Below are 115,343 nucleotides of genomic sequence, written 5' to 3'. Positions count from 1 at the left end.
CTTGGGCTAATTTAGCTGCTTTGCCTATCATGATTCCAATAGTTACTTTTTTTAATGAAACTGAATTTATTTTTGTTAAGGTATCTCCAATCCAATTACCATATTGTATAAAGGCAAAATCGGGTAAATTTAAAAATTGCTTTCTTAATAAATTTTCTGATCGTCCTCCTGAATTGATCACAATTTCTGTACAACCATTAGCTATAGCTACATCTATTCCTTGGGTAATACTGGCAATATAGGCTGAAGAACTAAAGGCTTTTACAATTCCGGTTGTTCCTAAAATTGAAATTCCGTTTAAAATACCAATTCTTGAATTGAGTGTTTTTCGAGCAATTTCTTCTCCTTTTTCTACAAAAACTTCAACATTTACACCTTTATTGCATTGAAATTTATGTTTTATAAAATTAAGGGTATCTGTAATCATCTTTCTTGGAATAGGATTAATAGCTGGTTCTCCAACTGCAATGGCTAATCCTGGTAAGGTAACTACTCCTACCCCTTTACCTTGTAAAAAATGAATTTCTTTTGTTTCATTTAATGAAATGGTACAACCAATAGTGGCACCGTGTGTAACATCAGGATCATCTCCTGCATCTTTAATGGTAGTACAAGTTGCATAGTCTGAATTAAAAATAGAAGATGTCATTTTAAATACTACCTTTTCGCCTAAGGGCAAGGTAATTTCTATTTCTGTAATTTCTCTTTGTTCCAAAAGGCTTATAAAGGCTGCTTTAGCACAGGCAGTAGCACAAGCACCTGTTGTATAACCATGGCGTAAAGGTCCTTTAGGTATTGGAATTAAAGACATTTTTTATTTTATTAAACTTATAGCATTAAACAAATCTATTTCATTTGAAACGAGTAAAAAACTATTAGGCAAAGGTTTTCTTTGAATAATAATAATTGGAATATTGTTTCTTTTTGCTGCTTCTATCTTTGTTGATAAAAAACCAGATTCACCACTTTCTTTGGTAATAATAGCATCGCAACTGTATTTTTTTATGGTGTTAATTTCATGATTTAAATCATTACTTGGATATTCCATAATTATTTTTTTTGTTGGAAAACCTGCTTTTTCTGCTATTATTATTGAATTTTTTCGAGGCAAAATTCTAAAATAAGTAGAATGTTTTTCCCAATAAGGTTTTAGTTTTTCTATGGTTTGTACTCCTGTTAGTGCAAGCAAATTAGAAAAAGTGCCGCCCATCAAATAATCAATAGCTTCTTTGTAATTTTTTACATAAATAATCTCTTTAGAAATTATTTTTTCGGGATATTTTCTTTCAAAACGAATTACTGGAATTGATAAAATTTGACTTGCTTGGGCTATACACTCATGTAATAATTCTGCAAAAGGATGAGAAGCATGAATTATTATTTGAATTTTGTTTTTTGTACAAAATTCAACAAGTTCATTAGTTGTGAACGCTCCAAAACGGTAGTTTCCAAATGAGTACTCTTCATCCCATTTGATTTCCGTTTTAGTAGAGTAAAAGTAAGATAAAGCTTCTTTTTCAAGAAACTTTGCTACTTTTTTCCCTTCTGTAGTACCTCCAAAAACTAATATCATTTTTTATTTAATTCAGAATTACAAATATCAGATTAACCTTTGATTTTTACTTCTTTTCCTGTTCTAAAAATATGTTTCCATTCGGGATTGTATAAATACGAACGATTTTTTCTTGCTCCAATGGCTGCTCCAACAATTACTAAAGTTGTTAAGGTTAATTTGTTATCTCTAATTATTTGGGCTAATTCCGTAAGTTTTCCTACAAATACTCTTTCATCTTGCCACGTAACTCTATACAATACAGCCACTGGTGTATCTTCTGGATAATGTTCTAATAATTGTTCTTGAACGGATTTGGCAATGGTAGCACTTAAAAAAAGACACATGGTGGCTTGGTGTTTTGCCATTTCATTTAGTTTTTCATTTTTAGGAAGAGGCGTTTTCCCTTCTCCTCTAGTTAAAATAATACTTTGTACTACCTCAGGAATGGTAAATTCTGATTTTAGATAGGCGGCGGCGGCTTGAAAGGAAGAAATACCTGGAACAATGGAGTAATCAAACCCTTTTTCATCAAAAAGGGTCATTTGCTCTTGAATGGCACCATATATAGAAGGATCACCTGATTGTAAACGAATAATTAAATGACCTTTAACATAGTGTGTACTCATAATTTCTATTTGTTCTTCTAAAGTCATACTAGCTGAATTGCGTACAATAGCATTAGGCTTTGCATAATGTGTTAGTTCTGTAGGAATAAGACTTCCTGCGTATAAAATTAAATCAGCTTCTTCTAATAGTTCTTTTCCTTTTACAGAAATTAAATCAGCTGCTCCTGGACCTGCTCCTACAATTATAATTTCTGCTTTTCGTTGTGCTCTTTTATCTAATGCTAGAGCAATGGTGTGTTTTTTACCTGAGACTAGGTGTATTTTTTTCTTTTCTAAAATTAATTCATTGTTCTGTGCTAATAGCATTGCAGATGACTCTGCAACACTATAAACACCCAATTTGCTCATAACTATTTCTGAAGGATTTAGGGGTATTTTTGAATTCAATTCATCTGTAGTGAAAGTAATGAATGGAATTTCTAAGGTATTTGCTAAATCTATAAAGGCTGTTTCATCGTGTTTTACATCTAAAGAGCCTAATGATTTTATAGATTCTACAGCTATATTTTGTTCTTGTAATTGATTTTTAACGGATTTTTCTAATAAATGGAATTCAATTCCTCTAGAGCATCCCATTCCCATAGTAATAACGGGAGCATAATAATATAATGCTGGAATTGGCGCTTCATACACTGTATAAGTTACAGCTATTAGAAGTTCGTATTTAGAAAAGTCAATGGCATCGTAATGATAATAAATAGATACAAAATGAGGTTTGTTTTTTTCTAAAAAAGCACTGCCTTTATCTTTTATGTCTAATAATAATGCGGTAGGTTTATTATTAACAAATATAGAAATGATTTTATTCATTTCTATAGTACTTTTACTTTTCCAATTGTATTCTTTTGGTAAAGTATCTAGAGCCCAAATATTTTGCGCATCACTTGATGTTGTAATTATGGCTTGTGCTCCTATTACTTTAGAAAGATTATGCGTTAATGTATTTGCACCACCTAAATGTCCTGATAATACTGATTGCACAAATTTTCCTGCATCGTCTATATTAATAATAGCAGGATCTTTTATTTTATCTTGAATATAGGGTGCTATACTTCTTACACAAATTCCTAATGCTCCAATAAAAATAAAGGAATCAAATTTAAAAAAATTATTTTCTAAAAAAGTATGAATTGAGTCTATTTGCGTTATATCGTTATTCTTTCTAGTAGATACTAAAATTGATTTTTGAAACTCTTTTTGAATGATTAATCCAAGTTCAATACCTTTATCAGTACTTGCTATAATTGCTGTTTTATTCATTTCTTTTTTTTTCTGCTGTTAATATGGTAATTGGATTATGTGTATCTATCGTTATTTCTATTGGTTCTAATAAATCGTAATTTAAGTTTTTAACACTCTTTATAAAGCATTCTTTACTTTCTTTTTTTACGGCATTTATTACAATTCTTCCATTTAATAAAAGGTATTGATCTATTAATAGAATAAGTTCTTCTAATTTGTTTCCATGACCACCAATGAAAACGCTATCTGGAACAGGAAGTGTACTTAAATCTATTTCAAAAAAATCACCTATTATTTTAGTGATTCCTGGTGTGGAATGTTTTTTTGTATTGATATCAAAGATGGTACTGCATTCTTCTCGTTTTTCAAAGGCAATACTGTTTAAATGTGGAAATTGTGTTTTTGTTTCAATAGATACGGATCCTGTACAAAATCCTATATCCCAAAATGTTTTTTTATTGTGTAAATCTAATTGAGAAAGACTAATTAATCGTATAGGCATTTTGGTAATCATGTTGGGACGATTTTCTAAACCTATAAATTCAATATCTCTAATTCCAAATTTTTTTTGTTTTTCTTCTTTTTTTATAAGTAACAAACAATTTAGTACATCAAATGTTTTTTTTGTTGCTTCTATTAGACTTAAAGTGGTTATTTTTTCATTTTCTGCTTCCAATGCTTCTCCTATAATCATTTCATAGTTATTAAAATTGTAGTCGAGCATTCGTTGAGCTATTATACTTGGCGTTTTAATATGATCTGTTAAAACGCCTATTAGGCTTGATTGATTAATAAGTGCTATATCTAGTTCTTTCCATGAACGTCCATGAATTGAGGTATTAACTATATTTTGATATGGAATGGTTTTTTTTTGACATAATAGTTGTAAACTATTAAAGCTGGGGTATACTTTTATGGTTGCATTTGGATGATTTTTTTTTATAGTATTGGCAAAGCCATAAAATAAAGGATCTCCAGAGGCAAAAACAATTATGGGCTTATTTATTTTTTTGTATTGATCAAAAAGTAGAGGCATTTCTTTCGCAATTTCAATCCATTGATGATTAATTGGAAGTTTTTCTTTTATTAATTCATAGTGTCTTTTGCCTCCTGAAAAAACGTGATGTTCTTTTACTATTTTTTTTACTTCATCGCTTAGAATAAAATGAGGATTATTAGGAATTCCAATAACGTAATAATCTATAGTCGGCAATTGACAATTATGAGTATTAAATGGTAATGTAAAGGATAAATTATGAGTCATTTTATTATTTATTCATTATCAATTATTCTGACCACACTGTCTTTTTCTTTTCTTTTTTCCCATTTGATTAGCTCTAATTCTGGTTGAGTATAAAACTTATCTACATATCCTAAGCATAAATAAGCTACTAATTTATTTTCTTTAGGAACGTTTAAAATGGCTTTTACTTTTTCTTCATTTAAAATACTTACCCACCCCATTCCTATATTTAATGAACGAGCTGTAAGCCACATATTTTGAACAGCACACACTACACTATATAACCCCATTTTAGACATACTGGTCTGACCTAATACAGGCTTATCAGAAGGTTTGTAGAATACAGCTATATTTATAGGGGCTTCTATAATACCTTCTAATTTTAATTTTATATATTCTTTTTGTTTTTTGTCTTGAAAATGATCAATGGCCTTATGATTTTCCTCGTCAAAGCTTTGTTTTATTTTTTCTTTAACCGTTTTATTTTTTATAATTATAAACTCCCATGGTTGAGAAAAACCTACAGATGGAGCGTTTAATGCGGAGAATAATAACTTATCTAGTAAATCTTTTTCGATTGTCTTATTCAGGAAGTGGTTCCCTCTTACATCTCTTCTATTTAGAATAATTTCTTCTAATAGGTTGGCTTCTTCTTTACTAAATAGTTTTCCGCTTTTCATTTTAATTATTATTTATTGTATGAACTGTAAAAGCTGCATTTACAATACTTGCTGCCACATTACTACCTCCTTTACGTCCTCTAATAAGAACATAGGGAATAGCTGTTAAAGCTTGTAATTTTAGTTTTGATTCAATTACATTAACAAATCCTACGGGAACCCCAATTACGCCTACTGGAGTGCATTTTTTATCTAATATTTGTTCACACAATTCAAATAGTGCTGTAGGTGCATTACCAATAACATACAAAGCGTTAGGATGTTTTTTAAATGCTAGCCTAATTCCCGCTTGGCTACGTGTTATATTTTCTTTTTGAGCTAATGCTATTGCTTCAGGTTCGTTTAAATAACAAAGTACTTGGTTTTTGTATTTATTTGAGTATTCTTTGGTAATGCCCGACTGTACCATCGTAACATCGGTAATAATGGTTCCTCCCTTTTGGAGATAATTATTCCATTTTTTTATAGCGTCATTATTAGATATATAAAGATCTTCGTATTCAAAATCAGCGGTGGTGTGTATACAACGTATTACAGCCCATTTATCTTCTTCTGAAAGATTTGTTTTTTGTAAATGTTCTCTGATTTGACGGAAACTTTCATCCTGGATTTCTTGCCCTGTATGAGGTTTTCGGGCTAGATATCCTCTAGGTGTTATTAAAAAATTTTTGAATTGGTAGGTTTGTGAATTTCCTATCATTACAAGGGAAAACATGTCAACTACGTTGGTATCAAATGTATCTAAAGTAGTAATAATGATGTTTTCTTCAGGACGTGTAACTTGACGAATTATGGCAACTGGAGTTGAAGGATGACGATATTCTAGAAAAATTTCTTTAAAACGATTGAGCTGCCAAAAGCGTTTTTTACTTCTTGGATTGTATAGTGATGTAACAAAATCGCCCTTGGCGGCAGCATAAATCCTGTTTTCTATTGTAGTCCAAGGGGTCATTAAATCAGACAATGAAATACAACAAAAATCATGTCCTAGAGGTGCTCCTAATTTTCCTGCAGAAGCTATAAATGCGCTAATTCCTGGAATTGTTTGCAAATCTATTTCTTTATCTGTTTGCGTACTGGCGTATTGATAAACCAAGGATGCCATGGCATAAATGCCCGCATCTCCTGAACTTATTACAACTACATGTTTTCCTCTTTGACAAGCATTAACAGCTAATTCAGCTCGCGCTTCTTCTTCTGTTAATTCTTTTCCTATACATTCACAATTTTCTTTTAATAAATGTTCTATAAATTGAAAATAATACTGATAACCAATAACTACATCTGCATCAGCCAAAACATTTTGTGCAAAAGGCAAAATATACTCTTGACCACCAGGTCCGATACCTACTACGCTTAATTTCATTTTCTTTTTTTTATAATTAACAATGAGAAATAAGGTATCTCTCTGTTTTTAATATCATTTATATTAGAAGTAATATATTGTTGGGTAGTTCCTAATCGTTCGCCATATAAAACGGTTAGATGACTTTTTTCTAGAAAAGATATTAAATTATGAAGTACACTTCGTATTTTTATAAGTACGACTGTTTCATAGTCTTTTAGTATTTTTTCTAGCTCATTATTATTTTTTATTCTAGGGATAATGGCAATTTTTTCGTTTAATATGGCTAAAGGAGTTTGATATTCTGCAGTTCCTAATATAAAAGATGGAATTCCTGCAATAATTTCTACATCCAGTTGGTGTTTTTGAATATGCTCTAACAGATAAGCAAAGGTACTGTAAAACAAACTGTCTCCTTCGCTTACAAAGACAATTGTTAGTCCCTCGTTATAATCTTTTAGCATAGACTGAAAAGTAGTTGCGTAAGTTATTTCTGCTTGGGTTCTATCATCGGACATTTGTAGAAACATACCTACTAATTTATTTTCATCTAACTGATGGTATTTCAAAATAGGTAAAGAAAAACTTGTTTTTTTCCCGTTAGCTAATAAAGATCCTGGATAATAAATTTTATCGGCATGTTGAAGTACTTTTAAGCCTTTTATCGTAATTAGTTCTGGATCTCCAGGACCTAATGAAACGGCATATATTTTTCCTTTCTTCATTAATACTTTTTTCTATTTATCTTTAATTTTGTGTATTAAATTCCTAATATTTTTTTTAGGCTTGTAAGAATTGTTTTTTTTGTGACTATTTTTTCTTCTTCTTCAAATAGAATTCCTTTTACCGCTAAGTGATGTCCTATTTGTTCTTTTCCTACTTCGTTTTCAAAACCTATGATTTGTGTACGATATTTACATAACTGGCAGTTCATATTAGGATTTCCTTGTTCCGTTTCTATAATACGATCATCAATGGTTTGTAAAAGGAATTCGTCACATTCAAAAGAGGTTGTATAGCAAAATTCAGTATTTGATTTTTCTGCAAATTCTTCTATTTGATTATATATTTTTTTTAGTAAAACTCCTGTAAATAAAAAAACAGGTAATACTATAACGCGTTTAAAGGGTAAAGTATCTACCAAAGGTAAGGTATCTTTTAATAAAGGTTGTGTTACTCCTATATAGGTAGTTGTTGCAAAACCAAACCCCATACCTTCCCAAAGCATTCGGGTCATTTTGGCAATATCTGAATTGGCATCAGGATCAGCAGTACCCCTTCCTACCACTAATAGACAGGTTTCTTTTCGTTCTATAGTTGTTAGTTTAGCTTCAACTGTTTCTATTAATTTTTTAGAAAGTTGAAGTATTGAAGGGGTTATTCCAAAATGTTTTCCTAATCTAATTTTTAGATCGGGATACTGACTTTGAAGTGTATTCATTTCATAAGGAATATCATTTTTAGCATGACTTCCTGCAAAAAGAATCGCAGGAATAGCTATTATTTCACGAACTCCGTTAGTGTATAAACGTTCTACTGCTGCGGCATAAATAGGATGCGCAAATTCTAAAAAACCATAATCAACTTCATAATTTGGATAACGCAATTTCAAAAGACGTACTAATTCTTTAAATCCAGTAACTCCTTCTGGGTCTCTACTTCCGTGTCCACAAATTAGGATTCCTTTTTTAGCATTCATTGTCTTCTACTATTTTAATGGGATTATGATCTATAGGGAAAGCGTATTTTCCTACTATAAAAACTACAGGCATTGGAACTGTTTTTATTTCTAATTTTTTTTCCATTTCGTCTAGAGTTCCTGTAAAAATGGTTTCTTCTTTTTGGGATACTTTAGAAATGGCCGAAATATATAAGGTTTCGTTTGGGGTAATTCTTTTAAAAGTAATAATTACTTCTTTTAAATTTTTATATCCCATATACATGATGAGTGTCGTTCCTGTTTTGAGCATATTGGCTAACGCTTCTAACTGTTCAAAGTCGTATGTAGCGGTATGTCCTGTACAAAACAATACGGAATTGGTTTTGTTTCGTTCTGTAAGTGGAATATGTTGAGAGTTGGCTGCTGCAATTCCTGCTGTAACTCCAGGGATAATTTCAAAAGGAATTTTTTTTTGGGTTAAAAATCGGATTTCTTCTGCTACTCTTCCGTAAATAAAGGAATCGCCTGATTTTAGACGAACAATTTTTTTATCTTCTTTGGCATGTTGAAGAAAATATTCATGAATCGTATCTTGACGTTTCATGGCATCTTCTATATCTCCATACTTTCTGCCTACATATATTTTTTGTGCACTGGGAGAAGCTAAATCTAGAATTTCTGGTGATATTAAATTATCATATAAAACAACATCGGCATTTTGAATTCTTTTAACTGCTTTGACAGTAAGAAGGTCAGGATCTCCTGGTCCAGCACCTACAATGGTTATAGTAGTTTGTTTTTTGTATTCTGAATCCATATTCTATTCTTGATTTAACAGATCCAACGGATTGGGATATTTAAATTGATACCCCAATTTAGTTTTTAATTTGTCTGAATTTATAATTTTATATACTATTTTTTGGGTAATTGCAAATGTTGGTTTTTCTAATCCTATTTTCTCTGCGGCTAATTCATAATATTCTTTTCGTTTAGGGTGTAGATCTGCACTAGCATTGAATACATCGTTCCAAATTTCTTTATTTATAATAGTTTCAATAATATTAATACAATCGTCTTGATGAATTACATTTATAGGTGCTTCTCCATTTTCAACCTCTTTTTTACCAGCCAGAAAACGTCCTGGCATTCGATCATAACCTATTAATCCTGAAAAACGGATGATAGTGGTTTTAAACTTAATTTGATCTAAAAGCATTTTTTCTACTGTTAATAAAGCCTTTCCACTTTCTTTTTCGGGTGTTCCTGTCTCCTTTTCTGTTACTATCTTATTGGTATTAGGATAAACCGAGGTAGAACTAATTAAAAGTATTTTTTGTATCTTACTTTTGAGAATTTCAGGTATTAATTTTTCAAATTGTTTTGTATGATATGTAATAATATCAGCTCTTCTTTTGGGTGGAAAATTAATTATCAGAATATCTGAATCTAAAAAATCTGCTATGTCTTTTGCTTCAATGTGGGTATCAGTTATAGAAACCAAATAAGGTAAAATACCTTTTTCTTGCAATAAAGGTATTTTTTCAAGAGTGGTAGTAGATCCCTTTACCAAAAACCCTTTTTTTATAAGGCTTTCTGCTAAAGGCAATCCTAACCAACCGCAACCTAATAGACTTATTTTTTGCATTTTTGTTTTACTTTATTTGCTTTTTTGAACGAAGATACAAATCAAAATATAAAATAAGAATGATTCCTAAAAATCCTAAGCCTACTAAATTGTTTTCTAAATCGTTTAATTCCATAGTTGGTTTAAAAACAGTTGCTATTTTATAAATAGGAATGATAAAGCACATTATTGTAATCAATATATTTAGTTTAAAACGATGTTTTTGAATTTTCGTACGATCAAATGTTTTTAATAATTTACTTAATAAATAGGAATCAATTGTTCCTGTAAAAATAAGTCCTATAGAAAAAACAATTCCTCCTATAACTGAAAATAACCAGTGATTGGTACCTGAAATAGCTAAGCCAAAAGCAGCTATTTGGGAAGAGGTATCAAATATAAATCCAAAAACAATTCCTGTTATAAATACTGTAATGGGACTTACTTTTTTATCTAAAAATTTAGGTATTAAATATTTTTTAAGGCTCCAAGAATTGTTTTTTCGGGAATATATTAAAGAATTTATATTTCCTATTCCCATTAGTAATAATAAAAACATGGGCAACCAATTAAGAACCCAATCAACCCAAATAGGAACTTGAAAATTATTTTTTAAATAGCTTAAAATTAAAGCTATCAATGTTACCATTACGCCATGGCCTAAAGTAAATAGGGTTCCGACCCATCTAGACCATGTATTTTTATTTTCGTGCAAACGATAGGTATAATTGTCTATTACGGCAATATGATCTGGGTCTAAACCATGTCGTAAACCTAAAATAAGTAGGATTAGTAATGCAGATAAATTATTATTTAATAGTTCCATAATGGGCTAAAATTTAAAAGAAATAAGAAATACTTCCTTTTAGGAAAAAAGGTGTTCCAGGGGTGTTATGAAAATCTATGATTGGCTCTATTTCATTTTTTAATTGTGATTGATCATAAAATTGGGCTTCATCCCATTTTGTATTAAATATATTTTCGGTAGAAAGACTAATTTCGTATCGTGGTCTGGTATATCTAATAACTACATCTGCTATAGTATAAGGTTTAGAATATACTGAGCCATCTTCAATAGCAGGACGTTCTCCCATAAAACGGTAACGTAAACTAGCGTTGATCCCATTTTCTAGTTTTAAGGTTAATCCTCCTGTTGAGTTCCATCTAGTATATAAAGGAATTAGATTTTTTTCTTTTGGAGCTTCTCTTAAAAAGCTATAGGCATAATTTAGGTTTGTATCTGCCCATAAAAAATCTGTAAATTGAATTTTTAAAGAGGCATCTATTCCATATTTTCTACTTGATCCTAAATTTTCAAAACTTCCATCATCTGAAATAAATTTAAATTCTGAGCCACTATCTGTCCACCAAGCTGTAAAATTAAAAATAGACTTTTTATACAATTTCATTATAAAACCTAAATCAACACTTTCTGATTGTGGAACAGGATTCGTGGCAGTAGGATCTTTACTAACCGCTGTATGTGCATAGTTAGAATGAAAACCTATACCCCATTTTGCATATACTGAAAAATTAGAAGTTGGAGTAAAATGAATTTGTGCTTTAGGGTTAAAACGATAAACAGTCTTTTTGCCCGAATTGTTATCCTCTATTTTATTTTTTAAATAAAAATTGAAAAGTTCATTTCTAAAACCCAATTTAAGTGACCATTTAGGTGCAAATTGCCAATCTTCATCTAAATATAAACTATAATTTGTAATAGCTACGTCATCATTTGCGGCTTTGCTTAAAAATGCTCTTCGTAGAACATAATCTCTTCCTAATCCTAATATATCCGTTCGGGTGACGAATCCAACTTCTGATGATAATTTTGTTGAACTTATATTATCGAGTCTATTATATGTACTTTTTAATCCAAATAAGTCCCTTTTTTCCCATTGTAATATTTCATCTCCGTTGATAGGGTCATTCATAAAAAAAGTAAAGTTTGAAAACAAATCAAAAATATTTTTGGAATAATAAAACTGATTTTTCCATGATTGATTTTCCTTTAGTTTAGTATCTAAAATAACGTTTGTATTGAGTCTTGATGCTATTCCTCCTTCTGAATCATCTATAGCACCGTATCTAGATAAAGTACCTTTTTCTATAGCTCGTAATGGCAATTGTCCAGAAGCATTCCAAGTACTTGAAAAATAAGATCCTGATAGTATAAGTGTTGTTTTTGGGGTAAGTTGTGCGTTGTATCTTCCAAAAAAATTAAAACGTTTGAATTTTAATTTACTTTCAAAAAAACCATCGGTATAATTATACTCTGAGGCAAAATAAGCGTTGTCATTCCATTTAGAAACTAAGTGTTTTTGATCTAAAATTTGAAGCATCGTTAAAACCCTTTGTGTATTAAACAAGCCCGATTCTAGTTTTACTATATTATTTTCTAAACGGTATTTAGAATTAAATTGAGCAGCTCCTGCCACTGAAAAATCTCCAAGAGAGGCCTCATAAGGTCCTTTAAAAAAATTAACAGTACCAATGGTTTCTGGAATCATAAAGTGCATATCCGCATACCCTTGTCCATGTGCATGAGAAGGCATATTAGCGGGTATACCATCCATTTGAATAGAAAAGTCTGTTCCGTGATCGTTATCAATTCCTCTTACAAAAATTTGTTCCGCTTTTCCTCCACCTGCATGTTGTGCAATAAATAGCCCTGGAACGGCTCTAAGTAAATCTTGTGCTGATTTTATAGGTTGTAATTGTAAACTGATTTGATCTATTTTGTTTTCTTGTTTTTTGATTGATAAAGCAGAAATAACCAATTCTTCTAAGTTCATTACATTGTGTAATAAGGAAATATTTAGTGATTTTTGTTCGTCTTTTTTGAAATTTATTTTTGTAGTAAATACATTATAACCTATATGAGAAACGACAATTGTTTTTATTCCTTCTGAAGCGGATTGCAACTTATATACTCCATTTTCTTGTGATATAGTACTTTCGCCAGATTCTTTTATTTTTATTGTGGCTCCTTCTATTTTGGTTTGGTTCGTTGCGTCTATAATAAAACCGTTAATACTACTTTGTCCTTGTGTTTTTTGAAATAAAAATAGGAAAAGTAAAAAACAACTTAAATTAAACAATTTAGTTATGAAATTGCTTTTATTTTTTTGAGGTTTAAAATCATCTTTTGTACTATTTGAAGAAAAAAGTAACTGCTCTTTTATTAATGTATCTTTTAGAATATGAGTTGTTACAATTTTATTTGAAGTTTCGATATTCACTTCTTTATACCAAGTATTTTCAGGTTGGATATTTACAATGGGGCCTTTTTTACAAAATCCTTGACATTTCGTTCGAATGGTATGAATTTCATCATTTAGCTCGTATTGTGTCAGGCTTTTTCGAAGCGTTTTAATATTTTCTTCTGCTCCATTATCAGTACAACAAGTACCATTACATAAATAAATGATTTTTTTAATCTTTGATAGATCCTTTGACATGTTTGATTTTTTTTTCGTTAATAATCCCGTTAACTGATTATTAGCGACTTTAGAAAAAGGACGTGTGAAAGATGGGAAGCATTACATTCACCCGTCAGCCTTTACTCCGAAAGCCGCGAATCAATACAAAGGCAGGTCTTCTGACTTGTTTTAATTATAACGCCTTCCCATTTTACTTTTTAGATAAAAACAGTGGCATTTAGTTATAATCTTTTTAAAAACTTACAGCAGCGGGTACTGTTCCAGATTTACACTGGATTCCCTTTTAATTCATTTCCAAAATGAAAACAAAACCATTGCGGCACGAAAGTACAAAAAACTAATAGAGTTTGTTAAAAAAATACTAGTTATAGAAGAAATTATCAAAAATAACCCAAAAACACTATTTTTATTATCAATATCATAACAATTGCCGTTAGAGTAACTAAATGATTTATAAAATATACTTTTTTGAATTCATTATGCTTAATAACACGAGGATTGGTTCCTATAAATGGTTTTTCTACGATCTTTCCGTGGTATTTATTAGGTCCACCGAAACGACAATTCATAATTCCTGCTAAAGCTGATTCTGGATAGCCTGAATTAGGACTTGCATGTTGAGTTCCAAATTTTAATACAAAAGGGAATAAGCTAAGTTTTCCACTAATTAAAACCATTAAAAAAGCAGTTATTCGAGCAGGGATATAATTAGCTACATCATCTAATCGAGCGGCAAATTTTCCAAAATAACAATATTTATCATTCTTATAACCAATCATAGAATCTAAAGTATTTATCATTTTATAAACCATCATAAATGGTAATCCTCCAATAGCATAATAAAAAAGAGGAGCAATTACACCGTCACTCAAATTTTCAGATAATGTTTCAAAAACAGCTATTCGTATTTGATTTTCAGAAAGTGTAGACGTATCTCTTCCTACAATCCATGATAAACGTTTTCTTCCTGCTTCTAATCCTTTTTCTTCTAATGTATCAAATACTTCTCTTCCTTCTTGTAATAGGCTTTTATTAGCTAGACCGTAAAATATAAAAAGACTGGTAAAAAGGATATAAAGGTTAAAATTAATATCTAATAAAATACTTGATAAAAAATAAAAAAATAAAAAAACAGAACTACATAATATTAGAGTAAGAAAAAGCCCCTTTATAAATCGGTAATTTCCCTTATTTAAAAAGGTTTCTCCAAAATAGATTGCGTTTCCAAAAAAACGAATAGGATGTGGTAAGCTTCTTGGATCCCCTAATAATAAATCTAAAAAATAACCTATAAGTAATGGTATTGAAAAAATAATTAAAGAATTGTCCATTGTTGAATAGCATCAATTAAAAGTTCATTTTCTAAAGGTTTTTGTGTTGCCACTCGGAAATATTTTGATGAAAGTCCTCGGAAATTACTAGCATCTCGAATGAGCAACTGATGCTCTTTTAAAAGGTATTCTTTTAGTTCTGGAGCCGTCTTTTTATTTGTTTTGCACAAGAAAAAATTAGTATTTGTTGGGTAAGCTTCTATGTTTTGAATTTCTTGTAAAGCATTAATAAATTGAGTTGTATCTGCTAGTATTTTTTCTATTGGTAATAAAATGTTAGCAGCATTTTTAACGATATATTTTCCTGCTTCAATTGCCATAGTATTTACGGACCAAGGCATTTTAACGGTTTCAATTGCTTGAATGTTTTGTTTTTGACTAATGATATAGCCTAATCGTAAACCTGGAATAGAATAGGTTTTGGTTAATGATTTTACAATGAATAAATTAGAAAAATTATTTATTTCATTAACCATTGAAATGTCAACCAATGTAAAATCTACATAAGCTTCATCAATTATAAATAATGTGTTAGGATTATTTTTTAAAAGAAAATGAAGGTCTTTTTTATGAAAAACCAATCCTGTTGGATTATTAGGATTTCCTAAAAAAACAGCTTCTGTAGAAAAAAGACTGGCTTTGTTTACATCCGACCATTTAATGAAATTTAATGAAATATCATGTACTTGACAAGCGTCATTATATTCTGCAAATGAGGGTATAATAATTGTGGCTGACTTCTTTTGTAAAAAGTGTGCTATTAAGTAAAATGCTTCGGTAGCGCCATTGGTTACTAATATCTGATTGGGTTTTAATTGGTGCCAACTAGCTAATTCTTTTTGCAATGATTCAGCATTTGCTTCGGGATAATGAGCTATTTTATCCCAATACTGAGAAAGATGTTCTTTCAAACCTTTAGGAAATCCTTCATAAAAAACGTTTGAACTAAAATTTGCTTTAATGCTTCCGTTATATAAATAACCGTCATCTCCATGTCCTAAAATCATGCTTCTGTTTCTTTAAGAACTTCATAAATATAGTTAATGTCTATATGCTCTCGTAAGTGTTGGGCTAATAAATCATATTGTTCTTCTTTAAAAGTCTTATGATCAAATGTACTTGCTGCTACTTTTTTATTGGTTTGTAAAAGTAAGTCTTTTATAACAATTTCATTATCCAATATTCCATGAATATAAGTCCCCCAACATTTATCAGATAAATAATAACCATCGCCTGTTTTGTCATCAAAAGTATTTAGAATAGACTCTTTGTTTTCTATTGTAGAAACGCCCATGTGTATTTCATACCCTTTGCATATTTTTTGGTGTTTTTTAAAATAAAATTGTACCTGACGTGTTATTTTTTTTTCTGTAAGAATCGTTTTAACAGGAAGTATTCCTAATCCAGCCATAGTTTCTATAGTTCCTTCAATATGGTTTGGATCTTCTATGGTTTGTCCCATCATTTGATAACCGCCACAAATTCCTATAACTATTTTATTATTTTTGTGTGCTTTTATAATCGCTTCAGCTACTCCATTGTTTTTAATATCAATCAAATCCGAAATGGTGTTTTTACTTCCTGGAATAATTACAATATCTGCTTTTTCTATTTCAGAAGTTTTTTTTGTATAAAATAAATTTATGTTTTTATGTTGTTCTAATACATTAAAATCCGTGTAATTTGATACTCTATTAAGCAAAATAACCGCTATATTTATTTTATTTTCTACTGCTTGGGAGGTTTTTTTTTGAAGACTAACAGAGTCTTCTTCTTCTATATAAATATCTTTCCTATAAGGTACCAATCCTACTACAGGAATACCGCAAAGAGTTTCTATTATTTTTTTACCTTCTTCAAAAAGACGTGAATCGCCACGAAATTTATTAATGATAATTCCTTTTATTAAAGCTTTTTCTTCAGGAGTTAATAAAGCTATACTTCCATAAACACTTGCAAAAACCCCTCCTCTATCTATATCCGCAATTAAAAAAGTAGAAGCATTAGCATATTTTGCCATGCGCATATTGGTTATATCTCGATCTTTTAGGTTTAATTCTGAAATACTTCCTGCTCCTTCAAGTACGATTGGATTGTATTGTTCTGATAATCGGGTATAAGCCGCTTGTGCTTCTTTCAATAATTCCTTTTTATCATTTCCCATAAAATAATCAAAAGCTGATTGGTTCCCCAATGGTTTACCGTTTAAAACAACCTGTGAGCTCTTATCATTAGTAGGTTTTAATAAAACAGGATTCATATCCGTGCTACACGCAATCCCACAAGCTTCTGCCTGAACTGCTTGAGCACGACCTATTTCAAGTCCGTCAGGAGTAGCAAAACTATTGAGTGACATATTTTGTGATTTAAAAGGTGCTGGATTATAACCATCTTGCTTAAAAATACGACAAAATCCAGTATTAATAATACTTTTGCCTACATCAGAGGCGGTACCAACAAACATTATAGGTCTTAATTTTTGCATAGAATTTATTCAATGTAAAGAGTTGTTTTCCAGTGTTTTTCGACTAAACACCTAACTTTAAAATCTATAGATTTTAAACGATAGGGTTCTATGAGTAATCCCATAAATGTACCACTATGTGCCACAAATAAACCACAATTATTTTCTATAGCAAAATCATACAATAAAGTAAAATTTTTTTTAGGCAAAATAGTTTCGTTTATAAGAGCACTTTTTGTAACGCATTCAAAAAATGTTGTATAATCATTATTTTTTGCACTTATTTTAAGAATAGAATACAGATTTTTAAATTCTATCATTTGACTTTCGGAATATTCTCTAGCCTTCGATATTTTAATTGTATCAATATCCACATTTGGATCCGAATCAAAATATAATATGGAATAAGAAATAGGATTTAAATTTTCTAAAATTTCTCCTGACTTTTGATTAAATAATAAAGAATTAAAATCCAGACAAGGATCCGTAGGGTCTATTTGAGAAGCTATTTTATAAAGAAAATGATTTGAAAATTGGGTCTTATATAACTTATTTAAAGTGAGCAAAATCCCTAATATATCAGTAGAACTAGAAGATAACCCTTTGCCTACTTTAAAATTCCTTTTTTGGTTGAAATAAATTTTATCTATAGGAGAAATTCCTTTTTTTTCTATTAATGAATGAAATAACTCCCTTGCTCTATTTGATTTTATATCTAGTTTTGTTTCTTCAGCAATAGAATTTGTACTTGCAATAGTATCTGTTTTAAATAATTTAGAAGATTTATTGCTTACTAAAAATGGTTGATTTTTACCAAAAGCTCCTTGAAGAAGCTCGCCCACTTTAGCATAAGTAGTAATCTGTATTGTCATTTTCTCTTTCTTTATAGAGTTACAAAGATAAAAATTGAGAATTGATTTTTATCTTTGAAATTATGAAACCACAATTTCTTATAGCAGCACCATCTAGTAACTCAGGAAAAACAACTATTACACTTGGTTTACTACGATTATTAAAAAATAACGGATATAAAGTACAACCATTCAAATGCGGTCCTGATTATATTGATACGAAACACCATACAAAAGCTGCGGGGGAGCCAAGTATTAATTTAGATACCTATATGATGAGTGAAAGTCATGTTAAAACTTTATATAAAAAATATAGCCAAGAGGCTGATATATCTATCATAGAAGGTGTAATGGGGCTTTTTGACGGGGCAAATCGTATGCAAGGAAGCAGTGCTGAAATAGCATTATTATTAAACATTCCTATCATTTTAGTTGTCAATGCTAAATCTATGGCTTACAGCGTTGCTCCATTGTTATTTGGGCTTAAAAATTTTAATCCCATGATAAAAATTGCAGGGGTTATCTTTAACTTTGTAAATACAGAGAGCCATTATTCTTTTTTAAAAGAAGCTTGTAATGATGTAGGCATTGAAGCTTTAGGGTATATCCCTTCGAATGCTGATATTACTATTCCTTCACGTCATTTAGGCTTGTTTATATCTCCTGAACAGGACTATGAATTAATAATTGAAAATGCAGCAAAACACTTGGCTAAATCTATTGATATAAATCGTATTTTATCAATTTGTAAAGCCGATATTTCTAGTACTAAAAATCATCCTTTTATTCCAAAAAATACAATCGAATTAAAAACCAAAATCAACCCTTTTTTTAAAGACTATACAATAGCCGTAGCCCATGATAATGCTTTTAATTTTACTTATTTTGAAAATATAAAAGGATTAGAAAATTTAGGCAAAATTATTTATTTCAGCCCTATCACAGATAGCAAAATGCCTAAAGCTGATATTTTGTACTTAGCTGGAGGTTATCCAGAATTGTATTTAAACGATTTAACAAATAATATATCTATGCGTAAATCTATCTTTGATTTTTGCTCTAATGGTGGAAAAGTAATAGCTGAATGTGGTGGAATGATGTATTTAGGTAATCAAATTATTAATTCAGAAGGAATTGCTTATCCAATGGTAGGTTTTTTACCTATAGAAACTTCAATGGAAAAAGCTAAACTTTCTTTAGGATATAGAGAAATAAGGTTAGATAATCAAATAGTTAAAGGACATGAGTTCCACTATTCTAAAATAATCGAGAAGAAGAAGATACCAACTGTTGGTCAAATTTTTAATGCTAAAGGAATAGAAGTGGCAACTCCTATTTATAGATTAAAAAATGTTATGGCATCTTATATTCATTTCTATTGGGGAGATTCTAATCTTGTTGCTGATTTTTTAATTCAAGTGCCTCTTTAGAGGCATCAAAAAAACAAAGGTTTAATGAAATTTGTTTGGTGATCCAAAATTTTAAAATTGTGGGAATATTTGTCAAACAAAAAACCCTAACTCCTTTACTTACAAGGGTTAGGGTTTTAAACCTGCGGAGAAAGAGGGATTTGACTTCCTATTTCAACATATTCTATAACAGCTCGTTACAATTGAATTTTTATTTGGGTAACCGATTTTACCCCCTTTTTAATCGTAAATAATTCATTTCATTTGTGAGTTGTAAATATACTCATTTGCAATGATATAGCAAATTAAAATTCAATAAACATTACTAAAAATTGAACAAGTTATTCAAGTATTTGATTGTCTACATCTTGATTAAAACTTGTTTTTATATTTATTCAATTTTAACCAAAAATCAAGTGAGTTACTTGTTCATATTTTATGCCACTATATGTACAGAACTCTTCAATCGTTAGAAACTCATTTTCGAGCTTATTGAGGTCTTTTTTTATCTTTTGCATCAATCTAGTACTTTGGCGATAACTCTTGCCTGTTATTCGCTGTATGTCCTTCGGATAGATGCATACCCTCTGATTATTCAATTTCATACTTTATCCATACCTTTGATATAGCTATGCTATACTTCTGACGTGCAGAAAATCTTTTGCAATTTAGTTATAATTTTTCATACTTATTTATTGTGTTTTTATGTTCATTTAAGACACTTGTGTCGATTTTGGACATATGGTACACTTGTGACTTTTTATTTAGTCAGATGCTTTGTAAACTTTGCTTTAATCATTCAAAATGTGGTTGCAACTGATTGATAGAATGAAGTAGATTTTAAATGAATGTTTAACAAAATTTTAATGTTATGGCTAGACAAAAAGACATAATTAAATTGAAAGGTACTATCGGCGATATTACCTTTTATAAAACGCAAGATGGTCATTTAGCGAGAGAAAAAGGCGGAATTGACGCGAGCAGAATTGCGAGTGATCCTGCGTTTCAAAGAACTCGTGAGAATGGTTCGGAGTTTGGTAGAGCTGGTAAAGCAGGAAAAATGCTTAGAACAGCTTTGAGACCGCTTTTAATCAATTCTGCTGATGGTAGAATGGTGAGCCGTTTGACACAGGCAATGGTTAAAGTTATTCAAGCAGATACAACTAGTGATAGAGGTTTGCGTAACGTTATTGATGGAGAAGCTGAATTATTATTTGGTTTTGAATTTAATATTCGTGGTAAGCTTGGTACCACTTTGTTTGCTCCGTTTGTGGCAACTATTGACCGAGTAGCTGGTGAAATTACTGTAGATTTGGCATCATTTATTCCTGCGAATATGATTGCGGCTCCAAGTGGAACTACTCACTACAAAATCATTTCTGGAGGAGCTGAAATTGATTTTGAAGCGGAAACGTATGTGGTTGCTACTTCTGAAACGGCAATTTTACCTTGGGATGGAACTGCTACTGCTCCAATCAATCAAGTGAATGCGGTTACTGCTAACTCAACTAAGCCATTATTTTTGGCTTTAGGTGTTGAGTTCTATCAGGAGATAAATGGGCAAATGTATCCTTTGAAAAATGGTGCTTTTAACCCATTACCCATTATCAATTGCGAAAGTTGATAGTGGCGTGTAATGGTTATTTGGTTAACTAGAACTTATTTCCCTGAAGGAACGAATGGTAAACTCGAATGCGAAGGCAAATTGATTTGTAATACAATTGAATTGCCGTGGAAGATGAACGAAACGAAGGTTTCCTGCATTCCGGAAGGGAAATATTTTATTAGAAAGCGATACAGTGCAAAGTATAAATGGCATTTGGAATTGGTGGAAGTACCAAATAGAAAGTTCATTCTGTTTCATCCTGCCAATAATGCTCAAAAGGAATTGCAAGGTTGTATTGCTCCTGTTACTAAACTTTCTGGACCTGGATTAGGTTTGATGTCGAGAAAAGCTTTTACGAAGCTAAAAGCATTTGTTTACAAAGCATTTGTTTACAAAGCATTAGACAACAAAGAAAGTGTTGAATTAATTATCCAATCTTAATTTTAGATTATGAAAAAAATCATTAATAGAGCAAAAGCTCCCACGCCAAAGTTTTTCAGAGTGCTTCGAACTGTTGGGTTGGCATTAGCTGCCGTTGGTGGAACTATTTTAGCTGCTCCAATTGCTTTACCCGCGATTGTAACTACCATTGGTGGTTATGTTGCAGTAGCTGGAGGAGTTTTATCAGCTGCAAGTCAGCTTACTACAACTGATGACAGTAAATAACCCCACATTGATGGAACTGCTGGAGGCACATTTTTAAGTATTGTACCTAATCTTTCCTCTGATGATATTGCCAAAACGGTTATCTTAGCAACTGTTGGAGCTGTGGTCAGTTTTACGATTTCGTTACTGCTTAAAAGCCTAAATAAGAAGCACAAAAAATAAGTTTAGCCCTAGTTGTGGTGACCTTTGGGTTAAACAAAATGAAAGCCAAGTCGTGAGACCTGGCTTTTTTTTATTTACCTATATATCTGTATAAAATTACTCTTCGCATATCATTGATAAGATTTAGATTTTCATGGAAACGTTTTTCGCTTTGTTCCAAAAGCTTTAAAGTTTCGATGTTTTTAACGTGCTCCTTGTGGTCTTTTATCTCTTGGTTAACTTTTATAGAAAATTCTTTTCTAATGTCGTGTAGGTTCAAAAAAGGAATTACTGAACCTCTAAGGAATTGATGCCAGAATTTTGTTTTCCAAAGTGCATAAGCAGTTAAATTGATAGTATCAAAATCAGCTTCGTTTTCAAAAATTATAACAAAACTGTTTGTAAATGGCTCTTTTTGTGGCTTTCCGCTGTTCATCCCTTTGTTAAGTAGGAATAAATGCGGTTTTGTATAGAAAGCTCCTTTTTTGTGGGTTTTAATGATAAATTTTAGCATAACATCGGCTTTAAAAATTAAATTAATTTTCAATTTTTTGCAGTGTTTCTTATGAAATGCAGATGTGCCTCGCTACGCTCCGCCCATCAAAATTTTTCAAAAGAAAAAAAAGAAAAAAAGAAAGCCATTCGTCCAAGTGGAAGGTTTAAAAAAAGCAAGTTTTTCAGAAAAAATACTACCCGATACGTGATTGAATTTGGAAGCGTCTAATCAGAAGTTAAATGTGTTTTGAAACTGTTTGGGTGGAGATTTTTTCTGAAACCCGAAGGGCTTGAACTTGCTTTTTTGAATACCTGGAACTTATCTTTGCTTCCTTTTTTTATTTATTTTTTTTGAAATTTCCAATCATAGTTGTTATGTAATCGGAGTTGAATCGGATGAAGTTATGGTTTACGAGATTTTGAATTGAAATCAGGTCGTCTTCTAAAGGGTATTGAATTTTAAAACAGGATAAATATCCATAGTCAAATCAATAAAAATGCTTTTATCCTGTTTTAAAATTCAATACTCTTTAGTTGGTTTGTTTTTTGAGGATGCCTTGTTCGTCTATTGTAATCCGGATTTGTAAATCAGAAAAATATTTGTTTTGAAAATGGAAAGTATCTTCAAAAAACAATGCATTATACTACCGAGTGCGATGTGGCAGTAGCGCAAGTAAGGGTATCATTTTTTATTTGCTTTTTGGGATGTTTCTGATTGCTTTAGTGGAAAAGCTGATGCCTGAAATTCAGTTGGCAGTCGCAGTGTTCAGTATGCAGCAGATTATCTAAAAAAAACGTTATGGCATTAGCTTTTCCGCTGGAGCAATTACTGCTGATTATCTGGCAAATAAAAAATGATACTCTTACTGGGAATTTTGGTTTTGTGGGTAATAAAATGGCTTTTACCCTAGGCAAATTAACTGAAATTGAAAGCCATTTTATTACTTACAAAAGCAATGCAAATACTACCTATTTAAACGCAAAGTTGATAAAAACAGTTAACGTGTACGTTCTTAAAAGCAATTATAACCGTATAGTTTCCGATGAAATGGTAAACGTTCTTAAAGACAGTGGCGAAGGACGATTTTTTTCTATGCAGGCTGGTGCGAGGAAGCATAGAAAAAAGTTGTCCTAGAGCCACTGGCACGAGCGTTGGGTGAGCGGCTTTTTTACATAATGTTATTATAGTGCATCCGTGATTTTGATTAGTAGCAGGATAGTCTTTATGCACTATAATGCCACATTATGTAAAGAAGCTTTGGGAAAAAAATTACTGGCATGAGTCGCTTTGCGAACGCGTTTTTGTTCCAAAAACCATGACAGTAATTTTTTTTTGAGCGTTGGGAAGGAGTGGCAACTGAAAGCCAAAAACGTCAATTTACCGCTAAACAAAAAGTACGTTCCGTTATTTAGAAATGAAATTAGTGAAATGAAGCAAACAAAGAATTGATGCTAGGAATACTTGGACTAGGAGCAATTTTTGTGCGGATGAATGAGATAATAACTAATTCTATCTTTGCAAAATTTTCTTAAAGTCTTTTAATTTATCTTCAACTTTTTTCTTCAATTCTTCTCCAATTGTTTCAACATATTCATAATTAATTTTAATGAAACCGCTTAATGTTTCCGGTTCTTCGTCGTAATTAATTTCATACTGAATTTCAAAATTCATTTCTTCTAAGTTCATTCTGGTCAATTCAATTTCCTCAATAATATTATCATTATGACCTAAACGACTTTTGTCAATTTTATACACATAATCTGTATCTTCAATAAATGGTTCTTTGGAATTAATTAAACTTAAACTTGGAATTTGAAATGGTTCCAAAGAAGATGTTATAATAGCATATTTTGACGAAGTGCTAAAGTCGTTAATATTTGGAACTTCAGATGAAAATTTAGGTTTTTTTAAATCAAAGAATTCATTCATTAAGATCTGACCGGTATTATAATAAAGTTTAACAGTTGGATTACTTGCTGCTATATTGCCATTATTATTTAAAATTAGATTAATCGATTTATTGCTTGAAAAACGAAAAATATATTCTTCAACTTCAATGAAAAAATCTTCTAAATCCTCATTATATTTATCAACACTTTTCTTATATTTTTCATAATCTTCATAACTTAACTCTTCTTTTAGTTTTTCCGACATATTTCCTAAAAGATTGGCAAAAGTTAATCTATTTGAATTATCTATTTTATTTTCTATATATTCAATCTTTTTCGGGAAAATTAAAGATAATAATTGGTATCTAATATAGTCTCTGGAAGGTATTTGTAATGTAATTGATTGCACTATTCCCTCATTAATTAATATACCAAAATTTATTTTAGGTTTTCGATTATTACTTGAGGAGTTCACCCAACTTTCGATAGCTTCCAATTTCATAAAATCAAGTTTTTCACCTGACTTGATGATTTTCTTTTGTTCTTGTGTTTCAGGAAATAGTGGGAACCATGGTTTGTTTTTATAAAATCCAAATTTCCAAAATATTGGAATTAATGATTTAGGAACATTATAATAGAAAACAGTCAATTTACCCAAGTTGCCGTAACCTAATACTCTGCTGTATACAGTTTCAGTAGACCATTTTTTATCTTCGTATAAAAATGTTGAAATTTCTTTTATGAATTTTTTTGAAAATTTTTCTTCCTCCTCACTATGCATGATATTTGATCCGTATTCAAGATAATTATCATAATCAACTTTACCTACATGGATTTTTATATCTAAGGAAAAATCCTTTCTAATTTTATCAATAATTTCATTGCTTTTTTCAGATAGTTGTATAGCATAACAAATTCTAATTGGAATTTGTTTTATTATTTCATATTGTTTTGGTGTGATTGGGTTTTTAAAAAATTCTGATTTATCTTTTCCTTTTATAAGTTCAGTAAAAAAGTCATATAATTGTGTCCCAGAAGTGATATTATCATCAAACAATATAATTACAGAAGTTTCATTTTCTTCGATATACTTTCCAAGTGAATTGATGTCTACAATTGAATTTAAAGTGTTCTCTTCGCTATCAAACAATTGTTTTAATAATTGATAACATACTACAGCACTGCTGTCTTGAATACCTCCTAAAGAAGATATCAAAGGTTTTTCTAATAACTCAGGCTCTATTTTTTCATAAGCTTTTTTTAGCAAATGTGTAATCTTCGAACTATCTAAAAATTGTAAATTACTTAATAATCGAATAATTATTTCAATTTGTTGAGAATTTTCGAATTGTGTTAAAAAATATATTACTCTATTTAAATCAATATTTACGACCTGATAAGAATTAATTTTATTTGTAATTTCATTTAAAATTGATAGACTGTCAATTATTAATTGCTTTGATTTAATATCCATAGGTTTCAGTTTTATTGTAAAAAAATGTCCCAAAAATTTATAAAATTTGGGACAAACTATATATCTAATTTTAAAATCAATTATTATTCTATCAACTTATTTGGATTGATAACAGGCAATATAAAATTACTTAAAGCTGTACCTTGAAAACGTGTCATTAATATTCCTCTTGAGGTTGAATATGTAATTGCAGCTAAAGCATTTCCTAAAGCAGGACTTATAGTAACTGTATTGTCTTCTTCTAATTTGGTTAATTCTTCAATGTTATCCACATGAAAAACATAGACAAAACTGAACGCTCCAATTGCTTCTTCACCATCTTGTTTTTCACTTTTGGTTTCAACATTTACTGAAAAATCAGCTTTAATTAATTTATCTGGAATATTAAAGCCTAATTCAAAGTTTACATTGAAATTGTGACCTTGAACTTTTTCTTCCTCAAAATCGAATGGACTATTAATTTGTCCTTTTATGATTTTAAAATCAACAATTTCAATTTTTTCAGGTTGTAATAAATTAGCTGACATTGGCTAATGCTGTTTTATTGTTTGATTTTGATTTTTTCCATGCGCTGGTATATGTTACATCTGTATTTATAGCATTGTTTCTGTAGAGTGTTACATATCCAGTTGTTCCCATTGGCTTTCTTTGTGGAACATTAATAATAGGTTCCCCAAGTTCTGCTTCAAGTTTGGCTAAAGAACGTAACGTAAAGTTATGTTCTCCTACCAACCATTTGTTAACTTCGGAAGGTCTTTTTTCTAGCTTATCTGCTAAATCTTTTTGGCTAAATCCTTTTGCTTTTAACAACTGATTTACTCGAACCACGATATCAGCATATAATCTCGCGAAGATTTTTGTTTCTTCCGGTGTTTCTGCTAAAATTCTTTGTGCTACTTTGCTTCTCATTGTTTTGGATTTTTAGAGGATGATTTCATCTGAACCATCATAATTAGTAAGTTTTCTATGTTTTTCATTTACAATTATTGTTCCATCTTGTAAAGCTTCATTAATTCGTTTTGCGAATTCACATGCTGCTCTCCATTCTAAATGCAATGAACTTGTTTGATTTGTTGGACCATCTTTGATACCTCCATTGAAAAATATAACTATGTTGTTTGTGATTTTTAAGGCGTATAATCTTAATGGAAATTCTGGAAAGTGGTAAGTAATATTTTCGATTGTTCTTTTACCTTGGACAGGTAATCCCTTAACTTCGTTTTCATCTCTATTGAATAATTCATCTATTGCTCCGTGATCATTACCAATTGATAACAATACAAAAGACAACAATTCTTGATTTGCTTCTTTATATTCTGCTATTGCATCATATTTTTCAAAGAATAAATCAGTTTCATTTGTCTCGACATCATCATATTTTACGGTGTAAAAAGTGCATTTAGCAGCTTCATCATCCCATATTTCTAGAGCAAATATATTCACTTTATTATTAGTTTGCAAACAAAAATACACTTTTAAGTGTATTTTGTGATTATTTAATATACTATTTAGTTTGTTTTTTCAAATGTAAGAATACTATTTGTTACTTAAAAACGATTCTTTCATTTCTAACTTCAATTCTAAAAGGTCTTCAATCTTAAAAATTTCAGCATAATCTTTCATGCTACCAATTTGAATTTTTACTGGCTCTATTTTGTCATTTTCTACATAAAATCGGAATTCTTTTTGGTATTCAAATTCGAGAGGTTTTTCAAACAGCGTTATTTCTCTACAAACTTCTTCTTTATCGTAGTATTCTACAAAACCATGACTGAATTTTAAATTATTCTTTTTTAGTTCATTTTCTATTTTATTGAAAAAAAGAGGTAAATCTTTAATCATTACTCCATGTGTTCCAAAATGCAAATTTCTTTCATCAAACTTAAAATCTAATGGATTTGGAAATCCTTTTGAAGATATTGCATATAAAGAATAAATATTGCCCAAAACTTCTTTGTAGCTTTCTTTTAAATGGACTTTTATATAATTAAATTCTCTGTCAATTCCTGTTATTTTGAAAGTGCCCGGCAAAGAATTAATTACTCTTGAAACTCCTTCGTATTTATCGCCTCTCAATTCTTCATCTTCTACTTTTCGAAAATATTCAATTGTATTCATGTAGATTGTTCCATTCTCGAATAAATCAAGAATGTTTTCCTCGCTGCCTAATTTTAAGAATAGTTTTATTGTGTGTTCCATTTTTGAAATTACGATTTAATTTAATTTTTCTCAATTGGATAAAAATACATTTGAAACCAACCATTTAATCTTTTAATTATAATTTGACCAATATTGGTTTCCCAAGTTCGACCTAACCAATCATCAATACTATTAATTTCACCTTCTTCATAATAGGATTTTCCATTTATATCTGAACCTAATTTATCTGCAAATAACTTTAGCATTGCTTCAATTTCACGTTGACTAATAATATAGCTTCTTGAAGGATTTTCTTTCCCCAAAATAAACAAAGCATCATTTGTCTTTGAATTTGGAATTAATATTTTATTGAAGAAATTAAAAAAATACTGATTTGTAAAATTTACCCAACCAAAACTTTCTCCACTTTCATATTTTTGTTCTTGAAAATTTTCTATCCTTTTCAATTCTTCATTTATACTTATAAAGTGGTCATCAAAACTTTTTACATTAAGAAATAAGTTATAATATTGAATGAACTCACTTGGCTTTACAACAATGGTATAAATCCCTAGCTTTTGAAATACTGCTTTTGCTTTGTGATAATTTTTATCATCATTAGTAATGTAAAATTCGCATCTTGATGCAAATGCAGCGTGAGAGGCATCTTCGGTTGTATTCTTAAAGGTATTTTTTTCCTTGTCAGTGACTTTTACTTTGTCAGCTTTAAAACCATGCATATCTAACTTAACATACTCATTAGTAATATCGTTAAACCATTCTGGAGCATTTTTAGTTTTATCAAAATATTGATCAACATCAAAATTTTCTATTCCTGTTTTCTTATAAGCATTATCAATAATTTCAAAAGGGTTTTTATTTTCGTTGAAATGTCCACTATTCACTCCAATTTGTTGAACCATATTTCTTAAATCTTTGTAGTCTTCCGTTTCATTCATATTGTGAAACATTTGACCAAAACTATTAAAGAAACCATTCATTGTTTGGTCTTCTTTTAATCCTGGAAACATTTTGTTCAGCATTGCTGCACTTTCAGGGTTTTCAAAAGCTTCTTTAAATGCAATGTCTAATGGTATTGAAGAAATCATATTTTTCATGGAATTTACTAATCCAAACATTGGATCATTCTCTTCAACGAAACTAAATAAACTATCGAGACTAAAATTTTGAAACATCGGTGCTTCACTAATCCTATCATCAAGTAATTCACCTGGTTCATAATTGCTTAAAGTAACTTCTTTAGAATTATTTACTAAACATAAATTATCAGTCAAAAATGTAATATAATCTAAATCTTCTCTAATTAATCTTTGCTCTTCTTCACTATGATTTTTTATACTTGCAAAAATATCTCCAATATGAGAAGTTGAATATAATAACAAAAACTTTTCCCTATTTAAAATTATATCATTTAGTTCTTGGAAATGATTGTTTTTCATTCCTGACATTACATTCCAATCTAAATAAACTTTTATCATTTTTTAATAAGTTTAAGAATTAGCAAATTACAAAATAATCCCTAATGATTTGTTTTGATGTAATTTGACTTATTAACCGAGTTGTCAATTTATTTTTGCAGAAATTGCTATATTTCATTTGCGATTTACTACAGATTGTGTAGTGTTTTGCGAACAAAATATTAGTTAAGTTTTGGCAGTAAATGAGATTTATTGCCGAAACTTAATTACGCATTTCAATGTCGATATTTGATTTTAGATTATATAATTCGATTTGGTTTTCATTATCTCCTTCTAATTGTCCAATCTCAATAAATGCGATATCATTGGCAAAGAACTTTTCACCTATTAGATGTTCGATATGAACGTAAACTACTTCTCGAAGTCTTGGGTTGTCTTTGTGGACGATGTAGTTTTTGAGTAATACTTTTATTCCTAAATTGGTTGGTTTGTTTGGGTTTTCTAATGGGATGAAATACATTTCGCTTATGCGTAATGTGATACCGTAATATTCTAGTGGTTTGTCTGTACCGTTTTCGTATTTGGTTAGGTTGGTTTCGGGTTGGAGGAATGTGGTTATTTTCCAACGTTCTACAACTGGTGCATGATGGACTAGTAATTCTACTTCTTTGAAAAGGTAAGGGTTTCCGTTTGCGGTGATGATTAATTCTGCACCGTTTGTTTTGTTCTTGATGATGAGGTCTAGGTCTTTGTTGTATTGATGAAGTATCTCGATTAGTTTTTCGAAATGGATTTTTAGTTCGTCTTTTGAGATTTCGTTTAGGAGTAGGAAAACGAAGTTGTTTTGTTGGAAGTAGTTCCAAAAGTTGGTTATTGTTTTCATGTTGTTTTTTGTTGTTGGAACGCGGATGAAACGGATGCTTTGCAACGCGGATTTATGCGGATTTATATCTTTGAAAGGTTCTCGATACATTCTAATAAAATAGCTAGTCGCAATTTTATTAGAACACTCGAACTGACGTTAGCGTTTATCTAATGTTGATTTATCATAGGCAATTAGATTTACCATCTCTCGTAATCTGGAGCGAACTCGATTGCCGTAATGGGTTTCTATTTCTGTGGCTGAGAGGTTTGTGGTAATGTGGGTTTGAAGTTTTTTTGAAATGAATAAATCGTATCGGCTTAATAGAATTTCTGCCATTACATTGCATTCGTTACCAAAATATTTTAGGTTGTTTTCTGTTCCTAAATCGTCAAAGCAATAGGTTCTTGGTTCTGATTGGTATAGTTTGCCATTGCTGTATTTGTGGATTATTTGGTAGCCGTCCTGGATGAATTCAAAACTGATATCTCGACACGGTTTTACGAAAAACTTATGTTCTGTTGCTGTTAGGTATTTCATTAAATTCATCAACGATGTTTTTCCGCAGCCAATAGGTCCGGTTAATAAAATGCCCTTGTTGAGGTTTATACCGTATCGAAAACATGTTGGTTCGTCTTTTAGGAAATAGGCAATGAGTTTGTAAACTATTGGATAATCGGTTTCAAGGATTTTGAAATGATTGCCGTATAGTTCAATTCCTTTGTTTTCTAACCAAATGATAACCTCATCATAGCTATAATGGCTCTGAATAGTCTTTGTCGGTTGTTGTGTTGAGTTGTTTTGCTCTGTTGGGTTGTTCTGCATTTGAAATGAATTTAGGTGCGTTAATCATCCAATTTTGTGCTGCCGCTTGCCAATCGACCATTGGTGTTTTGCCACCGACTAACCAACCGACACTTTTGAAGTAATTGAAGAATTTTTGAGCTTCTTGTTCTGGAAAGTTATTTTCTTGGAAATAGGTTTTGACTTCTTCAATTGATGGTTGTAACTTTTCTTCTTTTTCTTCAGTTTCGTTTTTTAAATCGGAATTATTTATTTCTTCAAAATTTTTTGAATGCTTTTCCAAGTTTGAAACGTTTTTATCGTTTAAAATGTTTGTATTGTTTATATAGTTTATAGAAGGTACTACTGCTTGTTCAGTACCTGTTTCACTACTAGTACAAGACTTGTTCAAAGCTTGTTCAGAAACAAGTTCAATAAGTGGTTCATTTTTTGGTTTTCTTTCGGATTTTGGCAGCGGTTTTAAATCTTCCGAAAAGTTGAATAAAATAACATGACTTCCTTTGAATGGATTGTAAGATGGTTCGTAATTGATGTAACCCAAACTATGCAAGCTCTTCAGACATTTATGATAAGTGGCTTTAGAACTGATTTTGCTTATTCGCATTACCTCATCGCGATTGATACTGATAGGATTTTTGAAGCGGTTGCAGTTCCAAAATTGGAATAAAGAAATGTACAAGCTTACATGTGTTGGATTTAGCGTTTTATCAATGGCTACTTTCTCAAAGAAACCAGTGAGATGTTTTATGTAATTCATTTGGATTTTAATTATTTAAACAGAGTAAGCAAAGCGTTTACCTTGTTTCCATTTAATAATTTATCAATATCTGAATTGTCATAATACATAATACCGCCTATTTTGGTATAGGTCAATGTTCCGTTGATGCGGAGATTTTGTAAAGTACCTGGAGAAATGTTTAATAGTTTACGGACTTCATTGGATTTGAGCCACTGTTTGGATTGTTGCGGTTTGGATTGAATGATTTCTTTTAAATCGTTCAAAAGAAGTGAACGGAATTCGTTTAAGTCTTCGATTGTAATAATTTGTACTGCCATAACTGATGTTTTAGATTGTTACGGTACAAATTTGTAGTATTTGAATAGTTTTAAATCACAAGTCAATCACAAGTTGTGAATGATTTTTATTCAAAGTATTGTATTTGTTGAAGTTATAGGAGGTCGTCTGTATTTTCCATACGTTTCACTAATTTTTCTTTAAGTGAGTTCAGGAATTTAGTTTGGTCTGATTTACGCATTCTAATTTCAAGGAAAGCACGATGGTATTGACCCAAATCGATATTGAAGATGTTTTCAAAATACTCAGCCACATCTTTCAAATCTGATGCTCCATTATTGAACACACCTTCGGTATGTAAAGCATATAAAAGCTCTATTAAAGCGACTTTAGAGCCTGTCCAAGTTTGTTTTACCTTGGGATTGCCTTGTGATTTTTCTTTTGGTTCTCTATTTTCCATCATTAGTAGTTTATCTTCTAAATACACTTGTATTAAATCGTGTGCCATAATTTTAGCCACTTTGAAATCATGAGATCTAGAAAAACTATGGTCAACCTCAAAATAAAAACTGTCTAAAGCTAATTTAATATCAAATTTCCCTCTTGTAAAATACTTGTGGTCAAGGTAATTACTTCCTGTTCGATAATATTTATAAAAATCTAAATTATTGTCAAAGTATCTTTTTAGCTTATCCAATTCATTATTTAAATATTTCTTTAAAATGCGTTCTCCACCATGTGGTTTCTTTGTTTCAATTTTAAAAATTGCATTGTAATAAATTAATTTTGAAGTAAATCGAGGTTTAATGTTTTTAAAGAAATCAATTTCCTCTGATACAGATTTAAAATTATTTTTTTGAATAGCTTTTTTTAGATTTGTTATAGAAATTAAAATTATTTCAATAGCTTTTTCGCATTTATTGATTGGGTTGTCTATTTCTAAATCAATAAAATTGATTTGTTCATTAAGGTTAGTTAGTAACAAGTTTATTTTCGAATTCAATTTTGAATATTTTTTTTGAATAAAAGTTGAGAAATAGAATATAAATTGAAATAATTTAAAACGTTTTTATGAAACCAACACCCAATTGTTTGCCGTTGTAAAAAGGAGCCATAGCTGACATACTATTTTTTTCCTTGGATTTGAATATTTTTTCCTGTATCCATGGATTTATCCAATAGGCAACTTTTGTGCTTAAAATTCCAATTCCAGCACCAGCGACTACATCGGTTAGCCAATGTTTGTCGTTGTAAATCCTAAATGCTCCTGTACCAGTAGCTATAATGTATCCCGAAATACCATACCAAATGGAAACATCTTTGTATTCTTGCCATAGGAATTCTGCTCCTGCAAATGCTGTAGCTGTATGTCCGGATGGGAAAGAGTTGAATGCGGAACCGTCTGGGCGTTCTACTTTTGTAATACCATTTAAACTTTGAATTTTCTTTTTAAAAATAGTACCTCTACAAAAGCAACAAAAATTAGTGTTGGTTCTCGATGCGTTTCGCGCTCGAACGAACGATGATTTCAATTATATACTCAACCGTCCGTTCGAGTTGTTTTAAAATGAAAAAACAGATCGAGAATTTTACTTTTTAATCCAGTATATTTTAAGTTTAAATGGTATAACTGCTATATTATTAGCGCAGTTTCTAACGCTTCTTAGCCAGAATTCGTAATCGGTTATAAAAGCGTGATCAATCTTTGTAATATCAATATCTGAAACATTGTATTTCCATTGCATGAATTCTATAGTATGTTTGAGTGAAGTAGTGTAGCGTTCTAATGTTCCTGGAGCGTATTCTTTTCCAACAAGCTCTTTAATTTTATTGTTATGGTCTTGGAAGATGGGAACGAGCATTCTTGCTCTTTCATCAACTCCTAATAGTTTGCTCTTAATTGTTTCGGTAGTTACAATTATTTTTTTATGGATTAATTCCATTTCAGCATCTCTTATTTGACTTTTCAGTAAATCAAGATGGTTATTTATTGAACGAGCTTCTTCTGAACTACCTTTCATTTTACCTGCTTCTGTGGACCATTTCGATATTTCTACAAATCGGTTTGTGCTTAACTCGATACGCTTTCCGTTGATTGTAATTCTAGTGTAGATAGGAACTAAACCATTTGCAGCTGCTTTCGCTTTCTTTGCATAAAAGAGAATTGATACTTTTGTTTTCATTGTGGTGACCTTTTTAGTTGTTATTAAATTTAACTTCAATATGACTATTCCACAAGATGTACAGTTTTTAAACTGGTTGTTGAACTGGCTGTAAAGCCTTGTGAATACTAGTCTGAAATAAAAATCGGTTACCCAAAATTTGGATTGTTTAGGGTAACCGATTTTATCCCTTTAGGTTCACTAATGAATGAATAATTTGATATGTGATAAAAAGAAAAAAACCTTAAAATCATACGATTTTAAGGTTTTTAATTCAATTTGTATTTCTACTGGCGGAGAAAGAGGGATTCGAACCCCCGGACCTGTTACAGTCAACAGTTTTCAAGACTGCCGCATTCGACCACTCTGCCATTTCTCCAGTATCTACCGCACTACTTCCGTAACGCGAGTGCAAATATAAGATAGTTTTTTATTTCTCCAAATTTTTATTTTAAAAAATTAGGCTTTTTTTAATAATTTACATACTCTACTATTTCCAATCCATAACCTATCATTCCAACACGTTTTCCTCCTTCTGTATTAGAGACTAGACGGATTTTTGTAATATCTATGTCATGAAGAATTTGAGCCCCTATCCCATAATCCTTACTATCTATTACTATCTTAGGTGCTTTCATTTCTCCTTGTTGTTGTAATTCTTTTAATTCTGTAATACGATTTAAGAGACTTATTGTTTGCATGTCCTGATTAATAAAAATAACGGCTCCTTTTCCTTGTTCGTTAATAACCCTAAACATATCATCTAATTGTTTATCAACATTATTGGTTAAAGTTCCTAATAAGTCATTATTTACTTGAGATGAATTAATTCTTGTTAAAACGGCTTCACCAGAATTCCAGTTTCCTTTTGTTAAAGCAATATGGATTTGTTTATTTGTAGTTTGTTCATAAGCTCTTAAACGAAAAACACCAAATCGAGTTTGTATATCAAAATCTTCTTTTTTTACAATCAAGCTGTCATGCTGCATTCTATAAGCTACTAAGTCTTCTATGGAAACTAATTTTAGATCAAATTTTTGAGCAACTTCAACTAGTTGAGGCAATCTAGCCATTGTACCATCTTCATTCATGATTTCTACAATAACTCCAGCGGGTTTTAAACCTGCCAAACGAGCAAAATCTATAGCTGCTTCTGTATGCCCTGTACGACGCAAAACACCTCCTTTTTTTGCTATTAAAGGAAAAATATGCCCTGGACGTGCCAAATCAAAAGGTTTGGTATCAGAATTAACTAATGCTTGAATCGTTTTAGCCCTATCAGAAGCTGATATTCCTGTAGTAACACCATGCCCTTTTAAATCAACGGAAACAGTAAAAGCTGTTTCCATGTGATCGGTATTATTCGTTACCATCGGATTTAATCCTAGTTCTTTGCAACGCGTTTCTGTAAGTGGTGCACAAATAAGTCCTCTTCCGTAGGTAGCCATAAAATTTACCATTTCAGGTGTTATTTTTTCAGCGGCAGCTAGAAAATCTCCTTCGTTTTCTCTATCCTCGTCATCAACTACAATTATTACTTTTCCTTGACGGATATCTTCTATTGCTTCTTCAATGGTATTTAATTTAATGGTTTGTGTCTCCATTTTTGTTTTTTTTGAGTTGTGTTAGTTTTGTATATATATTCTTAAATGGTTCTGTGATAAAGTCAAAATTAACATCACCATTATCATTTATTGCTTTCCTAGTCAAATAAATTGCTAAAGGAGTTAATACTATAGATGCTAAAAAAGCTCCTAAAAAAACAGGAATTTGAGATTCTTGTGCCATTTTTTTACTAAATGTATTCATGAAATGAAACGAAATAAAGATGAGCATAGCAAATACAATTGGCAATCCTAATCCTCCTTTTCGGATAATAGCTCCTAAGGGGGCTCCTATAAAAAACATGAGTATACAAGCATAACTAAAAGTAAACTTTTCAAAAATAGCATTCAGATATCCATTAATTTCTTTTTCCTTAGCTAACATGGCAAATTCATACATTTCTAAATTACTTTTAGAACTTATTAAGTCGCTTTCTGCAACGTTCAAAACATTAATCTTAGATGGTTTATCCTTAAGAATACTTAACAAATCTGTCTTTTTTGTATTCTTAATCTTTACTGTATCTACATTGTAATTATTAGTAATTCCAAGACGTTGATAAGTATTATCGGCAAGTACAATGAGTTCTTTATTGTAATTAGCTTTTAAAGAGTCTGCTGTATATTTTAAATCATTAATTTTTAGCATTGCATCTGAATTTTTTAATTCATCTTTTAATGCTTCACTTGTGTTTAATTTAGATAAATCAATATTGATTGTATATTTTTCAAAAAAAACTTTTACAAAGGGTAATTTCTGACGTTGTTCGTAATTTACAGGGCTAACATCCTCATAGTAATAACCGTCTTTTAATACTAACTGCAACAAATCACTAGTCTCTGAAGATAACAAAAGGCCTTCTTTTGATTTTATTACTGTTTTTGCTCCTTCTCCTGTATTTGATTTTTTATGTATGGTAACTCCTTTTAATTTTTCTCCTTTTTCTCCTGTCTTTTTTTCAACTTTTATATTAAATTCTCCTATATCACAAAACTGTCCTTCAGCAATAGCTAATGCGGGTTTTACTTGTGCTAAATTTCTCCTAAAATTGGTAAATTTATATTCTGAATATGGTATAATATTATTGGCAAAAAAGAAAGCAGTGATGCTTAAGCCAAAAATAAATACTAACAAAATTTTTAAGCTTCTAAAGAAAGAAACGCCTGCTGATTTCATAGCTGCAAATTCATAATGCTCTGCTAAATCTCCAAATGTCATGATGGAGGCCAATAGTACCGTCAAAGGAATTACCATTGGCATTAGTTTTGGGGTTGCAAAAATCAAAAACTTGATGATCATAAAAAAATCAAGGTCTTTTCCTGCTAATTCAGATATAAATAACCAAACTGTTTGCAAAATGAATATAAAAAACAAGATTACAAATACTGAAGTAAATGTAATCAAGAAGGACTTAAGTAGATATCGGTCTAGGATTTTCATTCGTAAGATTAATCCAGGTTATTGATGTAATAATTTGGGTATTTTGTTTTTACAAAAGTAAAATAGTTTTTGGGTAAAGCATCATTTGTTTTTAAAGAATTTACTGTTAAGGTTACTTTCGTTCCGTTTTTATTTACCGTAATTGTATTATAGACTAATTGAGTAGAAAGATCAACTCCTACCAAAATTTGTTTGCGATCGTCTTTAGATCCTATTGGTATTAATTTTATATATTGAATTTTTTTACCTTTAATTGTCTGACTGATATCCCAACTATATTTAAACCCTTTATTGAAAAAGGTTAACATTTTAGCGGGTGTATCTGCTTCCTCTTCATTTCCAACTTTTGAAATCGAAACTTCCTCATCTTCTTTTGATATAGTATATACTTTGGTACCATCGCATATTTTAGTAACGCCAAGAAAATTCAAAAGATATTTATTACCAGACAAAGTAACATTCCCTTTATTATCTTGATTAATCCCTTCTTTTGCGTTTTGTAAATTATATTTAAAATCTACTTGAATGGTTTTAAAAGACTTAACTTTTGCTGCTACTTTATCTAACAAGGCCTTTGCTTTGGCATCATTCTGAGCTTGAAAAGTAAAAGATGTTAAAACTAATAGCAATACAATTATTTTTTTCATTTTATTTTAATTGTTTTTCTCATTGTTTAAAAAATGTTCAAGAGCAACTAAATCAGGTATATTTACGGTACGGGCTTTACTTCCTTCAAAAGGACCTACAATACCTGCTGCTTCTAACTGATCTATCAATCGACCTGCACGATTATAACCTAATTTTAATTTTCGTTGAATTAAAGAAGCTGAACCTTGTTGAGCTGTAACGATAACCTCGGCTGCATCTCTAAAAAGAGAATCCCGTTCTGAAATATCTATATCAAGACTTGAACCGCTTCCTTCTTCACCAATAAACTCAGGGAGCAAATAAGCGTTTGGATAGGCTTTTTGAGCGCCAATATACTCTGTTATTTTTTCTACTTCTGGAGTATCAACAAAAGCACATTGTACACGCACTAAATCATTTCCATTTGTGTATAATAAATCTCCTCTACCTATTAGTTGATCAGCTCCTTGTTGATCTAAAATGGTTCTAGAGTCTATTTTAGAAGTTACTCTAAAAGCAATACGAGCAGGGAAATTGGCTTTAATAATACCTGTAATTACATTTACTGAAGGACGTTGCGTAGCTATTATTAAATGAATACCAATTGCACGAGCTAATTGCGCTAAACGAGCAATGGGCGTTTCAACTTCTTTACCAGCCGTCATAATTAAGTCCGCAAACTCATCGACTACAAGAACAATATAAGGTAAAAATCTATGTCCTTGTTCAGGATTTAACTTACGCTGTTTAAACTTTTCATTGTATTCTTTTATATTACGAACCATCGCATCTTTTAATAAAGAATAACGATTATCCATTTCTACGCACAATGAATTTAGTGTAGTAATTACCTTTGAATTATCTGTTATAATAGCATCTTCTGTATCAGGTAATTTTGCTAAATAATGCCTTTCTATCTTATTAAAAAGAGTTAGCTCAACTTTTTTAGGATCTACCAGAACAAACTTAACTTCGGCTGGATGTTTTTTGTATAACAATGAAGTAAGTACAGCATTTAAACCAACTGATTTTCCTTGCCCTGTTGCTCCCGCCATTAACAAGTGAGGCATTTTAGCTAAATCAACCACAAATGTTTCATTTGAAATTGTTTTTCCTAAAGCTATTGGTAGCTCCATTTCTGCTTCTTGAAATTTTGCTGAGGCTATTACCCCTTTCATAGGAACTAAAGTTGGGTTTTTATTAGGTACCTCAATACCTATAGTTCCTTTACCTGGCATTGGTGCTATAATACGTATACCTAGCGCTGCTAAGGAAAGCGCTATATCATCTTCTAAACTCTTTATTTTAGAAATACGAACCCCTGCTTCTGGCACTATTTCGTATAAAGTTACAGAAGGACCAACAGTTGCTTTTATCTGAGCTATATCTATCTTATAGTTTCGAAGTGTTTCTACAATACGGTTTTTATTTTCTTCTAATTCTTCTTGATTAATTGTTATTCCTCCGGAACCGTATTCTTTTAACAAATCTATTGTTGGAAATTTATAATTAGAAAGATCTAAAGTTGGATCAAATTCACCAAAATGAGCTACTAAACGCTCTGCTAAATTTTCTTCTATAATATCTTCTTCTTCTATTTTTTGAATTACTAATTCATCTGAGGTAGATTCTGACTCAATTAATGGTTTTGTAATAGGATTAACATCTAAGGTTAATTCTGAAGAATTCCCTTTAATAGGTTTCAAAAAATCATCATTAATTTCCTGTTGAGAAGGAATGGTTTTTAGCACTATCCCTTCCAACTCTTCGTCTTCACACTCTTCTTCTATAGGTCTTATGAGATCTGTAAAAACGTTTTCCTTATTCTTTAAAACGGGTTGTATTTCTTCCTCATGAACAGCAAACTCTTCTAAATTGTAAGCCGTTGTACTTTCTTTAGACAATGGATTTTTAAAATCTTCTTTTAATTCCGATTTTGTTTTTTCGAAAGCAGCTTTTATTTTTTCTGGTGATATTTTTATTTTAAAAATAAGGTAAATAAAAATTCCGAAAAGCAATGTTAGTAAAGTACCTGCTTTCCCTAGGTAATCTTGTAAAAAAGAATTCATTTCAAATCCAACTACTCCCCCTAATTCTGGAAGAGAGGTACTAAAAAACCCAAAAAGAATAGACAAAATTAGTATTACAAAAATATCCCAAAACCAAGTTTTTTTTAATTTAGAAACAGCTAAATCTAGGATCAAATACGAACCTGTTAAAAACAACAATCGAACGAACAAAAATGCTGCAACACCAAATCCTTGGTAAATAAAGGAATTAGCTAAAAATACGCCGAATTTACCTAACCAATTTTGAACCTGTGATTCTCTATTACCAAATTCATGTATTTCACTTTGATCTAATTTGCCATTGACAAAATAAGAAACAAAGGAAATTGCCAGTGCAATAGAAAACAATATCAGTAGAATTCCAAATGTAATTTTTTGCTGACGATTTAATGAAAATCGTTTTTGTGCAATTTCAGATTCTACTTCGGCAGATGTATTTTCTTTCTTTTTTGATTTAGCCATTATAATTTTAAAAAATAGGTCGATTTACAACAATTAAGCTTACAATATTTTAGGTAAATAGATAAAGCTTCCTATAGCAAAAGCTGTCATAGCTGCAAAAAAAACAGCTCCAGCTGCAATATCTTTTATAAAACCAATTTTTTTATGAAAATCAGGATGTACAAAATCAGCTAATTTTTCAACCGCTGTATTCAACCCTTCGATACTTAAAACCAATCCAAAGGCAAATATCTGAAACATCCACTCTTCACGAGTAATTTGAAAATAATATCCTGCTAATGACATTAAAACCGCCAAGGAAGACTGAACCATTACGCTATGTTCAGTAGTAATTAATTTAAACGCTCCTTTAGCAGCAAATCCTATACTCTTTAATCGACCTGTAAATAAGGTTTCGTCTTTTTCAAATTTCATTATAAAGAAGCTAAAGCAGATTCATAATTAGGTTCTTGAGCAATTTCTGCTACTTGCTCTGTATATTTTACAACTCCGTTTTCATCCAATACAATTACACAACGTGAATGCAAACCTGCCAAAGGTCCTTCTACTATAGTCAAACCATAATCAGCCCCAAAACTACCTGTTTTAAAATCCGAAAGGTTAATAACGTTATCTAACCCTTCTGCTCCACAAAAACGAGTTTGTGCAAATGGTAAATCTCTAGAAATACACAATACTTTTGTGTTTTCTAAAGTAGATGCTGTTTCATTAAATTTTCGAACAGAAGCCGCACAAATTCCAGTATCTATACTAGGAAAAATATTTAACACTAGTTTTTGCCCTTTAAAATCTTCTAATGTTTTTACAGATAAATCCGTTGCTACTAATTCAAACGCTTTTGCCACTGATCCTACTACAGGCAATTCTCCAACTGTATTTATCGTATTTCCTTTAAATATTATCTGTCCCATAATTTTATTTTTTTTAAAGTTCCAAAAATAAGGATATTTTTCAAATATTTTTTCTTAATAAAAATGTAAATATTTATAATTAACATCGTAATATTACAATATACAAATAAAAAAAACATGGGAGCCTCAAAATCAGCCTTTTTCAGCAATTCACAAAATGAATTAGCTAATTTATTTAAAGCTTTAGGAAATCCTGCCCGTTTAGCTATCATAGAGTATTTAATAAAAGTAAATTCGTGTATTTGTAATGACATAGTAGAAGAACTACCCCTAGCCCAACCCACTATTTCACAACATTTAAAGGAGCTAAAGCAAGTAGGTCTTATTAAAGGTAATATAGAAGGAAAATCTATTTGTTATTGCATAAATAAAGAAGCATTAGAAAAAGTAGAACACTATTTTTCGCTCTTAGAAAATATAAGAAACACCAACTATTGTCTATAACCAAAGAGTATCCTATATTTTACTCTATAAATTTCACATAACTTATGAAATTATCTGAATTTAAACAGCACTTATCAAGACTTGATTCTTTTGAGATCTTATTCCAAAACGGAACTTTTATTCCAAAACATTTCCATATTACAGAAATGGGAGTATTAAACAAAAAATACACCGATTGTGGAAATACATTTAGAGAAGAAAATTATTTTACTTTTCAACTATGGTATGCAGAAGATACTTGGCATAGATTAACCAGTCAGAAAACGATTAAAATAATTGAAGCGATAGAAAAAAATATTGTTTGTAACGATTATGAAATATTAGTAGAATATCAGGACAAAAATACTATTGGCAAATATACATTAGATTTTCAAAAAGGACACTTCGTGCTTTTACCTACTCAAACAACTTGTCTTGCTCAGAATAATTGCGGAATTCCGAATGAAAAAATTAAAAAAAATTTAAGTAAAATAGTTAATTCTTGTACACCCAATTCTGGTTGTTGTTAGGTTATGAATAAAAAAGCCCATTGGGAAAATGTTTTTTCCACAAAAAAAGAAAACGAAGTTAGTTGGTACGAAAAAAAACCTGAAACTTCTATTCAATCTATTGAAAAACTCAACCTTCCTAAAAATGCTAAAATAATAGATGTTGGAGGTGGCGATAGTTATTTAATAGATTCCCTTTTAGATCTAGGTTACACCAATTTATATTTATTAGACATTTCAGATAAAGCCATTGAACGAATACAAAAAAGATTACAAGCAAATTCGGATAAAGTTCATTTTATAACTAGTGATATCATCCAATTTATACCCAAAGAAAAATTTGATGTTTGGCATGATAGAGCTTCTTTTCATTTTTTAACCGATCCTGTTCTTATTAATACTTATAAAAAAATAGCCACTGAGGGCATAAAAGAAAACGGAACACTTATTATTGGTACATTTGCAACATCTGGCCCTTTAAAATGCAGCGGGCTTCCTATAACACAATATACTGCCACTACATTAAAAGAAACCTTTGAATCTGATTTTAAACTTATAGAAAATCATGATATAGAGCACGAAACACCATTTGGAACAATCCAAAATTTTATATTTTGTACTTTTAAAAAAAACGCTTATGTTTTTAAATCTATCTAAAAATATTGAAAAAATAGCTCTGTTTTCAACTTCTAGCGACCGAAAATTAATTCTTCAACCCCTCATTGAATATATTAAAGAAAAGATAGAGCAAGAAGAAAACATCAATCTTAATTTTATTTGCACGCATAATTCCAGAAGAAGCCTTCTTTCACAAATATGGGCTCAAACTTTAGCTCATTATTTTGAGATACCTAATGTTTATTGCTATTCTGGAGGAACGGAAGCTTCCGCTTTCTTCCATAAGGTAGTTGAAACCCTTAAAGAACAAGGTTTTTCCATCATTCAATTAAGCAATGAATCAAATCCTATTTATAGTGTAAAATATGATAAAAACAAGACTGGGATCATTTGTTTTTCAAAAACTTATGATCACTTATTTAACCCTAAATCGAATTTTGCGGCTATTATGACTTGTAGTAATGCAGATGAGGGATGTCCTATTGTTATAGGAGCAGATAAAAAAATAGCAATAAGATATGAAGATCCTAAATCATTTGACGATACAGAACTAATGGATTTAAAATACGAAGAAAAAAGTATAGAAATTGCTACTGAATTATTTTACGTATTTTTTGAGGTTAAAAAGCACATACTTAACAAACAACGAAAAATATAGGATCAATCCAGATAAATATAAAAGCCGGCAATTGCTGGCTTTCCTTTTTATTTATCAATAGATCCTAATACGCGTTTCATAAACTCATTTAGTGCTGCTTTCTTTTCTTTGCCTTCTTTAATTAGCTTTTGAACTTCCAAAGCACCATAAAGGTTAGAAATTAATTCGCCAATTACATCTATTTCTTCATCCTTTAACGACTCTAACTCTGTAAGATTTTCTAGTACAGCAATTGTTTCTACTAAATAATCACTATCGTTTTCTTCTATAAATTGAGTTAAATGTTTTATAACAGGTAATTTCATAATTTCTTTTTCTTAAAGAATTTCACTAACTAATTCACTTAATACTTCTGCTTTATTAGTTTGCGTTTCTTTTACTAATTTTCCATTAACAAAAGTTGCAAATGTAGGCAAATTAGAAACATTTGCTAACTTCCTAGATTCTGGTGAATTTTCAGCATCTACAATTACAAAGGTAAGACCTTCATTTTCAGTTGATAATTTTTTAAACTTTGGTTTCATAATTCTACAATTACCACACCATGATGCAGAAAACTGTACGATTACTTTTTCATTTTCGTTAATTACGTTTTGTAATATATCTTCGTTTAATTCTAGTAACATATTTATAAAATTAGAACATCAATGACAATGTCTATTCTTGACAAAACAGTGCCATTGATGTATTATTGGTTATTACAATTAATTAGTTTTGGCTTAAATAAGTAGCTGTACTTAATCTATCCGCATTCATAGCTTCTTTCCCTTCTTCCCAGTTTGCAGGACAAACTTCTCCTTTCGTTTGAACGTGTGTATAAGCATCTACTAAACGTAAATATTCTGCTACATTTCTTCCTAATGGCATATCATTTACACTTTCATGGAATATTTTACCTGTTTCATCAATTAAGTAAGTAGCACGGAAAGTTACATTTGAACCATCTAATAAAATATCATCAGATTCTTCATCATATACTTCTTCTGCATCTAAAATACCTAATGCTTTAGACAAATTACGAGTAGTATCAGCTAATAATGGATATGTAACACCTTCAATACCTCCATTATTTTTAGGTGTATTTAACCAAGCAAAATGTACTTCATTTGTATCACAAGAAGCACCTATTACGATTGTGTTTCTTTTTTCAAATTCAGGTAAAGCTGCTTGAAAAGCATGTAATTCCGTTGGACAAACGAAAGTAAAATCTTTTGGATACCAAAATAACACTACTTTTTTATTGTTTTTGGTAGCTTCTTCAAGAACATTGATTCTTAAGTTATCACCCATTTCTGAAATTGCATCTACTGTAATGTTTGGAAATTTTTTTCCTACTAAAGCCATAATATATAAGTGTTAAATTTATTAATTTTCTAGTTGCAAAATTAGCAATCCAATTCTTCCTTTTATTCTCTTCAACCCATTAATTTTCTATTCAAATATAAATATTCTTTATAGCTTAAAAAAGGCTTTGCTTTGACTGACATCAAACAATAGTGATATAGTTTTTATTTATAGAAAAACAAAATCACATAAACAAAATCACTTTAGATTTGCCCAAAGAACAACTAAACAAATACGCTGTATTTTTTAAATATCATTCCTTAAAGATAGAACATTTATATTAATTATTTGAAAAGAACATAATCAAAACAATTAAAAATGAGTAATAGTCAACAAAACAAAATGACATCAGTATCAGGTAGACCTATAGCTGATAATCAAAACTCTTTAACTGCTGGTAAAAGAGGTCCAATGCTTTTACAAGATATTTGGTTTTTAGAAAAATTAGCTCACTTTGATAGAGAGGTAATTCCTGAAAGACGTATGCACGCAAAAGGTTCAGCTGCATTTGGAACTTTTACCGTTACGCATGACCTAACTAAATATACCAAAGCAAAACTATTTTCTGAAGTTGGTAAAAAAACAGATCTATTTCTACGATTTTCAACAGTTGCTGGTGAACGTGGCGCAGCTGATGCGGAAAGGGATATTCGTGGTTTTGCGGTAAAATTCTATACTGAAGAAGGTAATTGGGATTTAGTTGGAAACAATACCCCTGTATTTTTTATCCGCGATCCGTATAAATTTCCAGATTTAAACAAAGCCGTAAAAAGAGATCCTGGAACAAATCTTAGAAGTGCTAATAATAATTGGGATTATTGGACATTGTTACCCGAATCTTTACATCAAATTACCATGACTATGAGTGAGCGTGGTATTCCTAAAAGTTACCGCCACATGAATGGGTATGGTAGCCACACATTTAGCTTTATAAATGCCCATAATGAGCGTTTTTGGGTGAAATTTCATTTTAAAACAGCTCAAGGAATAGAATGTTTAACCGATCAAGAATCAGAAATAATAATAGGAAAAGATAGAGAAAGCCATCAAAGAGACTTATACAACAGCATTAAAGAAGGAAATTATCCAAAATGGTACTTAAAGGTTCAAATAATGCCTGAAGAAGATGCTAAAACGTATCCTATCAATCCTTTTGATTTAACAAAAGTTTGGCCTCATAGTGACTATCCTCTTATTGATGTTGGAGTATTAGAATTAAATAAAAACCCAGAAAACTATTTTGCAGACGTAGAACAGTCTGCTTTTAACCCTGCAAATATTGTACCTGGTATAGGCTTTTCTCCTGATAGAATGTTACAAGGTAGATTGTTTTCTTATGGAGATACACAACGGTACAGATTAGGAGTTAATCATTATCAAATCCCTGTAAACGCCCCAAGATGTCCATTTCATAATCATCACAAAGACGGTGCTATGCGTATTGACGGTAACGGCGGAGGAACAGTACATTATGAACCTAATAGCTATGGAAAATGGCAAGAACAAAAAGAATATCGAGAACCTGCTTTAGCACTAGAAGGAGCTGCCGATCATTGGGATTTTAGAGATGAAGATAATGATTATTATTCCCAACCAGGTAACTTGTTTAGAATCATGACTCCTGAACAACAACAAACATTGTTTGAAAATACAGCACGTTCTGTAGGAGGAGCTGAAAGATTTATACAAGAGCGCCATATTCATAACTGCTACAAGGCAGATCCTAATTATGGCAAAGGAGTTGCGGCTGCTTTAGGTATTAGTTTAACCGATTTAGATTTAATATAAATATTTAAATAGTAATGAGAAAATCATTTGTAACCTGTGCATCGCTTATTATCTCAATAAGCGCATTTGCCCAAAATCCTCTTACAACTAGTGGAGGAGCTCCTGTAAATGGTGATTTACAGTCCTTAACTTTAGGCCCAAATGGCCCCGTATTATTAGAGGATGTCCACCTAATTGAAAAATTGCAACATTTTAGTAGAGAAAGAATTCCTGAACGTGTTATGCACCCAAGAGGAACCGGCGCTCAGGGATATTTTATCTTAACTAAAAACATCAGCGATCTTACCAAAGCTAAAATCTTTACGGAGGTAGATAAAAAAACACCTGTTTTGGTTCGTTTCTCAAGCGTTATTCACTCGAAAGGTTCTCCTGAAACAGCAAGAGATCCAAGAGGATTTGCTGTAAAATTCTATACAGAAGAAGGCAACTGGGATTTAGTGGGTAATCATATACCTACATTTTTTATAAGAGACGCTATTAAATTTCCTGATTTCACACACGCTAATAAACCATCTCCTATCACGGATCTTCAGGATGAAAATAGAATTTTTGATTACTTTTCAAAAACACCAGAAGCTACTCAAACATTAACATGGTTAATGTCTGATAATGGAACTCCTAAATCTTATAGAGAAATGGATGGTTTTGGTGTAAATACTTTTAAATTTATTAATGATAAAGGAGACATTTCTTGGGTTAAATTTCATTTCAAATCATTACAAGGAATTAAAAATTTAACAGCAGAAGAAGTAGTTCAAGTACAAGGCAAAGACTTTAGTCACATGACTAGAGATTTATACAACAATATTGCTGCTGGAAATTTTCCTAAATGGGATTTATATGTACAAATAATACCTAATAAAGACATTAACAAATACGATTTTAATATTTTTGATGACACGAAACAATGGTTTAATGTTGAAGAAATAAAAGTAGGTACGTTAGTTTTAGATCGTATACCAGCAAACTTCTTCCAATACACTGAAAGTGCTGCTTTTGCTCCTTCTAGAGTGGTACCTGGAATTGGTTTTTCTCCTGACAAAATGCTTCAAGGTAGGAATTTTTCTTATGCTGATGCACAAATGTACAGATTAGGTAAAAATCATCAATTATTACCCGCTAATAGACCTTTAGTAAAAGTAAATAATTACCATATAGACGGTGCAATGAATTTTGAAGAAAGAACAGGCGATACAAATTACTTCCCTAGTCATAATAATCCTACATATACAGAATTTAAAGCAGATGATAAAAGACTTTTAGACGGTTATATGGTACGAGAAGAAATAAAAGATTCTAAAGATTTTTATCAAGCAGGTATCCTGTATCGTAGTTATTCTAAACAAGAAAAAGACAACTTAATAAAAAACTGGACAAGTAATTTAAGCAAAGTCAAAGATAAAAAAGTTCAAGCTACTATGGTTAGCTTTTTATATAAAGCGGATCAAGAATACGGAACAAGAGTTGGTAATGCTCTAGGTTTATCTAAAGATAGTTATAATAAATAAATTCCCTTAACTTCCTAGAATGCTATAATATTGGATTTTTGAATCTTTCTGATACTTATAGCATTCTTTTAAAATTAAAATTATGTATACTAAATTTTTTTTAACATTAATCTTATTAATCAGCCCTTTTTTCGTTTCTTTTTCTCAAAATATGAATGCGCAACAAGAACTTGAAAAATCATTTTTTTATGGCGCAAGGACTTCTAATATAGAAATATTAGATGAATTTATTAAAACAGGGATAAGCGTTAATTATCAGGGTGAAAACGGTTACACAGCAATAATGATTGCTGCATACAATGGACAAAAAAAAGCTGTTGAATTTTTACTTTCTAAAGGAGCTGACTTATGTATAAAAGATAAAAGAGGGAATACAGCCTTAATGGGAGCTATCGTTGCTAGTGAAGATGATATTGCTAAATATTTAATAAATAACGAGAAGTGTGATGAAGAAACCAATAAAAGAACCCTTGAATATGCACAACGTTTTGGAAGAACTGAAATAATTAAATTTTTATCCACAAAAAACACCAAATGAAAACAATCTGTTTTTAACAAAATTAATATCAATTAGTCTAAAAAACATACCCTCCTAATTTAAAATAATTCATTAAAATGAATTATTTTACTCACAAAAACATTGGGTAGCAATATCATTAATTCTATAAATTTAATAACATATAGGATTATTCATAAACAATTTTAGAATATTGATTAAATAACAAACCTTAAAACACATTTTCATTTATAATTTTATTGTCCAGTAGAATTTAATCTAAAAATATCTAAAAAACGTTGAAAATGTAAGTTATCTTTGTTTATAATTTTTAACACAAAGAATCATATATTTTAAAATGAAAAAAACAATTTATTTATCCGTTTTCAGTTCTTTGATTTCGCTTTTTTCATTAGCTCAAGAAACGGTTTCAGAACGTTATACTGCACATAATAAAGGTAAGTTCTATGTCTATTGGGGAGGAAATCGCGAAACTTTCAGTAATTCTGATATTACTTTTAAAGGAAATGATTACAATTTTACCATTTATGATGTACCAGCTCAAGACAAACCTAAAGGTTGGCATATAGATTATATCAATCCGCTTAGAATGACCATCCCACAAACAAATTTTCGATTGGGATATTTTATTAACGATCATTATAATATTTCATTAGGATTAGATCACATGAAATATGTTATGTATCAAAATAAAGTAGTAAATTACACAGGTAATTATCCTAACAGAGGGGTATATGGAGAAGATAAAAATGAATTAGGACAGCCTCTTGGTTCAAATCAAGTAAATTTAACAGAGGATTTTTTAACATTTGAACATACTGATGGCCTTAATTATGTTAATGCAGAAATCAGCCGAGTTGATGATCTTACTAAATATATTGCTCCTACCCTTAATACAGATAAAGTACAACTAAATTTAACGGAAGGAATCGGCGCGGGTATTTTATTACCTAAAACAAATACCAAACTTTTTCATAAAGAACGTTACGATGAATTTCATTTAGCGGGTTATGGTATAGCTGCTAAAGCAGGTTTAAATTTAACCTTTTTAAAACATTTCTTTATACAAGGAGAATTCAAAGGAGGCTATATCAATATGCCTGATATTCGTACTTCCTATGATTCGTCGGATAGAGCAAGTCAACATTTTTGGTTCTTACAACGCATTATAGCTTTTGGTGTTACATATAAATTATAATAATCTTATTTTTCCATAAAATTTTAACTAGAGGTCGTTTTAAAAAAACTAACCTCTAGTTTTTCTTTTCTACTCTAGAAAAAAATTAAAACTATATCATTTAAACTATTTCCTCTTCCTCAACTCCCTCTCAAATTTCTTTTAAAATTCAGTTTAAACATTAGACTTTATACTAAAAATAAAATTCTTTTTTAAATTCTAAATCATTTCTACCTCTAATAAACTTTTAATACAAAATCTAGTTTAACATCTAATCCTATATTTTAAGAAACTTTAATCAAAAAAAATGCCCTAAAAGCATGACCTCTACATAAATATAGACGATTACTTTTAGGGCGTATAATATATATTTCTAATTATTTTTAATTTTCTATTCTATTCATTAGAAAATATCTTTTGCTACAATACCTATTAAACCAATGATCTCTTTACTAATAAATATTAAAATCTAATTAAAAAACACAATTACTCAAAATTATTTATTTTAATGATATTTCTACCTGAATATTTCCTCTAGTTGCATTAGAATAAGGACAAACTTGGTGTGTTTTAGCTAATAAATCTTCTGCAATTTCTCTCTCTACTCCATCTATTTGGGCAACTAAATTCACACATAAATCAAAACCTCCATTTTCATTAGAACCAATTCCCACTTCAGCTGTTATACTAGTTCCTCCTAATTTTATTTTTGAGTTACGAGCAACTAAATTTAACGCACTATCAAAACATGCCGCATAACCCGCCGCAAATAATTGTTCTGGATTCGTAAAGGCACCTCCTTTTCCTCCTAATTCTTTTGGAATTTCTACTTTAAAATCTAAAACGCCATCTTCAGATTTCACACTACCTTCTCTACCTCCTGTTGCGGTTACTTTTGTAGAATACAATGTTTTCATTTTTATCTCTTATTTAATCTATTAATGTTACTAATTCACTCATAGGTTTACGCACCTTTTTAAGATTCACTAACCAATCATTAGGAGCGTTTTTATATCCTAAAGGAAGAATGAGCGTACTTCTTAAATTTTTCTCTCTTAAATTAAGAATTTTATCCAACTCATCACGATCAAAACCTTCCATAGGTGTACTATCTATTCCTTCATACTCGGCCTGTGTCATAGCTGACATAAGAGCTATATAAGTCTGTTTTGCAGCATGATTATAGTTTTCTTCTGGATCTTGGTCTGGATAAAAGGATAAAAGTTTTTGGCGATATGCTTCCCAACCTTCATTTTTTATACCTCTGATTTCATTAGTTAAATCAAACATGTGATTTATTCTTTCTGCTGTGTAAGTATCCCAAGCGGCAAAAACTAATAAGTGAGAACAATCTGTAACTTGCGATTGATTCCAAGCTATTTTTCTAATTTCAGCTTTAACATCTGGATTTGTAATTACAAAAACTTCAAAAGGTTGTAATCCACTAGAAGTTGGAGTCAATCGAATAGCCTCCAAAATGTTTTCTATTTTTTCGTTTGGAATCGTTTCTCCCGTCATTGCTTTACAAGCATAACGATTATTTAATAATTCTAAAAAATCCATTTTCTCTCTGTTTTTATGTAATGTATTATTTTTTATTGTACTCAACTAGATTATTTCTGATTATTTTTTTAACATATGAGCCGTAACAATCTTATTTCTTTATGCTATACCAAGACATTTTATATGCGTTTTCTAACACTTCTTCATTAAAAAACAATTCCCCCATTTGGTGTTTAGCTACTAAAAAGGATAATGGATTTATTGCAAATCCATAAATTAAATACAGAGAACAATCTTTAATGATTCCTTCTTCTTGTCCTCGTTTGCATAAATCCATAAATTTTTGCAAATACGAAATACCTTTACTTCGCGTTTCTTCGTTAATCATGGGTGTAATGTCGCACAACGATTGAAAAAGAGCTTCTTTTATATGAGTTCTTTTATAATTCGCTATACTATACCAAATTATCTTAAACCCCTCTTCTACTGACATTTCCTCATTATAATCTTTAAAGATATGGTCACTAATCTCGTTTTTTAGATGAAGATAAAGTTTATCTACCAGATCTTGTTTGTTTTCAAAATAAATATAAATAGTAGCTGGTGCTACATTTGCTTTTTGTGCAATTTTTGACATCGAAGAAGCGTGAAAACCATTATTATTCACTAATTCTAAAGTTGCTTCCAATATTGCTTTTTCTTTGTCTTTCAATGGAGCTTTCATTCCTATTATATTTTACAACTACAAAGATACACAAAAAGAATGAACGTTCATTCTTTTTGTGTTAAAATTTTTTAAAACATACAAAATGTAATCCTTTTAGAAAAAGGATAAAAGCGTAAGCATATAACCAACAGCTAGTTAAACCTTAACATTTTTTATTATCCCTCACATTTATGCGGATTTCCCGTAATTATTTATTAAATCCTTTTTTTATCTTAGGCATCATAACTTAACTAGAATAATTAAAGCTATCTGATAAACTTTATTACTTATAGATGCTAAAATCATTCTTAATAAAAACAAGTTTTTATTAAGAATGATTTTTTCTAAACACTAAAATTTTATATTTAGCGTTAAAAAGTAGTAAACCATAATTTAAAAACTAATAAATAATTTACATATAAGGTACTATCAAAATTTAAAATCATTTTATTTTTTTAATATAACTTACAAAAAAAATCTTTTATACTATTAAAAATTGAACAAATAAAACAAACTAATCAAATGAAAATAAAATCTTTAATCATTGCAGCTATACCATTATTGTGTTCTTGTAATAAAGAAAGTGATCAAACCAATTTGAAGAGCGAAGGTCCGATTGATTTTAAACAAAAAATGCGAGAATTTGTAATTAATATTAGCAAATACTCTAAAACAATTAATCCCAATTTTTATGTAATCCCTCAAAATGGCATCGAATTAGTTTCAACAACAGGAGACGATTTAGGAGCGCCCCATGATCCATATCTTGATGCTATTGATGCTAATGGACAAGAAGATTTATTTTATAGTTCTGAAAATGACAATCAAGCCACGCCTAATAACCGAACAGAGTACCTAAAAAAATTACTCAATATTTCTAAAAATTCGGGTAATAAAATTCTGGTTATTGATTTTTGTTCGAGCAATACTGATATTTCCGATTCTTATTCACAAAACGACACTAATAATTACACCTCTTTTGCCACGACTGAGGTTCAATTAAATTCTATTCCTCCCTTACCTAATCCTATAAATCAAGAAAATGATGAAAATGTTGTTAATATTAATAATGTAAAAAATTTCTTATACATCATTAATCCTACCCATTTTCGTTCTAAAGATGATTTTATTGCAGCTGTAAATAAAACAAATTATGATTTAATCATAACAGATTTATTTTTTAAAGGAGTCCCTTTTACAGCTTCTGAAATAAGCCGACTAAAAAATAAAGAAAACGGAGGAAAAAGACTTGTTATTTCATACATGTCAATTGGAGAAGCAGAAAGCTACCGTTATTATTGGCAACCGAATTGGATTATTAACAAACCCAATTGGTTAGATGAAGAAAATTCCGACTGGAAAGGTAATTTTAAAGTAAAATATTGGGACGAAAACTGGCAAAGCATTATTTATGGAAATAACAATTCTTATTTAAAAAAAATATTGGATGCTAACTTTGATGGAGTATATTTGGATCTAATTGATGCTTTTGATTATTACTCCAATTAATTACTATTTTTGTCACCACATATTTTTTTGAATACAATTTAATTTATAATCATTAAAACAATAAAAAAATGATACGAATAATTTTATCAACCATTACATTTTTACTAATTTCTTGTAATACTACTAATAAAGATGAAAAAACTATTTTCATCGGGGCTGAAACTAAACCTTGTAACACAGGAGTAATGGAAAGTCAGTGTCTACAAGTAAAATGGGCTAAAAATAAAAAAGATTGGGAACACTTCTATAGCAATATCGAAGGATTCAAATACGAACAAGGCAATGAATATGAACTTATCATTAAAGAAGAAAAAGTAGAAAATCCACCCGCTGATGGATCAAGCATAAAATATACTTTAATAAAAGAAATAAGCAAAAATAAAGTTGCTAACAATTAAAAAAGAAACTCTTAAGATCGTTTCAAGTGATTAACAAATCAGAATAAAAGAAAATTATGAAAAGCTAGTGATTTTTATAACCGTAATTTCATAGAATATAAATAAGTCTTTTAGAGGCTTTCTTCTAATTAATTGTTTGTTAACTATAAAATTATTTTTTCTCTTATACGGTTTTCAATAAATAAAAAATACCCCTAAAAAATCTAGTTTTTAGGGGTGTTATAAAATTAGTTCAATTTTATCTTACTAATTTTTTGTATCTAATTCTTGTTGGTACCAAATCGCCAAGGCGTTTTTTACGATTTTCTTCATAATCTGTAAAACCTCCTTCGAAATAGTATACTTGTGAATCGCCTTCAAAAGCTAAAATATGGGTACACACACGGTCTAGGAACCAACGGTCGTGAGAAATAATTACAGCACAACCTGCAAAATTCTCTAAACCTTCTTCTAATGCACGAAGAGTATTTACATCTAGATCATTCGTAGGCTCATCTAATAACAATACGTTTCCTTCTTCACGTAAGGTCATTGCTAAATGCAAACGATTTCGTTCTCCTCCTGATAATGCTGCTACCTTTTTATTTTGCTCACTACCCGAAAAGTTAAATTTAGATAAATAGGCACGTGAATTTACTTGTCGTCCACCCATCATTATCAATTCTTGTCCATCACAGAAATTTTCCCAAATAGATTTTTCTGGATCAATATTTTTATGGGTTTGATCAACGTATGCTATTTTTACGGTTTCACCTATTTCAAATGAACCTGAATCAGCTTGCTGCTCTCCCATTATCATACGGAAAATAGTTGACTTACCAGCCCCATTAGGACCAATAATCCCTACAATCCCTGCTTGTGGTAAAGTAAAATTTAAATTATCATATAGTAATTTATCCCCAAATGCTTTAGCTACATTTTTAGCGTCAATTACATTCGTTCCTAAACGAGGTCCATTAGGGATGTATAATTCTAATTTTTCTTCTAATTGTTTAGAGTCTTCATTTAATAAACGATCATAGTTTTGAAGACGTGCTTTTTGTTTGGTCTGACGCCCTTTAGCTCCTTGACGTACCCAATCTAACTCACGCTCTAAAATCTTACGTCGTTTTGACTCTGTTTTTTCTTCTTGTTCTAAACGTTTGGCTTTTTGATCTAACCAAGAAGAGTAATTTCCTTTCCAAGGAATCCCTTCTCCTCTATCTAGTTCAAGAATCCAGCCTGCCACATTATCTAAGAAATAACGGTCATGGGTTACTGCAATAATAGTTCCTTTGTACTGTTGTAAGTGTTGTTCTAACCAGTGAACTGATTCTGCATCTAGGTGGTTAGTAGGCTCATCTAGTAATAATACATCGGGCTCTTGTAATAATAAACGACATAAAGCAACACGACGACGTTCCCCTCCTGACAACACTTTTATTGGTGTATCTGCATCTGGACAACGAAGAGCATCCATTGCCACCTCAAGTTTATTATCTAATTCCCAAGCACCACAAGCATCTATTTTGTCTTGTAATTCTGCTTGACGATCCATTAGTTTTTGCATTTTATCTGCATTTTCGTAAACTTCTGGCAAGCCAAATTGGTCATTAATCGTATTAAATTCTTCAAGTAATTTCACAGCTTCTGCTGCTCCTTCACGAACAATATCTATTACTGTTTTTTCTTCATCTAATTGAGGTTCTTGCTCTAAATATCCTACTGTATAACCTGGTGCAAAAACCACATCGCCTTGGTAATTTTTATCAACACCTGCTATAATTTTTAACAAAGATGACTTACCAGAACCATTTAGACCTAAAATACCAATTTTAGCTCCGTAGAAAAAACTTAAATAAATATCTTTTAATACTTGTTTGTTTGTTGAAGAGTAAGTTTTACTTACTTTCGACATCGAAAATATTACTTTCTTATCGTCTGACATAATATAATTTAAAATTTTAGAATTTAGAACTCAAAGTAAAATTGAACACTAAAAACTATGACTGGTTACTAATTTAAACTCTTCCTTTTAAAGCATTAAAAACCCACGCATTGGCAAAGAAGCCAATTCCTACAGCACTAAATCCCCATCCTGCTACATCTGCATAACGATAAATACCTAACCCTATTAAAATTATTCCCATAACAATCATTATAAATGTTGCCCATGCTAGAACTGTGTTTTTATTCATTCCTACACTCATTTTAAACTTAATATTTTAGATTACTTTAAAAGTGCAAATATCGTAAATTTAGTTAAAAATTTTAACTAACATTTCTTTTAATAAATCATGTTGCGAAAGATTAGTAGCTCCTACTCCTTTGCTTTTTAAATCTATATCCTTTAGTGTTGCTACAATTCCGCTTACTTTTTTCATGGGATAATTTCGAGCTGCCAACTCGTAATCTTTAACAAAAAACGGATTTACCTTTAGTACTGAGGCAACATTTTTAGGGTTTTTATCTTTTAATCCATGGTATTGTAAGAGTTGCGAAAAGAAACTAAATACTAAACCTATAGTCAAAACTATCGGATTGTCTTTTGGATTTTGAGCAAAATGATCCGCTATCTTGTATGCTTGAAGCTGGTTTCGTTCGCCTATTGCTTTTCGCAATTCAAAGGGATTAAAATCTTTACTAAAACCAATATTTTCTTCAATAATTGCAGGTGTGATAACTTCTCCTTGTTTTAGTATTATAGTAAGTTTATCTATTTCATTAGCAATTCTACTTAAATCGGTTCCTAAAAAATCTATAAATATTTGTACTGCTTTGGGCTCTATTTGGAGTTTTTTACCCTGCAAAACCCTTGTCAACCAAGTACTTACTTGATTTTCATATAACTTTTTACTTTCAAAAACTAATCCGTTTTTCTCTAAAACTTTAGTAACTTTTTTTCGTTTGTCTAATGTTTTATATTTATAACAAAGTACCAAAACTGTAGTATCTTGTGGCTTTTCAGCATAAGCTTCTAATTTATCAATGGTACGTGACAATTCTTGAGCTTCTTTTACAATAACCACTTGTCTATCTGCCATCATAGGATATCGTTTGGCATTTCCTATAACATCTTCTATTGTCACATCACGACCATAAAGTATTGTTTGATTAAAATCTCTTTCGTGTTCTTGTAAAATGTTTTGTTCTATGTATTCAGAAATTTTATCTATATAATAAGGTTCTTCACCCATTAAAAAATAAATAGGTTTAATAATCCCTGCCTTTATATCTTTTATAATTTTTAGTACTTCATCCATTTTTTTCAGGTTTAAAGTTTCAGGTTTAAAGTTTAGAAATGACTTGAAACCTGAAACTAAAAAAGCTATTTTTGGAAAATGATAAATTTAAATTTTCCTACCTATCAATTTCGGTTCAAAAATAGCGAAAATAAAATATCTATTTTTGATGAAATCCGTAAAAAGTTTGTGGTTCTTACGCCTGAAGAATGGGTTCGCCAAAATGTAGTTCGTTTTTTATTAGAAGAAAAAAAATATCCAAAATCATGTATTAATGTTGAAAAATTAATTAAAGTTAATGATTTAAGTAAACGATATGATATTGCTGTTTTTCAACCCAATGGGTCTATTTTTTTATTAATAGAATGTAAAGCACCTGAGGTACCAATTACACAACAAACATTTGATCAAATAGCTCGTTATAATTTAGTCTTAAATGCTCAACATCTAATGGTCACTAACGGTTTGAATCATTATTTTTGTTCGATGGATTTTGAAAACGAAAAATATATTTTTTTAAACAACCTTCCTGAATATATCTTTTAAGTGATTTTATTTCCTCTATTGATTTTATCTTTTATGCTATTTCTAATTTTGTTTTCTAAAAAACCGAAATTACTTACATCTATCTAATAGCTACTTTTTTAGTTCTATTTGATTGTATCGAAAATATTTGTATTCTTTATGTGCTAAAATCCAACCTTTTATGTCTAAAAATCCAATTCTTTTTTATTTTTTTATAATAATTAAAGACATATTTATAGTATAATTTTTATTACGCTTATTTTTGTAGTTGTAAAACATGTATTTACTTACCTAAAAATTAAAACTTATTTAGCAAACTCCCTAAATATGAAAAAAATTGCCGTAGTTATACTTAATTGGAATGGACAAAAATTATTAAATCAATTCCTTCCATCAGTCATTCAGTATTCTCCTGAAGCAACTATATATGTTGCAGATAATGCTTCTACTGATCATTCCGTGGAATTCATAAGAAACGAATTTCCTTCTATCAAAATTATAGAAAATACAGGAAATTTTGGTTATGCAAAAGGTTACAACGAAGCCTTAAAGTATGTTGAAGAAGATATTTACGCATTAGTAAATTCTGATATAGAAGTAACAAAAAATTGGTTGATCCCCATTAAGGATTTGTTTGAAAAAGATCCTACAGTTGCTATTGCACAACCTAAAATATTAGATTATAAAAATAAAACCCTGTTTGAATATGCGGGAGCTGCTGGAGGATTTATTGATCGTTACGGTTTTCCTTTTTGCAGAGGTAGAATTTTTGACACTTTAGAGGAAGATCATGGTCAATACAATGATGTTATTGATATTTTTTGGGCAACAGGTGCTTGCTTCTTTATAAAAAAAGAAGTTTTTAGGGAACTGAACGGATTAGATGCTGATTTTTTTGCTCATCAAGAAGAAATTGATTTATGCTGGCGAGCTTTTAACAAAGGTTATAAAGCTAAATATTGTGGTTTTTCTACTGTTTATCATGTCGGAGGTGCAACCTTAAAAACAGGATCTCCACAAAAAACATTTTTAAATTTTAGAAATTCATTATGGATGATGACTAAAAACCTTCCTACATCAAAATTAATTCCTATCTTGCTTGTAAGAATGCTATTAGATGGTATAGCTGGTATAAAGTTTTTAACTGAATTCAAACCAAAGCATTTTTGGGCCGTCTTAAAGGCGCATTATTATTTATATATTAACCTCCTTAAATATTTAAAAAAGAGAACTATTAATCAAAAAGAAGATTATTACAAAATAAATTCTATTGTTTATCGTTATTTTATTAAGAATGGCAAAATTTTTGCTAACCTATACAAAAATTAAATTAAAATGAATAAAACATTTTTAACATTATCGCTTTTAGGTATTTTAACTACTTCATGTGTTTCTAAAAAGAAGTATGCTGAATTAGAAACTAAAAACAAAGAAACACAAGACCTTTTAAATACCGCAACTATTAAATTAAATTCTTGTTTAGAAGAAAAATCAGGACTCAATGCTAGTCTGACTGCTTTACAGAATGAAAATCAAAATTTAAGAAAAAACACTTCTGATTTGATTAATAGCTCTAAAGAGATGACCGTTTTAACTCAAAAAGGAGCTCAAAATATAGAAAAGGCATTAGAAACGATTAAAGAAAAAGATTTAAAAATTAATCGTTTACAAGATGCACTAACTAAAAAAGATTCTGTAACATTAGCACTTGTTACAAGCCTAAAACGTGAAGTAGGTATAGATGACCCAGACATTAATATAAATGTTGAAAAAGGGGTTGTTATGATTTCTATAGCAGACAATTTACTCTTTAAATCAGGTAGTTACGATGTAAGTGATAGAGCTCGAGGGGTATTAGGTAAAGTTGCAAAAGTAGTTAATAGTAAACCTGATTTTGAATGTATGGTAGAAGGACACACAGACAATATACCTATTAAAAACACTGTTTTATTAGACAACTGGGATCTTTCTGTAAAAAGAGCTACTTCTATCGTTCGTGTATTAGAAAAAGATTTAGGTGTAAATCCTAAGCAATTAATCCCAGCAGGTAGAAGTTTTCATATTCCTTTAGTAGATAATGACACTCCTGAAAATCGTTCTAAAAATAGAAGAACAAGGATTATAATTATGCCTAAAATTGATCAGTTTTATGAAATGATTGAAAAGGAAATGAAAAATTTAAGTAAATAATTTTTTAAAAAAATGGGGCTGTCAAAAAAAGGTAATTATATCTCTTAGATTTCAAGAAAGACTTAAGATTAATTAAATATTTTAGACAGCCTCTTTTTTATTTTCTCTCAAAACAATAATGCTCCTTCATTTTATAGGCATTCTCCTACTACCACAATCAATACTAGTTATTTAGCGGCTAAAATCATCTATCTACTCGAAAAGTAATTTAAAAATCACACCGTATTATTAATTTTTAGGTCAACAAACTCCAAACAAAGTATTTGCCGTACAACAGTCTAGCATAACCCAGATTACGCATTAGGATTTTATTAAACTCTTTTGTTTTACAACGTTCGTTTAAAATTTCGTTAAATCTATATTCTATTAACAAATTGCTTCTTTAAAAAATGAAGATTTATAGAATTTAGTCATTATTATTCCAAATTGTTTTTTCCTGCTGGTAATTCAAAAATTTGCAAATCAAAATAAATTACAGAGGCTAGAATATGATCAAAGATATCACTCATTATGTATTCATAGTTTTCAAAACGCTTATCGTTAGAAAACGCATAAATTTCTAAAGGAATGCCTTGGTGTGTAGGTTGTAGTTGTCTACAAAGCAAAATCATTTCTTTATTCAACCCAGGATAATTTTCTAAATACTTCGTTAAATATTTTCTAAATAAACCAAAATTGGTCAGATTTCTTCCATTAATAGATAAGCTTTTATCTATTTCATGCAATGAGTTATGTCTTTTAATATCAATTTGTTTTTTTTCTATATAACTTTTTATCAATTGTATTCTTTTAAATTCTTCTAATTCTTCTTCTCGTATGAATCGGATAGAATTGGCTTTTATTAAAATATGTCTTTTTATACGTCTTCCGTCCGAATTAATCATACCTCTCCAATTCCTAAAACTATCCGAAGTAAGACTATAAGTAGGAATAGTTGTAATGGTATGATCAAAATTTCTTACTTTTAATGTAGTTAAATTTATTTCGATAACATCCCCGTCAGCACCAAACTTATCCATTGTAATCCAATCTCCTATTCGAATCAAATCATTAGCTGAAACTTGAACAGAAGCCACAAAGCCTAAAATGGTATCTCTAAATATTAATATTATCAAAGCTGATACGGCTCCTAGAGTTTTAACTAATGCATCGGTACTAACATTAAAAATTTTAGCTACAATTACAATAATACCCAATATCCAGAGCATAATCATAATAACTTGTACGTAGCTATCTATAGGTTTATCTATGTACTCTGCTTTGGTTTTTAGATGATCTCTTATAGCTTTTAATGTGGAATTGGTAATCCATAAGATTAATAGAACAATATAAACCCCTACTAATCGACCAAAAATTGTTTCCCATGAAGTAAAATCATTTAATATAATGGGAACTGTTTTATAAATGTAAATTAATGGGATTAAATGCGACATATACTTTGCTGTTTCGTTAGAAATCAGCAAGTCATCAAATTTTGTTCTAGTACGTTTAGCTACTACTGCCATTCCTGTAACTAAAACAAAACGACAAAATAAGTAGATTATATAAACTATAAAACTAAGAATTATAATATTAATGGCTAACCCCAAATAGGATGCCAATGTATCATTAAAATCTAATTTTTTAAAAAACTTATAACACCAACCGAAGATTTTTTCAGTTTTTTCAAGCATATTATTTCAAATATTTTTTTTCTATATAAAATGTTCCAAAAGGAATTAAAGAAGCCAGTAAAATAATTACTGTTGTTTTTAAATTCCATTTTAACTGTCTTTGCAAAAGAAATGCCAAAAGTACATACAGAATGAAAAGAACTCCGTGACTCATGCCCACAGGGAATAAGAGCAACTTATATAAAGCTAAATCAAATGGTTTTATCATTAGCATATTTAACATGATAACGATATAAGAAACACCTTCTAGTAACGCAATATTTCGAAAGAATTTAAACATTTAAAAATCTATTTTAATTTTAAAAAAAATATACTTAGTATACTTATTGTTTTTTGCAAAGTAAAGCAAAGTTTAGCTGCTAAACTATAGCGTATGGTTTTTTTGAAAAGTTAAAATTTATATAAAATTAATTTCTAAAAAAAAATATCTATAAACAGTTTTTTAAATGTAATTTTGCAAAAATTTCAAAAAAGGTATGATGCAAAGCGATATAGAAACAGTATTTGAGGAGAAGAAAACACTCTATGATTATCAATCACGCGATATCAACACCATTTTTGATAGAATGGATAACACCTCTTCCAATTATCGCCTTTTATACCAGTTACCAACAGGTGGTGGAAAGACGGTTATCTTTTCTGAAATTGTGCGTCGTTATATAGAAACGCATCAAAAAAAGGTAGTAGTTCTGACGCATCGCATTGAGTTATGTAAACAAACTTCTAAAATGTTACATAATTTTGGCGTACAGAACAAAATCATTAATTCGAAAGTCAAAGACTTACCTGATCAAGATGATTTTTCTTGTTTTGTGGCTATGGTAGAAACTTTAAAAAATCGTTTGAATGATGATTTATTACAAATTGACAATGTAGGATTAGTAATTATAGATGAGGCGCATTACAATTCATTTAGAAAATTATTGAATCGCTTTAAAAATTCTTTCATATTAGGGGTTACTGCCACTCCTTTGAGTTCTAATATTGAACTCCCTATGTATGAAAACTACAAGGAACTGATTGTAGGAGATCCAATTAGAAAATTAATTGAAAACGGGTTTCTAGCAAAAGCCACTACTTATAGTTACGACGTTACACTATCAAGCCTAAAAGTGGGGATTAATGGGGATTATACAGTAAAATCTTCGGATGAACTTTACTCCCAATTAGATATGCAATCGAAATTATTGAGTGCTTATGAAGAAAAATCAAAAGGTAAAAAAACCTTGATTTTTAACAACGGAATTAATACCTCTTTGTATGTATATGAAACCTTTAAAAAGGCAGGTTATGACATACGCCACTTAGATAATACAACTAGCACCGAGGAACGAAAAGATATTTTAAAATGGTTCAAATATACACCTAATGCGGTACTTACTTCTGTAGGTATTTTGACTACTGGTTTTGATGAACCTACTGTTGAATCTATTATCATTAACCGCGCTACTAAATCTTTGACTCTTTATTTTCAAATGATTGGTCGCGGTTCTAGACGTTTACCTAATAAACATGAATTTAGCATTATAGATTTAGGAAATAATGCCGCACGATTTGGTTTATGGGATGATCCTATCGATTGGCAACATATTTTTAAAACACCTGAATACTATATTGAAAATTTACGTAGTGATTCTGAAATTGAACGTTATTTTAAATACGAAATGCCAGCTGATGTCCGTGAACGATTTAAAAACACTTTAAATGTAGAATTTGATATAGAAGAAGAATTCAACAAAGCAATTGCTAAAAATTTGCGCCCAAAAGTAGTTATTGAAGATTCTATCCTAAATCACGCGAGTATGTGTGTAGATAATGCGGAGGAATTAAATGAAGCCAAGCAGTTAGCAAAATATCTTGCAGAAGACATTGAATATAGAGTGAAAATATTTTGCCGTTGTTTAGCCAATTCTACCAAAAACTATCGTGAATGGTTGGTAGATGATTACAAAACACGTTTGCAAGTGGCCATTGGTAAATTATATCGCGAACGCTTATTTGCTATGGAAGATTAATTTTTGTAATAGTAGGTTTCCTTCTTATTTAACCCCAGATTATGCATTAGAAATTTATTACAGATAAAAATGATTTTGAATCTAAAAAAGTGATCCCTTTTTTGTCCTCAATGTAAGAGTATAGCTCCGAAAAAAATCGTGTATTTTTATCTTATTTCCCCTTTCCTTTTTCATCAGGAAGGCTAACGCATAATCTGGGTTAAACGCTATTTGGGCACAGTGCTTTTTAGAACGTCTTTGTTTTATTTAAATCCTGTATGAATATTTTAGATTCCTTTATTAAATGATTCAAGCGGATTAAATCCTCTTTTTTTAAAATATGCAAACAAATGATTTTTTCTTGAATTATAGCTCTTGTATAATCCACCAATTTGATGTTTTTAGGGTACTAATTTTATACTAACCTATCCAATTTTTAAAATCATTTACTCTTTCGCGAGCTACCACTATTTCATCCTCTTTATAAGAGGGTAATATTAATTTTAATCTTGAATTACTATACAATTGAATTTCTTTAATTGATTTTAAAGGCACAATAAATTTTCTAGATATGCGATAAAAATCTTCTGGATTGAGTTCGTTTTCTAATTGTTCTAAAGTGCCTTCTAATAGATAGTCACGATTGTCTAAAGTATGTAAATAAGTTCCTTTATCTTGACTATAAAAGCATTCTACCTCATGAATATCAATTAATTTTAACTGTTGCCCTATTTTTACTGTAAAACGTTTTTTGTATTCTTTTTCAACGGGATTTACCAACATACGTCTAATCATATCAAAATCTAACGAAAGATTTTGTAGAGTTGATGTACGAGATTTGAACTTATGAATAGCTTTTTCTAAATCGTCTTCATCAATGGGTTTTAATAGATAATCAATACTATTTAATTTAAAAGCACGTAAGGCATATTCATCATAAGCGGTTGTAAAAATAACAGCACTTTTTATATCAATTGTTTCAAAGATCTCAAATGATAAACCATCTGATAATTGAATATCTAAAAAAATTAAATCGGGGTGTTGATTATTCTGAAACCAATGTATTGCTTCTTCAACAGAATGTAATAATTGATTTACAAGTAGTCCTAATTTTTCTACTTTACGTTGCAATAAACGTGCTGATGGCTTTTCATCTTCTATAATTATGATATTCATATTTTAAATATATTTTATAGATTAATTCCATTGCTTTTGATTTTGTTGCTCTTGCTTCATTAATTCTTGTATTTTTTTTTGTTCCCACCTAGAGCCTAAAATCATATTAGGTAAAAACACGGATAATCCATGTGCAAGTAAACCTATTCCCCAAAAGAATGCTGTGTAAAAATAATGCCATTCTAAATAACTTTCATTCTCTTTTACGTTTTGAATATTTGCTATATAAAGTATTGTGTTAATAAATATATATATTATTAAATGGGTATAAAATCCTTTTATTTTCTTTACTTGTTTATAAGCTTCTAAATAACGAGATTCTTCTTCATTTGTAGGGACAAAATGTTTTATTTTTTTGTATTCTTCTCTAGTTTCCATTCTTTTTGTTTATTTATTATTATTTCTTTTTTTTTCTTCTTCTATGAGTTCTTGAATTTTTCGCTCTTCCCAATTCTTACTCATAAAAGAAAAGTCATAAACTTTTAAACCATGAAAAAACAAGCCTATCCCCCAACCTAGCATTGGATAAAAAAACCAAATATGATTTGATGAATATTTTAGATTTATACAAATGAAAAAAGTATTTATACATAAATAAGAAATAAGATGTGAGTAAAAATCTTTGATTTCTTTTACTTTTTTCCTTGCTTTTTCATAACGTTGAAAATCATCATTAAAATTTTCCATTTTTTTATAATTTTATTTAAAAATTATTACTACACCATTTTACTAATCCCATTTTTTATTTTGAAGATTTTCTTTTCTTAGAATTTCTTTAATCTTTCGTTCTTCCCAATTTTTTCCATAACCAAAAACTTCTATAGCATGAAAAAATAATCCCATTCCCCAACCTATTAGTGGAAACCAAAACCAATTAAAATTTGATGTTTTTGAATTGATTAATATTAAAAAAGGAATTATACTACAATAGGATATTAAATTTGCATAAAAAGATTTTAATTTTTCTACTCTTTCTTTAGCTTTAGTAAAGGCTAAATTTTCATTGTAAATATCTTGTGTTTCCATAATAGCTATTTTTTTTGTTAAAATAGGGATATAAACCCTAAAATAAGTATTGGTTTGTTGAATTAAAACTTTCCGATAAGAAATTAATCCATAACGATTAATAATATTTTGCAACCCTACTCCTTTATGTTTTTGTAATACTTCTTTTTTTTGTAAATTGTTTTCTACTACTAAATAATTGTTTTCTATAAAAATTTTTATGTACAATGGTTTTTTTTCGCTTACTACATTATGTTTAATAGTGTTTTCTAAAAGTAATTGAAGAGAAAGAGGAACTACTCTAGCATCTGAATTATTAAAATGTATGGGCAATTCAAAGCTTAAGCTATTTTCAAACCTCATTTTAAGTAAATTCATATACGTTTTTGCAAAAGATAATTCTTCTTCTACCGATACTAATTCTTTATCTTTTTGTTCTAAAACATATCGGTAAATTTTAGATAATGAGGTAGTAAATCGTTGTGCTTGTTCTGGATTTTCTTCAATTAGGGAACTTAAAACATTTAAACTATTGAATAAAAAATGGGGATCTATTTGATTTTTTAATGTTTCAAATTTAGCAGAAGCTGTACCTGCTATTACTTTTTGCTCTGTGAGTTTGTATTCTTGATAATTTTTATAGAAATGAAATAAATACAGACCTAAAGTAACAATTAAGGTAATAACCATAGAGACTACATAATTAGAGGCTTTTTCGTTTTTTATAAACTCTAAAAAAGTTTCATTATCTAGTATTACACTTTCAAAAATTCTTAGAAAAAAAATCATTAATAACGATATACTAAAGGAAGTTATTCCTCCTAAAATAAGTCGTTTTGGAGCAAATCTATTTTCTTTAAACAGACGATCAAAAAAGACAAAAACAATACCATTAGCGTAATACAAACTTATTCCATAAAGAAAAGCATAAAAAAAGCTCCACTTTAAATAAGTCCAAGTTATAATTGCCCCATTAAGATAGTTGATAAATAACAATGCTAGTCCTATAAAAAAGCTAATTAAAATAGCTGTAGGTATTGTTTTAATCCATTTATTCATTTGATGTCTTTTTATTCTATTTTTATTTTATTATTTACAAGTAGTTGCAACTTGTTTTGCTCTTTCAAATCCCCATTTTGGGTGTAAGGGTGATTCAGGTTTAAAATTAGCAAAAAGTTCTAATGACCGATTTATTTCTGCACATAATGGTTTTGTATCAACTCCTGTCCACTTAGCACCTCCTAATTCAAACTCTGCCTTTCCAAAAACAGCACGTGGGTTATTAGGGTTAATGATTAAAGCTGTTTGGTATTCAGTCATGACTAATGGTGAATATTTTATAGAATTATTCATAGGATCTTGAACTAAAGTTACTAGATAGATTAGTGCTTGTAATATATTGATTTCTTCATTTTTAATACTTTTATTTTTAGCACTTTCTAATGCTGTTTGTGCTTTATTTATTAGGTCTGTACTTTTTTCTTTATTTATTGGATTAAATGCTTCTGTGCAATTAATCAAGGCAATGTAATAATCTGGCAACCATTGTTTTTTTTCAGCGGATGCTATCCGTTCAAAAATAGCAGATGCTTCCATTGTTTTCCCTTCTTTCCAAGTTGCTAATGCTTTTCCCATGGCTTGTTCATATTTTCCTTCTTGTCCAAAGATTACTGAACTGATTATAAATGCTAAAAATGTTAAAAGACGTACCATAATTTTTAAATTTAATTGTTTTTGAATGTTCTCTTTTTTCTATTTCAAAATTACTGTAAGTAGTATGCTTTAAAAACGAAATCTAACTGAACTGTAATTTTTTATAGATGAATTGTTATTGATTGATAAATAATAACGACATCTTTTTTCTAATCTATAAATTTTCTAATTGATTGTTTTTTTTATCCTTACTTATTGTCCAAAAAAAGCCTATAAAGAAAAAACGATTAGCTGGTTGAGCAATAGTTTCTCTTTGAAAAACACCGTTTGAATCTGCTTTTGGGGCATATTGATAACCAAATACATTATCGCGTCCTAAAACATTTGATATTGAAAAATAAAGTATCTTTTGAGTTGTTAATAAGTAGGCCCAACTAAGACTTAAATTATTATAGGCTTTGGTTTTGCCATTCATAAACTGTGATTCGTTGGGATTGTTATAAGGTCTACCTGTAGCAAAACTATTTGTTATACTTATTTGGGATTTCCACTCTTCTATCCAATATTTACCGACTAATGATAAGGTATGATTAGCTACAAAGGGGGGAGTTACTCCATACAAATAATTTTTAAAATCACGCTTGCTATCAATGTAGCTATAACTTATCCAATATTCTAGTTTTTTAAACGTATTATTATCTCTCCAAAACAGATCTATTCCTTGTGCATACCCATGTCCTGTATTAGTAAATTGCGAATTGTATAAGGGTTGTATTGTATTGTATTTTATAAGGTTTTTGTAGTTTTTGAAATAGAATTCGGCACGAAGTGTTCTTTTATTGGCAGTATATAAATAATTTAAAATATAGTGATGTGTGTCTTCAAAGTCTAATGAAGCTGTATATTTTAAATAATCTTGTTTAGGTGCTTGATGAAAATCACCATAGGCAAATGAAAATTGGTTGTTTTTTGAAATTTTATAGGCTAGTGATGCTCTTGGTTCTAATATCTTTTGGTTTATCAAACTATTGTATGTAAAACGAGTACCTAATTTTAATGCAAAATCATTTGATAGGTACAAATCTGATTCTGCAAATAATGCTCCTATTTGGCTTTGATAACCTAATTTATATTCTGTTTTATTTTCAAGTGTGTATTTTTCATTAAAGCGAGTATAAAAATAATCTCCACCAAAAGATAATGTAAATCTATTTGAAAATTTTTTATCTATTTTTAATTTCAGATGTGTTGCCAATTCTTTTGTATATAAATCATCTTGTTTCACGAACATATTTATTTCATTTCTACCTAAACTCCCCCCTGTTGTAAGGGTCCAATTATCGATAAACGTTTTTTTATAAAAAGAGTTTAGATATAGATTGTTATTCGTATTATGAATTCTTTTTAAGATTAATGTACCTATTTCTGTTTGATTTAAATCAAATGAAGAATGATCTAATGCTACATAAAACTTAAAAATTCCATTATTTAATTTTTGTCTTAAAATACTTTCACCTCCCAAAGTCTGATAGGGTTTATTCCATTGAATATTTTGGGGTATTAACCATTGATAAGGTCCTAAATTAATATAGGAGGTATTTAAACTTAATGAACCTTTTTTCCATTTTTTAGTCTTACCTATTGAGGTGCCTATTGACATGATTGCAAAATCAGTTTTTTCTATTTCTGGTTCATTAATTGTATTCATTAGCAAAACGCTCGATAAAGCATCTCCAAATTCTGCTGAATACCCTCCTGTAGAAAATGTCATTCCATTGAACAATAAGGGAGAAAATCGGCTTCGAGTAGGCAAATTGTTTGGTGTAACCCCATAAGGTTGCGCTACTCTAATTCCATCTATGTAAGTTTGTGTTTCATCACTTTCGCCACCTCTAACAAACAAACGACCGCTTTCTCCATTTATTTGTGCTCCTGGCATTGTTTGAAAAGCTCCTACAACATCACCTAAGGCACCGGCTGTAGTTAATATGTCTAGTGGTTTTAAGGCTGATGCTTTGCTATTATCTCCTGCTTTAATAGTTCCCGCAGTAATTGTTACAGCATCTAAGGCATTTATAGTAGTTTTTAAGATATAGGTATTTATTTGATTGTTTTCTATGTTTATTGGCACTTTTAATTCATCAAACCCTAACTGGTTTATAATTAAATTTTGTGCTCCTTTTTCATAGGTTTCAAAATAAAAAGTTCCATCTATTAAGGTCGTACTTCCATCGTAAGTTCCTTCTATAAAAACATTAGCACCTGAAATAGGATGCTGTTTTTTATCGATTACTTTTCCTTCTATTTTAGTTTGTGAAAAAGAAAAAGTAGTAAAAACAATCATTAAAAAATTTACTATTTTTTTCATTGGTTTACTTATTTTACTATCCAAAATTGAAAAACTATGAACTTTAAAAAAACTAATTAATGCTGAATTGTAAATTCTGATGACTGAATTGTTATTTCTTTTTTTATAATAAATACTCTATACTACTTGTTCTAATAACTTTACTTTTATTAGTAATGGTATCTTTTGAAAATGTATATTTGTAATTCTACAATTTTTAGAAATGTTTTTATAGGATTTATCTTTATTATTAGGTTCTCAAAAATTAAATCATTTCTGAAATATTTATCTTTTAACATTGTAATATTTTTACCATGCCTTTAAAACATTTTTATAAAAACCTATTTTTAGGAAAACAGCATAAAAAAGATAAGCCTAAACACAATCCTATAAAAAAACGAATACTAAATATCCTTTCTATATGGAATAATGATCATCAGGATGATAGTGGTATCGAAAAAATTGTACGTTTACTTTTATCTTCTTCTCAACTGCTTTTTCCTGGAATTTATATAAAGCAGCTTGCGCACAAAATAAACTTTGAGTATGAAGACATTAGTATAGATTTTTATGTAGTAGCTAAGGTTGTTTTTCCTCTTATTATATTAATAAATGGATGGCAAAATAATATCTTTATCATTAGTATAATGATTTATCTTTTACTAGAAACTTTTTTTTATATTCCTACTTTAATATTTGCTTCAGATTTGTTTTCAAGACCTCGTTCATATAAACGTTCTATGTTACTATTATTTTTAAATTATGCCGAAGTTGTTATTGGATTTGGGGTATTATATGCTATGGGTAATCAAATGAATAAGCCTTTTAAACATTGGTTTGAGCCTATTTATTTTAGTCTTATTACATCTAATTCTATAGGATATGGCGATTTTTATCCTATAACTTTATTAGGACGGGTTTTAGTAAGTATACAATCTATGTTTTTTTTATCTTTTGTTGTTTTATTTTTAAATTTCTTTTCTACTAAGGTCAAAGTTAAAGGCTACTTTGATCATGAAGGAGAATCGTAATTTGATTCCTTTCCTTTAAATCCAAATTACGTATTAGAAATCTATTCCAACCTAAAACTACTTCAAAAATAAGCACTTACTCCTTTTTGAAATATTGAAAATATTAATATATTCGAATATTTCAAAAAGTCCGTGAGCACTCATTTTTATTGTATTTTTAGATTTCATAACGAAGTCTAATGCGTAATCTGGGTTAAAAAAGAAAATTCCATTTTTATTAAATAAATCAAAATGGAATTTTAGTCTAAAAACAGATTTATGTTATTTTCTACATTAAATTACAATTTAATTTCTAGCGTTACATAATAAACTCTAGGTTCTGAAGGGATGATACCTGGGCCTGGATATCCTGTTGCTCTTTTGGTAAAGTATTTGTTATTAGTCAAATTATTAATACTAGCTTCTAATTTAAAACGATTAAATTTATAAGAAGCAGATACGTCCAACACATTATACGAAGGAATTCCACCAAATATACCTGATAAGTCATTTTGGTCAGAAATTCTATTAGAAGCATCTGTAAATTGTGATGATACGTAAGTATATTGTGTACTAACTAATAGATTTTTGTATCCCAAACTTAATCCTGTTTTTAGATTATGAAGAGGTACAAACTCAACATGGTTGTCTTTTATATTAGGAATATCTGATTTTATATATTTAGACTTTGTTATGGATATATTTGAAAATCCATCAAATTTAAAGTTTAAATTATCGGGTACTATCATTTTTAAAAAATTGATAGTAACTAATGATTCAACTCCATAAGTAATACCTGTTCCAATATTATCTCTTAAGCGTACATCCGGTTTTAATCCTTTGGGATCACGGGCGCTATATTCGCCAATTTTATTATCATATAATAAGCCAAATCCGTTAATATCAAAACTTATTATGTTTCCTATTTTTCCTCGGAGGCCAATGTCTGAACCGTATCCTTTTTCATCAGTTATATCATCTGCTACAACAATACTAGGACTAGCGGTTCTTATATCATTAAAAGTTACTGAGCGATAGTTTTGTGTTAGATTAGCGTATAATTCTAAACCATATTTAGGTTTATAACTAAAACCAAGTCCAAGTAATGCAAATTTTCTTTCAAAAATTCTATCTTCAAACTCTGTTTTATCTATATTTATATTTCCTGCTAGATCTCTATTAATTACTCTAAAGAAACCAACGGCTTGTGTTTTAATATATTCATATCTAAACCCAGGTGTAATTGAAAAATGATCGGTTATTTTAAATATGTTTTCACCAAATAATGATATATTAAGGTTTGGATAACTATAGGACGACTGATTTTGATAATATGAAAATTCTTTATCTGCAATTGTAAAATCAGCATCTAAAGTAGAACTTCCTGGACCTTGTATCCCTGAATTTTTAGATTGATAATATTTGGCACCTATTAAAAAAGCATTCCGTTTGTTCCATAAATTGTATTTATAGAGATATCGTGCTTCTGCTCCCCAATTTATAAATTCACCTATAATTAAATCTCTTTCTGTATTAGGAGTATCTGGGTTAGAAACTCTATTCGAACGATATCCTAACGCTTTTCTATAAGCATCTAATCCGAATAATTGTAATGAGAAATCCGCATCATTATTAAACTTGTGTTTTAAGCGTAAAGCAAATAAATTCCAATTTACAGAAAACCAATTACGTGATCGGTTGCTTTGAAAAGGATCATTTACAAACATGCCATTGGTCAAACCTCCAGGTTGTTTGGCTAAATAATTAAAATGTGTATAATCAAGATGAAGTGAAGTTTTATCGGATAATTTATAATTTAAATTCCCAAAGTAATTCTTTGATTCAAAATTTGAATTAGGCCTGAATCCGTCTCCTTTCTTATAATTGTAAAAGGTATAATAACTCCATTTATCTTTTGTACCGCTCAAGCTTGTAAAGTTAGCGAATGTATTAAATGAACCTGCTGTAAAACGAGAAACGGCTTCTAAAGGTTTAGTACTTGGCTTTTTTATTTTAAAGTTAATCATTCCTCCAAATTGCGTCCCATACTGAAGAGACGCAGCTCCTCTGATTACCTGAATTTCTTCTATAGCTTCTGTTGGAGTAGCATAATAACTTTCGGGATACCCTAGCACATCTGCACTAATATCATAGTCATTCTGTCGTGTATTAAAATTAGCTGTTCTATTAGGATCTAAACCACGCCCCCCTATTGATAATTGTAATCCTCCATCAATACTTTCATTCATTGTAATACCTACAACTTGCGAAAAAATTTGACGCGCATTATTTATGGCTTTATTAGCTGTTAAATTATTTACTACTATTACTTCTGTTTTTTTTCCAGCATATATAGCCGTTTCTTCAACGTCCTTTAAAGTTCTAATAGCACTTATTTTTTGGCGTTGACTGACTATTTTCACTTCTGATAACTTTTTCAACTGCTCTATTTCTATAATTTGTAATTGAGCTGATGGAATAATTTTTTTCTCTATAATTTCGTAACCTTCTTTATAAAAAACTAAGTTTGTTGGACTTCCCTTTTTTAGTGTGAAATTTCCATTTGAATCAGTAAAGTAATTTAGATTTAAATTTTTATCTAATATTTCAACTTGTGAAACTCCTATTCCATTAGAAACAACTTTACCAATTATGGTATTTTGCGAAAACATTTTTGTAACTACTAATAGCAGTAGCATACATTTAAAATCCTTTAATTTCATCTTTAAATGGTAAAATCCATGTTTTATGTTTGAACGATTCTTTCTCTGATCCTAAATCTATATTAGGATTTATATAAGGCTGACTCAATCGACCATTAAGAGCCACAAAGCTTTCTACGTATATTTTAGGGTTTATAAAGCCATTTTGTGTGTAGTGTTTTTTAAGAATATGAGCATATTCTAATATAAAATCGGGCTGAAAAGACATTTGTTTTTCCTGAAAAGGGGTTAAAAAGTCGCGGTTATCCACTAATGCTACTTTACCTGTTTGATCTACAACTCTAAATTCTGTATATCCTGCTTTTTCCATTAGCATTACACGCCAAGAAAAACGAAAACCTTCTTCTGTCCAAAATAATTCTTCAGGGTACAATAAATATCTAAAAGGAAAAACTAATTGAAACAGCATAAATAAGCCTAAAAAAATCACTAAACTTTTGGAAGTCTTAACTTTAGTATCATAGATTCCTTTAAATCGAGAACTAGAAATATGTAGGATTTTAATTATTTTTTCTAATACTTTTTTGTGAAAATTAGAAGAAAAATAGATCAAGGTACTTACGATCATTACATAAGGGAAAACGCCAATAGGAAATAATATTTTTGTAAAAATATGAAATAGAACTACAAATATAAATCCAACTATCCTGGTTCTTTTATTTAATAATAAAAAAGGGATGGATAAGTCATAAATAGCACCTGCCCAACTCATAGCATAATGAACCCAATTCTTAAGCAAAAATGTACCTATGATTGGCAAGCCTGAATTCATAGGAAGCCAAGTTTTTAAAGGTTGAGCTTCTAGCAACCAGTCTGAATTTAGTTTTATTAGTCCTGCATAAAAATACACTATTCCCAACATGAATTTTAAAATATCAATAGTCCATTGTGGAATGTGTGAACGTAACTTGGACCTATCTAAATATACGTCTAAAGAATAATTACAACTTGCAGGAAGAAAAATGAGAATAAAGCTAATTATAGAGATAAAATAATAGTGATTTAAATAGGTAGTTTTATCCATTAGTTCTACATAAGTAAAACTAAGAAAAAAGGACATAATAGCAAGCTTATAACGATACCCTAAAGCAACAAATAAGGCCGAGAGCCCACAGATAAGAAAAATAAAATAAGTATAAACTCCTATTGGTTTAACCCATTCGAATCCGAAGTAAGTGAAATGATATTTGGGAGTTATATACAGGCTTTCTATCCATCCATAACTCCAAAAACGAACAATGCTAAAAAACATCATCAAACCAAACGCTATCCTATAAAAAGCTAACGTTTCGGAAAATGATGTTTTTTTTAAATATGTACGAATATTAATCCCCATCTGAATCAACATATCCTACTGCAATATTAAGTGCTGTTAACATATCTACTTTAAAATAAGACACATTAATTTGCATAGCATCATAGGCTTCTAACATCTTGTTATTATCCGTGTTTATCTGATTTACAAAGTTATTATCCAGAAGATTGTTTTTTATTTGTATCAATGAAAACTGATCATTAATAATAATACTTAATAATTTATTATTTCTTTGTACATTTAAATGATCCAGATAGCTTTTTAAGGAAGGTCCTGTTTGATTGCTCGAAAAGTATTTTCCATTAAAAAAATCAGCACTTGCTTTTATAGCTTCATTTAATAAAATTTTAGACACTTCTTTGTTAAAATAAGCTTCCACTTTATTGGGTTGAACACCACTAGAAAATTTTCCTGCGGGATAACCTACTTTACCTAATCGAATGTGTTTTTCGAAGTATTCAATGTAGGCATTCACTATTAAATTTACAGCCCCAGAATTAGTATTATTTGTATTAGAAATAAATGTATTTTTAAAACTATTCCAATCATTTACCAATAATTCAGCATTATTTTTTAAATCCGTTACTAAATCAGTCAAATAGGTTCTGTATTTTTGAGCATCTACTCCTGTATAAAACATTAAAAGGGCATTATCTGTATCTGCTAACCCGTAAAGCATATAGTCTAGAGCTGGATAGCCTTGTTTATCAAATTGTGATAAAGACGTAAGATTGTAGGTTTGGGTATTTATATTCTTATTAATTTCTATGACATTTACAGGATATGTATTCGTGTGACCTATAAAATATAAATCTTCTGCTTTTCCTATTTTAAAAAAAGCTATATGCTGATAAGCTTTGTATGAATTAAGCCATGAAGCCCTTAATTTATTTAAATTATCAATCGTAGGATTTTGTTTAAAAACAGTTACCTCTTCATAAAGTTTATCTACCCCTATTTGATAATTTTTATAAGCAGGAATAATTATATTTTCTGCCCAGTTGGTAAGCATGGCTTTTTTATCATAATTATCTCCTATAGTTATTTGAGGTTCATCAATTTTTTTATCATCTGAACAACTTGTCAATAAGGACAAGAAAAGTACAAAAAATATTTTTCTCATAATTTCTTTATTAATACAAATATATGCTATCCGAAAAGGTTGCAATCTTATCATTCCTACCAAAGAGAGGCTCGAACGAAGTAAACAGGCGAAACAAACCACATAACACTAATCAAGTGACTTCTTTTATTGTCGAAGTGACAGACTAGACGTTCCTCCGTTTTGACTTTTCAGACACCTTCTTTATTAATGCAAATATAACCAAGTACTAATATGTGTTAGTACTTGGCTAGTCATATCTTTTTATTATAATTTTTTAATTAACAGTTTCTGCTTGTTCTACTGTAAAACCAAATTTATCGGCAATCTCTTTTGCTAGTAGTTCTAGATTATTTTTAGAATAATCAACATCCCAAAAGCCATTTCTACCTGCCATTAATTTATTCAAGATAACATCTACTTCATTTTTAGATAGATACGGACTATTAGTTCCTTGTTTATTCGTATATCTTAAACATTTAATAAAACCGTATCCTTCAGATAATGCGTGAAAAGTTTTTGCAGCTCCACCAACTAAATTTTTCTTTCCTTCCATCAAATAATATACTGCACGCACAGCCGCCACCTTCGCTAATTTTTCTTTAATAATCGCTATTTGAAGATCACGAGTAACATAATCATTATTTACAATGGCTGCTCTCCCTAGTCTAAACGCTAAATTAATATCTCCTTTTAGAGTATTAAAATCTTTATCTGCATTTACTTGATCTATATAGCTATCCCAAAATTTAGCATTTTTTCCATCTGCATCACGACCAGCGCCATAAACATAACCATACGCTTCATCCCAAGCATGCTCCATTTCTGTATAATTAGTACCTACAACTAACTTTTTATTTGTATTATCTTCTCTATTAGTACCTGCATCTAATTTTTTTGTGCTCAAATAGTTATTACAAATTTGATCTATGAAACAAGCTCCCATTAGTCCTTTTAAAACCACTTGAATGGGTTCTAAACCATTAGCCGAATAGTATCTTTTTTCAAAAATACCCGCAACTCCTTCAGTTGCGGTGCCAGCCCCTGCACTTCCTACTTCTCGTAATTTGTTTTCAAAAAAAACTCTTTCTTCTGCCTGTTCTACACTATTAGATGAAAAATAATCTAATGATGCTGCCGTTTTGTCCCTTAATTGTTTTGTTTTAGAACTATTTAATTCTCCATTTGTAAAAGGGGTATTTGCATTAGCGTACATATTTAATAACTTGACATCGCTTACATTTGCACCACTAGCTCCTTGAGTCTTAACATAATCTGCTATTTCTTGGAGCATTAAAATTCTAGACTTCTGACCATTAAAATCAACTGTTGTAACACCATTACGATTAAAAGTATAAGTAGCTGGCGTAGCATAAGGCGCATAGTCTTTTATTACTTGTTCATCTTTAGAACATGAGGTAATTATCAAAGAAAATACGGGTAAAGAAGCTAATAAAAATTTATTGAAATTCATTTTAAACATTTTATTTAGATCATTTAAAAATAAGACAATGCAAATATAAAGACTGATTCTAAATAAAAAAAATTTATTTAGATTATTTTAAAATAAAATACACTCATCCAATTAATGATAATAATTAAAGATTTTTAAGGCTTCATTATAAGCACTTTCAAAACTCATAGCACTTAAATTATGACTTGCTTTTTGAGAGGTAAAATAAGACAACATTTTTTCTGTAGGCATATTTCCTGTAAGTTTATCGGTAGCCATAGGACACCCTCCGTGTCCTTTTATAGCACCGTCAAAACGTCTACAACCTGCTTTGTAAGCGCTATCTATTTTTTCAAACCATTTATCAGGAGTGGTATGTAAATGAGCCCCAAATTCAATCTTTGGATATTTAGGAATCAGATTTGAAAATAAATATTCAATAACATCAGGTGTAGAAGAACCTATCGTATCTGATAGAGATAGGATTTTAATCCCCATAGAAGCTAATTTTTCAGTCCACTCTCCTACTATTTCTACATTCCAAGGATCCCCATAAGGGTTTCCAAAGCCCATAGATATATAGGTAACCAGTTCTTTATTAGACTGTTCTGTAATATTCATTATTTCTTGTAATGTTACCAATGCCTCTGCTATCGTTTTATGCGTATTACGCATTTGAAAATTTTCAGAAATAGAAAAAGGAAAACCTAGATAGTTAATTTCTTTATATTGTACTGCATTTTGAGCGCCTTGTGTATTAGCTACTATAGCTAATAACTTACTTTGCGTATTAGACAAATCTAATTTAGCTAAGACTTCAGCTGTGTCTTGCATTTGAGGAATTGCTTTTGCAGAAACAAAACTCCCAACATCAATCGTATCAAAACCAACACGTAACAATGACTGTATGTATTGTACTTTTTTATCTGTTGGTATAAAATCTTTTATGCCTTGCATGGCATCACGGGGGCATTCTATTAACTTAATATTTTCAGCATTCATAAGAATCTTTATCTAAAGTTAGGCTTGTTCTAAAATTTTTTTATTAATAGATTTTATTAAGGCTGGTCCTTCGTATATAAAACCTGTATATAATTGCACCAAACTAGCCCCAGCACTTAATTTATCAATAGCATCTTGTGCTGAATGAATACCTCCTACTCCAATAATGGGAAATGCTTGATTGCTATTTTCCGACAAAAAGCGAATTACTTCTGTAGATCGGTCGGTTAGAGGTTTACCTGAAAGTCCTCCTATTTCATTTTTATTGGCAGATTGCAATCCTTCTCTAGAAATAGTGGTGTTTGTGGCTATAACTCCTGCAATCTTTGAATCTTTAACTATATCTATAATATCCAACAGTTGCTCATTTGTTAAATCAGGGGCAATTTTTAACAAAATAGGTTTTACTTGACCTTGCATGGCTTCAACTCCTACATATTTTTTAAAATTAAGTTCTTGAAGTGATCGTAAGAGATTCGTTAAGGGTTCTTTATCTTGTAATTCTCGTAAACCAGGGGTATTAGGAGAACTTACATTAACCACAAAATAATCTACATAATCATACAATGCTTCAAAACATATTTTATAATCATCTACTGCGTTTTCATTAAAAGTTGCTTTATTTTTACCTATATTACCTCCTATAAGTACACCTTTATTTTTTTTTAAACGATGAACGGCATCTTGTACTCCTCCATTATTAAATCCCATCCGATTAATAATAGCGGAATCTTCTAACAATCGAAACAAACGTTTTTTTGGATTCCCTTCTTGTGCTTTAGGTGTTAGTGTCCCTATTTCTATAAAACCAAAACCAAAGTCTGATAATTCATTAAACAATTTAGCATCTTTATCAAAACCTGCTGCAAGTCCTACTGGATTCTTAAATTTTAATCCAAAAACTTCCCTTTCTAAACGTTTATCTTGTATTTGAAATCTACTTTTAATAAAAAAAGAAACTCCTGGTATTTTGTTTAATAAACGAATGGTACTAAAAGTAAAATAGTGTATTTCTTCTGGATCAAATCTAAAAAGTAACGGACGGATAAGTTGTTTGTACATATAATTTGTTGTGTTGTTGTGCAAAAATAACAATTCAACAGCAAAATTTAAAATTGCTTTGTATTTTTGCTCGTAATAATTTCTTAAATTTATATGAACATCCGATTAATAGCTATTGGCAAAACAGATAATAAAAATTTACAAACACTCATTGATGATTATATCAAGCGTTTGTCTTTTTATGTAAAATTTGATTTAGAAATTATAGCGGATATAAAAAATGCTAAAAATCTATCGGAGACACAACAAAAAGAAAAAGAAGGTGAATTAATTTTAGCTAAGCTTACCACCACAGATTATTTAGTCCTTTTAGATGAAAATGGCAAATCGCTTTCTAGTGTAGGTTTCTCAGAAGAACTACAAAAAAAAATGAACTCAGGAATTAAAACCTTGGTCTTTGTAATTGGTGGTCCTTATGGCTTTAGTGATTCTGTATACAAAAAAGCCAATGGAAAAATATCGCTTTCTGCCATGACATTTTCCCATCAAATGGTACGTTTATTTTTTATAGAACAAATTTATAGAGGATTTACTATTTTACGAAATGAACCTTATCATCATCAATAATGCTTTCTATACTAATTCCTACTTACAATTATAACATTTATCCTTTAACACTAGAAATTCATAAGCAATGTGTTGAAGAAAATATTGTATTTGAAATACTCTGTCAAGACGATTTTTCTAACTCAGAATTAAATTTAGAAAACCAAAGAATAAATCAACTTCCAAATGCTTTATTTAGCATTTCTAAAGAACAATTAGGAAGAGGTAAGAATTTAAATACTCTTGCTTCTTTGGCACAATATAAATATCTTTTAATTCTTGAAGCTGATTCTTTTCCCGCTACTAGTGTTTATATTAAAACTATTTTAAATCATTTAAACCATACGGTTTCTCTTCTTTTTGGAGGTGTCATATATCCTTTAAAACCTCTAACTAATGACAAAATTTTACGATGGAAATATGGCAATGAAAGAGAAATTAAATCCTTATCACATAGACTAAAAAATTCTTATGATTTTACTTTTAGTTGGAATTTAGTTATAAAAAAAGAGATTTTTAACACCCTTTATTTTCATAATCAAATAACAGAATATGGTTATGAAGATTTGATTTTTATAAATAGATTAAAAAGACAACAAATTTTTATTCATCACATAGACAATCCTTTGATTCATCTAAACGAAGAAAATTCTTCAACTTTTTTAGAAAAATGTAAAAAAGCAAGTATAAATGCTTATTTTGCCACTCAAAATTCGTTTATTGATAAAAAAGATATTCGTTTAACAAAAATATTTTATATTGTAAAAAAGTATAAACTCCAAAATTATTTTGCTTTCTTTTTTGAATTTTCAGAACCTTTTATAAAAAAAAATTTAGTATCAAGAAGGCCTTTTTTATTCTTATTAGACTTATATAAATTAGGCTATTTATGCAAAAAAATATGTTAATGTTTTCTGTAATTATACCGCTTTATAACAAAGAAGATTATATCTATAATAGTTTGGTTAGTGTAATCAATCAAACGTATACTCATTTTGAAATAATCATTGTCAATGATGGAAGTACAGATAAGAGTTTAGAAATTGTAAAAACCATTAACGATTCTAGAATAAAAATTTTTGAACAAACCAATAAAGGCGTTTCTAGTGCAAGAAATTTAGGTATAAAAAACGCAAAAGGTTCATTAATAGCATTTCTAGACGCTGATGATATTTGGGAAAAAAATCATTTAGAAGAAATACAACAACTTTATTCATTATATCCTAATTGCGGAATGTATTGCAGTCGATATCTGATGAAGATTTCAAAAAAAAAGAGCATTCCTATTCGTTATTCCTATGAAATTCCAAATGATTATAAAGGTATTTTAACTGATTATTTTAAAACTAGCCTGATATATAGAGTTGGACTACCTTCTGCAGTAGTAATTCCTAAAATTTTGTTTGAATTAGGTTTTTCTTTTAATAATAATGTAAGTAGCGGTCAAGACCTTGAACTTTTTACACAAATAGCTCTTTCTTATCCTGTAGCCATTACCAGTTGCTATACAATAGAATATAATTTCATAGTTAATAATCAACTATCAAAAACGCCTATAACTCAAAAAAAATTATGCAATTTAGAGCAATTTAATGCAGCCGAAAATAATAATAATTCTTTAAAACAATTCTTAGATGTTTACAGAAAGGAATATTCTTTGCATTTTAAAATGGCAAAGGATTTTAAACAAGCTAAGGATTATTACAATAAAATTTCTTCCAATAACATTAGTTGGAAATTCAGAATATTATTTCACCTACCTAGAATTGTATTACTCAGTTTATTGGTTTCTAAACGTTTTTTAAAAAGCAAAGGTTTTGATTTTACTATTTATAATTAGAAATATATTCTACAAAATCTGTATAGTCTCTAATATAATCATCTTCATCAAATTCATCAGAAGAAATTACTAAACATACCGCTCCTGACGAAAAATTATCTAGTTCTCTCCATATTCTAGTAGGAATAAGTAATCCTCTATCTGGTTTATTTAATGTTATGATTTCCTTATTTACACCATTATCTATTAATACATCAAAACTGCCTGAAATGGAAATCAAAAATTCTAATTGTTCTTTATGAGCATGACCTCCTCTTGAAGCACTACTAGGCACATCAAATAAATAGTAAACCCGCTTGATCGAAAAAGGTAAGGTATTTCCTTCAATTATACCAAGATTTCCACGGGTGTCCTCTATTTTGGGTATAGAAATAATTCTTGGACTCATTATTGCTTGTTTGTAAAACAAAAATACATTTAATTTATAAAATATAACTTTAATTCATATTGAATTTAAATAATAATATTTTATAAGTTTGTTCAAAAAAATTATAAATGAAGGTAAAAGAAGAAGATATTGAAATATTGGTTTCTACAATGAATAGAAATTCTTTAGAATTTTTATATCAAATGTTTCCTGATTTTAATAATATCTGCTTTCGCATCTTAATTATAAATCAAACAACTCCAGAAAACATCCTACATAGTAATCATAAAAACATACGAATAATTAACACATATACCCTTGGCTCATCTATAAGTAGAAATATTGCATTAAAAAATGCTGAAGGAACCATCCTTGTAATATCTGATGATGACGTTGTTTTTGAAAAAGATTTTCAAAAAATTATCTTTAAAAATTACAACAACCAACCCTATGCACATGTAATTTGTTTTCAAGCAAAGAGAGATAAAAAAACTTTATTAAAAAAATATCCGTCTCAAAAGAAAAAAAATATCAAAGCCATAGACATACTAAATGTAGCCAATATAGAGATAACCATTAATAGAAAAAACATTAATTCTTTAGATCTAACATATAATGCTTTATTTGGATTAAATGCTTTATTTGGACTCGGGGAAGAAGCTGTATTTTTATGGGATTTAAAGAAAAAAGGGTATCCAATTGATTTTATTCCTGAAACCATTGTAACCCATCCTAACCCTACAACTACAGATAAAATTCATTGCAATGAAAAATATTTTGCATACGGAGCCGTGTATACCCACATGTTTAAAAACAGATTTATTTTTTGGCTTTTCTTGAAACTTTTTTTTGATTTAAAACAAGGTTTTTTAAAACTGGTTGATTTTAAAAAAGCCTTTTCAATGGGACTAAAAGGCAACCAAAAATATTTAGAAATATCAAATTAAATCCTACTTAACAAATGGAAAATACACCTCTTGTTACTATTATTTGTTTATGTTATAATCATGCCCCTTTTGTAACAAAAGCGTTAGATTCTATCATGAATCAATCCTATAAAAATATTGAACTCTTAATCGCTGATGACGCAAGCCAAGACGAATCAGTGAACGTAATTAAAAAATGGATAGAAAAACATCCTCAGGTATTTTTTATAGCCAATGAAAATAATTTGGGAAATACAAAAACTTTCAACAATCTTTTCAAACGTGCAAAAGGAAAATATATCATTGATTTAGCTGCTGATGATATTTTAACAATAGATTGCGTAAAAAAACAAGTCAAAACTTTTTTGAATACAAAATATAATGATTTAGCTTTAGTTTATGGCAATTCAGAACTCATTGACGAGGAAGATAAACATTTAGGGTATTATTATCCTGTTAATTCAAATAAAAAAACAATCCAATTACCTCCTTCAGGATTTATATATATTTCTCTTTTAGCTGGAAAAGAAAAAATGTGCTCCGTTTCTTCTATGATCAAATCAGATGTCTTAAGATCATTAGGAGGGTATGATGAATCATTAGCCTATGAGGATTTTGATCTATGGATAAGAGCATCCAAAAGATTTTCTTTTGAATTTATTGACGAAGTTTTAATACAAAAAAGGGAATTAAAAAGCTCTATGTATCATTTTTTCTTTAAAAAAAACAATTCTTTTACGAACTACTTAAATCATTCTACCTATAAAATTCTGATTAAGGTTTTTAAACAAAATACCATAAAAGAGGAATACTCAGCCATGCTTAAAAGAGTTCATTATGAAATAGTTTTAAATTTCAAAAATGCTAATTATATCCTTTGCATTCAACTACTTATTCTAAAAATAAGAATCCATTTTAAAATTTTTTAAAAAGAAATTATGTAAGATTTTATAAAATCTGTTTAAATACTATAAAATAATTTTAAAAATTTTATCTTATTAAATGAGGTACAAAACGAGAAGTATTATCTGTTATTAAAGATTTTGATTCTCTTATGCCAATACCGGCTGGTTCTTGTCCTATAATCCAACTTCCTATCAAAGGATAATTCCCTTGAAAGTCAGGTAATTCAGCTAATTCTTGGTATATAAAACCTTCCTCTCCGTACTCTCCTGCTGTGCTAACTAACAAAGTTCCTTCTTTTACTAATTTTACATTAGCCCCTTCTCTTGATAAAATGGGTTTTTCACACCAAGAGGTTAATTTTTTAGGTGAATCAAAATAACAAGCTAATAAAAATTCATGATTTGGATATAGTTCCCATAAAATAGGAAGTAAAGCTTTGTTAGACAATAACATTTTCCAACTAGGTTCAATCCAAAAGGTTTCGTTTTTATCTAAAATAATATTTTTCCCAAACGCTTCATTAACCATCCATTCATAGGGGTATAATTTAAAAATAGAAGCAATACTCCTGTCTTTATCATCAACAAAAATTTGATTATTACTATCCCATCCCAACTGATCTATAAATGTATAATGCGTGTCTAGCCCTGCTTGCATTGCACAATCTTGTAAATAACGTACTGTAGTAATATCTTCTAATGAGTCTGGTACGCTAGTAAAGTGTAATTTTGAGCCTTTTAAATAAGGTTTAACATATTTCCAATAAGCAATTAGTTTCTCATGAATAGAATTAAACTGATCGCAATACGGATAACATTCTTGCAACCAAAACCACTGTACAATACTCGCTTCAAATAAAGACGTAGGAGTATCTGCATTAAACTCTAACATTTTTAATTTCTCCTTTTTATAACAAAAATCAAAACGTCCGTAAATAGAAGGCTCTTCATTTTCCCAAGTTCTTTTTATATGTGGTATAAACCAACTAGGAATATGAAATCTATGAAATAAATCATTTTCAATTACGTACTCTACAGCATGTAAACACATTTCCCATAATTGAGCAGTAGCATTTTCAATTCTAGTAATTTCATCTATAGAAAACTCATAAAATACGGATTCATCCCAATATTTTCCTTCTATAGAATGAAAATTAAAACCCAGTTCTTCTACCTTTATTTTCCAATCAGTTCTTGGAGTAATTACTATTCTATTCATTCTAGTTTAGCTATATTTAAACAACAGTCATTCTATAAGTAATATACTTTTAAAATTTGACTATATATTTTTTTTACGACGACACATGAAAACCTGAGTGCCCAAAACCTCCACGACTTATACTTCCTTTACTACTATTATGTCCTACATTTGAACTAGAATGTATTCCCTCTGAATAATATCCCGTTCTTTTGGAATAGGTATTTAAACCTCCTGAAGAAGAGCTATAAGGTCTAAAAGCATAATAAGATACATAATTATAATGTTTGCTTTTGGTATAAGCTGCTGTAGTATCTGAACGCAAATAAACTTTTCTGTCAGATCCTCCTCCTCCTTCCCATTCTTCTTCTTTTCCACAAGCAGCTGTGATCGTTGCCACTAATACTAGATTAATAATACTCGTCTTTTTCATTTATTTTGCTGTAAAATATATTTCATATTCTTTTTTCCCCTTTATCTTTTCTCCATTTTCATTTTCTTCCTCATATTCTCCTAATGCTGGTACTGTATCTTTATAAATAACTTCTTTATTTAAAGCACCATTTGTCCAAACTTTATGCTTCGTAATGACAAGATCTTTTTCTTTATCAATAGGTTCAATAGTCATTTCTGTTTCAATGGATCCTTCTTTATCTACCTCCGTTATCACCTCTTCTCTTGCATCATAACAATTAGCCATAAGAAAGCCTAATACTGATAAAGTAATTCCTTTTATATACATTTTTAAAATTAATTTGATTCTATTCTTATTCGGCTCAGATTAATTTTTTGGGGATTAAGCAAAAAGTTTCTCCATTCTAAAGAGGAAGAATTTAGTATCCACCACACCTCTTTGATTAGCTCTAAAGAGTTTTATTTTTGAGTTAAAGGATTCAGCATTTGCGTTTGTATGTCTTTTTACGAAGAAGTTTGCAATTGTTTCCAAATGATAATTTAAACTATTGGCAACGGTATTAAAGACAGTCATTTTTAATTCTTTGGTTTTGGATATCCAATTCAATATTTTTTGTTTAGCCTCTTCTTTTGAGGTGTATTCATAAATATTTCTAAACTCTTGGGTGTGTTTATATGCCTGATGTATTAGAGGATAATGTTGGAACAATATTTGGGCTCGCACTTTTTGGGTTTCTGTCCATTGGTTGGGTTTCTTGGCAATGATATAACGACATCGAGCCAATAGTTGTTTGGGAGTGTCTTGGTTTTCAAAAATTATTGGAATGTATTTTATTGCTTGCTCCTTTGCTTTTTTGATAGCCTGATTCTCTTTTTCAATCTCCTCCCAGCGATATTTTATCCTTAAATGCTGGAGAACTTCCATTACCAACTTTACCACATGAAAACGGTCTGTGACAAGGTAACTTTCAGGAAAACACATTCTTGATGCTGATTGCATATTGTTTGCCATGTCAAGTGTTATCGATTTTACTTGTTTTCTATGCGAAAGTGGAATTTTAGTAACCACATCAATAATGTCCTGACTTTTGCTGCCTTTTATAACCGCAACTAAGGATTTCTTTTTGCCTCTTCCTTGTTTATTGGTTACAAAAGTATACAGTTCACCTTTTGACAAACTTACTTCATCAATACTTAAATTCTCCCCTATATTTTCGGCATGGTCAAACTGTTTCCAACTTGTAAAACCACTGATTCTTTTTTTGTAATGTCTTGGCAGTAAATCAGCTTTAATGCCGTAATAACTGGCAATATTACTTATCGTATCTTCTCGGGCCTCGACCTGTACCTTTTAAAAAATTCAAAAGTTCAACAGTTAATTTTGGAACCTTCTGCAATAAAAGAATAATCGCTTTTAATTTCTGACTTATCTACTTTATTTCGTCACCTACGTCTTCTGATACCTAAATAAACAGCCTTTCCTCGTATTGGAAAATCTTGTATCAAAGTACGCTCACAAAAGCCTTTTGACTCATATTCCTCTGAAATGAAACCTTCGGGAATAATGTTCTTTTCATCAAGATAGATATAAAAGCAATCCTTTTTTGTTTGAATATCTCCTAATTCTATAAAATCAACAATATCAAAATGACATAATAATTCTTCGGGTAGAAAAGCAGAAAGTATCGAAAAATCCATTTACTTTTTTTGTCGCAATTTACAATTACTCCCCATATTTTTTATGTGAGCCTCTTATTCCGTTGAAGTACGACCATTAGTCGTATTATATTTTTTTTGTTACAGTAAAAAGATCCTCAATAAATAAAAAATTAATAGTTATTCATTAAGTTTTTTAGAGAAAAATGAACCTAATAAAAAACCGTCTCAAATTTAGTATTGAGACGGCTTCTTTGAAAGCTTATTATAGTAATATCTTTTTACTTTCTTTTCTTTTCTTCTTGTTGCTTTTGAGCTTGCTCCATGGCTTGTTGTAATTTTTGTTGGAACTTGCCAGGTTTTTTAGGCTCTTTTTGTTTGTTTTCTTGTATCTGTGCATGAATTTTTGCGTCATCCACTAAAAAACTTTTAATATAAAACATCAATCCTAAAGTCATTAAGTTTGAAAATAAGTTGTACAAACTCAAACCTGAACCATAATTATTAAAGAAAATCAACATCATAATAGGTGAAATCCAAATCATCATTTTCATGATTCCTGCCATATCAGGCATACCTTCTTGTGGTGGTGCTGACATAGCTTGATCTCCTGTTGTGTATTTCATATAAAAGAAAATAGCAATAGCAGCTAAAATAGGGAACAAACTGATATGATCTCCATATAAAGGAACATTAAATGGTAACTTGGCTATTAAGTCATACGATGATAGGTCTTTTGCCCATAAAAATCCTTGTTGTCTTAATTGAATAGCTGACGGGAAAAACTGGAAAGAAGCATACATAAAAGGCAACTGGATTAAAGCTGGGATACATCCTGCCATAGGATTAACGCCTGCTTTGTTATAAAGTTTCATCGTTTCCTGTTGCTTTTTCATTGGATCTTTAGAAAACTTCTCATTTATTTCATTCATTTCTGGACGCAATACTTTCATTTTAGCTTGTGACAAGAATGATTTATAAGTAAATGGAGACATAGTCAACTTAATTAATACTGTAAATAGAATAATAGCAATTCCATAAGGTAAAAAAGTACTCATTAACCCAAATAATGGAACAAAAATAAATTTATTGATCCAACCAAAAATCCCCCATCCTAATGGAATGATTTCATCTAAATTACGGTCATAAGCATTTAAAATCTTATAATCTGAAGGACCATAATACCAGTTCATTTTATAATCTAATTCACCATTTGTATAAGCTAGGGGTAAAATAGCTCCAAACTTTTTAGTAAAAGTAGTATCTACAGCAGCATCTTTTACTAGATTTTGAGTTGATAGTTTGGCTACTTTAACAGGTGTTTTGGTTAATAAAATAGATGAAAAAAAGTGTTGCTTAAAAGCTACATAAGTTAAATTTGAAACTTGTTCTTCTTCATCTGATTGGTTTAAATAATTGTCTTTTCCTTCTTCATACTCATAAACTACTTCTGTGTAACGGTTTTCATAACTTACACTTTTTTCATTTCGGTAGGTTTTTAGATCCCAAATTAGGTTAGCAGGAACTGAAGTGTTAAACACCGTAGCTAAACCTTGCGATCGCACATCAAAATCTAACATATAATCATTAGGTTTTAATACATATTTATACTCTAAATACGCATTTTGAGCTGTTTTCAAACGCATTGAAAGTACTTGATTGCCCCCTACTTTTGATAAAGTAGGTTCGAAAAACAAATCCTTCGTATTTAAATTCTTTCCTTCTTTTGTTTGAAAAGCTAGATTAAACTGTGCATTATTATTTTTTATTAACTGTACTAACGGTCCTTTTTCATCTATTGATTTAAAGTTTTTCAAGGTTGCATCTACAATATACCCTCCTTTGTTAGCAATTTTTAAACGTATTAGTTCGTTTTCTAAAGTTGTAAATTCCTCTTTTGCTGAAGGCAAGGTTGCTGAATAAGCAAAACTTCCCAATGTAGCTTTTAGAGCCGCTGTTACTTTTGTAGAATCACCTACTACAGAGGCTAAATCTGTTGTTTTAACTAGTGTTTTCTTAGCTTTTACTATTTTTTCTTTTTTAGCTTTTTCAGCATCAATTTCGGCTTGTGTGGGTTGATTTTTATACATTATCCACATCATAATCCCGAAAATTAACGTAAATCCGATAATCGAATTAAGGTCTAACTTTTTTTCTTCCATTTCCTTTTTAGTTCAGCGTTTAAAATTCGGAAAGTTTAATGTTTGAAAACCACTTAAACATCAAACATTTTATTTTAAACTAATTAATTTTATTTTTCACGGCAGCCTCCACAAACTTAACAAAAATAGGATGCGGATTAGCTACTGTACTTTTATATTCTGGGTGGTATTGTACTCCTATAAAAAATGGGTGATTTTCTAATTCAACTACTTCTACCAAACCTGTATCTGGATTTACACCAGAAGCTTTTAAACCTGCGTTTTCCATTGCTTCTAGGTAATCACTATTAAATTCATATCTATGTCGATGGCGCTCTAAAATGTCAGTTACGCCATAAATATTTTTAGCTAAGGATCCTTCTTTCAACTGGCATTTCCACGCTCCTAAACGCATTGTTCCACCTTTATCTGTTATGCTCTTTTGTTCTTCCATTAAATTAATAACAGGAGCTGAAGTTCCTTTGTTCATTTCTGTAGAATTAGCATCTTTCAAACCTAATACATTACGACCATATTCTATAACGGCCATCTGCATTCCTAAACAAATTCCGAAGAAAGGTATTTTATTTTCGCGAGCGTATCGAACGGTTTCTATTTTTCCTTCTATTCCTCGTTCGCCAAACCCAGGTGCTACTAATATTCCGTCTAACCCCTTTAATTGAGTTTCCGCTGATTTAGCATCTAAATATTCTGAATGAATAGAAATAACATTTACTTTGGTTTCATTTTTTGCTCCCGCATGAATAAAAGCTTCTAAGATTGACTTATAGGAATCTTGTAATTCTACATATTTTCCTACTAGACCAATATTTACTTGATGCTTTGGATTTTTTAAACGGTGTAAAAATTCATTCCATTGTTTTAAATCGGGCGTATTTTTTTCAGGTAAATTTAACCTTTTTAACGCTACACGATCTAACCCTTCTTCTAACATTAAGTTTGGCACGTCATAAATAGTAGACGCATCTATAGACTGAATAACGGCTTCTTTTTTTACATTACAAAATAAAGCCAACTTTTGTCGCATATCAGAAGTTAACTCGTGTTCTGTTCTACAAACTAAAATATCAGCTTTTATACCGCTTTCCATTAATGTTTTTACTGAATGCTGTGTTGGTTTAGTCTTCAGTTCTCCTGCTGCCGATAAAAAGGGGACTAACGTAAGGTGTATAACGATGCCATTATTATCACCCAATTCCCACAACAATTGACGGACTGATTCTATATAGGGTAACGATTCTATATCTCCTACAGTTCCACCAATTTCTGTAATAACAATATCATATTCATCACTTTTACCTAGTAGTTGCATACGTTCTTTGATCTCGTTAGTGATATGAGGTACAACCTGTACCGTTTTTCCTAAAAATTCGCCACGCCTTTCTTTTTCAATAACTGATAGATAAACTCTACCTGTAGTAACGTTATTAGCTTGTGATGTAGGTACGTTTAAAAAACGTTCATAATGACCTAAATCTAAATCCGTTTCAGCACCATCGTCTGTTACATAACATTCCCCGTGTTCATACGGATTTAATGTACCTGGATCTACATTAATATAAGGATCAAATTTTTGAATAGTGGTTCTATACCCTCTTGCCTGCAATAATTTTGCTAATGAAGCTGCTATAATTCCTTTACCTAAAGAAGAAGTTACCCCTCCTGTAACAAAAATATACTTTGTTTGATTCATTGTGTTGTGTTGTTGTATTGTTGTTTAAAACCGCGCAAAAATACAATTATTTAGAATGAAATTCCAATTTAGAAATCACAAAAAGCAAATAAATTTGAATAGTAATTTCAATTTTGAATTTCAGTAAATAAAATTCTTTAGATCTTTGAAACTCCAATTTATTTTTTGGGAAAATTTTGCCGAATATTACGCACCAACTCTTCAAGTCCATTGAGTTTAAGCTCATACACTAATTCTAGTTGTTGACCTAACATACCATTAGGAAATCCCTTTTGTTTGTACCAAACTATATAATGTTCTGGTAAATCAATTAAATAACGTCCTTCGTATTTTCCGAAAGGCATTTTAGTATGGGCTAATTTTATAAGGTGGTCTTTATTCACTTATTTTTTTACTAAAAAAGCATTATTTATATTTTAAAAAAAACTTCAACTATTAAACCTTAAGATCATAATAATCAACAACTTTACAATACAAAAAGTTTGTATAAAGATTTTTTATTTCTTTATAAAAGGAATCTCTTCTACCCTATTAAATAACTTCCGAATAATGATGAGATTCCTTTTTATTTTAAAAATTTACTTACTGCAACTATCTTTATAGAATTATTTCCATTTAAAAATTATTTCTTTTTTTATATCAGGATGTAAGCTATAAAAAACGGGGCAGGTCATAGCGGTACGTTCTAAAATAGTTTTTGTTTTTTGATCTGGATGAATAGACATTGAAAAAACGATATGGATTTCGGTAATACGTCTTGGTTCTGTTCCCATGATTTTAGTTACTTCTGCCGTTGAGTCTAAAAAGTCTACTTCCAATTCTTGTGCCTTGATCCCCATAACGGTAAACATACAAGAAGCTAAGGCGTTAGCAACTGTATCTGTTGGCGAAAATGCCTCTCCTTTACCCTGATTATCTATTGGGGCATCTGAAATAATTTCAGAACCTGAATTTAAATGAACAGAAGAGGTTCTTAGTTTTCCTAAATAAGTTACTTTAGAAGTTGCCATTAATTTGCTTGTTTAATTGTTAAATCAGTATCGTAGTATAAAATATAAATTCCTTTGTTATAAAACCCTCCTTCTTGATTAGGCTGGTAATCAAATCGACTCTCTGCTTGTTCCGTACTGTTATCATTAGCCGTATCCGCAAAAGGTTTTTCTTGTATAAGTCTTAAAAGCGTATCAAATGTTACATCAAATCCTCTAATTGCAAATGTATTTGGATTGGTTTTATTTTTTCTTCTGTATTGATTTTCAAAATTTTGGTATTCTTTAGAAGTATTTACTCTATGCTGGGAAGGATAGTGCATTTTTAATTTTGTTAATCTTTTCATTTGAATTTCTTCAAAATCAAGTGCTTCATTTTCTCCTAGAATAACTAATTTTACATCAAACTGTTTTTGTAATGCTAAAAGATTAGTTGTAATAGATAAAATTAAATTTGTCTTTTCTGTTTCCATTACCACGTAATTTGTTTTACCTGTAACTAATAATGCTTTTAGACTAGACACATCTAAAACACCTGAATCAGAAACATTTACAAACCTAGCTTCTCTACAATTTTCTTGTATGTATTGTTTTGCTGATTGTTTTTTAGGATCTACTATTGCTATAATATTTCCATTTTTAGATCGCATAAATTCAAACATGGCTTTCTTTATATCATCTGGCAATGGGGTAGCTTGATAAAGATTAGGGTATTTTTTATCATAATCTTTAGACAAAGGTGAAATAACAGGTACTTTTTCTAACATGGCTGCTAATTTTTCAACGTTGTTTTGATAAAAAGGACCTATGATTGCATCGTATGATTTTAATTCATATTCATTCACTAAAGCTGATACATTTGAAGAAGAGCGAGTTTCATCAGAGTCTAAAATGGTTACATCTACTTTTGCGCCTAGCTTATTAATTGAATCAATAGCCATCAAAGCTCCTGAGTAAAAATCTAAAGTCATATTTAAAAATTTATCTTTCTTCAATCTTGATTTAGTTGAATTGATCGTATCTTGATCTAGTTTGGCTATATTAAAAGGTAATAAAAGAGCCATTTTTTTAGAAGTCCCCATTGAAATGTATTTTGATAAATCAATGATTTCTTTTTTTAGTTCTTTTCTTTTAAAAATAGCAGGTATTTTTAAGATCATTCCTTCTTTTAAACCTTCTTTTAATTCTGGATTAAGTGCTATTAGTTCTTCTTGTGAACAACTAAATTGATTAGCTAAAGCATATAAAGTCTCTTGGGATTTCACTATATGTGTCATTCCTCCTCCTTTAAGGATTTCTGTTTTTTTTGTTTGACTCCCTTCTTCTGCTTTGGGTTTAATCGTTTCTTTTGATTTATTACCTCTAATGAGTAGGCTTTGACCTATAATCAACTCTTTTCCAACAATATCAGGATTTTTAGTTTCTAATTCTTCTACTGTAATACCGTATTGTTTAGCTATTCCAAATTTAGTTTCTTTGGCTTCAACCGTGTGTTCTATGGGTATTTTTTGTTGGGGTGTTGTTTTTTTAGGAATCGTTTTAAATTCTGATTTTACAGGTATTTTTAATACTTCATCCATCTTTAATCCTTTTACTACAGAAGGATTGAGTTTTTCAATTTCACCCAGTGTTACTTGATATTTTTTTGCAATACTAAATAGTGTTTCACCTTCAGCTACTGTGTGATTTATAATTTTTAAATCTTCTTTTTTAACGGTTTCTTTTTTCTTTTTAACAGGTATGATTAATATTGTATTTTCTGTTATTTTGGCGCGCGCATCAGGGTTTAAATCATATACTTCAGAGGCTGGAACTCCATATTTTTGTGCAATTTGAGAAATACTCTCCCCTTTTACCACTTTGTGCTTGATCATTGCTACTTGAGCTGACACAAATTGCCCTCCTAAAATCAATAAAATCCCAAAAAATTTTTTCATGTGTGTAAATTATATTTATTACAAGTCTCTTAAATTAGTATTACAACTAGTCCTTTAAAGCAAAATTATACGCTTTTTAATTTTAAAATCTTGATTACATCGCTATAAATAGCTGATAACAAAATCATTTTCGTTTTTTTATTCAAAAGTTTTTTAGCACTATTTGCAAGGCCAAATTTAGAGTTCTTTTTTGATTTGAACAATGAACAGTTTTTTAAATAAATCAGATCTTGGTTTTACCTTATATTCAAACAAAGCTTCTTCTAATGTTTGGTATTTATTGGTATAAACGTAATATCCAAAATTATTTATATTATAAAAAAACTTGGTTTGACGCTCACCTGAATAACTCAATCGAAGCGCAAAAGCATCGCGCTCTACTGATTCAGTAAAAGTGTTTGCAACTAAATAATAACCTGTTTCTAATTCTGGAAGGTTATTAATAATTTCAATTTTTGTAGACTCTTCGTTTGTGTTTTCTTTTAAAATTTTTCTTTTTTCCTCAAGTGTTGCTTCTGTATTAGAAGTTTCTGTTATGGGTATTTCTTTTTGAGCCCGTTCTAATTTCACTAAGGCTAACCGATCATCAAAATCTCTTGCTTCAGTACTATAAAAAGTAGCCTTCGCTATTTTGCGTTTTAAAACTGTTTTTTCTTCTAATTCTAAATCATTTATTTTAGACAGTAAATTTTCTTTTCTTTCTTCTTTTATTGTCAAATCTTGATCTATTTTTTTTATTTCATTAAGCCTTACTTGATCTTTATCAGAAAGTTGCTCTCGTATTTTTTTCTTATATTCTTGATTTTCTTGTAGATTTATCTTTTGGACTTTTTGCATAACTCCAACAATTATGCGACGATTTTCAGATAAATCATGTTTTAATTGTTGTACCAAATCCGTTGTTTCTTTTCTTTTTTGATCTGATTCTTTTTGCAAACGTTTTGATTCTTCTAAAGATTCTATATTTTTAATTTTTAATTGTTTCAAATCGTATTCCATGGTAATCACCAAAGAATCTAATTTAGCAATCAAAACTTCTTGAATTTTTTTATTAGCATCTAAAATTAACCGCAATCGTTCTACAGAACCATTTTTCGTTTCATCAATAGCATTTAAATTAATATTTAATTTATTGAGTGTAATCATTTTTTTATTAAGTTCTTTTTGAACTTTTAAACGATCTTCTAAATCTTCAATTTTTACGGTTTGTGATTTTGATTTTTCAATAACAGCTTGTTTTTCTGCCAATGCAATCATTAATTCTTCGTTTTCATTTTTTGCTTTAATTGTATTTTTATTAATAGCTAACTTATTACCAATAATCAGACCATTAATGATTTCGGGATTTTGTTTTTCTAACTGATCAATTGTTATACCATATTTTTTTGTAATTGAATATTTAGTTTCTTTAGCCTGAACTATATGAAAAATAGTTTCATCATTTATAATTCTTGCTTTTCCGTCTAGTGTTTTCTTTTTATTAGGAATTTCTATTTTTTGTCCTATTTGAAGGCCTTCTTTTAATATGATTTCATTTTTTTCATCTAAATCTTTTACTGATACATTGTACAAACGAGCGATACTAAATAAGGTTTCTTGTGATTGTACTTCATGAAATTTACCGTCAAAAACTACTTTTTTCTGATAAGGAATTCCTTGTTGTGGAATATTTAAAATGAGCCCTTCTTTAATTGTCGTTTGAGCAAGTAACGGATTGGCTTCTTTTAATTCTTCTACGGAAAGTTGATACTGTTTTGCTATACTATATAAAGTTTCTTTATTTAAAACTTCGTGTTTATCATAACGTACCGCGTTTACATCATTTTTTTTTAACATATACGAAATAGAATGTACATTGGGTATCATTAAAATCGTATTTTCCTGAATTCCTTTTTCAGCTCCTGTGTTTAGTTTTAGAATTTCTGTTTTTGAAACCTTGTATTTTAAAGCAATAGATTCTAAGGTTTCGTTTTTTTGAATCAGGTGTTTAAATGTCTTTTCTTGTTGGGCGTAATAGTATTGAGATAAAAAAAAGAAAATAAAAAGTAGGTATTTAAGCATAAGTTTAGTAATTTATTTGAGAACACCAATTTAAATAAAAATGCCGTGTATTTTTTATTTTACACGGCATTTTTATTTAAATATCAATATCATCTACAATTACTCCCACTCTATCGTTGCAGGAGGTTTAGAACTAATATCATAAACTACTCTATTAACACCTTTTACTTTGTTTATAATTTCGTTAGATACTTTCATTAGGAATTCATAAGGTAAATGAACCCAATCAGCCGTCATACCATCTGTAGATTCTACTGCTCGAAGTGCCACTACTTTTTCGTAAGTACGTTCATCTCCCATAACACCTACACTATTTACAGGTAATAAAATAGCACCTGCTTGCCATACTTTATCATATAAACCATGCTCTTTTAAACCTTGTATAAAGATAGAATCTACTTCCTGTAGGATTCTTACTTTTTCTGGTGTAATATCGCCTAAAATACGAATGGATAACCCTGGTCCTGGAAAAGGATGGCGTCCTAAAAGTTCTTCATCTATACCTAAACTTCTACCTACTCTACGCACTTCATCTTTAAATAGCATACGTAAAGGCTCTACCACTTGCAATTTCATAAAATCAGGTAATCCTCCTACGTTATGATGTGATTTTATAGTTGCTGAGGGACCTTTTACAGATACGGATTCTATAACATCTGGATAAATTGTACCTTGTGCTAACCACTTTACCTCTTCTATCTGATGTGCTTCATCATCAAATACTTCAATAAATACACGACCTATAATTTTTCGTTTTGTTTCAGGATCTTCAACACCCGCTAACTCGGATAAAAAACGTTCTGAAGCATCAACTCCTTTTACGTTTAATCCCATTCCTTTGTATTGATTTAATACATTTTGAAACTCATCTTTGCGTAATAAACCGTTGTTGACAAAAATACAATACAAATTTTCTCCTATAGCTTGGTTTAACAAAACAGCTGCTACAGTAGAATCTACACCTCCTGATAACCCTAATACTACCTTATCATTATTGATTTTAGCTTTCATTTCAGCTACTATATCTTCAACAAATGAATTAGGTGTAAAACTTTGAGGAACTTGCGCTATTTTTACTAAAAAATTTTCAAGCATTTGTTTCCCATCTTCACTATGGTAAACTTCTGGATGAAATTGAATAGCATAAGTAGTTTCTCCTTCAATACGATAAGCAGCATTTTCAACATCTTTAGTAGAAGCTAAACGAACCCCATTTGTTGGTAACTGTTTGATGGTATCACTATGACTCATCCATACCTGACTATTGATATTTACGTCTTCAAAAAAAGTCTCATCGTCTTTGATAAATGACAAATTGGCTCTACCATACTCTCTAATATTAGAAGGAGCTACTTCGCCTCCATGAAAATGAGCTAGATATTGCGCTCCATAACAAACTGCTAATAAAGGCATTTTACCTCTAATTTGAGATAAATCGGGATGAGGCGCATCTTCAGCACGAACTGAAAAAGGACTCCCTGATAAAATAACAGCCTTGTAACTGCTTAAGTCTGAAGGAACATGATTAAAAGGAAAAATTTCGCAGAAAATATTTAACTCGCGAACGCGGCGTGCAATAAGCTGTGTGTATTGCGACCCGAAATCTAAAATAAGTACATTGTGTTGCATGTACAAAATTAAAAAAAATCTTAAAAAATGAAAATTTTAATTATAAGAAGATTTTTAATGTTTCCTAAAAACAAATTCTATATCTAATCAACAAGCTTGTAAAATCATTAATTCAAAAAGTGGGTGTCTAAAAAGCAGTAACTTAATGTTTAGCTTCTTACTTCTAAAAACAAGAGAAATCACATTATCAGTACTCTATTTTTTCATTTTTTTAGTTCATTTGAGTCTTCCTTTGATTAAAACAAACAAGATTGAGATCTTTTAGGACATCCTCTTTTTTATAAATTTAAATAACTATATTTAAACCTGTTTTTTCATCTTTTTCTTATTTTTTATCCTGTAAAGCAAAAACCTTTTTCAATAAATCACTCGTACGAGAATCAAAATTAGTTCGAATATCCTTCTCCTCTACTGCTATCATTTTAAAAACACCATCAAGTGCTTTATTCGTTACATAATCTGTTATATCAGGATTAACTTTAGAAACAAAAGGAATCATATTATATCTATCTATAATTGTTTTCCATACAGCATCCGCTCCTACCTTTCCGATTGATTTTTGTACAACAGGATTAAATTTTAGATAAAGAGGCTTGCGAGTTCCTGTTTGTAGAAACTGAGTAGCAGCATCTTCTTGCCCTAATAAGATATTTTTAGCATCCGTTATCGTAATATTTTTAATAGCATTCACAAAAATGGGTGTAGATTCCTTAACAGCATCTTCGGCTGCTCTATTCAATGCTTTTATTCCATCGTCAGCCAAATTTCCCATGCCCATCTTTCGTAACATGCTATCTACTTTTTGAAGTTCATCAGGAAGTACAATTTTAACCAATTCATTACCATAAAAACCATCCATTGCAGTAAGTTTAGAAACTTGATTGGTAACCCCTTTGTTTAACGCTTCTTTTAAACCTCCTGAAATGTCCAAAACATTTTTCTTAGTGGTATTAGTCATTACGGATTCCGTTGTTTTTTTTATAAAGTCTTTTAATTGAGCTTGACTCATACTAGGAATCAAAAAAGCTAGGATAAATATTCTTTTCATTTTTCTAATTATGTTTTTCAAAAATACGCAAATTATGTGCCTAAAATATTTTTTTATTTGCTTTCCCTTTTTTCATCTCTTTTTTACCCTAAAATCAGTAAATTGCACCCGATAACTAAAAATCAAAATGGAACAAGTACAACCTTATCAACCTAAAAATAAAGTTAGAATTGTAACAGCAGCATCGCTATTTGATGGTCATGATGCAGCCATCAATATCATGCGTCGAATTATCCAAGCAACAGGTGTTGAAGTGATTCACTTAGGCCACGATCGTAGTGTAGAAGAAGTAGTAAATACAGCTATTCAAGAAGATGCCAATGCTATTGCGATGACTTCGTACCAAGGGGGTCATAACGAATATTTTAAATATATGTATGATTTGCTAAACGAAAAAGGAGCAGGTCATATCAAAATTTTTGGTGGCGGTGGTGGAGTAATCCTTCCTTCTGAAATTGAAGAATTACACGCTTACGGAATCACGAAAATTTATTCTCCAGATGACGGAAGAGCTTTAGGATTACAAGGAATGATCAACGACTTGGTGCAAAAAGCGGATTTCCCTGTGGGCGATAAACTTAATGGAGAAATCAATCATCTTGAAGAAAAAAATCCAACGGCAATTGCTCGTGTGATTTCTTCGGCGGAGAATTTCCCTGAAATAGCAAAAGAAACTCTAGATAAAATCCATACGCAAAACGAAACCACAAACATTCCTGTATTAGGTATTACAGGTACAGGTGGGGCAGGTAAGTCTTCGTTAGTAGATGAATTAGTGCGTCGTTTTTTAATCGATTTTCCAGAAAAAACCATTGGTTTAATTTCTGTCGATCCGTCCAAACGTAAAACAGGTGGTGCTTTACTTGGAGATAGAATTCGTATGAATGCGATCAATAACCCGCGTGTGTATATGCGTTCGTTAGCGACGCGTCAATCGAATTTGGCTTTGTCTAAATATGTAGCCGAAGCCATTCAAGTATTGAAAGCGGCTAAATACGATTTGATTATTCTGGAAACTTCAGGAATTGGTCAGTCGGATACCGAAATTTTAGAACACTCTGATGTATCGTTATATGTTATGACGCCTGAGTTTGGTGCGGCTACCCAGTTGGAGAAAATCGATATGTTAGATTTCGCCGATTTAGTGGCGCTGAATAAATTTGACAAACGTGGGGCGCTTGATGCGATTCGCGATGTGAAAAAGCAATACCAACGCAATCATAATTTATGGGAGGTAGATCCTGATAAAATGCCCGTTTTTGGTACGATTGCTTCGCAATTTAATGATCCAGGGATGAATACCTTGTATAAGTCGATTATGGATAAAATTATGGAAAAAACAGGAGCCGACCTAAAATCGACTTTTGAAATTACTCGTGAAATGAGCGAGAAAATCTTCGTAATTCCGCCACATAGAACACGTTATTTATCTGAAATTGCTGAGAATAATCGTAAATATGACGAAACGGCTTTATCGCAAGTGGAAGTAGCACAAAAGTTATACGGTATTTTCAAAACTATTGAGTCGGTGAATGGCAATCTGCCACAAATTGATAAAGCAGGAATCATTGAATCTTCTTTAAAAATAAATGAAAGCAACAAAGATTTCTTAGGCTTATTAATCAAAGAATTCGACCGCGTAAAAATGAATTTAGACCCGTACAACTGGGAAATTATTCAAACGTGGGATGAAAAAGTAAATAAATATAAAAATCCAATATATTCTTTTAAAGTACGTGATAAAGAAATTAAGATTCAAACACACACAGAATCCTTATCACATACTCAAATTCCAAAAGTAGCCCTTCCCAAATACCAAGCTTGGGGCGATATCTTAAAATGGAACTTACAAGAAAACGTACCAGGAGAATTCCCATTTGCGTCTGGATTATATCCATTTAAGCGTGAGGGTGAAGATCCTACACGTATGTTCGCGGGTGAAGGAGGTCCAGAAAGAACCAACCGCCGTTTCCATTATGTATCCTTAGGAATGCCAGCTAAGCGTTTATCTACAGCGTTTGACTCGGTTACTTTATATGGGAATGATCCAGACCACCGACCTGATATTTACGGTAAAATTGGTAATGCAGGGGTGTCTATTTGTTGTTTAGACGATGCAAAAAAATTATACTCCGGTTTCGATTTAAGTCATCCTGCCACTTCGGTGTCGATGACGATAAACGGACCAGCGCCTATGTTGTTAGGGTTCTTTATGAATGCAGCCATTGACCAAAACTGTGAAAAATACATCAAAGAAAATGGTCTAGAAGCAGAAGTAGAGAAAAAGAAGAAGGAACTATACGATAGTAAAGGTTTAGAAAGACCGAGATACAACGGCGAATTACCAGAAGGTAACGACGGATTAGGGTTGATGCTTTTAGGACTAACAGGCGACCAAGTGTTACCTGCTGATGTGTACCAAGAGATTAAAGTAAAAACCTTAGCGCAAGTGCGTGGTACCGTTCAAGCCGATATTTTAAAAGAAGACCAAGCGCAAAATACCTGTATATTCTCAACCGAGTTTGCCTTACGCTTAATGGGTGACGTACAAGAGTATTTTATCCAACAAAACGTTCGTAATTTCTACTCGGTTTCTATTTCAGGGTATCATATTGCCGAGGCTGGTGCCAATCCTATTACGCAGTTGGCATTTACACTTGCCAACGGATTTACGTATGTAGAATATTACCTAAGCCGAGGAATGAACATCAACGACTTTGGTCCTAACTTATCGTTCTTCTTCTCTAATGGTATTGACCCAGAATATGCGGTAATAGGACGTGTAGCGCGTAAAATTTGGGCAAAAGCCTTAAAGAATAAATACGGTGCCAACGAAAGAGCACAAATGTTGAAGTACCATATCCAAACATCTGGACGTTCGTTACACGCACAAGAAATTGATTTTAACGATATCCGTACGACTTTACAAGCCTTGTATGCGATTTATGATAACTGTAACTCGTTGCATACTAATGCGTATGACGAAGCGATTACCACACCAACAGAAGAATCCGTTCGTCGTGCCATGGCAATCCAGTTGATTATTAATAAAGAATTAGGATTAGCGAAAAACGAAAACCCTATCCAAGGTTCGTTTATCATTGAAGAGTTAACCGATTTAGTGGAAGAAGCCGTACTAGCCGAGTTCGACCGTATCACCGAAAGAGGTGGCGTACTAGGGGCAATGGAAACAATGTACCAACGTTCTAAAATTCAAGAAGAATCCTTGTATTACGAAACCTTGAAGCATACAGGTGAATTCCCTATCATTGGGGTAAATACCTTCTTAAGTTCTAAAGGATCACCAACGGTAGTGCCTGCGGAAGTCATTCGTGCGACGGAAGAAGAAAAACAATTCCAGATCAAAACCCTAGAAAACCTACACAATGCCAAAGCCAAAGAAGTAGAAGGACAAATCGCAATCATTCAAGAAGCCGCGATCCAAAACCACAACATCTTTGAAAAACTAATGGATGCCGCTAAGGTGTGTTCGTTAGGACAAATTACTAGTGCATTGTTTGAAGTGGGTGGGCAATACCGCCGTAATATGTAAGAGTAATTAATTTATAGAAATTGAAATGCCCCGATTGGGGCATTTTTTATAATTTGAAAGTCCTATTTATCCGAAAGTATCAGATTTAAGTGTTAATTTTTTAATTTTAGTGTTTTTTTATATGTTGTTTTCGTATTGATTATAGTCTTAATAAAGAAAACATTATTTTTTTATGTTTTTCTTTGTCTAAAACTAACTGTAAAATGTGTATGTTTTTTGTTTTTAAATAATATCATTGTATCGTATTATTTTACTTAAATCTTTATATGAGGGATTCAATAGATTATCCTTATACTTTCCAAACTCTCCATATTTAGATATAAATTGATTCCAAACAAATTCCATTTTTAATTGATTAGAAAGTTCTTCAATTATTTCTTTTTTAGCATAATAGAGTTTTGAATTTTCTGTCCAAATAATTTTAGTTACTTGCTCATTTTTCTTATTGTAGAAACATAAGTCATTAGGGTTAAAATCCAAATTTAACAAATTAGAAAGTTCTTCGTTTAAAAATTCAAAATGAGGGTTTTCAAAACGATTGGATGACCAACTGCTCCAAGAATAATCTCTCATTACATCTTTTAAATTTATTCCATCATCATAATAGTCCTCTTTGCTTGGAACGACTGAATTACTCCAATTTATTTCTCCTGAGTATATTTGATGAAAAGAAATTGGATTATGATGAAAATTTCCAGAATGAATAATATTTTCTAGTTTTTTAATTTTATCATAAAGGATAAAAAAACTAGTAAGATATACATTTATTCTTGTGTCATTATTACCTTCTTGGGTAACACTCAAAGAAGTCAATACCCATTCATCATCTGTATATAAATTATGTATTAGGAATTTATCTACAAGATTATCGTCTTCTGAATTAATCCAATCTTGTATGTTTTCATCTTTTGAAGGAAATAAACAATTCGTAATTAATTGAAATTTTCTTGGTAATCTAGGAAAAGTTGGATCAAAAAAATTGTCACTACTTCTGAATCTTTCACCATTTTCTGATTTTAAACGACCATCTAAAACGAGATAACCTACAAACTCAAAATAAGATTGCCATAAATATTTCTCTGAATATTTAATCAAGTTGTCATTTCCTCTACGTCCACCATATTTATAAGTTCTATCTTCTTGAAAATCCTTATTAATCACTTCAAAAATAGCTTCATCATACCCTTTTGCTTGAATATTACTTAATATAATGGCAAGACAATCGGATGATGGTAATGTATCTCTTTTATCGTAATGGTCAGAAGCAATACCTTTTATTTGATATTTATTAAAATCATATAAGTCTAGATCAAAATGCCAATCGTGATAAATATTTTTTCCTATTTCTTCTTTGATTTTTTCATCAATCGAGATATTGTAATTCTCTTTCGAGAATAATACTTCTTCTGCAAAATCAAGATCAAAGATTGTTTTAGCAAATTCTTGAATGGTAAAGATGTATTCTATAATACAAATATGAGTGTTGTTGAAATTAGGTATGAACTGAGTCTCAAAAAATGAGAGACATTTTTGAGTGAAATCTTTATCTTTTATCGATAGGGTAGTACCGCAAATTGCTACAATAATTGATTCAACACTGTTGATGTCAGGAAATGGAATTGTGATACTAGCTAATCTTAATAATTCATCAGGATACTTTTTTCCAATTAAAAATAAATTTTCTGTGGCTAAACTTCTAATTGATTTGTCACTTGAAGTAGTTGATAAAAACGATAAATACAAATCTTGTTCAATATTTCTTACTTGAATATTACTTTTGAAATAAAACTTGTTTATATCTCTAAGTAAAGGAAAAACTGAATATTTATTTTTTCTGATTAATTCACTCCAATGTATATCTATTTCAACTTGTGATAAAGACGCAAGAACTTTAATTGTAAAATCACCTAAGCCGTGAACTTCTTTCTTGAAATTGTTTTCTAATAACTTCTCAAACAATATTTTCAAATTACGACTTTGCCGATTTTCATTAAGAATGTTTTTGAGGATTTTTTCTTGCCCTTTAGGATTATCAATAAAATAATCAATGTTGTTATAAGCTTCTTCCAAAACAGAATCGTTATCAAATAATTCAAATAATTGAACGTCAAATTTACTAGGTAATAAGTGTAATAGTGACATTAAGATATCTTGACGAAGGGGATGGTAAGTTTCTTTGTTAAAAAGCATTTTTTCAACACCAAGTTTAATCAACGCATCTTTTAATTCTTCGGACTTTGTTAAATTGTTAAGAAGAACTTTTGATGCTATGGCATATCCTGCGACTCTGTCATATGTAAATTGAACAGTTTCGTCATTCGTTCTTAGATTTTTTTGAAAACATAAGCCCTCATCTAAAAGCTTTTTCGTCAAATCTCCCATTTGGTTTGGTGATTCAGGTGAAATGATCTGGTTAAATTCAAAATCAGAAATCTCCCTAGTACTATTTAACCATAAATGCTTACAAAAATGTCTTATTTGATTTTCTACGTGCTTTTTAGCGATTTTATCGATTTTGGATTCAATTTTACTAGAGTTTTCTGCTATTTCTTCAATATATCTATCAATACTCACGAATACATTTTCTAACGAAATATGTAGGTTTTCCGAATTTTTATTTACAACCGAAAATATTTTCAATAATAATGGGTCGACAAACAATTCTTGATTGAAATTCCAAGATGTTGGTGTGATATTGTACTTGTTAAAATATTTAGGTATTGCTTTAAGTCTTTGTTTTTCTGTAAGACCACTAAGTGTTTTCGTATTTGGAATTTTAGTTATGTCTGACTCTTCGAAAATAGCTTCTACATAACGATTTCTACAAGTTGTTATTAATAACACATAGTCTAGCTCCTTTATATCTCTTATAATATCTTTAATATTAGATTTCCAAATATCATCAAAAGGTTTACTTTCATTTAAACCATCTATTATAATTGGTATTTTAATACCTTTTATAAGACCTAATGTATTTAATGCTTGTATAAACTGTTTGAAAGTATATTGAGTGCTAATTTCTAATTGTTCTAAAATTTGAGTTTTTGGATTTTCATTTTTTCTAAAAGATGACCCAAGTATTAATATTGCTGGAATATTCTTTTTTAGTGATTCTGCACATATATTACAAGCTATATTGGTTTTTCCGTAACCAGCACTACTTAGAATATGAATATCTTTGGTATTAACATCATTAATGAAATCTAAAAGGCAACTTTCTCCATCTTCTTTTGATGAGATAAGATAATCTCTAAGTTTTGTTATTGAAGGAACTATATAAGTATCATTTGTATGTTTTTCCTTCCAGTTTTTCTTATCAATTATGTATTCTTTTGATTTAATTTTTCTATCAAGAATAATTGCTGAACATTCGTATTCTTTATCAAAAGAGAGCAATATGGATTTAAGAGTTTTGACTTTTTCTATTGATAGTCCAGATGTAATAATTCTTATAGTTTCTTTAGATATGTGAACACATTTCTTTAGTAATGCTTGAGCCGTTTCAATATATTCTTCATCAAAAGTTTTGAATTCAGCATTGAATGAGTCGTCTTTTTCTATTTTATCCAAATCATCTTGTAAGTACTTGATTTTAATGTCAATTGCTTCAAATATTGCCTTATAGCTCATTACAAAAAAAACTTCATCATCATAATGTGATGGAGTGTACAAGTCTGTATCAAATTTCTTTTGTAAATCTTCTATTCTCCTTTGAGAATACTTCTTAATAAATTCAAAATCAATAAAACTTGTGTTGAAGTAATGGTTAAAGACATCACTAAATTTGTTAAATTCTTGAGTTAGGAAATTAGAAAAAGTGTCTTTGTTCCAATGAGAAATGATTGTATCTGATTTTAGATTAGCTAACGCTGTTTTTAGCTCAATAAATTTATCTTCAATAAAACTTCCTGGAGTACAAATAATCCATAATTTTATATTAGGATGTCTTTTAAGTGTTGTAGTAAAACCTTTTTCTAACTCATCACGCCTACTTGCTGTTAGAGATGTATTTTCTTCATTATTAAACCACCATTTTACCTGCCAGCCTATCTCATCACCTGCTTTAAGGTTCAATTCAGGACAGTCTGAATGAAGCGTAAGATAATATTCTGAACCAGGTGTATTATAGAAGTTTTCAAAATAACCGTAATCCTTATATTTTAAATATGCAACTTGAAAGCAAAATGACTCAAAACTGATATCCTTTGCTTGTTGATTTTGCTCGAATTGGCTCCATTGAATACTTATCATACTAAAGCTTTTTCAGGTTCACTCGTTTTGCAAAGATTAATTTGGTCGTAATAAGGACAACCGCCTCGACAATTGCTTGAGTTTTTGCACTCTCTTTGACAGGTGTTTACTTGAGCATTTCTGTATGATTCCCAATGATTATTCCAAATTTCTTCAAATGAATTATCTTTTAAACTATGGTTATCTCTATTGTGACTAGTAAATGAGCAAGGTTTAACTACAAGATTTTCATCAATGTATGCTGAAAAAAATGCACACTCACAAGGCTCAATAAAATCAATTGTAGTATTTGTAAAGTGCATTAGCATTGGCATAAAACAAGAATCAAAACCAATATTTAAGGAGCATTTATGCTTATCAATAAGTAAACAAAACTTCTTTAAATCGTCATTTAACTCAAGACATAAGCTGTCATCTCCTCGTCCCATTGGTTTAAATGTTAAAAAAATGAGAGAGTTAAACCCTTTTAATATATCGTTGTGGTTTCCTTCCAAAATTTCAATTCCTTGTTTGATACTCTTTTTGTCAAGAATAAAATGAATATTTGTTCTAATTCCTTCATTTATGAAAATTTGAGCTTTTGATTTAGGAATTGTTCTAATGTTTGGAAAAGAGATTGCAACTGCTCCAACCAAAGGTTTAATTTCTTTTGCAATCGCTTCGGTAATATGCATTGCATTAGTAGTAAAATTTGGTACTACATTGTATTTGCGAGATATTTTTAATATTTCTATAAAATTTGGATGTTCTAATGGTTCACCACCACCAAGAGCAACTTGAAAAACATTACCCCATTTTTCGCTGTATAATGATTTTATAGCAAATTCATAATCATCTAAACTCATAAAAACATTATTCGGAACACTATCTCGATAGCAAAAGGTACATCCTTTTGTACAATGATTAGAAATTGAAATATCAACTAATTCTGGTAAAGGAGCTCGATAAGGATCATCTTTAAATGTTTTACCCCATCTCATAGTAACTCCAGTCTCATTGTCAGCAATAAAATTATACCCTTCGCTATGTCTTCTGATTAATGCCATATTTAATAAGTTTCTACTTGCGTTGAACCAAAGCCAGCTATTTTAGCAATTTCACCTTTTAGGATATATTCTCCATATATGTAACTCCACAATTCTTCATCCGTCATTTTATCAATTTCTACCTTTTTTCCGTTTTCTTCAATCCATTCTCTACAATTTGTGCCTCCATCCGTGTTAAATTTTATTTTTTTGATTATCATTTCCTCTCCTTCCATATAAATTCTGGTTCCATTTTCAGAAATGTCATTTTTCAAAAACTCGGTTACTTTTTGAATTTCATTATCTTTGCTATCTCCATGGAATCTTGCAAAAGTTTCAACAATATCTTTTTTCATTGTTATAATATAACTAACAGAACTACTATTTGATACAAAGTCATTTCTTATTTTCATTTTGTCGTTTTTTAGTATTGGATAGATTAAGTTTTTTAAGTTTCGCATCGAAAAAATACAATCTACTTTAGGGATTCAGTTTTTTCACTATGAAACACAATTTGAAAAGGATAAACTAATATCCGTCTTGTTTATTATTAAATATGTTTTTACAACATTTTCTATTGCTTCTTTCAAATATAACGAAAAGGATAATAAAATAAAATCTTACAATCTAGTAAAATAAAAAATATGACAAATTTTAGTTGGAGGACAAATTTTAAAAAATGCTGTAAAGAGAAGAAAAGGGAATAATAAATTGTACTTCCTTTTATTCGTTAAAAATTATATTTGCAAAGTCACTTAAAACCAATAAATATGCTTAAAACTTATTTTGTAGTATTACTAGCTATACTTTCCATCAGTTGTAAAAAAGAAACCACTACTATCGAAGCACCAAAAGAGGTAAAAAAGAAACCGCCAACAACAATAAACGCTAATACAAAATCTATAGATGATGATTTTAAATCTTTCCTTGAGGCTTTTAGTAAAGATTCTGTATTTCAAGTAAGCCGTGTTACATTTCCATTAGTACTTGAAGAATGGATAGATCCTGAAACAGGTACGGTAAAGAAATTAATGGACAAAAAAGCTTATGAAATCCTTGATTTTCGCTACCCTAAAGATGCTTTAACAAGAGAATATGATCGTTATACCCAAACGCTTAAGTTCAAAGATAATAAAGCAGTTGTTGAAATTAGAGGGGTTGATAACGGCATTTATGTAGATTATATTTTTGAGAAAATAAATGGGAAATGGCTGTTGATTTCGTGTAATAACCAATCGATATAAATAGAAAAAGAGTATTGAAAAAAATCAATACTCTTTTTCTAAAATTATCAGTACTGATAATTTACATTTCTCTAAAGATTGTGTGCATTAATCTTTTTTTATCATTAATACTTTCTTCTAAAGAAATCATTGTTTCTGTTCTATATACTCCATCAATATCATCAATCATATAGATTACATCTTTAGCGTGTTTTGTATCTTTTGCTCTAATCTTACAAAAAATATTAAACTTTCCTGTCGTCACGTGAGCAACTGTTACAAAAGGAATTTCATTAATTCTTTCTAAAACAAACTTCGTTTGTGATGTATTATTTAAAAATACTCCAACATAGGCAATAAATGAATATCCTAATTTTTCATAGTCCAATGTTAGTGAGGATCCTTGGATAATACCAGCATCTTCTAATTTTTTAACACGCACATGGACAGTTCCTGCTGAAATTAAAAGTTTTTTTGCAATGTCTGTAAATGGTATTCTCGTATTATCAATTAACATATCAAGAATCTGATGATCAACCTCATCTAATTTAAACTTACTCATATAATTATTTCTTTGTTTGTGTTTTTATTTTTTAGTTTTTGTTTAAATACATCTAAAATATTACTTTTTAAGCACTCCATTTACAAAAATATTGTTAATATTTACAGAAAAATTAGCATCTTTTTCCAATTCGGGATAGTTCCCAAATTCGTCTTGATATAGACCTCCTTTTAAATCATAAACTTGATGTGCGAAATTTCTTTCTAGATCTCCAATGGCTACGATCTCGGCTTCAAAATGGACTTTTCCTTGAAACAGGACTTCTTTATAGTGGGATGCAAATTTAGTAATAATATCTAAAGAATCTCTTTTTAACCTAATATTTTTGTAAATAAAATCATAAAAATTGATTTTATTTTGCGGAATATTCAAATATCCCTTCAAATTTACTTCTGTTTTTTTTGAAGAAATAATATGTTCTAATCCGGCTATATATGCAATAAAAATATATTTTCTGGTTTCTTCTCTTTCATAATCATTTTGAAAATGCCCTGCTTCAAACAAAATAGTAGGCACTCCTGAATACTGAAAATAATCTCCTATACAATTTAAATTAAAAGTATCATCAAATCTTCCAATTTGATTGGGTATATGTTTTTGTAATTCATTCGTCATTGCTAAAATAACATCTACTGCACGCAATCTACATTCATTATATTCACAGGCTTCATTAAAAGAGGGTGCCAAAAAAGAAACGGTTGCTGGCTTACCTGAATCTCCTGTTCCAAATATTGTGCGTTGGTCATGTAAATTAAAGCAAAAATCAGGTTTAAACTCTTCAAAAATTTTACGTAAAATTTTTGATTCAGGTTGTGTTAATGCTACTGAATCGCGATTTAAATCTATTTGATTAGCATTTACTCTTGTGTAAGCAACTGCTCCATCTGGATTGACTATAGGAATCATAAAAAAAGTACACGATGTTGCCAACCTTTGAGCTAATGGTTCTTTTGAACCTAAAAAGTTTAAAAAATCAAACAATGCTTTAGTAGTTGTCGATTCATTTCCGTGCATTTGTGACCACATAAATATTCTTGTAGATCCGGTTCCAAACTTAATAGAATAAATAGGTCGTTCTTGAACGGATTGTCCCAATATTTTAATTTCAAAGTTTGGGTTCAATTGATCTAATATTACTTCTAAGTCAGTATTGGTAATATAGCGCCCTGAAATAGTTTTTTCTTTATAGTCTGTATAAAAATTCATCCGTTTGATCTTTTTTTAAAATTAATTATAGTAATCACATAGCTCTTCCTTGAAAAAAATATTTTAAATCTTTTCCTAATTAAAACAACCGTAATGTGAGAATCAAATTAACAAAAATGGAGATATAGCTTTATTATAATCACCTAAGAGAATTATTTAGTAAAGCTGTATTCGGGAACTTTACCTACAATTCCATTGAAATAGCTTTCTAAAATGGCAAAATCTTTTTCTTTATCTCCCGAAGGGATTATTTTAGGAAAAGCAATAACTTGTTTATTTTTCCAATCAAAACCAATGGCAACAATAGGAACATTGGCTTTTAGGGCAATGTAATAAAATCCTGTTTTCCATTCAGATACTTTTTTTCGAGTACCTTCAGGTGAAATAGACAATCTAAATTCTTCTTTTCGTGAGAAGATTTTTGCAATTGCATCTACTTTATTTTCATTTTTAAAACGATTAAGAGGTTCTCCTCCTACCCATTTAAAATAATAACCAAAAGGAAATTTAAAAAGTTCTTTTTTAGCAACAAAATTAATATTGATACCTAACGAACCTCTTGTTAATAATCCTATATAAAAATCATGCCAACTGGTATGAGGAACTACAGGCATTACACTTTTTTTTATATCAATCATATAGGATTGGTAGTCTCCTACTATTTTCCATCCCATTAACTTAAAAAATATAAATCGGTATACTCTTTTTTTCATTTCTTTGAGGCTTCGTATGTATTGTATACAAAAGTAATTCAAAATTTTTATCTTATACCAAAAAAGTTGTTTTTAAAAGTCTAAAAAAGACTTTTTTAAGCTCTTTAAATCTGTTTTTATTTTAGTTGATATAACAATTCAAATGCAGGGTTAACATTGCTTAATTACAAACCGTCACACAGTTATTTTATTTTAAAATTTCATACATCTAAAAACAATAAAGCTAGAATTATTTCACTTTAATCTGTTCAAAGTATCTTTCAGTAATAAAATCAATATCTTTAATAGATTTACGGGTCCAATCAATTCTTTTTTCTAAAAATTCTAGATCTGTTAAACCCCAATTTACATTAGAATGACGTAGCCTGTTAGTTAGACTTTGTATAATAATAGCTGCTGATACTGAAATATTCAAACTTTCGGTAAACCCAACCATAGGAATTTTTAAAAATCCATCTGCGTTTTTTATAACTTCATCAGATATTCCTAATCTTTCAGTACCAAAATAAATTGCCGATGGTTTAGAAATATCAAAATCTTCTAACATACTGTCTTTTTCATGCGGAGTGGTTGCTATAATCTGATAGCCTCTGGTTCGTAGATTATTAATACAATCTTGATTATTAGAAAAACGTTTAATATCTACCCATTTTTCTGCCCCAAGAGCAATTTCCTTATCAATTTTTTTTCCAAAACGCTGTTCTACTACATTTAACTCTTGAATCCCAAAAACCTCACAACTTCTCATAACAGCACTGGTATTATGCAACTGATAAACATCTTCACAAACTACTGTAAAGTGTTTGGTTCTGTTAGCCAAAACTTTTTTAAACCCTTCTTTCCTGTTTTTTGTTATAAATGTTTCTAGATATTCTAAATATTTTTCATCATGAAATAAAGATTGCATTGTAAATGTTTTTAATTATCTTGGCAAAAATAATTAAAGTTATGGATGTTTTTATGAACTCCCTTTATATAACAATACCCATTTTTTAATAATCTTAAAATTACCCACATAAATGAAAAAAAAACTAGTTATTTTAACAGGTGCTGGCATGAGTGCTGAAAGTGGCATTAGCACCTTTAGAGATTCTAATGGATTATGGGAAAACCATGATATTAAAGAAGTTGCTTCCCCTGAAGGATGGCGAAAAAATCCTGCTCTGGTTTTAGATTTTTATAATAAACGGAGAGCTCAACTTAAGGAAGTTACCCCCAATAGAGGCCATGAGATAATAGCAGAATTAGAACAAAAATTTGATGTACAAATCATAACACAAAATGTAGACAATTTGCATGAGCGAGCTGGCAGTTCAAAAGTACTACATTTACATGGCGAATTAACAAAAGTGAGAAGCACTGAAAATAGTGATTACATAATTAATTGGTCAGAGGATTTACATATAGGTGATATGGCTCCAGACGGATCACAATTAAGACCTCATATTGTTTGGTTTGGTGAAGCTGTTCCTGGTATAAACCAAGCAATTCCTATGCTAGAAAAAGCAGATATTTTAATTATCATAGGGACTTCTCTACAAGTGTATCCTGCGGCAGGGCTTATGCACTACACAAGAACTGATACGCCTATTTATTATATAGATCCTAAACCTGCAAGTGTAAACAATTTGCCAAATCCTATTGAAATAATTCCTTTGAGTGCTAGTGAAGGGATGAAAAATTTAGTAGAAAGAGGGATTTAACCCTCTTTCTAACTTTTTATAAAGCATAGATTTCGTTCTTAGCCAATTCAAATTCTTTAAGTAATTCATCTATAATTTCTTGAACAGGCTTTATCGTATCTATTAATCCTGCTATTTGACCAATTTCTAACTCTCCTTCTTCTAACTCTCCTTCAAACATACCACGTTTTGCTCTGGCACGTCCTAATAACGTTTGTAACTCGTCAACTGACGGGCACTTGGTATATAACTCTTGTAAATCGTTATAAAATTTATTTTTAATTAAGCGTACAGGTGCTAATTCTTTTAAAGTAAGTTGTGTTCCTCCTTCTTCTGTAGCAACTATAGTTTCCTTAAAATTTTGGTGCGCTGAACTTTCTATAGAAGCTGCAAATCGTGACCCCATTTGTACCGCATCTGCACCTAAAACCATAGCCGCTAACATACCTCTGCCTGTAGCTATTCCTCCTGCTGCTATTATCGGAATATTTATTTGTTTTCTAACCATGGGGATTAGAGTAAAGGTGGTTGATTCTTCACGCCCGTTATGTCCTCCAGCTTCAAATCCTTCTGCCACAATAGCATCTACTCCTGCTTCTTGTGCTTTTAATGCAAATTTCGTACTACTTACAACGTGTACAACTACAATTCCTTTTTCTTTTAAAAAAGAAGTCCAAGTTTTAGGATTTCCAGCGGAAGTAAAAACTATTTTTACTCCTTCTTCTACAATTATTTGCATTATCTCTTCAATATTTGGATAAAGCATTGGTACATTTACGCCAAAAGGTTTATCAGTAGCTTTTTTACATTTTTGGATATGTTCTCGTAAAACATCAGGATACATAGATCCTGCACCTATTAATCCTAAACCGCCAGCATTACTTACAGCACTAGCTAGTTTATATCCTGAATTCCAAATCATTCCTCCTTGAATAATTGGATATTTAATATCGAAAAGTGATGTTATTGCATTCAAAATATTTAATTTTTAATTAATTTACCTTGTATTTTTTTAACAGAATCAGCTATTATATAATAATAAACTCCTGCATTCAAATGACTTACATTAATTTCCTCAACTGTATTAGTCAATATCTTTTGAGTTACCAATTGTCTCAGATTATTATAAATCCTTAATTCTGAATTAATACTATCTAAAGGAATCTCACAAGTAATTGCATCAGTGGTTGGATTAGGATATACTTTTATTGGATTCAATTCAAATTCTTTTATACTTAATACATTATTTAAAGCAGTCTGAAAATTTGGTATTCCGTAACCATAATCAGTATCTGGTAACGTAAATCGATCTGCTGATGTTCTAACTAATTGTACAATTTCTGTATTTTTTTTGGTTGGAAAAGCAGACCAAAAAGATGTAATGGCACCAGCTAAAATGGGTCCTGAAAAAGAAGTCCCATTTTCTGTTATAATGGCACCTGTTGGAGTAGCAATAACTGAAGCTGTTCCCATAGCCATTAAATCCGGTTTAATACGATTGTCTGCTGTGGGACCTATTGAGCTAAAACTTGATCTTATTCGTGTAGAAGTAACAGCTCCCACGGTAAGCGCAGCTCTAGCATCAGCAGGAGTTCCTATATGAGGTTCTTCTTTTCCTCCTTCATTTCCTGCTGAAATTACACAAATCATACCTTTAGAAAATGCTATATCAACAGCTCTTGACGCAACGGATGTTTGCCCATTCATATTCTGATATGAGAAACTATGAGCTCTATTATCAAAACTAAAATACCCTAAAGAAGAATTAATAACATCTACTCCCAAACGATCTGCTTCTTCTGCTGCCTCTACCCAATTAGACAATTCTATTACCTCTTCAGTAGCAACATCTTCTGTTATAAACAAATAATAACTTGCATCGGGTGCCGTTCCCACTAAGTTTGTTGTATTAGCTCCCATTGTAGATAATACGTTTGTTCCATGCGAATCGCCCTTGTAAAAATCATTCGAATCTTTTACAAAGTCATAACCTCCTAAGATTAAATTTTTATTACGTAAACTTGCAAACGGAGTGGCTGTATTTACACCTGGAAAACCAGCATCTAAAATAGCTATGATTTTTCCTGTTCCTGTATAATTTTGTTCATGCAAAAAATGCGCGTTCAACATTTGAATTTGAGTAGCTGAATTACCATAAGCATAATTAACTCTTACAGCACTTCGTTCAGACCATTTATCAACAAAAGGCATATTACCTTGATCCCTCATTTTGGCATTTAACGAATGATTGGCATACTGAATATGATCTACAAAAGAACGATCAGCAAGAGCCTCTATATTGGCTTGTGCTCCTTTTACATGTACATAATTTAACCATTTTGATTTTGCTAAAACAGTAATTCCTGTA

At 30.2% G+C, this 115,343-nt stretch carries 109 protein-coding genes, 1 tRNA gene, 1 pseudogene and 1 riboswitch (2 of these 112 cut by a window edge); of the genes and pseudogenes, 28 read left to right on the top strand and 83 right to left on the bottom strand.

Annotated elements, in window-relative coordinates:
- The 16 genes from HUE53_RS12290 to HUE53_RS12215 all read right to left on the bottom strand — a co-directional run.
- On the bottom strand, window positions 1–811 hold the 5' portion of the coding sequence (locus HUE53_RS12290; protein ID WP_065213577.1) for a cobalt-precorrin-5B (C(1))-methyltransferase. The gene continues 275 nt to the left of window position 1, outside the view; only the first 811 of its 1,086 coding nucleotides appear in the window; the start codon lies at window positions 809–811; its stop codon lies beyond the left edge, outside the window.
- Between the two features lie 3 nt (window positions 812–814).
- Window positions 815–1,573, bottom strand: a complete 759-nt coding sequence (cobK, locus tag HUE53_RS12285; protein WP_097609590.1) for a precorrin-6A reductase — start codon at window positions 1,571–1,573, stop codon at window positions 815–817.
- Window positions 1,574–1,605: 32 nt separating this feature from the next.
- Window positions 1,606–3,441: a precorrin-4 C(11)-methyltransferase gene (gene cobM / locus HUE53_RS12280; protein WP_192188539.1), complete on the bottom strand. Its 1,836-nt coding sequence runs from the start codon at window positions 3,439–3,441 to the stop codon at window positions 1,606–1,608.
- Window positions 3,434–4,687 (bottom strand): precorrin-6y C5,15-methyltransferase (decarboxylating) subunit CbiE, encoded by a 1,254-nt coding sequence (gene cbiE, locus HUE53_RS12275; protein ID WP_097609592.1) that lies wholly within the window; start codon window positions 4,685–4,687, stop codon window positions 3,434–3,436. The genes cobM and cbiE overlap by 8 nt, the downstream gene beginning before the upstream one ends.
- 8 nt (window positions 4,688–4,695) lie before the next feature.
- Complete coding sequence (bluB, locus tag HUE53_RS12270) at window positions 4,696–5,346, bottom strand: 5,6-dimethylbenzimidazole synthase (RefSeq protein ID WP_014164615.1); 651 nt, start codon at window positions 5,344–5,346, stop codon at window positions 4,696–4,698.
- A gap of 1 nt (window position 5,347) precedes the next feature.
- On the bottom strand, window positions 5,348–6,712 hold the full coding sequence (cobJ, locus tag HUE53_RS12265; RefSeq protein WP_097609593.1) for a precorrin-3B C(17)-methyltransferase: 1,365 nt from the start codon (window positions 6,710–6,712) through the stop codon (window positions 5,348–5,350).
- On the bottom strand, window positions 6,709–7,416 hold the full coding sequence (gene cobI / locus HUE53_RS12260; RefSeq protein WP_107317795.1) for a precorrin-2 C(20)-methyltransferase: 708 nt from the start codon (window positions 7,414–7,416) through the stop codon (window positions 6,709–6,711). The genes cobJ and cobI overlap by 4 nt, the downstream gene beginning before the upstream one ends.
- A 35-nt stretch (window positions 7,417–7,451) precedes the next feature.
- Complete coding sequence (locus HUE53_RS12255) at window positions 7,452–8,390, bottom strand: sirohydrochlorin chelatase (RefSeq protein WP_014164618.1); 939 nt, start codon at window positions 8,388–8,390, stop codon at window positions 7,452–7,454.
- Window positions 8,380–9,168, bottom strand: coding sequence for a uroporphyrinogen-III C-methyltransferase (gene cobA, locus HUE53_RS12250; protein WP_065213574.1), 789 nt, complete (start codon window positions 9,166–9,168; stop codon window positions 8,380–8,382). Before cobA ends, HUE53_RS12255 begins: the two co-directional genes overlap by 11 nt.
- A 3-nt stretch (window positions 9,169–9,171) precedes the next feature.
- Window positions 9,172–9,996 carry an SDR family oxidoreductase gene (locus HUE53_RS12245; protein WP_192188538.1) on the bottom strand — a complete coding sequence of 275 codons (825 nt, stop codon included), beginning with the start codon at window positions 9,994–9,996 and terminating at the stop codon, window positions 9,172–9,174.
- 7 nt (window positions 9,997–10,003) lie between these two features.
- Window positions 10,004–10,801, bottom strand: a complete 798-nt coding sequence (locus HUE53_RS12240; RefSeq protein ID WP_077225254.1) for a HoxN/HupN/NixA family nickel/cobalt transporter — start codon at window positions 10,799–10,801, stop codon at window positions 10,004–10,006.
- 13 nt (window positions 10,802–10,814) lie between these two features.
- Window positions 10,815–13,436 (bottom strand): TonB-dependent receptor domain-containing protein, encoded by a 2,622-nt coding sequence (locus tag HUE53_RS12235; RefSeq protein WP_192188537.1) that lies wholly within the window; start codon window positions 13,434–13,436, stop codon window positions 10,815–10,817.
- Window positions 13,437–13,549: 113 nt separating this feature from the next.
- A riboswitch (cobalamin riboswitch) is annotated at window positions 13,550–13,749 on the bottom strand.
- A gap of 49 nt (window positions 13,750–13,798) precedes the next feature.
- On the bottom strand, window positions 13,799–14,749 hold the full coding sequence (gene cbiB, locus HUE53_RS12230) for an adenosylcobinamide-phosphate synthase CbiB (protein WP_014164623.1): 951 nt from the start codon (window positions 14,747–14,749) through the stop codon (window positions 13,799–13,801).
- Window positions 14,734–15,756, bottom strand: a complete 1,023-nt coding sequence (locus HUE53_RS12225; RefSeq protein ID WP_192188536.1) for a pyridoxal phosphate-dependent aminotransferase — start codon at window positions 15,754–15,756, stop codon at window positions 14,734–14,736. Before HUE53_RS12225 ends, cbiB begins: the two co-directional genes overlap by 16 nt.
- Window positions 15,753–17,234, bottom strand: coding sequence for a cobyric acid synthase (locus HUE53_RS12220; RefSeq protein ID WP_014164625.1), 1,482 nt, complete (start codon window positions 17,232–17,234; stop codon window positions 15,753–15,755). Before HUE53_RS12220 ends, HUE53_RS12225 begins: the two co-directional genes overlap by 4 nt.
- A gap of 5 nt (window positions 17,235–17,239) precedes the next feature.
- Complete coding sequence (locus HUE53_RS12215) at window positions 17,240–18,085, bottom strand: GHMP family kinase ATP-binding protein (RefSeq protein WP_065213568.1); 846 nt, start codon at window positions 18,083–18,085, stop codon at window positions 17,240–17,242.
- A 62-nt stretch (window positions 18,086–18,147) separates the two neighbouring features.
- Between HUE53_RS12215 and HUE53_RS12210 the strand changes: the two genes are divergently transcribed.
- The 4 genes from HUE53_RS12210 to HUE53_RS12195 all read left to right on the top strand — a co-directional run bounded on the left by HUE53_RS12210 (window position 18,148) and on the right by HUE53_RS12195 (window position 21,745).
- Complete coding sequence (locus HUE53_RS12210; protein WP_097609598.1) at window positions 18,148–19,494, top strand: cobyrinate a,c-diamide synthase; 1,347 nt, start codon at window positions 18,148–18,150, stop codon at window positions 19,492–19,494.
- Window positions 19,495–20,344: 850 nt separating this feature from the next.
- Entirely contained in the window at window positions 20,345–21,097 is a 753-nt protein-coding gene (locus HUE53_RS12205; RefSeq protein WP_192188535.1) for a hypothetical protein, read from the top strand.
- A gap of 12 nt (window positions 21,098–21,109) precedes the next feature.
- Entirely contained in the window at window positions 21,110–21,520 is a 411-nt protein-coding gene (locus tag HUE53_RS12200; RefSeq protein WP_192188534.1) for a DUF5675 family protein, read from the top strand.
- A 60-nt stretch (window positions 21,521–21,580) separates the two neighbouring features.
- Window positions 21,581–21,745, top strand: coding sequence for a hypothetical protein (locus HUE53_RS12195; protein ID WP_225556149.1), 165 nt, complete (start codon window positions 21,581–21,583; stop codon window positions 21,743–21,745).
- A 232-nt stretch (window positions 21,746–21,977) separates the two neighbouring features.
- On the opposite strand, the gene HUE53_RS12190 is transcribed toward HUE53_RS12195, so the two are convergent.
- Complete coding sequence (locus HUE53_RS12190; protein ID WP_225556148.1) at window positions 21,978–22,433, bottom strand: DUF6943 family protein; 456 nt, start codon at window positions 22,431–22,433, stop codon at window positions 21,978–21,980.
- Between the two features lie 747 nt (window positions 22,434–23,180).
- Here HUE53_RS12190 and HUE53_RS12185 point away from each other — a divergent pair.
- Window positions 23,181–23,516 (top strand): hypothetical protein, encoded by a 336-nt coding sequence (locus HUE53_RS12185; protein WP_192188532.1) that lies wholly within the window; start codon window positions 23,181–23,183, stop codon window positions 23,514–23,516.
- 375 nt (window positions 23,517–23,891) lie between these two features.
- Here HUE53_RS12185 and HUE53_RS12180 read toward each other — a convergent pair whose 3' ends face one another.
- The 20 genes and pseudogenes from HUE53_RS12180 to tpx form a co-directional block, all read right to left on the bottom strand.
- Window positions 23,892–25,745 carry a phosphoribosyltransferase-like protein gene (locus tag HUE53_RS12180; RefSeq protein ID WP_065213564.1) on the bottom strand — a complete coding sequence of 618 codons (1,854 nt, stop codon included), beginning with the start codon at window positions 25,743–25,745 and terminating at the stop codon, window positions 23,892–23,894.
- 83 nt (window positions 25,746–25,828) lie between these two features.
- Window positions 25,829–26,272, bottom strand: coding sequence for a hypothetical protein (locus tag HUE53_RS12175; protein WP_065213563.1), 444 nt, complete (start codon window positions 26,270–26,272; stop codon window positions 25,829–25,831).
- Complete coding sequence (locus HUE53_RS12170) at window positions 26,262–26,654, bottom strand: helix-turn-helix domain-containing protein (RefSeq protein WP_065213562.1); 393 nt, start codon at window positions 26,652–26,654, stop codon at window positions 26,262–26,264. The genes HUE53_RS12175 and HUE53_RS12170 overlap by 11 nt, the downstream gene beginning before the upstream one ends.
- A 12-nt stretch (window positions 26,655–26,666) precedes the next feature.
- Window positions 26,667–27,206: a hypothetical protein gene (locus tag HUE53_RS12165; RefSeq protein ID WP_192188531.1), complete on the bottom strand. Its 540-nt coding sequence runs from the start codon at window positions 27,204–27,206 to the stop codon at window positions 26,667–26,669.
- Between the two features lie 75 nt (window positions 27,207–27,281).
- A complete protein-coding gene (locus HUE53_RS12160; RefSeq protein WP_065213560.1) occupies window positions 27,282–27,944 on the bottom strand; it encodes a hypothetical protein in 663 nt (220 codons plus the stop codon).
- A 20-nt stretch (window positions 27,945–27,964) separates the two neighbouring features.
- On the bottom strand, window positions 27,965–29,383 hold the full coding sequence (locus tag HUE53_RS12155; RefSeq protein WP_192188530.1) for a hypothetical protein: 1,419 nt from the start codon (window positions 29,381–29,383) through the stop codon (window positions 27,965–27,967).
- Between the two features lie 202 nt (window positions 29,384–29,585).
- A complete protein-coding gene (locus HUE53_RS12150; RefSeq protein WP_192188529.1) occupies window positions 29,586–30,206 on the bottom strand; it encodes a hypothetical protein in 621 nt (206 codons plus the stop codon).
- A gap of 138 nt (window positions 30,207–30,344) precedes the next feature.
- Window positions 30,345–31,010, bottom strand: a complete 666-nt coding sequence (locus HUE53_RS12145) for a P-loop NTPase family protein (protein ID WP_192188528.1) — start codon at window positions 31,008–31,010, stop codon at window positions 30,345–30,347.
- A complete protein-coding gene (locus HUE53_RS12140; protein WP_077225217.1) occupies window positions 30,940–31,746 on the bottom strand; it encodes a transcriptional regulator in 807 nt (268 codons plus the stop codon). Before HUE53_RS12140 ends, HUE53_RS12145 begins: the two co-directional genes overlap by 71 nt.
- 11 nt (window positions 31,747–31,757) lie before the next feature.
- Window positions 31,758–32,045, bottom strand: coding sequence for a helix-turn-helix domain-containing protein (locus tag HUE53_RS12135; protein ID WP_065213555.1), 288 nt, complete (start codon window positions 32,043–32,045; stop codon window positions 31,758–31,760).
- Between the two features lie 113 nt (window positions 32,046–32,158).
- Window positions 32,159–33,007, bottom strand: a complete 849-nt coding sequence (locus HUE53_RS12130; protein ID WP_192188527.1) for an RteC domain-containing protein — start codon at window positions 33,005–33,007, stop codon at window positions 32,159–32,161.
- A 55-nt stretch (window positions 33,008–33,062) separates the two neighbouring features.
- Window positions 33,063–33,437 (bottom strand): annotated as a pseudogene (locus HUE53_RS12125) (phosphatase PAP2 family protein); the annotation flags it as partial.
- A gap of 156 nt (window positions 33,438–33,593) precedes the next feature.
- Window positions 33,594–34,187, bottom strand: a complete 594-nt coding sequence (locus HUE53_RS12120; protein ID WP_065213553.1) for a phage integrase SAM-like domain-containing protein — start codon at window positions 34,185–34,187, stop codon at window positions 33,594–33,596.
- Between the two features lie 270 nt (window positions 34,188–34,457).
- Window positions 34,458–34,545: transfer RNA gene (locus HUE53_RS12115), tRNA-Ser, on the bottom strand.
- A gap of 91 nt (window positions 34,546–34,636) precedes the next feature.
- Window positions 34,637–35,770 carry a 3,4-dihydroxy-2-butanone-4-phosphate synthase gene (ribB, locus tag HUE53_RS12110; protein WP_014164659.1) on the bottom strand — a complete coding sequence of 378 codons (1,134 nt, stop codon included), beginning with the start codon at window positions 35,768–35,770 and terminating at the stop codon, window positions 34,637–34,639.
- Window positions 35,751–37,211 carry an LptF/LptG family permease gene (locus tag HUE53_RS12105; protein ID WP_041253168.1) on the bottom strand — a complete coding sequence of 487 codons (1,461 nt, stop codon included), beginning with the start codon at window positions 37,209–37,211 and terminating at the stop codon, window positions 35,751–35,753. The genes ribB and HUE53_RS12105 overlap by 20 nt, the downstream gene beginning before the upstream one ends.
- Before the next feature lie 8 nt (window positions 37,212–37,219).
- Window positions 37,220–37,858, bottom strand: a complete 639-nt coding sequence (locus HUE53_RS12100; protein ID WP_077225215.1) for a LolA family protein — start codon at window positions 37,856–37,858, stop codon at window positions 37,220–37,222.
- 6 nt (window positions 37,859–37,864) lie between these two features.
- Window positions 37,865–40,369, bottom strand: coding sequence for a DNA translocase FtsK (locus HUE53_RS12095; RefSeq protein ID WP_192188526.1), 2,505 nt, complete (start codon window positions 40,367–40,369; stop codon window positions 37,865–37,867).
- A gap of 39 nt (window positions 40,370–40,408) precedes the next feature.
- Window positions 40,409–40,783, bottom strand: a complete 375-nt coding sequence (locus HUE53_RS12090) for a diacylglycerol kinase family protein (protein ID WP_065213539.1) — start codon at window positions 40,781–40,783, stop codon at window positions 40,409–40,411.
- Window positions 40,783–41,280 carry a thiol peroxidase gene (gene tpx, locus HUE53_RS12085; RefSeq protein WP_192188525.1) on the bottom strand — a complete coding sequence of 166 codons (498 nt, stop codon included), beginning with the start codon at window positions 41,278–41,280 and terminating at the stop codon, window positions 40,783–40,785. The genes HUE53_RS12090 and tpx overlap by 1 nt, the downstream gene beginning before the upstream one ends.
- 117 nt (window positions 41,281–41,397) lie before the next feature.
- Here tpx and HUE53_RS12080 point away from each other — a divergent pair, with 117 nt between their 5' ends.
- From HUE53_RS12080 to HUE53_RS12065, 4 genes are read left to right on the top strand one after another with little or no spacing between them, the layout of a single operon-like run.
- Complete coding sequence (locus HUE53_RS12080; RefSeq protein WP_014164665.1) at window positions 41,398–41,724, top strand: ArsR/SmtB family transcription factor; 327 nt, start codon at window positions 41,398–41,400, stop codon at window positions 41,722–41,724.
- Between the two features lie 44 nt (window positions 41,725–41,768).
- A complete protein-coding gene (locus tag HUE53_RS12075; protein ID WP_014164666.1) occupies window positions 41,769–42,233 on the top strand; it encodes a DUF6428 family protein in 465 nt (154 codons plus the stop codon).
- Window positions 42,234–42,236: 3 nt separating this feature from the next.
- On the top strand, window positions 42,237–42,869 hold the full coding sequence (locus tag HUE53_RS12070) for a class I SAM-dependent methyltransferase (protein ID WP_065213538.1): 633 nt from the start codon (window positions 42,237–42,239) through the stop codon (window positions 42,867–42,869).
- Window positions 42,850–43,488 (top strand): arsenate-mycothiol transferase ArsC, encoded by a 639-nt coding sequence (locus tag HUE53_RS12065; protein ID WP_014164668.1) that lies wholly within the window; start codon window positions 42,850–42,852, stop codon window positions 43,486–43,488. Before HUE53_RS12070 ends, HUE53_RS12065 begins: the two co-directional genes overlap by 20 nt.
- Before the next feature lie 47 nt (window positions 43,489–43,535).
- On the opposite strand, the gene HUE53_RS12060 is transcribed toward HUE53_RS12065, so the two are convergent.
- The 3 genes from HUE53_RS12060 to HUE53_RS12050 all read right to left on the bottom strand — a co-directional run bounded on the left by HUE53_RS12060 (window position 43,536) and on the right by HUE53_RS12050 (window position 44,832).
- A complete protein-coding gene (locus HUE53_RS12060) occupies window positions 43,536–43,793 on the bottom strand; it encodes a DUF6952 family protein (RefSeq protein ID WP_014164669.1) in 258 nt (85 codons plus the stop codon).
- Between the two features lie 12 nt (window positions 43,794–43,805).
- A complete protein-coding gene (locus HUE53_RS12055; protein ID WP_014164670.1) occupies window positions 43,806–44,114 on the bottom strand; it encodes a thioredoxin family protein in 309 nt (102 codons plus the stop codon).
- 82 nt (window positions 44,115–44,196) lie between these two features.
- The gene (locus tag HUE53_RS12050; protein ID WP_014164671.1) at window positions 44,197–44,832 is read right to left on the bottom strand and encodes a peroxiredoxin; all 636 of its coding nucleotides are present in this window, start codon (window positions 44,830–44,832) and stop codon (window positions 44,197–44,199) included.
- Window positions 44,833–45,150: 318 nt separating this feature from the next.
- Between HUE53_RS12050 and HUE53_RS12045 the strand changes: the two genes are divergently transcribed.
- The 4 genes from HUE53_RS12045 (at window position 45,151) to HUE53_RS12030 (ending at window position 49,843) form a co-directional block, all read left to right on the top strand.
- Window positions 45,151–46,620, top strand: coding sequence for a catalase (locus HUE53_RS12045; RefSeq protein ID WP_014164672.1), 1,470 nt, complete (start codon window positions 45,151–45,153; stop codon window positions 46,618–46,620).
- A gap of 14 nt (window positions 46,621–46,634) precedes the next feature.
- Complete coding sequence (locus HUE53_RS12040) at window positions 46,635–48,128, top strand: catalase (RefSeq protein WP_014164673.1); 1,494 nt, start codon at window positions 46,635–46,637, stop codon at window positions 48,126–48,128.
- A gap of 82 nt (window positions 48,129–48,210) precedes the next feature.
- Window positions 48,211–48,666, top strand: a complete 456-nt coding sequence (locus HUE53_RS12035; protein WP_065213536.1) for an ankyrin repeat domain-containing protein — start codon at window positions 48,211–48,213, stop codon at window positions 48,664–48,666.
- 316 nt (window positions 48,667–48,982) lie between these two features.
- Window positions 48,983–49,843, top strand: a complete 861-nt coding sequence (locus tag HUE53_RS12030; RefSeq protein ID WP_014164675.1) for a hypothetical protein — start codon at window positions 48,983–48,985, stop codon at window positions 49,841–49,843.
- A 479-nt stretch (window positions 49,844–50,322) separates the two neighbouring features.
- Here HUE53_RS12030 and HUE53_RS12025 read toward each other — a convergent pair whose 3' ends face one another.
- From HUE53_RS12025 to HUE53_RS12015, 3 genes are all read right to left on the bottom strand, one after another.
- Window positions 50,323–50,739, bottom strand: a complete 417-nt coding sequence (locus HUE53_RS12025; RefSeq protein WP_014164676.1) for an organic hydroperoxide resistance protein — start codon at window positions 50,737–50,739, stop codon at window positions 50,323–50,325.
- Window positions 50,740–50,752: 13 nt separating this feature from the next.
- Entirely contained in the window at window positions 50,753–51,385 is a 633-nt protein-coding gene (locus tag HUE53_RS12020) for an NAD(P)H-dependent oxidoreductase (protein WP_014164677.1), read from the bottom strand.
- Between the two features lie 91 nt (window positions 51,386–51,476).
- Window positions 51,477–52,049, bottom strand: coding sequence for a TetR/AcrR family transcriptional regulator (locus tag HUE53_RS12015; protein ID WP_014164678.1), 573 nt, complete (start codon window positions 52,047–52,049; stop codon window positions 51,477–51,479).
- Between the two features lie 504 nt (window positions 52,050–52,553).
- On the opposite strand from HUE53_RS12015, the gene HUE53_RS12010 reads away from it, so the two are divergent.
- Window positions 52,554–53,540, top strand: coding sequence for an endo alpha-1,4 polygalactosaminidase (locus HUE53_RS12010; protein ID WP_014164679.1), 987 nt, complete (start codon window positions 52,554–52,556; stop codon window positions 53,538–53,540).
- Window positions 53,541–53,608: 68 nt separating this feature from the next.
- Window positions 53,609–53,938: a DUF4377 domain-containing protein gene (locus HUE53_RS12005; RefSeq protein WP_192188524.1), complete on the top strand. Its 330-nt coding sequence runs from the start codon at window positions 53,609–53,611 to the stop codon at window positions 53,936–53,938.
- Window positions 53,939–54,176: 238 nt separating this feature from the next.
- On the opposite strand, the gene ettA is transcribed toward HUE53_RS12005, so the two are convergent.
- The 3 genes from ettA to holA form a co-directional block, all read right to left on the bottom strand.
- Entirely contained in the window at window positions 54,177–55,865 is a 1,689-nt protein-coding gene (gene ettA, locus HUE53_RS12000; protein WP_065213535.1) for an energy-dependent translational throttle protein EttA, read from the bottom strand.
- 73 nt (window positions 55,866–55,938) lie between these two features.
- Window positions 55,939–56,127 carry a CAL67264 family membrane protein gene (locus HUE53_RS11995; RefSeq protein ID WP_041253169.1) on the bottom strand — a complete coding sequence of 63 codons (189 nt, stop codon included), beginning with the start codon at window positions 56,125–56,127 and terminating at the stop codon, window positions 55,939–55,941.
- Window positions 56,128–56,175: 48 nt separating this feature from the next.
- On the bottom strand, window positions 56,176–57,180 hold the full coding sequence (gene holA / locus HUE53_RS11990; protein WP_014164683.1) for a DNA polymerase III subunit delta: 1,005 nt from the start codon (window positions 57,178–57,180) through the stop codon (window positions 56,176–56,178).
- Window positions 57,181–57,258: 78 nt separating this feature from the next.
- On the opposite strand from holA, the gene HUE53_RS11985 reads away from it, so the two are divergent.
- From HUE53_RS11985 to HUE53_RS11975, 3 genes are all read left to right on the top strand, one after another.
- Entirely contained in the window at window positions 57,259–57,705 is a 447-nt protein-coding gene (locus HUE53_RS11985; RefSeq protein ID WP_014164684.1) for a type I restriction enzyme HsdR N-terminal domain-containing protein, read from the top strand.
- A gap of 306 nt (window positions 57,706–58,011) precedes the next feature.
- Window positions 58,012–59,013 carry a glycosyltransferase family 2 protein gene (locus HUE53_RS11980; protein WP_014164685.1) on the top strand — a complete coding sequence of 334 codons (1,002 nt, stop codon included), beginning with the start codon at window positions 58,012–58,014 and terminating at the stop codon, window positions 59,011–59,013.
- 6 nt (window positions 59,014–59,019) lie between these two features.
- Complete coding sequence (locus tag HUE53_RS11975; protein WP_014164686.1) at window positions 59,020–59,874, top strand: OmpA/MotB family protein; 855 nt, start codon at window positions 59,020–59,022, stop codon at window positions 59,872–59,874.
- 416 nt (window positions 59,875–60,290) lie between these two features.
- On the opposite strand, the gene HUE53_RS11970 is transcribed toward HUE53_RS11975, so the two are convergent.
- Window positions 60,291–61,547, bottom strand: coding sequence for a mechanosensitive ion channel family protein (locus HUE53_RS11970; RefSeq protein ID WP_065213533.1), 1,257 nt, complete (start codon window positions 61,545–61,547; stop codon window positions 60,291–60,293).
- A gap of 1 nt (window position 61,548) precedes the next feature.
- Window positions 61,549–61,827 carry a DUF3817 domain-containing protein gene (locus HUE53_RS11965; RefSeq protein ID WP_014164688.1) on the bottom strand — a complete coding sequence of 93 codons (279 nt, stop codon included), beginning with the start codon at window positions 61,825–61,827 and terminating at the stop codon, window positions 61,549–61,551.
- Between the two features lie 196 nt (window positions 61,828–62,023).
- Between HUE53_RS11965 and HUE53_RS11960 the strand changes: the two genes are divergently transcribed.
- Window positions 62,024–63,562: a DEAD/DEAH box helicase gene (locus HUE53_RS11960; protein WP_065213532.1), complete on the top strand. Its 1,539-nt coding sequence runs from the start codon at window positions 62,024–62,026 to the stop codon at window positions 63,560–63,562.
- A gap of 399 nt (window positions 63,563–63,961) precedes the next feature.
- Here the strand turns inward: HUE53_RS11960 and HUE53_RS11955 are convergent, their stop codons facing one another.
- The 6 genes from HUE53_RS11955 to HUE53_RS11930 form a co-directional block, all read right to left on the bottom strand.
- Window positions 63,962–64,717 (bottom strand): LytR/AlgR family response regulator transcription factor, encoded by a 756-nt coding sequence (locus HUE53_RS11955; protein ID WP_014164690.1) that lies wholly within the window; start codon window positions 64,715–64,717, stop codon window positions 63,962–63,964.
- A 21-nt stretch (window positions 64,718–64,738) separates the two neighbouring features.
- The gene (locus HUE53_RS11950; protein WP_014164691.1) at window positions 64,739–65,095 is read right to left on the bottom strand and encodes a 2TM domain-containing protein; all 357 of its coding nucleotides are present in this window, start codon (window positions 65,093–65,095) and stop codon (window positions 64,739–64,741) included.
- Between the two features lie 9 nt (window positions 65,096–65,104).
- Complete coding sequence (locus HUE53_RS11945; RefSeq protein WP_014164692.1) at window positions 65,105–65,404, bottom strand: 2TM domain-containing protein; 300 nt, start codon at window positions 65,402–65,404, stop codon at window positions 65,105–65,107.
- Window positions 65,405–65,446: 42 nt separating this feature from the next.
- The gene (locus HUE53_RS11940) at window positions 65,447–66,781 is read right to left on the bottom strand and encodes a histidine kinase (protein WP_014164693.1); all 1,335 of its coding nucleotides are present in this window, start codon (window positions 66,779–66,781) and stop codon (window positions 65,447–65,449) included.
- A 30-nt stretch (window positions 66,782–66,811) separates the two neighbouring features.
- Entirely contained in the window at window positions 66,812–67,435 is a 624-nt protein-coding gene (locus HUE53_RS11935) for a hypothetical protein (protein ID WP_014164694.1), read from the bottom strand.
- A gap of 154 nt (window positions 67,436–67,589) precedes the next feature.
- On the bottom strand, window positions 67,590–69,743 hold the full coding sequence (locus HUE53_RS11930; RefSeq protein ID WP_192188523.1) for a TonB-dependent receptor: 2,154 nt from the start codon (window positions 69,741–69,743) through the stop codon (window positions 67,590–67,592).
- A gap of 293 nt (window positions 69,744–70,036) precedes the next feature.
- Between HUE53_RS11930 and HUE53_RS11925 the strand changes: the two genes are divergently transcribed.
- On the top strand, window positions 70,037–70,753 hold the full coding sequence (locus HUE53_RS11925) for a potassium channel family protein (protein WP_065213530.1): 717 nt from the start codon (window positions 70,037–70,039) through the stop codon (window positions 70,751–70,753).
- A 278-nt stretch (window positions 70,754–71,031) separates the two neighbouring features.
- Here the strand turns inward: HUE53_RS11925 and HUE53_RS11920 are convergent, their stop codons facing one another.
- The 6 genes from HUE53_RS11920 to HUE53_RS11895 form a co-directional block, all read right to left on the bottom strand.
- Window positions 71,032–73,455 (bottom strand): TonB-dependent receptor family protein, encoded by a 2,424-nt coding sequence (locus HUE53_RS11920; RefSeq protein WP_014164697.1) that lies wholly within the window; start codon window positions 73,453–73,455, stop codon window positions 71,032–71,034.
- Window positions 73,436–74,791: an HTTM domain-containing protein gene (locus HUE53_RS11915; protein WP_192188851.1), complete on the bottom strand. Its 1,356-nt coding sequence runs from the start codon at window positions 74,789–74,791 to the stop codon at window positions 73,436–73,438. Before HUE53_RS11915 ends, HUE53_RS11920 begins: the two co-directional genes overlap by 20 nt.
- A complete protein-coding gene (locus HUE53_RS11910) occupies window positions 74,781–75,893 on the bottom strand; it encodes an imelysin family protein (protein WP_192188522.1) in 1,113 nt (370 codons plus the stop codon). The genes HUE53_RS11915 and HUE53_RS11910 overlap by 11 nt, the downstream gene beginning before the upstream one ends.
- Before the next feature lie 256 nt (window positions 75,894–76,149).
- Window positions 76,150–77,346, bottom strand: coding sequence for a DUF4856 domain-containing protein (locus HUE53_RS11905; protein ID WP_102135422.1), 1,197 nt, complete (start codon window positions 77,344–77,346; stop codon window positions 76,150–76,152).
- A gap of 111 nt (window positions 77,347–77,457) precedes the next feature.
- The gene (locus tag HUE53_RS11900; RefSeq protein ID WP_014164701.1) at window positions 77,458–78,327 is read right to left on the bottom strand and encodes a beta/alpha barrel domain-containing protein; all 870 of its coding nucleotides are present in this window, start codon (window positions 78,325–78,327) and stop codon (window positions 77,458–77,460) included.
- An 18-nt stretch (window positions 78,328–78,345) separates the two neighbouring features.
- Window positions 78,346–79,389: a quinone-dependent dihydroorotate dehydrogenase gene (locus tag HUE53_RS11895; RefSeq protein ID WP_065213528.1), complete on the bottom strand. Its 1,044-nt coding sequence runs from the start codon at window positions 79,387–79,389 to the stop codon at window positions 78,346–78,348.
- Between the two features lie 93 nt (window positions 79,390–79,482).
- On the opposite strand from HUE53_RS11895, the gene rlmH reads away from it, so the two are divergent.
- Genes rlmH through HUE53_RS11880 form a run of 3 tightly spaced genes read left to right on the top strand, consistent with a single transcriptional unit; the run spans window position 79,483 to window position 81,775 of the window.
- Window positions 79,483–79,956: a 23S rRNA (pseudouridine(1915)-N(3))-methyltransferase RlmH gene (gene rlmH, locus HUE53_RS11890; RefSeq protein ID WP_014164703.1), complete on the top strand. Its 474-nt coding sequence runs from the start codon at window positions 79,483–79,485 to the stop codon at window positions 79,954–79,956.
- Window positions 79,956–80,843, top strand: a complete 888-nt coding sequence (locus HUE53_RS11885; RefSeq protein WP_192188521.1) for a glycosyltransferase — start codon at window positions 79,956–79,958, stop codon at window positions 80,841–80,843. Before rlmH ends, HUE53_RS11885 begins: the two co-directional genes overlap by 1 nt.
- Window positions 80,843–81,775 (top strand): glycosyltransferase family 2 protein, encoded by a 933-nt coding sequence (locus HUE53_RS11880; protein WP_158308435.1) that lies wholly within the window; start codon window positions 80,843–80,845, stop codon window positions 81,773–81,775. Before HUE53_RS11885 ends, HUE53_RS11880 begins: the two co-directional genes overlap by 1 nt.
- Here HUE53_RS11880 and HUE53_RS11875 read toward each other — a convergent pair.
- Window positions 81,762–82,163, bottom strand: coding sequence for a sugar 3,4-ketoisomerase (locus HUE53_RS11875; RefSeq protein WP_014164706.1), 402 nt, complete (start codon window positions 82,161–82,163; stop codon window positions 81,762–81,764). The genes HUE53_RS11880 and HUE53_RS11875 overlap by 14 nt on opposite strands.
- 107 nt (window positions 82,164–82,270) lie before the next feature.
- Between HUE53_RS11875 and HUE53_RS11870 the strand changes: the two genes are divergently transcribed.
- Together HUE53_RS11870 and HUE53_RS11865 are read left to right on the top strand one after the other, a co-directional pair.
- Complete coding sequence (locus HUE53_RS11870) at window positions 82,271–83,089, top strand: glycosyltransferase family 2 protein (RefSeq protein ID WP_065213527.1); 819 nt, start codon at window positions 82,271–82,273, stop codon at window positions 83,087–83,089.
- A gap of 14 nt (window positions 83,090–83,103) precedes the next feature.
- Window positions 83,104–83,997 carry a glycosyltransferase family 2 protein gene (locus HUE53_RS11865; protein WP_014164708.1) on the top strand — a complete coding sequence of 298 codons (894 nt, stop codon included), beginning with the start codon at window positions 83,104–83,106 and terminating at the stop codon, window positions 83,995–83,997.
- A 61-nt stretch (window positions 83,998–84,058) separates the two neighbouring features.
- On the opposite strand, the gene HUE53_RS11860 is transcribed toward HUE53_RS11865, so the two are convergent.
- The 13 genes from HUE53_RS11860 to HUE53_RS11800 form a co-directional block, all read right to left on the bottom strand.
- Window positions 84,059–85,192 carry a glutathionylspermidine synthase family protein gene (locus tag HUE53_RS11860; protein WP_014164709.1) on the bottom strand — a complete coding sequence of 378 codons (1,134 nt, stop codon included), beginning with the start codon at window positions 85,190–85,192 and terminating at the stop codon, window positions 84,059–84,061.
- Window positions 85,193–85,265: 73 nt separating this feature from the next.
- Window positions 85,266–85,604 (bottom strand): hypothetical protein, encoded by a 339-nt coding sequence (locus tag HUE53_RS11855; protein WP_014164710.1) that lies wholly within the window; start codon window positions 85,602–85,604, stop codon window positions 85,266–85,268.
- Complete coding sequence (locus HUE53_RS11850; RefSeq protein ID WP_014164711.1) at window positions 85,605–85,913, bottom strand: hypothetical protein; 309 nt, start codon at window positions 85,911–85,913, stop codon at window positions 85,605–85,607. It abuts the gene before it with no gap.
- Between the two features lie 54 nt (window positions 85,914–85,967).
- Window positions 85,968–86,864, bottom strand: a complete 897-nt coding sequence (locus HUE53_RS11845) for an ISAon1 family transposase (RefSeq protein WP_192188848.1) — start codon at window positions 86,862–86,864, stop codon at window positions 85,968–85,970.
- 164 nt (window positions 86,865–87,028) lie between these two features.
- Entirely contained in the window at window positions 87,029–87,283 is a 255-nt protein-coding gene (locus HUE53_RS11840; protein ID WP_225556134.1) for an ISAon1 family transposase N-terminal region protein, read from the bottom strand.
- A gap of 239 nt (window positions 87,284–87,522) precedes the next feature.
- Window positions 87,523–89,403 (bottom strand): membrane protein insertase YidC, encoded by a 1,881-nt coding sequence (yidC, locus tag HUE53_RS11835; protein ID WP_014164712.1) that lies wholly within the window; start codon window positions 89,401–89,403, stop codon window positions 87,523–87,525.
- A 79-nt stretch (window positions 89,404–89,482) separates the two neighbouring features.
- Entirely contained in the window at window positions 89,483–91,096 is a 1,614-nt protein-coding gene (locus HUE53_RS11830) for a CTP synthase (RefSeq protein WP_192188520.1), read from the bottom strand.
- A 158-nt stretch (window positions 91,097–91,254) separates the two neighbouring features.
- Window positions 91,255–91,479: a DUF3820 family protein gene (locus HUE53_RS11825; protein WP_014164714.1), complete on the bottom strand. Its 225-nt coding sequence runs from the start codon at window positions 91,477–91,479 to the stop codon at window positions 91,255–91,257.
- Between the two features lie 222 nt (window positions 91,480–91,701).
- Window positions 91,702–92,106 carry an OsmC family protein gene (locus HUE53_RS11820; RefSeq protein WP_014164715.1) on the bottom strand — a complete coding sequence of 135 codons (405 nt, stop codon included), beginning with the start codon at window positions 92,104–92,106 and terminating at the stop codon, window positions 91,702–91,704.
- Window positions 92,106–94,022, bottom strand: coding sequence for a LysM peptidoglycan-binding domain-containing protein (locus HUE53_RS11815; RefSeq protein ID WP_014164716.1), 1,917 nt, complete (start codon window positions 94,020–94,022; stop codon window positions 92,106–92,108). Before HUE53_RS11815 ends, HUE53_RS11820 begins: the two co-directional genes overlap by 1 nt.
- Window positions 94,023–94,199: 177 nt before the next feature.
- Window positions 94,200–96,083, bottom strand: a complete 1,884-nt coding sequence (locus tag HUE53_RS11810; protein WP_077225199.1) for a LysM peptidoglycan-binding domain-containing protein — start codon at window positions 96,081–96,083, stop codon at window positions 94,200–94,202.
- 99 nt (window positions 96,084–96,182) lie between these two features.
- On the bottom strand, window positions 96,183–97,712 hold the full coding sequence (guaA, locus tag HUE53_RS11805; protein ID WP_014164718.1) for a glutamine-hydrolyzing GMP synthase: 1,530 nt from the start codon (window positions 97,710–97,712) through the stop codon (window positions 96,183–96,185).
- 325 nt (window positions 97,713–98,037) lie between these two features.
- A complete protein-coding gene (locus HUE53_RS11800; protein ID WP_065213523.1) occupies window positions 98,038–98,760 on the bottom strand; it encodes a DUF4197 domain-containing protein in 723 nt (240 codons plus the stop codon).
- 127 nt (window positions 98,761–98,887) lie between these two features.
- Between HUE53_RS11800 and HUE53_RS11795 the strand changes: the two genes are divergently transcribed.
- Window positions 98,888–102,313, top strand: coding sequence for a methylmalonyl-CoA mutase family protein (locus tag HUE53_RS11795; RefSeq protein WP_192188519.1), 3,426 nt, complete (start codon window positions 98,888–98,890; stop codon window positions 102,311–102,313).
- A 222-nt stretch (window positions 102,314–102,535) separates the two neighbouring features.
- Here HUE53_RS11795 and HUE53_RS11790 read toward each other — a convergent pair whose 3' ends face one another.
- Genes HUE53_RS11790 through HUE53_RS11780 form a run of 3 tightly spaced genes read right to left on the bottom strand, consistent with a single transcriptional unit; the run spans window position 102,536 to window position 108,002 of the window.
- On the bottom strand, window positions 102,536–106,564 hold the full coding sequence (locus HUE53_RS11790; protein WP_192188518.1) for an NACHT domain-containing protein: 4,029 nt from the start codon (window positions 106,562–106,564) through the stop codon (window positions 102,536–102,538).
- Window positions 106,561–107,610 (bottom strand): radical SAM protein, encoded by a 1,050-nt coding sequence (locus HUE53_RS11785; protein ID WP_014165287.1) that lies wholly within the window; start codon window positions 107,608–107,610, stop codon window positions 106,561–106,563. Before HUE53_RS11785 ends, HUE53_RS11790 begins: the two co-directional genes overlap by 4 nt.
- A gap of 2 nt (window positions 107,611–107,612) precedes the next feature.
- Window positions 107,613–108,002, bottom strand: coding sequence for a hypothetical protein (locus tag HUE53_RS11780; protein ID WP_041253394.1), 390 nt, complete (start codon window positions 108,000–108,002; stop codon window positions 107,613–107,615).
- A gap of 357 nt (window positions 108,003–108,359) precedes the next feature.
- On the opposite strand from HUE53_RS11780, the gene HUE53_RS11775 reads away from it, so the two are divergent.
- A complete protein-coding gene (locus HUE53_RS11775; protein ID WP_192188517.1) occupies window positions 108,360–108,833 on the top strand; it encodes a DUF4348 domain-containing protein in 474 nt (157 codons plus the stop codon).
- A gap of 61 nt (window positions 108,834–108,894) precedes the next feature.
- Here HUE53_RS11775 and HUE53_RS11770 read toward each other — a convergent pair whose 3' ends face one another.
- From HUE53_RS11770 to HUE53_RS11755, 4 genes are all read right to left on the bottom strand, one after another.
- Entirely contained in the window at window positions 108,895–109,374 is a 480-nt protein-coding gene (locus HUE53_RS11770) for an Lrp/AsnC family transcriptional regulator (RefSeq protein ID WP_014165284.1), read from the bottom strand.
- Between the two features lie 60 nt (window positions 109,375–109,434).
- The gene (locus HUE53_RS11765; RefSeq protein WP_077225185.1) at window positions 109,435–110,580 is read right to left on the bottom strand and encodes a M14 family metallopeptidase; all 1,146 of its coding nucleotides are present in this window, start codon (window positions 110,578–110,580) and stop codon (window positions 109,435–109,437) included.
- A 152-nt stretch (window positions 110,581–110,732) separates the two neighbouring features.
- Window positions 110,733–111,293, bottom strand: a complete 561-nt coding sequence (locus tag HUE53_RS11760; RefSeq protein WP_041253201.1) for a 1-acyl-sn-glycerol-3-phosphate acyltransferase — start codon at window positions 111,291–111,293, stop codon at window positions 110,733–110,735.
- A gap of 229 nt (window positions 111,294–111,522) precedes the next feature.
- Window positions 111,523–112,200 carry a TrmH family RNA methyltransferase gene (locus HUE53_RS11755; RefSeq protein ID WP_014165281.1) on the bottom strand — a complete coding sequence of 226 codons (678 nt, stop codon included), beginning with the start codon at window positions 112,198–112,200 and terminating at the stop codon, window positions 111,523–111,525.
- Between the two features lie 112 nt (window positions 112,201–112,312).
- Here HUE53_RS11755 and HUE53_RS11750 point away from each other — a divergent pair, with 112 nt between their 5' ends.
- Window positions 112,313–112,996: an SIR2 family NAD-dependent protein deacylase gene (locus tag HUE53_RS11750; RefSeq protein ID WP_077225183.1), complete on the top strand. Its 684-nt coding sequence runs from the start codon at window positions 112,313–112,315 to the stop codon at window positions 112,994–112,996.
- Window positions 112,997–113,012: 16 nt separating this feature from the next.
- On the opposite strand, the gene HUE53_RS11745 is transcribed toward HUE53_RS11750, so the two are convergent.
- The gene (locus tag HUE53_RS11745) at window positions 113,013–113,951 is read right to left on the bottom strand and encodes an NAD(P)H-dependent flavin oxidoreductase (protein ID WP_014165279.1); all 939 of its coding nucleotides are present in this window, start codon (window positions 113,949–113,951) and stop codon (window positions 113,013–113,015) included.
- Between the two features lie 5 nt (window positions 113,952–113,956).
- Window positions 113,957–115,343, bottom strand: partial view of a S8 family serine peptidase gene (locus tag HUE53_RS11740; protein ID WP_014165278.1) — the 3' portion only. It continues 227 nt past the right edge of the window; only the last 1,387 of its 1,614 coding nucleotides appear in the window; the start codon falls outside the window, past its right edge; the stop codon is at window positions 113,957–113,959.

This window comes from Flavobacterium columnare, assembly GCF_014844295.1.
Classification (GTDB): domain Bacteria; phylum Bacteroidota; class Bacteroidia; order Flavobacteriales; family Flavobacteriaceae; genus Flavobacterium; species Flavobacterium columnare.
The sequence above is the reverse complement of the archived record's forward strand: the minus strand, read 5'-3'. Positions and strand labels throughout refer to the sequence as shown.

Excerpts from the sequence above, each read along its gene's own strand:
- cobK (WP_097609590.1), bottom strand. The coding sequence starts at position 1,573 with ATGATATTAGTTTTTGGAGGTACTACAGAAGGGAAAAAAGTAGCAAAG.
- cobM (WP_192188539.1), bottom strand. The coding sequence starts at position 3,441 with ATGAATAAAACAGCAATTATAGCAAGTACTGATAAAGGTATTGAACTT.
- cbiE (WP_097609592.1), bottom strand. The coding sequence starts at position 4,687 with ATGACTCATAATTTATCCTTTACATTACCATTTAATACTCATAATTGT.
- bluB (WP_014164615.1), bottom strand. The coding sequence starts at position 5,346 with ATGAAAAGCGGAAAACTATTTAGTAAAGAAGAAGCCAACCTATTAGAA.
- cobJ (WP_097609593.1), bottom strand. The coding sequence starts at position 6,712 with ATGAAATTAAGCGTAGTAGGTATCGGACCTGGTGGTCAAGAGTATATT.
- cobI (WP_107317795.1), bottom strand. The coding sequence starts at position 7,416 with ATGAAGAAAGGAAAAATATATGCCGTTTCATTAGGTCCTGGAGATCCA.
- HUE53_RS12255 (WP_014164618.1), bottom strand. The coding sequence starts at position 8,390 with ATGAATGCTAAAAAAGGAATCCTAATTTGTGGACACGGAAGTAGAGAC.
- cobA (WP_065213574.1), bottom strand. The coding sequence starts at position 9,168 with ATGGATTCAGAATACAAAAAACAAACTACTATAACCATTGTAGGTGCT.
- HUE53_RS12245 (WP_192188538.1), bottom strand. The coding sequence starts at position 9,996 with ATGCAAAAAATAAGTCTATTAGGTTGCGGTTGGTTAGGATTGCCTTTA.
- HUE53_RS12240 (WP_077225254.1), bottom strand. The coding sequence starts at position 10,801 with ATGGAACTATTAAATAATAATTTATCTGCATTACTAATCCTACTTATT.
- HUE53_RS12235 (WP_192188537.1), bottom strand. The coding sequence starts at position 13,436 with ATGTCAAAGGATCTATCAAAGATTAAAAAAATCATTTATTTATGTAAT.
- cbiB (WP_014164623.1), bottom strand. The coding sequence starts at position 14,749 with ATGGACAATTCTTTAATTATTTTTTCAATACCATTACTTATAGGTTAT.
- HUE53_RS12225 (WP_192188536.1), bottom strand. The coding sequence starts at position 15,756 with ATGATTTTAGGACATGGAGATGACGGTTATTTATATAACGGAAGCATT.
- HUE53_RS12220 (WP_014164625.1), bottom strand. The coding sequence starts at position 17,234 with ATGCAAAAATTAAGACCTATAATGTTTGTTGGTACCGCCTCTGATGTA.
- HUE53_RS12215 (WP_065213568.1), bottom strand. The coding sequence starts at position 18,085 with ATGACAATACAGATTACTACTTATGCTAAAGTGGGCGAGCTTCTTCAA.
- HUE53_RS12210 (WP_097609598.1), top strand. The coding sequence starts at position 18,148 with ATGAAACCACAATTTCTTATAGCAGCACCATCTAGTAACTCAGGAAAA.
- HUE53_RS12205 (WP_192188535.1), top strand. The coding sequence starts at position 20,345 with ATGGCTAGACAAAAAGACATAATTAAATTGAAAGGTACTATCGGCGAT.
- HUE53_RS12200 (WP_192188534.1), top strand. The coding sequence starts at position 21,110 with ATGGTTATTTGGTTAACTAGAACTTATTTCCCTGAAGGAACGAATGGT.
- HUE53_RS12185 (WP_192188532.1), top strand. The coding sequence starts at position 23,181 with ATGGCATTAGCTTTTCCGCTGGAGCAATTACTGCTGATTATCTGGCAA.
- HUE53_RS12180 (WP_065213564.1), bottom strand. The coding sequence starts at position 25,745 with ATGGATATTAAATCAAAGCAATTAATAATTGACAGTCTATCAATTTTA.
- HUE53_RS12175 (WP_065213563.1), bottom strand. The coding sequence starts at position 26,272 with ATGTCAGCTAATTTATTACAACCTGAAAAAATTGAAATTGTTGATTTT.
- HUE53_RS12170 (WP_065213562.1), bottom strand. The coding sequence starts at position 26,654 with ATGAGAAGCAAAGTAGCACAAAGAATTTTAGCAGAAACACCGGAAGAA.
- HUE53_RS12160 (WP_065213560.1), bottom strand. The coding sequence starts at position 27,944 with ATGGAACACACAATAAAACTATTCTTAAAATTAGGCAGCGAGGAAAAC.
- HUE53_RS12155 (WP_192188530.1), bottom strand. The coding sequence starts at position 29,383 with ATGATAAAAGTTTATTTAGATTGGAATGTAATGTCAGGAATGAAAAAC.
- HUE53_RS12150 (WP_192188529.1), bottom strand. The coding sequence starts at position 30,206 with ATGAAAACAATAACCAACTTTTGGAACTACTTCCAACAAAACAACTTC.
- HUE53_RS12145 (WP_192188528.1), bottom strand. The coding sequence starts at position 31,010 with ATGCAGAACAACCCAACAGAGCAAAACAACTCAACACAACAACCGACA.
- HUE53_RS12140 (WP_077225217.1), bottom strand. The coding sequence starts at position 31,746 with ATGAATTACATAAAACATCTCACTGGTTTCTTTGAGAAAGTAGCCATT.
- HUE53_RS12135 (WP_065213555.1), bottom strand. The coding sequence starts at position 32,045 with ATGGCAGTACAAATTATTACAATCGAAGACTTAAACGAATTCCGTTCA.
- HUE53_RS12120 (WP_065213553.1), bottom strand. The coding sequence starts at position 34,187 with ATGAAAACAAAAGTATCAATTCTCTTTTATGCAAAGAAAGCGAAAGCA.
- ribB (WP_014164659.1), bottom strand. The coding sequence starts at position 35,770 with ATGGAGACACAAACCATTAAATTAAATACCATTGAAGAAGCAATAGAA.
- HUE53_RS12105 (WP_041253168.1), bottom strand. The coding sequence starts at position 37,211 with ATGAAAATCCTAGACCGATATCTACTTAAGTCCTTCTTGATTACATTT.
- HUE53_RS12100 (WP_077225215.1), bottom strand. The coding sequence starts at position 37,858 with ATGAAAAAAATAATTGTATTGCTATTAGTTTTAACATCTTTTACTTTT.
- HUE53_RS12095 (WP_192188526.1), bottom strand. The coding sequence starts at position 40,369 with ATGGCTAAATCAAAAAAGAAAGAAAATACATCTGCCGAAGTAGAATCT.
- HUE53_RS12090 (WP_065213539.1), bottom strand. The coding sequence starts at position 40,783 with ATGAAATTTGAAAAAGACGAAACCTTATTTACAGGTCGATTAAAGAGT.
- tpx (WP_192188525.1), bottom strand. The coding sequence starts at position 41,280 with ATGGGACAGATAATATTTAAAGGAAATACGATAAATACAGTTGGAGAA.
- HUE53_RS12080 (WP_014164665.1), top strand. The coding sequence starts at position 41,398 with ATGGGAGCCTCAAAATCAGCCTTTTTCAGCAATTCACAAAATGAATTA.
- HUE53_RS12075 (WP_014164666.1), top strand. The coding sequence starts at position 41,769 with ATGAAATTATCTGAATTTAAACAGCACTTATCAAGACTTGATTCTTTT.
- HUE53_RS12070 (WP_065213538.1), top strand. The coding sequence starts at position 42,237 with ATGAATAAAAAAGCCCATTGGGAAAATGTTTTTTCCACAAAAAAAGAA.
- HUE53_RS12065 (WP_014164668.1), top strand. The coding sequence starts at position 42,850 with ATGTTTTTAAATCTATCTAAAAATATTGAAAAAATAGCTCTGTTTTCA.
- HUE53_RS12060 (WP_014164669.1), bottom strand. The coding sequence starts at position 43,793 with ATGAAATTACCTGTTATAAAACATTTAACTCAATTTATAGAAGAAAAC.
- HUE53_RS12055 (WP_014164670.1), bottom strand. The coding sequence starts at position 44,114 with ATGTTACTAGAATTAAACGAAGATATATTACAAAACGTAATTAACGAA.
- HUE53_RS12050 (WP_014164671.1), bottom strand. The coding sequence starts at position 44,832 with ATGGCTTTAGTAGGAAAAAAATTTCCAAACATTACAGTAGATGCAATT.
- HUE53_RS12045 (WP_014164672.1), top strand. The coding sequence starts at position 45,151 with ATGAGTAATAGTCAACAAAACAAAATGACATCAGTATCAGGTAGACCT.
- HUE53_RS12040 (WP_014164673.1), top strand. The coding sequence starts at position 46,635 with ATGAGAAAATCATTTGTAACCTGTGCATCGCTTATTATCTCAATAAGC.
- HUE53_RS12035 (WP_065213536.1), top strand. The coding sequence starts at position 48,211 with ATGTATACTAAATTTTTTTTAACATTAATCTTATTAATCAGCCCTTTT.
- HUE53_RS12030 (WP_014164675.1), top strand. The coding sequence starts at position 48,983 with ATGAAAAAAACAATTTATTTATCCGTTTTCAGTTCTTTGATTTCGCTT.
- HUE53_RS12025 (WP_014164676.1), bottom strand. The coding sequence starts at position 50,739 with ATGAAAACATTGTATTCTACAAAAGTAACCGCAACAGGAGGTAGAGAA.
- HUE53_RS12020 (WP_014164677.1), bottom strand. The coding sequence starts at position 51,385 with ATGGATTTTTTAGAATTATTAAATAATCGTTATGCTTGTAAAGCAATG.
- HUE53_RS12015 (WP_014164678.1), bottom strand. The coding sequence starts at position 52,049 with ATGAAAGCTCCATTGAAAGACAAAGAAAAAGCAATATTGGAAGCAACT.
- HUE53_RS12010 (WP_014164679.1), top strand. The coding sequence starts at position 52,554 with ATGAAAATAAAATCTTTAATCATTGCAGCTATACCATTATTGTGTTCT.
- HUE53_RS12005 (WP_192188524.1), top strand. The coding sequence starts at position 53,609 with ATGATACGAATAATTTTATCAACCATTACATTTTTACTAATTTCTTGT.
- ettA (WP_065213535.1), bottom strand. The coding sequence starts at position 55,865 with ATGTCAGACGATAAGAAAGTAATATTTTCGATGTCGAAAGTAAGTAAA.
- HUE53_RS11995 (WP_041253169.1), bottom strand. The coding sequence starts at position 56,127 with ATGAGTGTAGGAATGAATAAAAACACAGTTCTAGCATGGGCAACATTT.
- holA (WP_014164683.1), bottom strand. The coding sequence starts at position 57,180 with ATGGATGAAGTACTAAAAATTATAAAAGATATAAAGGCAGGGATTATT.
- HUE53_RS11985 (WP_014164684.1), top strand. The coding sequence starts at position 57,259 with ATGATAAATTTAAATTTTCCTACCTATCAATTTCGGTTCAAAAATAGC.
- HUE53_RS11980 (WP_014164685.1), top strand. The coding sequence starts at position 58,012 with ATGAAAAAAATTGCCGTAGTTATACTTAATTGGAATGGACAAAAATTA.
- HUE53_RS11975 (WP_014164686.1), top strand. The coding sequence starts at position 59,020 with ATGAATAAAACATTTTTAACATTATCGCTTTTAGGTATTTTAACTACT.
- HUE53_RS11970 (WP_065213533.1), bottom strand. The coding sequence starts at position 61,547 with ATGCTTGAAAAAACTGAAAAAATCTTCGGTTGGTGTTATAAGTTTTTT.
- HUE53_RS11965 (WP_014164688.1), bottom strand. The coding sequence starts at position 61,827 with ATGTTTAAATTCTTTCGAAATATTGCGTTACTAGAAGGTGTTTCTTAT.
- HUE53_RS11960 (WP_065213532.1), top strand. The coding sequence starts at position 62,024 with ATGATGCAAAGCGATATAGAAACAGTATTTGAGGAGAAGAAAACACTC.
- HUE53_RS11955 (WP_014164690.1), bottom strand. The coding sequence starts at position 64,717 with ATGAATATCATAATTATAGAAGATGAAAAGCCATCAGCACGTTTATTG.
- HUE53_RS11950 (WP_014164691.1), bottom strand. The coding sequence starts at position 65,095 with ATGGAAACTAGAGAAGAATACAAAAAAATAAAACATTTTGTCCCTACA.
- HUE53_RS11945 (WP_014164692.1), bottom strand. The coding sequence starts at position 65,404 with ATGGAAAATTTTAATGATGATTTTCAACGTTATGAAAAAGCAAGGAAA.
- HUE53_RS11940 (WP_014164693.1), bottom strand. The coding sequence starts at position 66,781 with ATGAATAAATGGATTAAAACAATACCTACAGCTATTTTAATTAGCTTT.
- HUE53_RS11935 (WP_014164694.1), bottom strand. The coding sequence starts at position 67,435 with ATGGTACGTCTTTTAACATTTTTAGCATTTATAATCAGTTCAGTAATC.
- HUE53_RS11930 (WP_192188523.1), bottom strand. The coding sequence starts at position 69,743 with ATGAAAAAAATAGTAAATTTTTTAATGATTGTTTTTACTACTTTTTCT.
- HUE53_RS11925 (WP_065213530.1), top strand. The coding sequence starts at position 70,037 with ATGCCTTTAAAACATTTTTATAAAAACCTATTTTTAGGAAAACAGCAT.
- HUE53_RS11920 (WP_014164697.1), bottom strand. The coding sequence starts at position 73,455 with ATGAAATTAAAGGATTTTAAATGTATGCTACTGCTATTAGTAGTTACA.
- HUE53_RS11915 (WP_192188851.1), bottom strand. The coding sequence starts at position 74,791 with ATGGGGATTAATATTCGTACATATTTAAAAAAAACATCATTTTCCGAA.
- HUE53_RS11910 (WP_192188522.1), bottom strand. The coding sequence starts at position 75,893 with ATGAGAAAAATATTTTTTGTACTTTTCTTGTCCTTATTGACAAGTTGT.
- HUE53_RS11905 (WP_102135422.1), bottom strand. The coding sequence starts at position 77,346 with ATGAATTTCAATAAATTTTTATTAGCTTCTTTACCCGTATTTTCTTTG.
- HUE53_RS11900 (WP_014164701.1), bottom strand. The coding sequence starts at position 78,327 with ATGAATGCTGAAAATATTAAGTTAATAGAATGCCCCCGTGATGCCATG.
- HUE53_RS11895 (WP_065213528.1), bottom strand. The coding sequence starts at position 79,389 with ATGTACAAACAACTTATCCGTCCGTTACTTTTTAGATTTGATCCAGAA.
- rlmH (WP_014164703.1), top strand. The coding sequence starts at position 79,483 with ATGAACATCCGATTAATAGCTATTGGCAAAACAGATAATAAAAATTTA.
- HUE53_RS11885 (WP_192188521.1), top strand. The coding sequence starts at position 79,956 with ATGCTTTCTATACTAATTCCTACTTACAATTATAACATTTATCCTTTA.
- HUE53_RS11880 (WP_158308435.1), top strand. The coding sequence starts at position 80,843 with ATGTTTTCTGTAATTATACCGCTTTATAACAAAGAAGATTATATCTAT.
- HUE53_RS11875 (WP_014164706.1), bottom strand. The coding sequence starts at position 82,163 with ATGAGTCCAAGAATTATTTCTATACCCAAAATAGAGGACACCCGTGGA.
- HUE53_RS11870 (WP_065213527.1), top strand. The coding sequence starts at position 82,271 with ATGAAGGTAAAAGAAGAAGATATTGAAATATTGGTTTCTACAATGAAT.
- HUE53_RS11865 (WP_014164708.1), top strand. The coding sequence starts at position 83,104 with ATGGAAAATACACCTCTTGTTACTATTATTTGTTTATGTTATAATCAT.
- HUE53_RS11860 (WP_014164709.1), bottom strand. The coding sequence starts at position 85,192 with ATGAATAGAATAGTAATTACTCCAAGAACTGATTGGAAAATAAAGGTA.
- HUE53_RS11855 (WP_014164710.1), bottom strand. The coding sequence starts at position 85,604 with ATGAAAAAGACGAGTATTATTAATCTAGTATTAGTGGCAACGATCACA.
- HUE53_RS11850 (WP_014164711.1), bottom strand. The coding sequence starts at position 85,913 with ATGTATATAAAAGGAATTACTTTATCAGTATTAGGCTTTCTTATGGCT.
- HUE53_RS11840 (WP_225556134.1), bottom strand. The coding sequence starts at position 87,283 with ATGGATTTTTCGATACTTTCTGCTTTTCTACCCGAAGAATTATTATGT.
- yidC (WP_014164712.1), bottom strand. The coding sequence starts at position 89,403 with ATGGAAGAAAAAAAGTTAGACCTTAATTCGATTATCGGATTTACGTTA.
- HUE53_RS11830 (WP_192188520.1), bottom strand. The coding sequence starts at position 91,096 with ATGAATCAAACAAAGTATATTTTTGTTACAGGAGGGGTAACTTCTTCT.
- HUE53_RS11820 (WP_014164715.1), bottom strand. The coding sequence starts at position 92,106 with ATGGCAACTTCTAAAGTAACTTATTTAGGAAAACTAAGAACCTCTTCT.
- HUE53_RS11815 (WP_014164716.1), bottom strand. The coding sequence starts at position 94,022 with ATGAAAAAATTTTTTGGGATTTTATTGATTTTAGGAGGGCAATTTGTG.
- HUE53_RS11810 (WP_077225199.1), bottom strand. The coding sequence starts at position 96,083 with ATGCTTAAATACCTACTTTTTATTTTCTTTTTTTTATCTCAATACTAT.
- guaA (WP_014164718.1), bottom strand. The coding sequence starts at position 97,712 with ATGCAACACAATGTACTTATTTTAGATTTCGGGTCGCAATACACACAG.
- HUE53_RS11800 (WP_065213523.1), bottom strand. The coding sequence starts at position 98,760 with ATGAAAAGAATATTTATCCTAGCTTTTTTGATTCCTAGTATGAGTCAA.
- HUE53_RS11795 (WP_192188519.1), top strand. The coding sequence starts at position 98,888 with ATGGAACAAGTACAACCTTATCAACCTAAAAATAAAGTTAGAATTGTA.
- HUE53_RS11790 (WP_192188518.1), bottom strand. The coding sequence starts at position 106,564 with ATGATAAGTATTCAATGGAGCCAATTCGAGCAAAATCAACAAGCAAAG.
- HUE53_RS11785 (WP_014165287.1), bottom strand. The coding sequence starts at position 107,610 with ATGGCATTAATCAGAAGACATAGCGAAGGGTATAATTTTATTGCTGAC.
- HUE53_RS11780 (WP_041253394.1), bottom strand. The coding sequence starts at position 108,002 with ATGAAAATAAGAAATGACTTTGTATCAAATAGTAGTTCTGTTAGTTAT.
- HUE53_RS11775 (WP_192188517.1), top strand. The coding sequence starts at position 108,360 with ATGCTTAAAACTTATTTTGTAGTATTACTAGCTATACTTTCCATCAGT.
- HUE53_RS11770 (WP_014165284.1), bottom strand. The coding sequence starts at position 109,374 with ATGAGTAAGTTTAAATTAGATGAGGTTGATCATCAGATTCTTGATATG.
- HUE53_RS11765 (WP_077225185.1), bottom strand. The coding sequence starts at position 110,580 with ATGAATTTTTATACAGACTATAAAGAAAAAACTATTTCAGGGCGCTAT.
- HUE53_RS11760 (WP_041253201.1), bottom strand. The coding sequence starts at position 111,293 with ATGAAAAAAAGAGTATACCGATTTATATTTTTTAAGTTAATGGGATGG.
- HUE53_RS11755 (WP_014165281.1), bottom strand. The coding sequence starts at position 112,200 with ATGCAATCTTTATTTCATGATGAAAAATATTTAGAATATCTAGAAACA.
- HUE53_RS11750 (WP_077225183.1), top strand. The coding sequence starts at position 112,313 with ATGAAAAAAAAACTAGTTATTTTAACAGGTGCTGGCATGAGTGCTGAA.